Source organism: Streptosporangium oxazolinicum (assembly GCF_039537505.1).
Taxonomy (GTDB): Bacteria; Actinomycetota; Actinomycetes; order Streptosporangiales; family Streptosporangiaceae; genus Streptosporangium; species Streptosporangium oxazolinicum.
Genome location: NZ_BAABAQ010000002.1, coordinates 955,641 through 1,038,227, shown reverse-complemented (window position 1 = coordinate 1,038,227; position 82,587 = coordinate 955,641). Strand labels below are relative to the sequence as shown.

Below are 82,587 nucleotides of genomic sequence, written 5' to 3'. Positions count from 1 at the left end.
AGACCATGGGCCACGCGGGTGCGATCGTGTCCGGCTCGGCCGGCACCGCCCAGGCCAAGAAGGACGCCCTGGAGAAGGTCGGCGTCCGCGTCGGCAAGACCCCGAGCGAGACCGCCCGCCTGATGCGGTCGGCGCTGGCCGCGCTGGGCACGCTGGACGGGCCGCCCGCGAAGGTCACCCTGGGAGTGGGGGAGACGCCGTGAAGTTCGACGTCAACCTCTCCATCCTCTTCACCGAGCTGCCGCTGCTGGAGCGGCCCGCCGCGGCGGCCAAGGCGGGCTTCGACGCGGTCGAGCTCTGGTGGCCCTTCGCCGCCCCCTGCCCGGCCGACCGCGAGATCGACGCCCTGCGGCGGGCGATCGAGGAGGCCGGGGTGCGCCTGGTCGGCCTCAACTTCGACGCCGGGAACATGGCGGCGGGGGAGCGGGGCCTGCTGTCGCGGCCCGACGGCTCGGCCAGGTTCCAGGCCAACATCGACGTCGCGGTGGGCCTGGCCGGAGCGCTCGGCTGCCGGGTGCTCAACGCCCTCTACGGCAACCGGGTGGCCGGGCTGTCCTCGCGGGCCCAGCGCGACCTGGCGCTGTCCAACCTCTCCCTGGCGGCGAAGGCGGCGGCGGGGGCCGGCGCCACGGTCGTGGTCGAGGCGCTCAACTCCTACGAGAGCCCCGACTACCCGATCACCTCCTCGGCCGCGGCCTTCGAGGTGATCGACCAGGTGGGCGCGGGCAACGTGGCCTTCCTCGCCGACCTCTACCACCTGCACCGCATGGGCGAGGACGTGCTCACCCTCATCGACAGGAGCGTCCACCGCTTCGGTCACGTCCAGATCGCCGACGACCCCGGCCGGGGGCAGCCGGGCTCCGGGGCCATGCCGTACGACCAGATCTTCGAGTCCCTGGAGACCTCGGGATACCGAGGCCACGTCGGGCTCGAATACCGCCCCACCGGCCCCAGCGCCGAGAGCTTCGGCTGGAGGAACGCTTGACCTCCCCACCGGCTCCCCAGGGCACACCACCGGACCGCGCGCGGCGACCGGCCGCGCTTCCCGCCCCCGGGCCGCGGCCCAGGGTCTCCACCTTGGAGGTATTCGATGAACGCTGAGCGAGGGAGGAGCGGTGAGCCGCTCATGAACATCGGATTCATCGGCCTGGGGATCATGGGCAGCCCGATGGCGGCCAACCTGGTCAGGGCCGGGCACACCGTCGTCGGCTACGACATGAGCGCCGAGCGGATGGACGCCCTCGCGGTGGCCGGCGGCAAGTCCGCGGGCAGCGTGGCGGAGGCCATCGCGCAGGCGGATGTCGTGATCACCATGTTGCCCGACTCCCCCCAGGTGGAGGAGGTGGCCTTCGGCGACGACGGGCTGCTCCAGCAGGGGAGGGAGGGGCTCGTCCACATCGACATGAGCACCGTGCGGCCCGAGACCTCCCGCAGGGTCGCGCAGGCCGCGGCCGTCAAGGGCATCAGGGCGCTGGACGCGCCGGTGAGCGGCGGGGAGCGCGGCGCGATCGACGGCACCCTGTCGATCATGGTCGGCGGGGACGCCGTCGACTTCGCGGCCGTACGCCCCCTCCTCGCGGTCGTCGGCACGACGATCGTGCACGTGGGGCCCGCGGGGGCGGGGCAGACCGTGAAGGCCGCCAACCAGCTCGTCGTCGGGGGCATCTACGGCCTGGTCGCCGAGGCGATCGTGCTGCTCGAAGCCTCGGGGGTCGATCCCGGCAGCGGGCTCGACGTCCTGGCCGGAGGGCTGGCGGGTTCCCGCATCCTCGACCTGAAGCGGCACTCCATGATCAGGCGCGAGTTCGCGCCGGGGTTCCGGATCGACCTGCACCACAAGGACATGGGCATCGCCATCGCCGCGGCGCGGGAGGCGGGCGTCTCACTCCCGCTCACCGGGCTGGTCGCCCAGCTCGTCGCCGCGGCCCGTGCCCAGGGGCACGGCTCCCTTGACCACTCCGCCCTGCTCAAGGTGATCGAAAGGATCAACCAGTGAAGCGGATCCCCTGCATGGAGGCCGTGGTGGCCGTCCTGGAGTCCGAAGGCGTCGACACCGTCTTCGGCATCCCGGGCGCGGCGATCCTCCCCCTCTACGCGGCGCTCCAGCACAGCGACATTCGCAACATCACCGTCCGCCACGAGGAGGGAGGCACGCACGCCGCCGACGGCTGGGCCCGGGTCACGGGCAACGTCGGCGTCTGCATCGGCACCTCGGGCCCGGCGGGCACCAACATGATCACCGGCCTCTACACCGCCCTCGCCGACTCCATTCCCATGATCTGCATCACCGGGCAGGCGGCGCGCGACAAGCTCCACCAGGAGGCGTTCCAGGCGGTCGACATCGTGGAGATCGCCAAGCCCGTCACCAAGTGGGCGGTCCAGCTCAAGGAGCCGGCCCAGGCCCCGTGGGTGTTCAGGGAGGCCTTCAGGATCGCCAGGTCCGGGCGCCCCGGCCCCGTCCTGATCGACCTGCCGATCGACGTGCAACGCGGCACCTGCCTGTACGACAGGGAGATCGACACCCCGCTCCCGGTGGAGGTCCCGCAGCCCAGGCCCCTCGCGATCCGGGCGGCGATCGACATGCTCATGGGCGCCCAGCGGCCCCTCATCCTGGCCGGTGGAGGGGTCGTCATCGCCGACGCCGACGCCGAGCTGCGCGCGCTCGCCGAGCACCTGCAGATTCCCGTCCAGGTGACGCTGATGGGCAAGGGCGCCTTCCCCGAGGACCACCCCCTGTTCGCCGGTATGGCGGGCATCCAGACCCAGACGCGCTGGGGCAACGCGGCGCTGCTGGAGAGCGACCTGGTGCTGGCGGTGGGCGCCAGGTTCGGCGACCGGCACACCGGCGACCTCGACACCTACCGCCGGGGCCGCAAGTTCATCCACGTCGACATCGAGCCCACCCAGATCGGCAAGGTCTTCGAGCCCGACCTGGGCGTGGTCGGCCACGCCCGGCCCACGCTGGCGGCGATGGCGGGGGAGGCGAGCAGCCGCACCAAGGCCCGCCGTCCCGGACGGTGGCCCGCGCGGGTCGCCGAGCTGCGCGGCACGCTGCTGCGGCGCGACGACTTCGACGACGTGCCGATCAAACCGCCGAGGGTCTTCCGGGAGCTGAACGACTTCTACGGGCCCGACACGACGTTCGTCACCGCGATCGGCCTCTACCAGATCTGGTCGGGGCAGTTCCAGAAGACCTACCTCCCGCGCCGCTACCTCGTCTGCGGGCAGGCCGGGCCGCTGGGCTGGGAGGTGCCCGCCGCGATGGGCGTCAAGTGCGCCTATCCGGAGCGGCAGGTGGTGGCCGTGGCGGGCGACTACTCCTTCCAGTTCCTGATGGAGGAGATCGCCGTCGCCGCCCAGTACCGCATCCCGTTCGTCATCGTGATGATCAACAACGAGTATCTCGGGCTCATCCGCCAGGCCGAGATCCCCTACGACATGAACTACGCCGTCGATCTCCACTACGGGGAGGGCGGGGTCGACCACGTGAAGCTCATGGAGGCGTTCGGCTGCCCGGCCCGGCGCGTCGAGCTGCCCGGCGAGATCGGCGACGCGTTGGCCTGGGCGAGCGCCGAGGCGGAGCGCCAGCAGCTCCCGGTGCTGGTCGAGGTCATGGTCGAGAGGGAGGCCAACGCGGCCATGGGCCCCTCACTCGACGCGATCAAGGAGTTCGAGCCGCTGCCCGAGCAGGCGCTCGCCCTGGCCATCGACTGGTCCGACTGAGGAGACACCCCATGTCACCCATACTCAAGCCGGGGTCGGCCTGGTCCGACGCCTACGAACGGTGCGTGTCGGCGGCGCCCCAGGCCTTCCACGACGACCGGGTGCTCAACCACTGGGGCGGCTTCTGGCAGCGCGACGGCCGCCCGGAGCCCGCCGCCTCACCGGTGGACGGCACCGCCATCGCCGGCCCGCCCCGCCTCGACAGGGCCACCGCCCTGCGCGCGGTACGGGCCGGTCTCGACGAGCACCGGCTCTGGCGCCACGTGCCGCTCGCCGAACGCAAAGCGCGCGTCACGGCGGCGCTGGAGGCGATGACCGCCCACCGCGACCTGCTCACCCTGCTGCTGGTCTGGGAGATCGGCAAGCCGTGGAAGCTGGCCGCGGCCGACGTCGACCGGTGCATCGAGGGGGTGCACTGGTACGTCGAAGAGATCGACCGGATGGTCGGCGGGCGCGTCCCCCTCGGCGGCCCGGTCAGCAACATCGCCAGCTGGAACTACCCGATGAGCGTGCTGATGCACGCCATGCTCGTGCAGGCCCTCGCGGGCAACGCGGTCATCGCCAAGGCGCCCACCGACGGCGGCCTGGCCTGCCTCACCCTCGCGACCGCGCTCGCCGCCCAGGAGGGGCTGCCGTTCACCCTCGTCAGCGGGGGAGGCGCCGAGCTCTCCCCGGCGCTGGTGCGCGGCAAGGAGCTGGGCTGCGTCTCCTTCGTCGGCGGGCGCGACGCGGGCGGGCAGGTGGCCACCTCACTCGCCGACCTCGGCCACCGGCACGTCCTGGAGCAGGAGGGGCTCAACTGCTGGGGGGTGTGGGAGTACGGCAACTGGGAGCTGCTGACCGGGCAGATCCGCAAGAGCTTCGACTACGCCAAGCAGCGGTGCACGGCCTACCCGCGGTTCGTGGTGCAGCGCTCGCTGTTCCACGAGTTCCTGGCCGCCTACCTGCCGGCGGTCCGGTCGGTGCGCTTCGGCCACCCGCTCGCCGTGGAGGGGCCCGACGACCCGCCGCCCGACCTCGACTTCGGCCCGCTGATCACCAACGCCAAGGTCAAGGAGCTCGCCGACCAGGTGGACGAGGCGGTGGCCAAGGGCGGGGTCCCCCTGTATCGCGGCTCCCTCGACGACGGGCTGTTCCTTCCCGGCCAGGACACCTCGGGCTACCTGGCGCCCGTCGCCATCCTCACCCCGCCGCGCTCGTCCCCGCTCTTCCACGCCGAGCCCTTCGGGCCGGTCGACACGATCGTGCTGGTCGACACCGAGGCCGAGCTGCTGGCCGCGATGAACGCCAGCAACGGCGCGCTGGTCGCCACGATCTCCTGCGACGACGAGGAGACCGTCAGGCGGCTCGCCCCGGAGGTGCGGGCGTTCAAGGTGGGGGTGAACGCGCCCCGCTCCCGCGGTGACCGGGAGGAGCTGTTCGGTGGTCTCGGCGCCTCCTGGCGGGGCGCCTTCGTCGGCGGCGAGCTGCTCGTCCGGGCCGTCACCCAGGGGCCCGACACCGAGCGGCTGCCGGGCAACTTCCCCGGCTACACCCTCCTGCCCACGTCCCGCTGAAGGCGCTGAAGGCGCTGAAGGCCGCGAAAGGTGTCAGAAGACGCCGAAGCGGTCGGCGGCGAGCAGGATCAGGAAGGTGAGCAGCACGACGCGCAGAAGACGCCCCCCGGCACCCAGGGACGGCCACGACATGTAGGCGAGCCAGCCGACGAACCCGATCACCGGAAGCACGGCGACACCGCCCCAGAAGGACGACACCGCGAACCCGGCCAGGAGGAGGACCACCAGCACCACCGGGGCGATCCACCGGGGGAGCTGGAACAGGAAGACGAGCGGGGCCGCGCTGCGCCGCTCGACCTTCCGCCGCAGCCCGGTCGCCCCCGGCGTGAAGAACTGCTCACCCGGGGGCAGCGGGCGCCTGCCCTGCCTGGGGCGGGGCTGTGCCAGCGGGTGTGCGGGGCGTTCCTCGCGCTTGTCGGCCACGACTCGAGCCTAACGCCACCGCGCCCGCCGCGACATGCCCGGAGCCCGGGGCCGTCCACGGTGCCGGGGCGCCTCGGGCGGCCGGTGGGGGGACATGAACGGGTGCGTGCGGCCCCGGACACGTCTCAAACCCGGCCGTCCGCGGTGCCGGGGCGCCCTCGGGCGGCCGTTAGGGGGTCGGGGGCCATCGGGAGGCCTTGAGGGGAGGCGAACGCGCGCCGTCCTACGGGAGGTCGCGGTAGCGCTTCGCCGCCGCGAGGTCGGCGCGCAGTTCCTCGGCGGTCCTGCGCGGCCCGTAACCGGGGGTGTCGCGCTGGATGCGCCACCCCTCGCTCAACGGCCCCACGTCGACGGTGTCGAAGCCGAACTGGTCGTAGAGCGTGGTCGCGAACGCCTTCGCCTTGGCGTCGTCACCCGCTATGACGAGCGCCCGGCGGTTCGGGGCTCCGGAGGGGAGGGCGTCCTCGGTGATCTGCGCCGCCAGGATGTGGTTGAAGGTCTTGACCACCTTGGACGTCGGCAGGTGCGCCTGCAGCAGCTCCGCCGTCGTGGTGGACTCGTCCTCCAGCTCGGGGATCACCCCGTCCCGCTCCGGGTAGTAGTTGTTCGTGTCAAGGACGATCTTTCCGGCGAGCGGTTCGACCGGGACCCGCCGGTAGTTGCGCAGCGGGATCGTCACGACGGCCACGTCCGCCGCCTGTGCCGCCTCGGCGGCCGTCGCCGCCCTGGCACGCGGGCCGAGCTCCGCGATGAGCTCGGCCAGCGTCTCCGGCCCCCGCGAATTGCTGATCACCACGTCGTAGCCGTTCGCCACCGCCTGCCGGGCGAGCTGGCTTCCTATGAGACCCGCGCCGATGATGCCAAGAGTTGTCATGTTCACCCGGAACCCGGAAGATCCAGCGAGTATTCCTGGCGAGGGCGAGGGCGAGGGCGAGGGCGAGGGCGAGGGCGAGGGCGAGGGCGAGGGCGGGCGCGCGGTTGTCCGCCCGTCGTCCGGGAGCGGGGCCGGGCTCTGGCATGCTGGGCGGATGCTCGCCCTCATCCGCTACTCGGTGCCCCCGGGCCAGACCGAGGAGTTCACGCTCCGGGCCCACGAGATCGTCGACACCCTGGCCGGGCAGCCGGGATACGTGCGCGGCCGGGTGTCGAGGTCGGTGGACGAGCCGGAGCTGTGGGCGCTGATCAGCGAGTGGGAGGGCGCCGGGTTCTACCGCAGGGCGCTGGGCGCGGCGCGGATGGCGATGTATCCACTGATGACGCTCATGATCAACGAGCCGAGCGCGTTCGAGGACGTCGAGCGCCCCTAAGGTCTCGCCCGTCGTCCGATGTCCCGGGGAAGCTTTGCCGGGGTGAGGCGGGCGGCGTGGTTTAACCGCACGTCCCGAGGGTCCGTCTCCCCTAAGCTGGAGGCTCAATCAATTCCTCGCCGACCTCCAGCCGGATGGAGATTCTCCCTTATGGCACGCCGTACGGACATCATGGACACCATCGTCAGCCTCGCCAAGCGGCGCGGTCTTGTGTATCCCTCCAGCGAGATCTACGGCGGCCTGCGCGCGTCGTGGGACTACGGTCCGCTGGGCGTGGAGCTCAAGAACAACGTGAAGCGGCAGTGGTGGAAGACCGTGGTGCAGGGGCGTGACGACGTGGTCGGCCTCGACTCCTCGGTGATCCTCGCCCGCGAGGTGTGGCAGGCCAGCGGCCACGTGGAGACCTTCACGGACCCGCTGACCGAGTGCCAGTCGTGTCACAAGCGCTACCGGGCCGACCACCTCGAAGAGGCCTACCAGGAGAAACACGGCAAGCCCGCGGCGGGCGGCCTGGCCGACATCACCTGCCCCAACTGCGGCACCAAGGGCGCCTTCACCGCGCCGAAGCAGTTCAGCGGCCTGCTGAAGACCTACCTCGGCGCGGTCGAGGACGAGTCGGGTCTCGCCTACCTGCGCCCGGAGACCGCCCAGGGCATCTTCATCAACTACCTCAACGTGCAGCAGTCGGCACGCAGGAAGATCCCGTTCGGCATCGGCCAGATCGGCAAGTCGTTCCGCAACGAGATCACCCCGGGCAACTTCATCTTCCGCACCCGCGAGTTCGAGCAGATGGAGATGGAGTTCTTCGTCAAGCCGGGCAGCGACGAGGAATGGCACCAGTACTGGATCGACGAGCGCTTCCGCTGGTACACCGACCTCGGCATCAACCAGGACAACCTGCGCATCTATGAGCACGCGCCGGAGAAGCTGTCCCACTACTCCAAGCGGACCGTCGACATCGAGTACCGCTTCAACTTCACCGGCACCGAGTGGGGTGAGCTCGAGGGCATCGCCAACCGCACCGACTTCGACCTGACCGCGCACGGCAAGGCCTCCGGCACCGACCTGAGCTTCTTCGAGCAGGACACCGGCGAGCGCTACGTCCCGTACGTGATCGAGCCGGCCGCCGGTGTCGACCGCGCCACGCTCACCTTCCTGATCGACGCCTACACCGAGGACGAGGCGCCCAACGCCAAGGGCGTCATGGAGAAGCGCACGGTCATGCGCCTCGACCACCGGCTCGCGCCGGTCAAGGTCGCGGTGCTCCCGCTGTCGCGCAACGCCGACCTGTCGCCCAAGGCCAAGGACCTGGCGGCCCAGCTCCGCCGCCGGTGGAACGTCGAGTTCGACGACGCGGGCGCGATCGGCCGCCGCTACCGCCGCCAGGACGAGATCGGCACGCCGTTCTGCATCACCGTCGACTTCGACACCCTCGACGACCAGGCGGTGACCATCCGCGAGCGCGACTCGATGGCCCAGAAGCGCGTGGCCCTCGACCAGGTCGACTCCTACCTCCGTCAGCACCTCAACGACTGAGGCCCGCCCCGCCCGATCGGCCACGGCCGGTGACCCCCGCACCCGGGGGTCACCGGCCGTCGTCGTTCCCCTTCGGAACAGTTCCCCTTCGGAACAGTTCCCCTTCGGAACAGTTCCCCTTCGGAACAGTTCCCCTTGGAATGGTTCTCCCCGGCGCGGCTTCCCCGGCAGGAGTTTCCCGGCCCGGTCCTCCCGCCGGGCCGCTCGCGCCCGTCTCCTCCACACCGGCCCTCCTCCACACCGGCTCTCCTCCGCGCCTCGCTCGGCCGGGGGCCGCCCGGCTCGGCCGGGGGCCGCCAGGAGCCGCCGGGCGAAAGACGAGATAAAAAGCGGGCTTACAGCGGTTTTCGGAGGCCTTTGATGACATCAGGGTGATCGTTCGTTCAACGAAGGGGAGAACGATGGCGCGCGTATCACCTTGGAAGACCGTACCGGGGGTCGTGGCCCTCGGCGGGGCCGTCTTCCTGCTCACGGGAAGTGCCGCTCACGCCGACCCGCGACCCGCCCACGACGCGATCGAGCTGCGGCTGCTCGTCGACGACTGCCCCGCCTCGACCTCCGCGATCGCCCCGTGACCGGGTACGGCGAGCACGTGAGGGAGATCCCGCCAGGCACGGACGGCGGGGCGGAGAGGGCGCTGGAGCGGACGGAGCGGGGGGAGAGGGCGCCGGAGAGCGCCGTGCTCGGGCGGGCGCTGTTCGAGGTCAAGCGGGTGATCGTCGGTCAGGACCGGATGGTCGAGCGCCTGCTCGTCGCGGTCCTCGCCCGGGGGCACTGCCTCCTGGAGGGCGTTCCCGGCATCGCCAAGACGCTGGCGGCCGAGACGCTCGCGGGCGTCGTGGGCGGCTCGTTCGCCCGGATCCAGTTCACTCCCGACCTGGTGCCCGCCGACATCGTCGGCACCCGTATCTACCGGCCGTCCACGGAGAGCTTCGACATCGAACTGGGGCCCGTGATGGCCAACTTCGTGCTCGCCGACGAGATCAACAGGGCTCCGGCCAAGGTCCAGTCGGCGCTGCTGGAGGTGATGGCCGAGCGCCAGGTGAGCATCGGCGGACGCACCCACCCGGTGCCCGCCCCGTTCCTGGTCCTGGCGACCCAGAACCCGATCGAGTCCGAGGGCGTCTACCACCTGCCGGAGGCCCAGCGGGACCGCTTCCTGATGAAGATCGACGTGGGATACCCGAGCGAGTCGGAGGAGCTCGCGATCCTCTACCGGATGAGCACCGGCCGTCCGGTCTCCCGGCGGGTGCTCGACTCCCCACGGCTGCTGGCGCTCCAGGCAGCCGTGGACGACGTCTTCGTCCACCACGCCGTCGCCGAGTACGCGGTCCGGCTGGTGTACGCGACCCGGGAGCCGGCGCGGTTCGGGCTGGCGGACGTCGCACCGCTGCTGGCCTTCGGCGCGAGTCCCCGGGCGACGCTCGGCCTGGTCGCCGCGGCCCGCGCGCTGGCGCTGCTGCGCGGGCGCGACTACGTCCTGCCCGAGGACGTCGCGGACCTGGCCGGAGACGTGATCGCGCACCGGCTGGTGCCGTCGTTCGACGCGCTGGCCGACGACGTCTCCTCGCGGCACATCGTGGACCGGGTGGTCGCGGCGACCCCGATGCCCAGGATCGCCCCCGGGCAGGGAGAGGCGGCCTGATGCGGCACCTGCTGTCCGAGCGGGTGCTCCGGCGGCTGGAGCTGACGGTCGTCAGGCGTCTGGACGGGCTGCTCCAGGGGGACCACCGGGGGCTCACCCCCGGCCCCGGTGGCGAGCTCGCCGAGGCGCGGCCGTACGCGCCGGGTGACGACGTGCGCCGGATGGACTGGAACGTCACCGCCCGCACGGCGGAGCCGCACGTACGCGACCTGATCGCCGACCGGGAGCTGGAGACCTGGGTGCTGCTCGACGCCAGCGCCAGCATGGACTTCGGCACCGCGCTGATGGAGAAGCGGGAACTCGCGCTCGCCGCCGTCGCGGCGATCGGTTTCCTCACCGAGCGGACGGGCAACCGCGTCGGGGCGCACCTCCTGCACGGCGGTGAGGTCCGGCGGTTCCCCGCCAGGAGCGGGCGGCCGCATCTCATGGCGCTGCTCGGCGCCGTGTTCGCGCTGCCGCGTACCGTGCCGGGCACCCCGGCGCCGCGCGTCGGCCCGGCCGCCGACGACCTCCGCCGCGTCGTGCGCCGCCGCGGGCTCGTGGTCGTCGTCTCGGACTTCCTCGATCCCCCGGAGACCTGGGAGCGGCCGTTACGCCATCTCGCGCTCCGCCACCAGCTCCTCGCGGTGGAGGTCGTCGACCCCAGGGAGCTCACCCTGCCCGACGTGGGCGTGCTCACCCTCGTCGACCCGGAGACCGGCCGCCGCAGGGAGGTCTCCACGGCCGGAGGCCGTCTCCGCGAGCGCTACGCCGAGGCCGCCGCGGGGCAGCGGGCGGCCATCGCGACCGCCCTGCGCCGGTCGGGGGCCGCGCACCTGCGTCTCGGCACCGACCGGGACTGGGTCCGCGACCTGGTCCGTCACGTCGTGCTCCAGCGCCGCCTGGCGCGGGCCCGCGGGGTGAGTGGCGCGAGAGGTGGTGTGGCATGACGTTCCTGTCCCCCGTCTGGTTGTGGCTGCTGGTGCCCGCCCTGATGATCGCGGTTCTCTACGTGGTCATGTACCTGCGGCGCAGCCGGTACGCCCTGCGGTTCACCAACCTGGACCTGCTGGACAAGCTGGCGCCCAGGAGGCCGGGGTGGCGCAGGCACGTGCCCGTCACGGCGTTCATGGGGATGCTGGTGCTCCTCGTCGTCGGGTTCGCGCGGCCGACGGCCGAGGTGCGGGTCCCGAGGGAACAGGCGACGATCATCGTAGCGTTCGACGTGTCGGCGTCGATGCAGGCCACGGATGTGGCGCCCAACCGGTTCGCGGCGGCGCGGGAGGCCGCGCGGCGGTTCGTCGCGGACCTGCCTCCCCGGTTCAACCTCGGCCTGGTCACCTTCTCGTCCTCGGCCTCGGTGAGCGTGCCGCCCACCGCCGACCGGGCGGCGGTGCTGTCCGCGATCGACCGGCTCACCACGGACTCCGGCACGGCCATCGGCGAGGCGGTGTTCTCGTCCCTGGACGCGATCGACACCCTGGAGGACGGCGAGGGCGGGGAACGGCCGCCCGCCCACATCGTGCTGATGTCCGACGGGTCGAGCACCATGGGGCGTTCACCGGAGCTGGCGGCGCGGGAGGCGGCCTCCCGGCGCGTACCGGTCTCGACCATCGCGTACGGCACCTCCGAGGGCACGATCCAGATGGGCGGCCGGGACACCGCGGTGCCGGTGGACGGCCCGGCGCTGCGCGAGCTGGCCGAGAGTACCGGCGGGGGTTTCTACGAGGCGGCCTCCGGCGGCGAGTTGCGGGCCGTCTACGACGACATCGGCAGCTCGGTGGGCTACCGGACCGAGCGGCAGGAGATCTGGCCGTGGTTCGTCGGGGTGGCCCTGCTCGGCGCGGTCGTGGCGGCCGGAACCTCCCTGTTCTGGTTCTCGAGGATCCTGTGAGGAGTCGGCCATGGTGACATCACACGATCGGCTCCCGGGCCTCGGGCGGCCGCGGGGTCCCGGTTTCGCCCCGGGGGACCCACCCCCGGCGGCGCCACCGAAGGAGACCGGCCCGCCACCGGGCCCGGCGGCCACCGCGCGGAGGGCGGGGGCGGGACACGTCCTGGTCGCCGCGGCGCTCGTCGCCGTGGTCACCGGTGGCGTGGCGGGCGTCGCGGGGGCCCGGCTGGCAGGGGCGGGGGAGGCTGCCCCCGTGGCGCTGCCCCGGTCCACTGCGGGCCCGTCCGGTCCGTCCGGCCCGGCGGGGGTCGCGGGCGGCCTCAGCGGTACGGCGGCGAAGGTGCTGCCGAGCGTCGTGTCGGTCGAGTCCGGCCGGGGCTCGGGCTCCGGCTTCGTGATCGACGGCGCCGGGCACCTGCTCACCAACGCGCACGTCCTGGCCGGTGGCACGAGCGTCACCGTCGTGCTCAGCGACGGGCGGCGCCTGCCCGCCACTGTCGTGGGCACCGACGAGGCGTACGACCTCGCGGTGCTCAGGGTGGACGACGCCCAAGGGCTGGTCCCCGCGGAGCTGGGGAGATCCGCGGACGTCGCGGTGGGTGACCAGGTGCTGGCCATCGGTTCCCCGCTGGGGCTGGCGGGTACGGTCACCGGCGGCATCGTCAGCGCCCTCGACCGTCAGGTGAGGCTGGGCGGGAGCGGGCAGACCGCGTTGCAGACCGACGCCTCCATCAATCCCGGCAACTCCGGAGGCCCGCTGGTCAACGCCCGGGGCGAGGTGATCGGGGTCAACACCGCGATCGCGACGCTCTCGCGGCGGGGGGCCGGGTCGATCGGCATCGGCTTCGCCATCCCGATCGACCGGGCGGCACCCGTCGCCGAACGGATCATCCGGGAGTGACCGGAAGTGGACAGACGTGAACGAAAGCGCGAGACGGCGGTGGCATCCGCGTTTCCGGCCGCACACGACCTAGGTTCGTACCATGCGACTGCTCGTTGTCGAAGATGAGGAAGATCTGGTCGACGCCCTGCGGGTGGGGCTCGTCCGGGCCGGGTACGCGGTCGACGTCGCCTACGACGTGGCCCAGGCGCGAGAGAAGCTCCAGGTCAACGCGTACGACTTGGTCCTTCTCGACCTCAACCTGCCCGGAGGCGACGGCTTCGAGGTGTGCCGGGCACTACGCGGCACCGACCAGGGCCAGGCCGTGCGGATCATCATGGTGACCGCGCGGGACCGGCTGGACGACCGGGTCAGGGGGCTGGACGAGGGCGCCGACGACTACCTGGTCAAACCGTTCGCCTTCCCCGAGCTCCTGGCCCGCGTCCGCGCGCTGCTGCGCAGGGAGCCGGGCGGTGGCACGGCGATCCTTCAGGTGGGGGCGCTGCGGCTGGACACCTCCCGGGTGGAGGCCCATTCGAGCGGGCGCGAGCTGGGACTCACCCCGAAGGAGTTCGGGGTGCTGCACTACCTGATGACCCGCCCCGGACACGTCGTCTCCGCCGAGGAGCTGCTGGAGCACGTCTGGGACGAGCACACCGACCCGTTCACCAACACCGTGCGGGTGACGGTGGGGAACCTGCGGCGCAAGCTCGGCGCCGACGCCGTGATCGAGACCGTGGTGAGCAAGGGCTACCGGCTGCGGGAGGACACGTGAGACTCTCCAGACTCTCCTTCGTCCAGACGATCCGCTTCCGGTTGACCGTCCTGTACTCCAGCCTGCTGTTCCTGCTCTCCGCGCTGGTCATCGGCCTGCTGTACGTCGCCGTGGCCAGGAGCGCCGAGGAGCGGCCCTACACCGTCCAGCAGGCCAAGCTCTACAGCGTCGACACCGAGCGCTACGTGGGCAAGGCCCCCGTCGTCGAGCTCGCCGAGGTCGAGAACGCGGTCAACCTGCTCACCCTGCGGACCCTGCGCGACTACTCGCTCCTCACCCTGGGCGGGCTCTTCCTGGCGAGCTTCGGCATCGGCTGGGTGCTCTCCGGCCGGGTGCTGCGCCCGGTGCGCTCGATCACCAGGGCCGCCGCCGAGATCCAGGGCACCGACCTGTCGCGGCGGATCCTGCTCACCGGGCCGAAGGACGAGCTGCGCGACCTCGCCGACACCGTCGACACCATGCTCGGCCGCCTGGAGGGCGCCTTCCTGGCGCAGCGGCAGCTGATCGACGACGCCTCCCACGAGTTGCGCAGCCCGCTGGCCATCATCCGGGCCAACGTGGACGCCGTCCTCGCCTCGCCCGACAGCACCGAGGAGGAGCGGATGCGCGCGGTGGCCATCGTGGACCGGGCCACCACCCGGATGACCCGCCTGGTCGAGGACCTGCTGGCGACCGCGCGCCGGTCCGCGCCCGCGCTGGCCGACGCCGAGGTGGACGTGGGGACGCTGGCCGCCGAGGCGGCCGAGGAGTTCACCACGCTCGCCGCCGGGCGCGGGCTCTCGATCCGCAGGGTGCTACCCGCCGGGCTGCGCGGGGTGGGCGACCACGACGCCCTGCGCCGGGCCGTGGGCAACCTGCTCTCCAACGCGGTACGGCTCGCGCCCGCCGGGAGCGAGGTCGTCGTGGCGGCGGGAAGCACCGGCGGCTGGATCTGGGTGGCGGTGCGCGACGCCGGGCCCGGGGTGCCCGAGGACGACCACGCGCGGGTGTTCGACCGTTTCTGGCGCGGCCAGACCAGCCGCCGCGACCGGCACAGCGGGCTGGGCCTGGCGATCGTCCGCCAGATCGTGGAGTCGCACGGCGGGCACGTGCGGCTGTTCTCCCGGCTGGGCGCGGGGAGCGTGTTCGTGCTGTGGCTGCCGTCCGGCGAGGGCCCCGCGGAGGGGGAGGTTCCCGACCTGAACCCCCTCGCCGAAGCGGGCCTCGCGGGTCGCTGAACCGGCCGTGAACGGGGTTGAATGCCAGGGAAATTGGTTTATACCAATTGGTGTAAACCAATTCTTTGGGTGATCGATATCACCTCGTATTTGGTCTTGATTTGAATTGGATTAGACCGGTTTACATGCTCTGAGCTGCGATAATGCTGTGTCACCTGGTGGGTGCCGTTTCGTTGTCCTGTTCGTCGGTAGAGTCCGGAGAGAGGCGGAACCAGACGTCGTTTTGAAGTCGCAGAAGGAGCAACCGTGCCGAAGTACGTTTACGACTTCACCGAGGGCAACAAAGATCTCAGGGATCTGCTCGGCGGTAAGGGAGCGAACCTCGCCGAGATGACCAACCTCGGGCTGCCGGTGCCCCCCGGCTTCACCATCACCACCGAGGCGTGCCGCGGCTTCCTCGCGAACGGGACCCCTCCCGAGGGGATGCAGGAGGAGGTCTCCGAGCACCTGGCCGCCCTGGAGAGCGCGATGGGCCGCAAACTGGGCCAGGCCGACGACCCGCTCCTGGTGAGCGTACGCTCCGGGGCCGCGTTCTCCATGCCCGGCATGATGGAGACCGTTCTCAACATCGGGCTCAACGACGACTCGGTCCACGGGCTGGCCAAGCAGGCGGGCGGCAACGAGCGCTTCGCCTGGGACTCCTACCGGCGCCTCATCCAGATGTTCGGCAAGACCGTCCAGGACATCGACGGCGAGCTCTTCGACAACGCCCTGGAGGAGCTCAAGGGCGGCCGCGACGACCTGGAGCTGGAGGCGGCCGACTTCAGGCGCCTGGTCGCGACGTACAAGGAGATCGTCCACGCCAAGACCGGCGAGGACTTCCCCGCCGACCCCCACCTGCAGATGCGCATGGCGGTGGAGGCCGTGTTCGCGTCGTGGAACGCCCCGCGCGCGGTCCTGTACCGCCGCCAGGAGCGCATCCCGGCCGACCTGGGCACCGCGGTCAGCGTCTGCTCGATGGTCTTCGGCAACCGCGGCATGGACTCCGGCACCGGGGTGGCCTTCACCCGTGACCCCGGCACCGGCCAGCAGGGCGTGTACGGCGACTACCTGCAGAACGCCCAGGGCGAGGACGTGGTCGCGGGCATCCGCAACACCATGCGGCTGCAGGAGCTAGAGGGCATCGACAAGCCCGTCTACGACGAGCTCATGCGGACCATGAAGACGCTGGAGGACCATTACCGCGACCTGTGCGACATCGAGTTCACGGTCGAGCGCGGCAAGTTGTGGATGCTCCAGACCCGGGTGGGCAAGCGGACCCCGGGCGCCGCGTTCCGCATCGCCGTGCAGCTCGTCGACCAGGGGGTGATCGACCTGGACGAGGCCGTGACCCGGGTGACCGGCGACCAGCTCGCCCAGCTCATGTTCCCCCGCTTCGCCGACGACTCCGGCAGCAAGGCGATCGCCATGGGGATGAACGCCTCGCCGGGCGCGGCCGTCGGCAAGGCCGTCTTCTCCACGGCCAGGGCCGTCGAGCTCGCCGGACAGGGAGAGGCCGTCATCCTGGTCCGCCGCGAGACCAACCCCGACGACCTGGCCGGGATGATCGTCGCCCAGGGCGTGCTGACGAGCCGTGGCGGCAAGACCTCGCACGCCGCCGTGGTCGCCAGGGGCATGGGCAGGACCTGCGTCTGCGGCGCCGAGGAGCTGGAGGTCTCCGCCAGGGACCGTACGTTCACCACGGCCTCCGGCCTCGTGGTCTCCGAAGGAGAGGTCATCTCCATCGACGGCACCAGCGGGGCCGTCTACCTCGGCGAGGTGCCGGTGGTCCCCTCCCCGGTCGTGGAGTACTTCGAGGGCTCGGGCGACACGGACGACGAGCTCGTCCGCGCCGTACACCGGATCATGTCCCACGCCGACGAGGTGCGCCGGATGGCCGTGCGCGCCAACGCCGACACCGGCGAGGACTCCGCCAGGGCGCGCAGGTTCGGCGCCCAGGGCGTCGGGCTCTGCCGCACCGAGCACATGTTCCTCGGCGAGCGCCGCAGCCTGGTCGAGGACCTGGTGCTGGCCACCTCCGCCGAGGAGCGCGAGCGGGCCCTGGCCGCGCTGGAGCCGCTGCAGAGGGAGGACTTCACGAAGATCTTCCAGGCGATGGAGGGCATGCCCGTCACGATCCGCCTGATCGACCCGCCGCTGCACGAGTTCCTGCCCGATTACACCGAGCTGTCGGTGAAGGTCGCCGTCGCGGGGGACGCGGCGGAGGAGAAGGACCGCGCGCTCCTGGCCGCGCTCAAGCGGCTCCACGAGGAGAACCCGATGCTGGGCCTGCGCGGCGTACGGCTCGGCCTGGTCATCCCCGGCGTGTTCGCCATGCAGGTCCGGGCGATCGCGGCGGCGGCCAAGGCCGTGCCCGGCAGCCGCCCGGAGATCATGATCCCGCTGGTGGCCGCCGTCCAGGAGCTGGAGCACGTCAAGGACGAGACGCGGCGGATCCTCGAGGAGACCGGCGTCGACGCGCTGATCGGCACGATGATCGAGGTGCCCCGCGCTGCGCTGACCGCCGGGCAGATCGCCGAGGCCGCCCAGTTCTTCTCCTTCGGCACCAACGACCTGACCCAGATGACCTGGGGCTTCTCCCGGGACGACGTCGAGGCCGCGTTCTTCTCCAAGTACCTGGAGCTGGGCGTCTTCGGCGTCTCCCCGTTCGAGACCCTGGACCGCGACGGCGTCGGCGGGCTCGTCGAGATCGCCGTCGAGCGGGGCCGCGCGACCCGTCCCGACCTGAAGCTGGGCATCTGCGGCGAGCACGGCGGTGACCCCGACTCGATCCACTTCTGCCACCAGGCCGGTCTCGACTACGTGTCCTGCTCGCCGTTCCGCGTCCCGGTCGCCCGCCTGGAGGCCGCCCGCGCCACCCTGGTGTGCGGCGGCTCCGACACCCGCTGACCCCCGTCCACTTCGCGGGGTGCCTTCTCGGGCACCTCGCGGAGCCGGTCCCCGCGGCCCGCCCCACCCTCACCGGGGCGGCCGCGGGCCCGGTAGACACCACGCCCGTGCGGGCGGTCGTGCTCCCGGCGCGCCGCGTGGACGGGCGAGGAACGGCGGCACATGCCCGATAACCAGGTGTTTTCCCGCTGTTCGGCATGGCCGGGGCCTTTCGCGGATAAAATCAGGGCACTTATGCATGGCTACGATGATCACGATCAGGTCAGGTGGGTGCCGGAACCACCCGGCAACCCCGGCAGAAGCCCGTTCGAGCGCGATCGGGCGCGGGTGCTGCACAGCGCCGGGCTGCGGCGGCTCGCCGCCAAGACCCAGGTCGTCGGTCCTGGAGAGACCCTCGGCAGCGGCCAGCACATCCCCCGCACCCGGCTGACCCACTCCCTGGAGTGCGCGCAGATCGGCCGTGAGATGGGGGAGACCCTCGGCCGCAACCCCGACCTGGTGGAGACCGCCTGCCTGGCCCACGATCTTGGCCACCCGCCGTTCGGCCACAACGGGGAGACGGCGCTCAACGAGCTCGCCGCCGGGTGCGGCGGCTTCGAGGGCAACGCGCAGAGCCTGCGCCTGCTGACCCGGCTGGAGGCGAAGGTCGTCACCGAGGACGGCCGCAGCGCCGGGCTCAACCTCACCCGCGCCTCCCTGGACGCCGCGGTCAAATACCCGTGGACCCGCGAGAGGAGCGCCAAGTACTGCGTCTACGACGACGACATGGCGGTCTTCGAGTGGATCAGGGAGGGCGCACCGGAGGGGCGGGTCAGCTTCGAGGCCCAGATCATGGACTGGGCCGACGACGTCGCCTACTCCGTCCACGACCTGGAGGACGCCCTGCACTCCGGCAGCGTGGTGCTGGAGGCGATGCGCGATCCGGCGGAGCGCCGCGAGGTCTGCGCGACCACCCGCGAGTGGTACGCCCCCGACGCCGAGCCCGGCGAGCTGGAGGACCTCTTCTGCCGCCTGATCACCCAGCCGCTCTGGCCCCGCCACTTCGACCGCTCACTCGCCGACCTCGCCGCGATCAAGGGGCTGACCAGCTCGCTCATCGGCCACTTCTGCAAGTCCGCCGAGATCGCCACCCGCGAGGCGTACGGACCGGCGGCCGGGCGCTACAGTGCCGACCTGATCGTGCCCAGGGCCACCCGGCTGGAGTGCGCGCTGCTCAAGGGGGTCACGGCCCACTACGTGATGACCAGCGACGCGCACAACGCCAACCAGGTCAGGCAGCGCGAGCTGATCCACGACCTGGCCCACCACATCATGCTGGGCGCCCCCGGGACCCTGGAGCCCGCGTTCAGGCCCGCCTTCACCAGGGCCGCCGGTGACGCCGGACGGCTCCGCGTGGTCGTCGACCAGATCTCCTCGCTCACCGACACCTCCGCGGTCGCCTGGCACCGCGCCCTGGCGGGCCGCTGACGGGGTCGTGTCGCGCTCGCCGACACCTCCGGGACCGCTGGTCCGCCTGGGCCGCTGACCGTGTCGCGTTCGCCGACACCTCCGGGGTCCGCCTGGGCCGTCGGCCGGGCCGTGTCACGTTCCCAGCGCCTTCGTGGTCGCCCGGCACCGCGCCCCGGCGGGCCGTCGGCCGGATCGTGTCGCGTCCCCGGCACCCGGCCCGGCCGGTGACGTGGACGGGACCGTGTTGTCGCGTTCCCGGTTCAGGTAGCGCCGTTCAGCGGGATCTGCACCGGCTCCTGCGGACGCTCCGGCTTCTTGGTGGGCTTCTTCGTCGGCGTCGGCTGCGGTTTCGACGCGCACAGGGTGAAGCAGCGGGGAGCCGCCCCGGTCTGGTTCATCACGGCCCGCATCTCCTCACTGGGGGAGAGCGTGGGATTGCCCTTCAGCCAGGCGTCCAGGTAGTTCCAGGGCTTGACCATGCCCCGGCGCACCCACCACATCGAGGGGGAGGTCTTCCAGGAGATCGCGAAGTAGAGGTTGCTCGCGGTCGAGCGGGCGTTGCCCGAGTTGCCGATCTGGCCCAGGACCTGACCGGCGCTGACGCGCAGTCCCGGCCTGATCCCCAGGGCGATCTTGTCCAGGTGGCCGCCGAGGTAGCGGACGCCGTCGTCGCCGATGACCGTGACGAACCGGCCCTCACGGTCGGCGCCGCGATCGGTGGAGGGCGCCCACCGGTTCTTGACGTTGACCTCGTCGACCACGCCGTTCACCGGAGAGACGAACGAGCAGCCCTTGCCCGCCCAGATCGTGGTCTTGGGCAGCACCAGGAGCCTGCTCTCGTAGGTGACCGAGCAGCCCTTCACCGGGAAGACGTAGGTGTGCTTGGAAACCTTCGGCGGCGGGACCTGCACCGGAGGGTCGGCCTTGGGGCGGTCGACCGCCGTCCGGGGGACGGGGGTCGGGGTCGCCTCGGGCATGGTCGCGGTGACCGACGAGGCCGGTGACCCGGACGCGGACTCCGCTCCGGGGGTTGGGACCGCGGTGCTGATGCCCGCCACCCCGCCCGGCGACGCACAGGCCCCGGTAACGAGCACCGCGCCGGTCACGGCGGCCAATCGTGCTATGTGCCCCGATCGCATGATCTCCACCCGCGTACATTATCGAGAATCCGCCTTTACCTTTGTAACCGACGTCCCGGTTGGTCACGACCACTTCGGGAAAGTCCTCGTTCCTCCTGTCCCTCCCGTCCCGGTGGTGGCACTCCGGCCCGCCGGAGGATCGGAGCGGGGCCGGGCCGGCTCCTCGCGCCGATCTGTCGGAAGGCCGGACTAGACTCGCGGCGTGGCAGGCCGGATCAGTGATGAGGACATCGCGCTCGTACGGGAGCGCTCGCCGATCGCCGACATCGTGGGGGAGCACATCCAGCTCCGCAACGCCGGCGGCGGCAACCTGAAAGGGCTCTGTCCCTTCCACGAGGAGAAGAGCCCGTCCTTCAACGTGACCCCCACCCGGGGTTACTGGTACTGCTTCGGCTGTGCCGAGGGCGGCGACGTCATCACCTTCGTCCGGCGCCTGGAGCACCTGTCGTTCGGCGAGGCGGTCGAGCGGCTGGCCAACCGGGCGGGCGTCCAGCTCCGCTACGAGCAGGGCGGTTACGTACCCGGGCGCGAGCAGGGCGAGCGCATCCGCCTGATCGAGGCGCACCGGGCGGCGGCGGAGTTCTACGTCTCGAAGCTGTCCGCCCCCGACGCCGCGATCGGGCGCAGGTTCCTGTCGGAGCGCGGGTTCGAGCGGGTCGACGCCGAGCGCTTCGGCGTCGGGTACGCCCCCGCCGAGTGGGAGGCCCTCTCGCGGCACCTGATGGCCCGGGGCTTCACCACCGCGGAGCTGATCAAGGGCGGGCTGGCCAAGGAGGGGCGGCGCGGCCCGATCGACCGCTTCAGGGGACGGCTGGTCTGGCCCATCCGCGACATCACCGGCGACGTCATCGGTTTCGGCGCACGGAAATTGAACGACGCCGAAGACGGACCGAAATACCTGAACACCCCGGAAAGCCCGCTCTACAAGAAGAGCGAGGTCCTCTACGGCGTCGACCTGGCCAAGCGCGAGATCTCCAAGCGCTCCCAGGCCGTGATCGTCGAGGGCTACACCGACGTGATGGCCTGTCACCTGTCGGGTGTGCCGACGGCGGTCGCCACCTGCGGCACCGCGTTCGGCGAGGAGCACATCAAGGTGCTCCGGCGGCTGCTGCTCGACCAGTCGGGGTCGCACGGCGAGGTGGTCTTCACCTTCGACGGCGACGCGGCGGGCCAGAAGGCGGCCCTGCGCGCCTTCGCCGACGAGCAGAAGTTCGTCACCCAGACCTTCGTCGCGGTGCAGGCCGACGGCCTCGACCCGTGCGACCTGCGCGTCAGGCACGGTGAGGCGGCCGTGCGCGACCTGATCGCCGGGCGGGAGCCGCTGTTCGCGTTCGCCATCCGCAGCGTGATCTCCCGCTACGACGCGAGCACCAACGAGGGGCGGCTCTCCGCCCTCGACGCCGCCGCCCCGATCGTGGCCGGCATCAAGGACAGGTCCCTGCGCCAGCTGTACGCCGTCGACCTCGACCGGTGGCTGGGTTTCAACAACGAGCGCTTCGTCCTCGACCGGATCACCGAGGTCTCCGCGGCGGCCCAGCCGGGCGCCCAGCGCCCCGCGGGGCCGCGTAAGGTCGCCGACCTCACCGACCCCGGCGTCCGGACCGAGGCGGAGGTGCTGCGGCTGGCCGTGCAGCGTCCCGCGCTGCTCGGCCCGGGTTTCGAGGCGCTGGGGGCGGAGGCGTTCACGCTCGCCGAGCACGTGGCCCTCTACCGGCTGATCGTCGACTCCGGCGGCACCGCCACGGCGGGGCAGGGCGGACGCGAGTGGGTCGACCTGCTGCTTCGCGGGGCCGAGGAGTCCCTGCGCGGGGTCGTCACCCGGTTCGCCGTCGAGGAGCTGCGGGCCGATCTGGCGAGCGAGGAGCGCTACGCCTCGGCCATGCTGGCCGCCCTGGAACTCGTCTCGGTCTCGCGGGCCATCGAGCGGCTCAAGTCGAGAATGCAGCGGACGAACCCGGTCGACGAGCAGCAGGAGTACAACCGGCTCTTCGGAGAGCTGGTCGCGCTGGAACAGCAGCGGCGCGTGCTCAAGGATCGCACGGCCGGGAGCTGACGGCGTAATTGGCATTAATATCCCCGGGCTGATTACACCAAACCCGAATAAGGTCTCGATCCGATAATGATCGTGGCCTTACCTCCGGTGACAAAAATAGGTCTGCCATTTGGGGGACCCAATACAGCAGACTGTCTCCCGTGGGTGCATCGGTGCTGCCAAGTGGGCCGCCATCGGTAGACCAGGTGGCCGACCTCGTCACGAAGGGAAGAGAGCGCGGAAGCGTCACGGTCGATGACGTGGCCGCCGCTCTCGACAAGTCCGAGCTGCCGTCCGACGCGCTCGAACGCGTCGTCCGCATGCTCGCCGAGCAGGGAGTGGAGGTCCTTGAGCCCCAGGGCGACGAGGAGCCCGCCCGGGTCGATGAGGAGGATGTCGGGAAAAGGGCCCCGACCAGCGATCTTGTCCGCATATACCTGCGGGAGATCGGTCGCGTGCCGCTGCTCACGGCCGAGGAGGAGGTGGAGCTCGCCAAGTCCATCGAGGCGGGCCTGTTCGCCGAGGACAAGCTGACCAGCGTCGTCTCGCGTCTGGTCTTCCCGGAGTTCAAGGAGCTCGCCTGGCAGGGCACGCGGGCCAAGCAGCGGCTGATCGAGGCCAATCTGCGACTGGTCGTGTCAATCGCCAAAAGATATGTGGGACGCGGGATGCTGTTCCTGGATCTCATCCAGGAGGGCAACCTCGGGCTCATCCGGGCGGTCGAGAAATTCGACTACACCAAGGGCTACAAGTTCTCCACATATGCCACCTGGTGGATTCGCCAGGCGATCACCAGGGCCATCGCGGACCAGGCGCGCACCATTCGGATTCCGGTGCACATGGTCGAGACGATCAACAAGCTGGTACGGGTGCAGCGTCAGCTCCACCAGGACCTCGGCCGCGAGCCCGCGCCCGAGGAGATCGCCCTGGAGATGGACCTGCCGATCGACCGGGTGATCGAGATCCAGCGGATCGCCCAGGAGCCGGTCTCGCTCCAGTCGCCGATCGGCGAGGAGGACTCCGACCTCGGAGACTTCATCGAGGACGCCGACGCGGTCGTGCCGATGGAGGCGGCGGCCTTCATCATGCTGCAGGACCAGCTCGACGACATCCTCGCGACCCTCTCCGATCGTGAGCAGCGCATCATCCAGCTGCGCTTCGGGCTCGCGGACGGGCACCCGCGGACCCTGGAGGAGGTCGGCAGGGAGTTCGGCGTGACGCGCGAGCGCATCCGGCAGATCGAGTCCAAGACCCTCGCCAAGCTCCGGCACCCGACGCGGGCGCAGATGCTTCGCGACTACCTCGACTGAGGAGCCACACGGCGCGGGCCCCGGGAACCTCCGTTCCCGGGGCCCGCGCCGTTCTGCGGCCTCGCCGTCGTGATCGTCGGGGAACCCCTTTTCGAGCCCGTTCCGCGGCCCGCTCCTGGCCCGTGCCGATCGCCCGGGAGCCCCCCGCGTACGTCCGGTTTCGGGCCGCGCCGTTCTCACCGACCACCCGGGGCCCGCGTCGTTCCGGCGGTTCCGTCACCGGGGACTACCGTTGCCGCGATCATCCGGAGGCCCGCGTCCTCCGGGTTCGCGCCCGTTCCGGGAGCCACACGTTACCCCTGTTTGGTGCATTCGAGGCGGACCGGACTGTTTTCCTGGCCGATACAAGCGCAGACTGGGCGGATGGAGTCGCGAGCGGCGGTCGACGACGCCGCGCTCGGGCGCGAGGCATGGGCCGTGCTCGACGCGAACTGGACGGGGTCCGCGACCGTTCCCGCGCCCGGCCTCTACCCCCACCAGTGGAACTGGGACTCCACCTTCGTCGCGATCGGCCTGGCCCGCTGGGACACCCGCAGGGCCGGAACCGAGCTGATCAGCCTGCTGGCGGGGCAGTGGGGCACCGGGATGGTGCCGCACATCGTCTTCCACCCCGTCCACGCGGAGGGCTACTTCCCCGGCCCCTCGGTCTGGCGCTCCCGGGACCACCCGGCCTCTCCCCACGCCGTGTGCACCTCCGGGCTGACGCAGCCGCCGCTGCACGCGCTGGCCCTGTGGTGGATATGGCGGCACGCGGCCGACCGTGACACGGCCGTGGCCCTGGTGCGGCGGCTCTACCCGATGCTGGTCGCCCAGCACGACTACCTCGCCACCTCCAGGGATCTCGGCGGGGGAGGGCTCGCCGCGATCGTGCACCCGTGGGAGTCCGGGATGGACGACAGCCCCGCCTGGGACGCGTCGCTGGAGGCGCTGCCTCCGGTCCGCCACGCCTACCGGCGGAGCGAGGAGCCCGCCGACCGGCGTCCCGACAGCCGCCACGACCGCTACATGGCGCTCGCCCTGGGCTACCGGGACTCCGGCTACGATCCGGCCTACCTGCGCGACGAGCACCCGTTCGCGGTCGAGGACCCGATGTTCAACGGGATCTGGCTCGCCTCCTGCCAGGCCCTCACCGAGCTGGCCCCGGTGGCGGGCGCGGACGCGGGCCCGTACCGGGAGGCGGTGGAGCGGATCCGTTCGGCGCTGCTGGAACGCCTCTGGGACGACGGCGTCTTCCGCGCCCGCGACCTGCGTGAGGGGCGGCTCAGCCCCGTGTGCACGATCGGCTGCTTCGGGCCGATGCTCGACCAGGGGATGCCCGGCGAGCGGGTCGCGGAGCTGGTGAGGGTGCTGGAGTCGGCCCGTTTCATGGGGGCCGCCGGATATCCGGTGCCGAGTTGCGAGATCCGCGCCCAGCAGTTCGACCGGTCCTGTTACTGGCGCGGGCCGTCCTGGGTGAACGCCAACTGGCTGCTGCGGCGGGCGGCGGCCGTGCACGACCTGCCGGCGCTGGCGCGGGTGCTCGGCGCGGGCACCCTGCGCCTCGTACGACAGGCGGGTTTCCGCGAGTGCTTCGACCCCTTCGACGGCAGCGGGCGGGGCAGCCGGGACTTCTCCTGGTCGGCGGCGCTCACCCTCGACCTGCTGGCGGATACCGTGGAACGGTGAAGCTCTTCAATCGCATGCCCTCCGAGGTCCGCGCGGCCGTCGCCCCGGGCGACCGGGTGCTCGCCTACGCCGAGGGTCCAGACGGCTACGTGATCGCCGCGGACAAGGCTCTCTACCTGGGCGGTGAGCGCCTGCCCTGGTTCCGGGTGGATCGCGGGGTGTGGGACGAGGAGGGGCTCACGGTCGGCACCACCGACGGGCGGTCGCACCGGGCGCTGCTGCCCGAGCCCGGCCGGATCCCCGAGGCCGTGCGGGAGCGGGTGACCGCCTCGATCGTGGTCAACCAGTACGTCCCGCTGGACGCGCGAGGGGGAGTGCGACTGGTGGCGAGGAAGGCCGACGCCGACCGGCTGATCTGGGAGTTCGTCTTCGACTCCGGCCTCGACCCGGACGACCCCGGCCTGCGCGCCCTCGCGGAGCAGGCGCTTGAGGAGACACGCCGGAGCTTCGGCGTCTGAGATCCCGTACGAGCCGAGGCCGTGCGAGTCCGTCCGTTCCTGGCTGAACCGGGCTTCCGGGGGGATCTACCGCGGACACGCGAAAGGCCCCCTGAGGGGCCTTTCGCACCGACGGGCCGTTCCCGGCCCGTGGGTGCCGACGGGGTGGCGGCAGGAAGATCAGTAGGGCGCGTTCGTCCTCTGGTTGTCCGGCCAGCCGGTGCCCGTGTCGTCGTGCTCCTCACTGTGCCAGCCGTTGGCCGAGCGCAGGAACGGCAGCCGGTTCCTGGCCACGTCGCTCACCTTGTTCCTCGCCACGCCCGTCGCCTTGGAGACCTTGGCGCCCATCAGGCCGGCCGTCTCCTGTACGGCGGGGTTGTCGGAGACCCGCTGGGCCATCCGCTTGATCTGCTCGTACCGTTCCCGGCCGGCGCGGCTTCCCAGGATGTAGCCGACCGCGAATCCCACCCCGAGCATCAGTCGATAACGCATGTCCACCTCCACAAGCATGTTCCGCGGACCCTGTCCTTGATCACTCGCGGATCGCCTCGTCTCGCACCTACCCCGGAGTATCGATGCGACACACACCCATGGAGTGCGCTAATCTATTCCTGCGCCGCAAGGAACGGGGGACACCCGGTCCGACCAGCGCAAAGCGCAATCCCGTGTAGCTCAATCGGCAGAGCAGCCGGCTGTTAACCGGCAGGTTATAGGTTCGAGTCCTATCGCGGGAGCCAGTTGAAAGGCCCCGGAAGCCCAGCTTCCGGGGCCTTTCGCCGTCTTCTGGCCTGTTTTAGGCAGCCCCTCGCGTTCCGATTCGCCGGACAAAACCTGGTGAATCACAGAAAATGAGGAGCGCCGCGCCCGGTGCCGCTGTGATCTTGGCTGATCTTGGCGAGCGAACCGGTGCGCGGTTGCCGCGGACAACAGCGATCGCAGCGGGGAAGGGCCGCCGCGTTCAGGGCACCGCGCCGCCCGGAACGGTCGTCGTGCCCGTGAGCCACAATTGGTGGTTTTTTCTGTGCTGACCTGGCGAAGGTCCCGGCGGCGTGCGCCGGATCCGCTTTACGACGTTCCCGGGGTCCCAGGGGTCACGAGCGTCCCCGGCGGTGTCTCCGAGGCGCCCCCGGTCGACGTGGCGGCCGAGGACTACCTCAGGCTGTTCTACACGGAGAATCCCGGGGCGGGGGTCCTGCGGGAACGCCTGCGCGAGGTCCGGCAGGAGATCGCCAGGACCGGGACGTACACGCACACCCCCGGCGAGCTGATCTTCGGCGCCAGGGTGGCCTGGCGCAACAGCGGCAGGTGCATCGGACGCCTGTACTGGCGCTCGCTGCGGGTGCGCGACCGGCGGCACGTCACCACGGCCGAGGGGGTCGCCGTCGAGTGCGTGAACCACCTGCGGGACGCGGCGCCGGGCCGCCGGATCCGCCCGACGATCACCGTGTTCCCCCAGGACCGGCCGGGGGTCCCGGGGCCGAGGATCTGGAACGAGCAGCTCATCCGCTACGCCGGGTACGCGATGGAGGACGGCTCGGTCGTCGGCGACCCCCGCTACACCGGTTTCACCGCGATGCTGCGTGAACTCGGCTGGCCCGGCGGTCCCGGAAGCCCCTTCGACGTCCTGCCGCTGGCGGTCTCGATGGGGGACGGGCCGCCGCTGCTGTCCACGATCCCCGGTGACGCCGTGCTGGAGGTCGCGCTCTCGCACCCCGACTACCCGTGGTTCGAGCAGCTGGGACTGCGCTGGCACGCGGTGCCGGTCATCTCGAACATGTGCCTGGAGATCGGCGGGATCTGTTACCGGGCGGCCCCGTTCAACGGCTGGTACATGGGCACCGAGATCGGCGCCCGCAACCTGGCCGACGTCGACCGCTACGACCTGACGCCGGTGATCGCCCGGCGCATGGGGCTGGACACCGGAAGCGACCGCTCGCTCTGGCGGGACTACGCGCTGGTGGAGCTGAACGTGGCGGTCCTGCACTCCTTCGAGCGGGCGGGGGTGACGATGACGGACCACCACACCGAGTCCAGGCGTTTCCTGACGCATCTGGAACGCGAGGAGAAGGAGGGACGCGTCTGCCCGGCCGACTGGACCTGGATCGTGCCCCCCATGTCGGCCTCGGCCACACCGGTCTTCCACCGCTACTACGAGGACCGGCTGCTGTCGCCGAACTTCGTCCACCACCCCGACTCCCTGGCGCGCGCACTCGGTCACCGGACCGCAACGGGGGGTTAATCCAGGGGAAACGTACCGGCGATGCACTTGCAGTGACCCACCTCATGGTGGGGCGCACCTAGGGTTCCGCCGCCGCCGACGCCGGGCGCCACGACCGTGAGGCCGTACGGCGTCGGCGCGGGACTGGTCCGAGAGGTGCAGGCGGCCGCGCGGCCGTTCCACGGCGGGACAAAAGCCCGGGAGGCCGGCCGATCCCGGCTGCCCTCCGGCCGGGTTCCGAGCTGATCGGAGCTCCATGCACTGGCACCCGTCCGCTTCCGACCCCGCCCGTCAGGGCCCCTCCGGCGCGGCCCCCTCGGGTCCCGGCCGGTACGGCCCCGAGGCCCGCTTCGCCGTCGACCGCGAGGCCGAACTGCCCACCACCAACTGGGAACGCGAGGTCGCCTGGGCCCTGGAGGTGGGCCTGCAGGGCGCCGACTCCATCGTCGACCGGCGCATCCCGACCTTCTCCCGGGGGGAACTGCCGCACTTCGCGGGGATCAACACCTTCCTCAAGGCCCCGTACGTCGAGGACGTGCGGCGCTGCGGCGCGTACGACGTGGCGATCCTGGGCGCGCCGTTCGACGGCGGCACGACCTACCGCTCGGGCACCCGCTTCGGCCCGCAGGGCATCAGGAAGATCTCCGCCCTGTACGGCCCCTACAGCTTCGAGCTGGGGGTGGACCTGCGCGAGTCGATCACGATGGCCGATCTCGGGGACGTGTTCACCATCCCCGGCAACATCGAGAAGACCTTCGACCAGATCTCCAAGGCCGTCTCGCACGTCTACTCCAGCGGGGCGTTCCCGGTCGTCCTGGGCGGTGACCACTCCATCGGGTACCCGACCGTGCGCGGTGTGGCCGAGCACCTGTCGGGCAACCTCGGGATCATCCACTTCGACCGGCACGTGGACACCCAGGAGACCGACCTCGACGAGCGCATGCACACCACGCCGTGGTTCCACGCCACCGACATCCCCAACGTGCCGCCGCAGAACCTGGTGCAGATCGGCATCGGCGGCTGGCAGGCGCCCCGGCCGGGGGTGAAGGTCGGCCGCGAGCGCGGCACCACGATCATGACGGTCACCGACTGCGTGGAGATGGGCATCGAGGCGGCGGCCGAGCGCGCGCTGGAGGTCGCCTGGAAGGACGCCGAGGCCGTGTGGCTCTCCTTCGACGTCGACTGCCTGGACGCCGCGTTCGTCCCCGGCACCGGCTGGCCGGAACCCGGCGGCTTCCTGCCGCGCGAGGTCCTGAAGTTCATCCAGATCATCGCCGACGCGGCGCCGCTGGCCGGGATCGAGGTCGTGGAGTGCTCGCCGCCCTACGACAACGCGGAGATCACCTCGCTGATCGCCACCCGTGTCATCTGCGACACCCTCGGCTGCCTGGTCCGTTCCGGGCACCTGCCCGCGAGGAAGGGAGCCTCCTGATGCTCCGCCGCCTGCTCGTCACCCTCCGCCCACCGGTCCTGTCCCGCCCGCTCGGCCTGCTCCGTTCGCTCCGGTCGCCGGTCTCGTTCCGTCTGCTCGTGCCGCTCGGCCTGCTCGCCGCCTGCGCGGCGTGCGCGTCCACGCCCGGCGGGGCCGCCGAGCCCGCGTCCGGCGCGTCCGGCGCGTCCGGCGGGAAGAAGACCCTCACGCTGGGCTTCTCCGCCTGGCCCGGCTGGTTCCCCTGGCAGGTCGCCGAGGAGAGAGGGCTCTTCGCCAAGAACGGCCTCGACGTCGAGCTGAAGTACTTCGACAGCTACACCGACAGCCTGACCGCGCTGGCCACCGGCAACGTCGACGCCAACAGCCAGACGCTCAACGACACCATCGCCTCGGTGTCCGGCGGGGCGAAGCAGACGATCGTGCTGGTCAACGACAACTCCACCGGCAACGACCAGATCATCGCCAGGTCCGGCATCTCCACGGTGGCCGACCTGAGGGGCAGGATCGTCGCGGCCGAGCAGGGGACGGTCGACCACTACCTGCTGCTGCTCGCGCTGCGGAAGGCGGGGCTGACCGAGAAGGACGTCACCTTCAAGGCGCTGCCGACCGACGCCGCCGCCGCGGCCTTCAAGGCGGGCCAGGTGGACGCGGTCGGCGTGTTCGCGCCCTTCACCACCACCGCCCTGGAACTGCCCGGTTCTGCGGCCATCGCCACCTCCAAGGACTTCCCCGGCGCCGTCCCCGACCATCTGGTGGTGGCCGCCTCACTGGTCGCCGAGCGGCCACAGGAGGTACAGGCCCTGGTGAAGACCTGGTTCGAGACCCTGGAGTGGATCGCCGCCAACAAGACCGCCGCCACCGCGATCATGGCCAAGCGGGCGGGGGTGAGCGAGGCCGACTACGCGAGCTACGATGCGGGGACCACGATCTTCTCCCTGGAGGACAACCTCGCCGCCTTCGAACCCGGTGACACCGGCGACCACCTCGGCCACCAGGCTGCGCTGATCGCGAGGTTCCTCGTCGACTCGGGCCTGGCCGACACCGAGCCGTCGCTGGAGGGCCTGTTCGAGCCGAAGTTTGTCAGGAGCCTCAAGCCATGAGCGTCATGAACGTCCTGGGAGCGGGAGCGCCGACATGGAGACGGAGACAACGCCGGGCGACGACCGGTTGTGGCCAGGGCGGGTCCGGCTCGCCCTGCTCGCCACCCGGAAGGTCGAGGCCCTGATGAGCGCGCGTACCGCGGAGCCCGTCGCGCCTCCCGGCGCGGGACGCCGGGACTGGGAGCCGCTGCCCCGGCGCGCGGCCCGGCCGGGACGCCTGTGGAGACGGGGACCGGGCTCCGGCACCGGCCTGCCGGGAGTGCGGGGCACGTCCGCCCGGACCCGCTGGGGCCTGCGGGCGGCCTCGGTACTGGTCCCGCTCGCCCTCTGGGCCGCCGTCAGTACGGCGGGACTGGTCGACCCCACCTTCCTGCCCTCCCCGCTGGCCGTCCTGGAGGCGTTCGCGGAGATGCTGGGCACCGGGCAGCTGCTCGACGACACCCTCGCCAGCCTCGGCAGGGTCGGGGCCGGGTTCGGGCTGGCGGTGCTGGTCTCGGTACCGCTGGGCGTCGCGATGGGCACCTCGGCCGTGGCGCTGGCCCTGCTGGAACCGGCCGTCGGCCTGCTCCGCTACATGCCGGCCGCCGCCTTCATCCCCCTGCTGATCATCTGGCTCGGCCTCGGCGAGCCTTCCAAGATCGCGATCCTCGTGCTGGGCGTGGTGTTCTTCAACACGCTGATGGTCGCCGACGCCGTACGGCGGGTGCCCGGTGAGCTGGGCCAGGCCGCGGCCACCCTCGGCGCCCGGCGCGGCGAGATCCTCAGGAAGGTGACCTGGCCGTACGCGCTCCCGGCGGTCGTGGACGCGGCGCGGATCAACGCCGCCGCCGCGTGGAACTTCGTGGTGGTGGCCGAGCTCGTCGCCGCGGAGTCGGGGCTCGGCTACCGGATCGTCCGGGCCCAGCGGTTCCTGCAGACCGACAAGATCTTCGCGGTGCTCATCGTGATCGGGATCGTCGGGCTGCTGATCGACGTCGCGCTGCGCGTCCTGCGCGATCGTCTCGGGAGGTGGGTGGTGTGAGGTCCGTGCCACGGGTCGCGGGTGGCCGCTGTGGGAGGTGGACGGCATGACCCTCGTGCTGCGCGGCGTGGCCAAGGACTACGGGGTCACGCGCGTCCTGGACGGCATCGACCTGTCGATGGAGCCGGGGGAGTTCGTGTGCGTGGTCGGGGCGAGCGGCTCCGGCAAGTCGACGCTGTTGTCATTGGTCGCCGGGCTCACCCCGGCGAGCGCGGGATCCATCTCGCTGGGCGGAGCACCCGTCACCGGCCCGGGTCCCGAGCGCGGGCTGGTCTTCCAGTCGGGCGCGCTGTTCCCCTTCCTCACCGTCGCCGAGAACGTGGCCTTCGGGCTGCGGCTGCTGCCGATCTCCAGGGCGGACAGGGAGCGGCGGGTCCGCTGGTATCTCGGCGAGGTCGGGCTGTCGTCCCTGGCGGGCGCGCTGCCCCGGCAGCTGTCCGGCGGGCAGCGCCAGCGGGTGGCGATCGCCAGGGCGCTGGCGTGCGAGCCGGCCGTACTGCTGCTGGACGAGCCCTTCGGGGCACTGGACGTGCAGACCAAGGAGGACATGCAGCTCTTCCTGCGCGAGGTGTGGCGCGACACGGGCACCACCGTGCTGATGGTCACCCACGACGTGGAGGAGGCCGTCCTGCTCGCCCAGCGGGTGCTCGTCTTCGCCTGCGGCCCCGGCAGGGTCGCCGCCGAGGTGCCGATCGACCTGCCCGCCTACCGGGCCCTCGCCGTCAAGCGCACCTCCTCCTTCCTCGGCCTGCGCGCCACGGTCGAGGATCTGGTCCGCTCGCACATGCTGACGCCGGAGAGGGAAAAGGTATAGAACGATATTCTGTGGTTCTCCGGGTTCGCGAGGGGGATGCGGGATGGTCGATCTGGTGCTGTCGTCGATCGAGCGGAGCGTGCTGACGCTGACGTTCAACCGTCCGGACCGGCTCAACGCCTGGACCGACGAGATGGGCCGCCGCTACTTCGACCGGCTGGCCGAGGCCGAGAAGAACCCCGAGGTCCGGGTGATCGTGGTCACCGGCGCGGGCAGGGGGTTCTGCGCCGGGGCGGACTTCCGGACGCTCACCGCCCTCCGGGACGGCTCCTACGCGGGGCAGCCGGACCCGCGCCCCACCACCTTCCCGACCACGATCCGCAAACCGATCATCGCCGCCGTCAACGGCGCCTGCGCCGGGCTCGGCATGGTCCACGCCCTGCTCTGCGACCTGGTCTTCACGGCCGCCGACGCCAAGTGGACCACCGCCTTCGCCCGGCGCGGCCTGATCGCCGAGTACGGCATGTCGTGGATCCTGCCCCGCCTGGCCGGTCAGGCCAGGGCGATGGACCTGCTGCTGTCGGGCCGCGTCTTCACCGGCGCCGAGGCGTACGAGCTGGGCCTGGCGGGCCGGTCGGTGCCGGGGGAGAGGCTGATGGAGGAGACGCTGGCCTACGCCCACGAGCTGGCGACGCACAGTTCCCCGGCCTCGATGGCGGTGATCAAGCGTCAGATCTGGGGCGACGGGCAGCGGAGCCTGGAGGCGTCGGAGGCGGCCGCGACGCACCTGATGGCCGAATCCTTCACCCGGCCGGACTTCGCCGAGGGCGTCGCCAGCTTCGTCGAGCGCCGCGCCCCCGGTTTTCCTCCCCTGTAGGCGCCTGTAGGTCTCCGCTCCCTGTTCCGGCGGGCGCGGACGGGTTTCCGGCGTGGGCTGGCGTGAGGCAGCCTGGGATGATCAGGCGGGAGGCTTTCCGGTCACGAGCACCGCGAGGCCGTCGAGGATGCGCTCCATGCCGAAGGCGAACTCGTCGTCGGGGCCGCTGCCGGGCATGTCGAAGGCCCGAGCCTCAAGGAGCTCGTGGATCTCCGGGAAGCGCTGGGCGTCGATGAGCCTCGCGAGCGACCGGCCGTAGCCGGACAGCATCTCCTCCTCGGTGACTTTGGAGGCGTCGAAGGCGTCCCGCAGGTCGGCCAGGAGCGCCACCTCTGTCCTGACGAAGCCGTTGACCAGCAGCAGCGCCGCCATCTTCGTGTCCGGGGCGAGTCCGGTGCCACGCAGGCAGCGCAGCCCGGCCTCCATCCAGGCGACGTGGTTGGGCATGAGCCCCGGGCCCGTGATGGGGATGCGCAACGACCAGGGGTGGCTCTGTAGCGCGGCGCGCATGGCGTCGGCCCATCGATAGACGCCGTCACGCCAGTCGTCGCCCGGCTCGGGGAGCGGGGGCGGCGGGCCGAGCACCGCGTCCGTGATGAGCATGAGCAGGTCACCCTTGGAGGCGACATATCGGTAGAGCGCCATCGTGGAGACGTCGAGCTCGGCGGCGATCTTGCTCATCGAGACCGCGGGGAGTCCCTCCGCGGAGCCCACCCGCAGGGCCGCCTCCACGATGTGCTCCAGGGTCAGGGTGCGTTTGGGCCCCTTGCCCGGCCGCTCGCGCAGGCCCCAGGCGATCTCCACGCTTTCCGGCACTTCCATCGCGCTCCCGAGCTTGACCGTCCCTTCCTGTGAGTGTATACCTTACGCAATACCGCGTATGCCATAAACAGTAGAGCGTACGCCATACACAGGAGGGGTAGTGGAACCAGCGATAGAGGCGGTCGGCCTCACCAAGTCCTACGGTCGGCTCGCCGTCCTGGAAGGCGTCGACCTGCGCGTCGCCAAGGGCAGCGTGTACGCGCTGCTCGGCTCGAACGGCGCGGGCAAGACCACGACCGTACGCACCCTGGCGACGCTGGTGAGCCCGGACGCGGGACGGGCCACGGTCGCCGGGTTCGACGTCGTGCGCGACCGCCGCCGCGTCCGCCGCGCCATCAGCCTGACCGGCCAGCACGCGGCGGTCGACGAGCTGCTGACCGGCGAGGAGAACCTCCGGATGATGGGCCGCCTGTCCGGTCTGTCACGCGCGGGGGCCCGTGGCAGGGCGGCCGAGCTGCTGGAGCGGTTCGACCTGGTCGAGGCGGGCAAACGGCGGGTCGGCACGTACTCGGGCGGCATGTGGCGACGCCTGGACCTGGCCGCGGGGCTGGTCGGCGCACCGTCGGTGATCTTCCTCGACGAGCCGACCACGGGTCTCGACGTGCGGAGCAGGCAGGCGATGTGGGAGGTGATCACCCAGCTCACCGGCTCGGGCACCACGGTCTTCCTGACCACCCAGTATCTGGAGGAGGCCGACAGCCTGGCCGACCGGATCGCGCTGCTCGACGGCGGGCGGGTGGTGGCGGAGGGCACCGCCGACGAGCTCAAGGCGAGGGTCGCCGCCTGGCGGCTGGACCTCATCCTGTCCGACGCCCGGTCGTTCGCCGAGGTGACGCGCCTCCTCGGGGCGCGTGCCGTTCACACCGATCTCGCCAGGCTGACCGTCGGGGCGGCCGTCGGCGGAAGCGCCTCGGAGGTCCGCGCCCTGCTGGACGAGGTGGACCCGGAACGTTCGGCGATCGAGAGGTTCACCGTGCGAGGCGCCACGCTCGACGACGCGTTCCTCGCCCTGACGGACAGGGAGCGGGCCGGTGTCTGAACTCGCCGCCTGGCCGGTCATGACCGGCCGCGCCGTCCGCCTGTCGCTGCGCAATCTCGACGCGCTGCTCACCTCGTTCCTGATGCCCGTCCTGGTCATGCTGCTGTTCGTCTACCTGTTCGGCGGCGCGATCCAGACCGGCGTCGACTACGTCACCTACGCCGTCCCCGGCATCCTCGTCATGTGCGCCTCCTACGGCGCCTCCCTGACGGCGGTCGCCGTCAGCCAGGACATGAGCCGGGGGATCGTCGACAGGTTCAGGTCGATGGACGTCGGGGGCGGGGCGTTCCTGGGCGGGCACGTGGCCGCCAGCACCGTGCGCAACCTCGCCTCGCTCGTCATCGTGTTCGTCGTCGCGTTCCTGCTCGGCTTCCGGACGGAGGCGGGCCTGGCCGGCTGGGCCGCGGCGACGGGTGTCCTGGTGACGTTCGTCCTGGCCATATCCTCGGTCTCGGCCGTGGTCGGCCTGCTGTCCAGGACGCCGGAGGCGGCGGGCGGTTTCACCTTCTTCGTGATGTTCCTGCCCTACCCGAGCAGTGCCTTCGTCCCGGTGCACACCATGCCCACGTGGCTGCACGGGTTCGCGGAGAACCAGCCGGCCACGCCGATCATCGAGTCCGTGCGCGGCCTGCTGCTGGACCAGCCCGTGGGGAGCGATCCGTGGAAGGCGCTGGCCTGGTGCGGCGGTTTCCTGCTGGTCTCGGCGATGCTCTCCGGCAGGCTGTTCCGCCGCCGCGCCCACTGAGGTGAGGCCGAGGGGGGTGTCCAGAGGGGCGTCACCCGCCACGGCCGGTATGGGAGGCGTCGCACCGCGGACCGCCGGGCCCGGGAGACCGGGTCCGGCGGTCGCTGTTCCGGGAAAACCGGTCGCGGTTCCAGGGAAGCCGGTCGCTGTTTCGGGAAGGGGCTCGGACGACCGCCGGGCTCGGGTTCGGGGAATTCGGAAAGGGGCTCGGGCGACCGCCGGGCTCAGCTGACCAGGGTGAGCCAGTGCGGCGCGTCACCGAAGGGGGCGGTGCGCGCGGTGACGGCCTCCATCAGCCAGGCGGCCGAGGCGCGGGCGCTCTCCACCACGTCGGGCGGGTAGGCGTACTTGACCCGGTGCTCCTCGAACTCGTCCTCGTCGTCCAGGAAGACCCGGCTCGGGCGGCCCTTGAGCAGGTTCCTGCGGGTCCGGATCACGTCGAGGTCCAGGTCGATCATGGTGACCTCGCCGTCGCTCCACTCCGGCACCGTGGAGATGTCGCAGTAGATCTCGTGCTTGTGCGGGGCGGTGTTGAAGGCGGCCGTCCACCAGGCGTCGCGGGGGAAGAGCATCACGAACGGGTGCGGCCAGGCGACCGCGGGGCCCTCCCCCTTGTGGCCGCTGGAGTTGGCGACGCAGCCCGTCCACACCCCGTGCTCGTCCTCGCCGAGCAACAGGCCGCGGTGGTGCCAGTGCAGCGACCCGTCGTACTTGCGGTAGACCACGTTCACGCTCTCATAGGACATTCCCCGACATTAAGGCTTGACAGAGATCTATGTATTTCCTACCTTCTAAATAGGTTAAGAGCGTCAGTGAGAAGCCCCGGCTGGCTGACCGGCAACCCTCGCACCGCGGCGGGGTGCCCCCGGGGGAGACCAGGCGGCACGGCAGGCGTGCCGCAAGCGCGGATCCCTTCATCGGGGTCACCGAGACATGCCCGGGAGTGCCAGATGCCGAAGACCAGCACACTGAACCACGCGAGCCCCGTCGACCTCGACACCCACGGCCACTACCGGCCCGGTGGCAGGCCCGGCCCGCGCTACCCCTTCCAGGGGCGGATCGGCACACCCGCCTTCCCCGCAGAGCCGGGCCGCTACCACCTCTACGTCGCGGCCGTCTGTCCGTACGCGCAGCGCGCGGCCATCGTGCGCTCCCTCAAGGGGCTCCAGGACGTGGTCTCGCTCTCCTACGTCGACGACGAGCGCGACGGGCGCGGATGGGCGTTCCGCGAGCGGCGCGGGGCCGACCCGGTCAACGGGTTCACCATCCTGCGGCAGGCGTACGAGGCGACCGAACCCGGCTTCGACGGGCACGTCTCGGTGCCGGTCCTGTGGGACAGGACGAGCGGCCGCGTCGTCAGCAACAACTTCCCCGACATCACGATCGACCTGGCCACCCGGTTCGGCGGCGACCCCGAGGCCGACCTCTACCCCGAGGAGCTCCGGCCGGAGATCGACGAGCTCAACACGAGGATCTACGAGATCGTCAACACGGCGGCGGGCCGGGTGGCGTCGGCCACCACCGAGGCCGCGTACACCGAGGCGCGCGGGACCGTGGTCGCCTTCCTGGACGAGCTGGACGCCCGGCTGGCCGACCGCAGGTTCCTGTTCGGCTCGGGGATCACCGAGGCGGACGTGCGGCTCTGGCCGACCCTGCTCCGCTTCGACCTGAGCGACAACCCGGCGGCCAGGATCAGCGAGCGCCCGCTGACCGCCTTCCCCAACCTGTGGGCCTACGCCAGGGACCTGTACACCCACCCCGCCTTCCGCGAGAACACCGACTTCACCGTCATCTCCTATCGGAAGGTCGAGACCGACGCCTGGCGGATCCCGGTCGAGCCGCTGCATGCCGACTGGGACCAGCCGCACCGCAGAGCCGCCGTATGAGCGCCTCGATCGCCGTCGTCGGCGCGGGACCGACGGGCACCTGCCTGGTGGAGCGGATCTGCGCCAACGCCGCCGACCTGCTCGGCTGGCCGTCGCTGGACGTCCACGTGATCGACCCCCACCCGCCGGGCGGCGGGCGCGTCTGGCGCCGCGACCAGCCGGACCTGCTCTGGATGAACTCCACCGCGGCCGACGTGACGCTCTTCACCGACGAGTCGGTGCGCTGCGAGGGGCCGATCCGCCCCGGACCCACGCTGGCCGAGTGGCTCGGCGGCGACCCCGGCAGGTTCGCCTCCCGCCCGGCGCAGAACGGCTACCTCTCCCACGTCTTCCGGCACGCGGTGGCGAACGCCCCGCGCGGTGTCCGGGTGCACGTGCACCCCGCCCGCGCCGTCGACCTCGCCGACGTCCCCGGTGGCCAGACGGTGATCCTGGAGGACGGCCGGACCATCGAGGCCGACGCGGTGATCCTCGCCCAGGGGCACGGCGACGTGACCCCGACGAGGGAGGAGAGCGCGCTGGCCGGTCTGGCCGCGCGCGGGGGGCTGCGCTACCTGCCCACCGGCTACGCGGCGGACCTCGACCTGGACGGCATTCCCGCCGGGGAACCGGTGATCATGCGGGGGATGGGGCTGGCCTTCGTCGACCTGATGGTGCTGCTCACCTCGGGCCGGGGCGGCCGGTTCGTCCGCGAGTACGACGGGGAGCTGGTCTACCTGCCCAACGGGCGCGAGCCCCTCCTGCACGTGGGATCGCGGCGCGGGGTGCCGTACCACTCCAAGACCGGTTACCCCTTCACCGGCGCCCGCCCGCCGGTGCCGCGCTTCCTCACCCGCGAGGCGCTGGGCGAGGTGCTGAGCGGGGGGCCGTGGAACTTCCGCCGGGACGTGTGGCCGCTGGTCGCCAAGGAGCTGGCCTTCGCGTACTACCACGAGCTCATCACCGCCCACCCCAAGCGCGCCAAGCTGGGCTGGGAGGAGTTCGAGGAGGGCTTCGCCGCCGAGGAGTGGCGCAGCCTCGGGATGCGCAAGCTGATCCGCGAGGCCGTGCCCCGGCACCTGGACCGGCTCGACTTCGACCGGCTCGACCGGCCGCTGGACGGCATCCGGTTCGGCGACCAGGCCGGTCTGCGAAAGTGGATGCACGGCTATCTCGCCGTCGACCTGCAGCGACGCTCGGACCCGGCGCACAGCGCCGACCATGCCATGATCCTCGGGCTGCTCTCCGTCTACGGCGTCCTCGCCGAGCTGGGCATCTCCGACCCGTGGTTCGGCGGGTTCTTCAGCTACGTCGCGAGCGGCCCGCCGGGACCCCGGCTGGAGGAGCTGCGCGCCCTGGCCAGGGCCGGGGTGGTCACCTTCCTCGGCGCGGACCTCAAGGTCGACCAGTACGAGGGACGCTGGCGGGCGCAGAGCCCCACCGTGCCCGGCGGCGTGACGGCCACGACCCTCGTCGAGGCCCGGCTGCCCGCGCCCAGCGTGAGCCGGGCCGTCGACCCGCTCATCAGCGCGCTCCGCGACCGGGGCGAACTCGACGAGGAGTCGGGTCTGGTGAACGTACGGCCCGCCGACCGCCGTCTGCTCGACAGGTCCGGCACCCCGCACCCCCGCAGGTTCGCCTTCGGCCCCTGGGTCGTCGGCGGCCGGGCCACCGGCGGCTTCGCCAGGCCCCGCCTCAACGCCCCGCTCTTCCGCCACGCCGACACCCTCGCCCGGATCGTGCTGTCCGAGGCCGCCGGGATCCAGACAAGACAGCACGTCGCATGAACCGTCCCGATCGCCCTGATCGCCCCGGACGCCTTGACCGGCGCGTCACCGGCCCGGCCGCGCACGCCATACGGAAGCACGTCGCGCGGGACCCCGTGACACAGAAGCACGTCCTGGAAAAGCACGTCGTACCACAGCGCAAGGAGAAGAACGTGAAGTTGCGATGGGGCGCCCTGACGCTCGCCGGGGTGCTGGCGCTCGCGGCGTGCGGAGCCGAGAGCGGAGCCCCGAGCGCGGCGGCCGGCGGTGAGGGGACCGGCGGCGACGGCGGGTCACTCGTGTGGGCGGTGGAGACACAGCCGATCACCTTCAACCCGCACCAGTGGGGCCAGAACAAGGCCCGCCTCCTGGTCCACAACCAGTTCGACGCGCTGATCGCCCGCGGGAGGAACGGCGAGTTCCTGCCCTGGCTGGCCACGTCCTGGAAGGTCTCCGAGGACGGGCTGACCTACACCTTCGAACTCCGCGACGACGTCACCTTCCACGACGGTGAGAAGTTCGACGCCGCCTCGGTGAAGGCCAACCTCGACCAGCTCGTCTCGCCTGGCTACAACGCCGCGGTCAGCGCCATCCAGCTGCGCAACTTCGACAGGGCGGAGGCGACCGCGCCGCACACCCTGAAGGTCACGCTGAAAGCCCCCGACGGGCTGTTCCTCGACTTCCTCTCCTCCCCGTACGCGGGCCAGGTCTCCCCGAAGTCGCTGAAGAACGCCAAGGACCTCAAGGCGGGCGGCGTCGACGTGGTCGGCACCGGGCCGTTCATCCTCGACCGGTTCACCCCCAGCCAGGAGGTCCACTACAGGCGCAACCCGAACTACAACTGGCCGCCCACCGGCGCCGCCCACCAGGGACCGGCGCACCTGGCCGAGATCACGTACCGCTTCCTGTCCGAGGCGGCGGTCCGGGTCGGCGCGCTCACCTCCGGGCAGGTGCAGGTGATCGAGGGCGTCCCCGCCACCGAGATCGGCCTCATCAAGAGCGACCCGGAGCTGAAGCTGGAGACCAGCCTCAACTCGGGAAGCGCGTTCTCCTACTACTTCAACGTCTCCCGCCCCCCGTTCGACGACAAGCGGGTCCGCGAGGCCTTCCGCGACGCCGTCGACGTGGACGCCGTGCTCAACTCCGTCTACCAGGGCACCGCCAAGCGGGCCTGGAGCGTCATCGGCCAGGGCAGCCCACAGTTCTACGACCCCTCGCTGGAGAAGACCTTCGGCAACAACCCGACGCGGGCCAACCAGCTGCTCGACGAGGCGGGCTGGGACAAGCGCGACGCCGAGGGCTACCGGGTCAAGGACGGCAAGAGGCTGACCGTGCGCACCGTCAACGCCGCGCCGTTCGTCCGCGACCGCCGCGACATCCTCGCCCAGGCCTTCCAGGCGGCCATCAAGCAGAGCGCGGGAATCGACTTCCAGGTCAAGATCGTGGACCAGGGCACCGCGCAGAAGGCCATCGACGACAACGAGTACGAGATCTTCGAGAACTCGCGCGGCGACACCGACGCCGGGGCGGCGCTCAACCTGATCCTGGCCAAGGACGCCGCGATCAACCGCACGAGGTTCGGGAGCGCCGAACTGGACAAGCTGCTCGCCGACGCGTCGGCCACCTCCGACGCCGCCGAGCGCAAGGAGCTCTACGCGAAGGTGCAGAAGACCGTCGTCACCGACGAGGCGATCCTGCTCCCGGTCTACGTACCCGCCGACCAGATCGCCTACAGCGCCAAGGTCACCGGGGTCACCTTCGAGCCGGTCTCCGGCACCCCCAACAGTGCTTACGACATCCGGATAGGGACGTGAGCACTCTCACACTCACCCGGCGGCGGGGGCTGGCCGCCGCCGGGTGGCTCGGCCCGGTGGTCCGGCGGCTCGGAGCGGGCGTCGCCGTGCTCTGGGCCGCCGCCACCGGGGCCTACCTCGCGCTGTTGCTCGCCCCCGGCGACACGGTCGACGTGCTGATCGGCAGCGACGGCGGCCTCGACACCCCGGAGCGGCGGGCGCAGATCATCGCCGAGTGGGGACTGGACCGCTCCCCGCTCCAGCAGTACGGCGACTACCTGCTCCGCCTGCTCCAGGGAGACCTGGGCCGCTCCTACGTCCTGCAACGCGACGTCGCCGACGTCCTGGCCTCCCAGATCTGGCCGACGATCCAGCTCGCGCTCACCGCCGCGACCTTCGGGATCGTCCTCGCCCTGGTGCTCGCCCTGAGCACCGCCGGGCGCCGCTCCTGGCTCGGCGGCCTGGCCGGGCTGTCGGAGCTGGTCACCGTCTCGGTCCCGCCGTTCCTCATCGGGATCCTGCTCCTCGCCGTCTTCTCCTTCACCCTCGGCTGGTTCCCCGTCTCCGGGGACAAAGGGCTCATCTCCCTCGTACTGCCCGGGTTGGCGCTCGGGTTGCAGGTCGCGGGCGTGCTCGGCCAGGTGCTCCGCGACGGCCTGGAACGGGCGCTGGAGGAGCCGTTCGCGGTGACCGCCCGCTCGCGCGGCATCACCGAGTGGCGGCTCGTCGCCCGGCACGCCCTGCGCCACGCGCTGCTCCCCGCCGTCACCCTCACCGGCTGGTTCACCGGCTTCCTGCTCGGCGGGGCGATCATCGTGGAGGCCGTGTTCGGCCGCCCGGGGCTCGGCCAGATCACCGTCGGCGCGGTGAACTCCAAGGACATGCCCCTGGTGATGGCGGTCGTGCTGATATCCGCCCTCGCCTACGTGACGGTCAGCACGATCGTCGACCTCGCCTACCTCGCGATCGACCCCCGCCTGAGGAGGAGCCGATGACGGTCCCGTTGGAAGAGGAGCCGATGGCGGTTCCGCCGGGGGAGGGGCCGGTGGCGTCACGGTCGCCGCATCGTTTACACCGTGTGCACCGTCCGCGCCGCCTGAGGTCGTCGCGCCGCCTGAGGTCGTCGCGCCGTCCAGCGTCGTCGTACCGTCCAGGGTCGTCGCGTCGCCCGGGGTTGTCGCACCGTCTGGCGTCGTCGCATCGTCCGGGATCGTCGTTTCTCCTGAGGAGGAGCCGATGACGACGATCACGGAGGCCCCCGGTGTCGTGGCCGCCGCCCCCGCTCCGGCCGGGCGCCGGTACGGCTTCGGCGCGCCGCTGGTCGCGCCGCTGCTGTTCCTGGCGGTCGCCGCGCTCGCGGCCGTGGCGCCCGGCCTGCTGACCGGCGTCGACCCGCTCGCCGCCGACCCGCTGCACGCGCTCGCGGGACCGAGCGCCGAGCACTGGTTCGGCACCGACCACCTCGGCCGCGACGTGCTGTCACGCGTCGTCCACGGCGCCGGGCACTCGCTGAGCATCGGCGCCGCCGCCATCCTGTTCGCCGCCGGGGTCGGGACGCTGCTGGGCATCCTGGCCGGGCTGTCCCCCCGCTACCTCGACGAACTGCTCAGCCGCCTGTTCGACGTCGTGGCCACCTTCCCCGAACTGCTGCTCGCCCTGCTGGTCATCGCCATCACCGGTCCCGGCACCGGCAACGTGATCCTCGCGATCGGCATCGCGCAGATCCCCAACTACGCCCGCGTGATCCGCGCCCAGACGTTCGTGGTGCGCCGCTCCGGCTACGTCGAACAGGCGGTCACCTTCGGCCTGGCCGGGCCGGTGCTGGTCGTCCGCCACGTACTGCCCAACGTGCTGGGCCCCCTGCCGGTGCTCGCCACGATCGGCATGGGCACCGCCATCATCGCCACCTCCGGGCTCAGCTTCCTCGGCATGGGCCCGCAGCCGCCCAGCCCCGAGTGGGGCTCGATGCTGTCGGAGGCCCGTAACTACCTGCGCGTCGCCTGGTGGACCGCGCTCTTCCCCGGCCTCTCCGTCACCCTGACCGTCATCAGCCTGACACTCGTCGGGCGCCGCCTGCAGCGCCGTTTCGAAGGGAGACAACGATGAGCCTCATCGACGTCGAGGACCTGCGGGTCGGCTTCCCCCGGGCCGGGGTGCGGGCCGTACGGGGAGTGAGCCTGTCGATCGAGGCGGGCGAATGTGTGGCGATCGTCGGGGAGTCCGGTTCCGGCAAGAGCGTCACGGCCAGGACCCTGGTCGGGCTGGCCGGTCCCGGCGCCGAGGTCACGGCCTCCCGGTTCACCGTGAACGGCGGGGACGCGCTCCGCTTCGGCACCCGCGACTGGCGGCGGCTGCGCGGCCGGTTCGCGGGACTCGTGCTCCAGGACGCGCTGACCTCGCTCGACCCGCTCCGTACCGTCGGCGACGAGATCGCCGAGGTGCTCGCCACCCACGACGTCATACCCCGCGCCGCCCGGAAGGAGAAGGTGATCGAGCTGCTGGAGGCGGTCGGGGTGCCGGAACCGGAGGTACGGGCCCGGCAGTACGCCCACCAGCTGTCCGGGGGGCTGCGCCAGCGCGCCCTGATCGCCTCCGCCATCGCCGCGGGACCGCCGCTGATCATCGCCGACGAGCCGACGACCGCGCTCGACGTCACCGTACAGGCCCAGATCCTGCGGCTGCTCGCCGCCCGCAAGGCCGAGGGCACCGCGCTGCTCATGATCAGCCACGACCTCGCCGTGGTCTCCGCCGTCGCCGACCGCGTCCTGGTGATGAAGGACGGGGTGATCGTCGAGGAGGGGCCGACGGGACGCGTGCTGTCCGAGCCCCGGCACGACTACACCAGGCTGCTGCTCGCCGCCGTCCCCTCCGCCGCCTCGCGCGGCACCCGCCTGTCCGCCGTCGCCACCGGGGGAATCGCGCTGCGCACCCCGCTGCCGGAGCGGACCGTCGACCACGCCGCGCCGATCCTGGAGGTCTCCGGGCTGTCGGCCGCGTACGGCTCGCGTACCGTGGTCGACGACGTGTCCTTCGAGGTCTACCCCGGTGAGACACTCGGCATCGTGGGGGAGTCGGGGTCAGGAAAGACCACGGTCGCCCGGCTCGTCCTCGGGCTGCTCGAACCCGTCTCGGGGGAGGTCCGGCTGGGCGGCGAGCCCTGGTCGGGGATCCGCGAGCGCGGGCGGCGGTCCCGCAGGTCCCGCATCCAGGTCATCTCCCAGAACCCGCTCGACTCCTTCGACCCCCGCTACACGGTGGGCCGCCTGGTCGCGGAACCCCTCCGTGGCGTGTCCTTCGACTCCTTCGACAGGGGGTCCCACCGTGGAGCCGCTTTCGAGAGCGGGCCGCGTCGCGGGGCCGTTTCCCCGGGGGGTTCCCGGGGTTCTCGGGATTCCCGGGGTTCTCGGGATTCCTGGGGTGAGGAGAGTTCGCCGAGGGGTGAGCTCTTCCTCGGACGTCCGAGCTCGTGGAGAAAGGACCGGGTGGCCGAGCTGCTGGACCGGGTCGGCCTCCCCGCGGACGTCGCCGACTCACACCCCCGGCGCCTGTCCGGCGGCCAGCGCCAGCGCGTGGCCATCGCCAGGGCCCTCGCCACCCGCCCCGACGTGCTCGTCTGCGACGAGCCGGTCTCCGCGCTGGACGTGTCGATCCAGGCCCAGGTGCTCGACCTGCTCGCGGAGATCCAGGCCGCCGACGGGACCGCGCTGATCTTCATCTCCCACGACCTGGGGGTGGTCCACCACGTCGCCGACCGGGTGCTGGTCATGCGCGGCGGACGGGTCGTGGAGGAGGGGCACGTGGACGAGGTGTTCTTCCTGCCCCGGCACGACTACACCCGCGAGCTGCTCGGCGCGGTACCCAAACTGGTGTCGGCCGAGCCCTGACGGGGCCTGCGGATGCCGGGCAGGACCGGCGCTCCGGGCAGGGTGAGGGCCGTACCGAGGGGGCGAGCCGAGAAAGAGCGGCCAGTCGTACGTGAACACCCGTGAGATCGCCTCGGCCGGGATGCGCTCCCGCCCGGCGGTCTCCCAGGGGTGCCATGAACGTCTGAGCGGGTCCGGAAGCCGGGATCGGGCCGGTTGGTCCGTGGTCTTACACGCCGAGACGGGGTGCGCGGCCGGGTGGTCTTACGCGCCAAGATGGGCCGGTTGGCCGGGTAGTCCTACGCGTCGAGACGGGCCGGTCGGCCAGGTGGTCCTACGCGCCGAGACGGGTTGAGCGGCCAGATGTTCCCGTGTGCCGGGGCGAGCCGGTCGATCGGGTGGTCCTGTGTGCCGGGATCGGGCCGGTCAGAGCAGGCGGCGGGCTCCCTTGGCCGGGGTCGCCGGGTAGATCTCCGGTGTGGCCCAGCCGCGTTCGGCGTAGGCCCCGGTCACCGACTCCCGTACGGACTCCACCCGGTCGTCGGTGACCAGCGCGATCGCCGACCCGCCGAACCCGCCCCCGGTCATCCGCGCCCCTCGTGCCCCGCCCCTGACCGCCGACTCCACGGCCACGTCCAGCTCGGCGCAGGACACCTCGAACTGGTCGCGCAACGACAGGTGGGAGGCGTTCAGCAGCGCCCCGATCTCCCGTACCGCCCCAGCTCGCAGCAACCCGATCACCGCCTCGACCCGGTGGTTCTCCGTCACCACGTGCTGGGTGCGCCTGCGCTCGTCGCCGCTCAGCCTCGCGAGGGCGCCCGCCAGGTCCGTGACGTCGCGCAGCGCGTCGACCCCCAGGCGCTTGGCGGCGTTCTCGCAGTCCTCGCGACGGCGGGCGTACCGCCCGTCGGCGAGCTCGTGGTGCACCCCGGTGTTGATGATCAGCAGCTGCAGGCCGTGACCCACCAGATCGAACGGGATGTTCCTGCTCCCGAGGCTCCGGCAGTCCAGGAACAGCGCCTTCCCCTCCTCACCGAGCGCGGAGGCCGCCTGGTCCATGATCCCGCACGGTATGCCCACGAAGTCGTTCTCGGCCCTTTGCGCGGCGAGGGCGATCTCCATCCCGGTCAGGCCGAGCCCGTACAGCTCGTTCAGCGCCGTGGCGACGACCACCTCCAGCGCCGCACTCGACGACAGTCCCGCCCCCTGGGGCACGTCCCCGTCGATCACCACGTCAGCCCCGCCGACCGGGCGCCCCTTCCCCTGTCCCTGCTTCCGCCCCGCTTCGCGGAGGGCCCAGAACACCCCTGCCACGTAGCGGGCCCAGCCCTCGGCCTCGTCGGGCGTCGCCAGCGTCGCCGGCCCACCCGCCTGCAGCGACCGCAGCCTGATCACCCCGTCCTCGCGCGGCGACACCGCCGCGCTCACCCCCCACGGCAGCGCGAACGGCAGGACGAACCCGTCGTTGTAGTCGGTATGCTCCCCGATCAGGTTGACCCGCCCCGGAGCGTGCCACACCCCGGCCGGTTCCATGCCGTACGAGTCCCTGAAAGCTCCAATAACGCGCATGATCCAACACTCCTCAACAAGGTCCACCAGTAGGGTAGCGACTCCACCTGAGCCCGGTTCCGTGCTCGGTACCGCCGAAGGTCACATCTTGAACCCGTCCCGCCCGGCAGGTGTGCGAACAGCGCGTACGTTTGGTTGAATGCCGCGTACGGCGCGCGCGAGGGGCGGTAGCTCAGCCGGTTAGAGCAGGGGACTCATAATCCCTGGGTCGCGGGTTCGAGTCCCGCCCGCCCTACCCTCCGCAGCCATCCGAAAAGCGCTCCTGGTCTGCGTATTCGCAGCTACGGGTGCTTTTGCCGCCTCCGGCTGTCGCTGATCGGCCGCGAATGGCTGTGCCGAAGCTCTGGGGAGATCGTCGGCCTTCGCCAAGCGCCTTAGAGATCCGGCGCTTGGCGTAGATCTTCAACAGCGCGTCCACACTGTGTCCTGCTCATGCTATGACCTGGGCAGGAGATTACCCCGGCGTTGAGCCAGGTGGACAGGCAAGCGTGCCGAAGATCGTAGATGCGCTTGCCGAACGGTGAGGCGTACTCGGTTCCGTCTGCTCCGTTTCCTGATTCCACTCCAGGTCGGGGAGCGCCAGGTTGACCCTCTGCGGTCCTCCGGCCTCCTCGGCACGAAGGTCGGCGAAGCGGAGGATCCGGGCTGGTCGGCGATCTGCTGGCAGGTGAGGTTCCGTGCACGGAGCCGGTACGCCTGGGCGTCACGCTCGGCGACGTCGGGGGCGCGGGCGTAGCGGCCGTTACCGCCTCGCACCTCAGACGCGTCGGCCTTCTTCGTCCATCAAGGTCGTCAACGGGCTTTGCCGAGGTTTGCACATGCGGCTCCCTTGAAGCTTACAGGGTCACAAGATCACGCATAAATGGTAATTATTAATGAATTCCGCATGCCGGAATCATCCAAAAATAGAAAGGGTGATTCGGGCTTCACGTTGTTTCGTTAACCTTCGCTCCTCGGGAGAAACCTGCAATGAACGGGTTTATGAAGAAGTTGCGTGCCCCCCTCCTGGTAGCGGCCTGCGTCGCCGCCCTAACGGTTACAGCAGCCGCCCCCGCGCACGCGGCGGGAGGCGACTGGCTTCACGTGTCCGGCGGCCAGGGCAAAGCAAGCTGGACTTGGTCGTCCAGCAATCCCGCCAACCTCGACGGCATCACCCTCGTGGCCTGGGATCAGAAGTGCGACAACATAGGCGTCTACACCTACATGCGGATCGTCAACGAACTGGGTTACGGGAAAGACACTCGTAAGCACACCGACCCGTGCAGCGGCGGGGAGTCTGGAGTAGGAGGACTCATCTGGCGAGACAACGCCCGCGTCCGGGGTGTAACCGTTTATGTCTGCGCAGACGTAACGGGGACCGATATCTGCGGGTGGAGCTACTACGACAACCCTTATTCGAGCTGACGCGTCAATACTTTCGAGGGCATACCCGGTGTAGGCATATAACGCGGCGCACAGGTTCTGATCTGTGGAGCGCCAAAGGGGGAGCTGGTCGAGTTGCTCGAAGCCGGGCAGCTCGACCAGCTCGCAGGTCTGCGGGATGGTCTCGGCGGGCTCGGGCTCGGGTGGCCGTACGGCATGGGCGGGGAGGGGCTCGGGGTGTCCGCGGTCGTAGCGGCGCCGCCAGGCGCATCGGCGGTTGGCGAGCCAGATGTGTTCGCGGTTGAGGGCGCTTTTGTCGTATCCGGCTGTCACAGATCGTTCCCAGGTTTGATGAAGATCGCCAGCTGTCGCCGTAAGTGAGGGCGCATGGCGGTTTGGATCTACCGGCGTAGCCGGTCGATCACCACGCGAGTGCTCTCACCAGACCGTCAGGTCACCGCTGAGGAGGCCGGAGGACAGGAAGTCGGGGGGTGGAGGGTCTGGGTCAGTGATGCAGCAGCCGGACGATGGCGACGATTCCGACCGCGACGATGAGGAAGCGCAGCACGGTGGGGCTGAGGCGGCGGCCTACTCTGGCCCCGATCAGGCCGCCGAGGGCGGAACCGATCGCGAGGAGTACGACGGCCGTCCAGTCGAAATCCGCTGAGAAGAGGAAGAAGAGCGCGGCGACGGTGTTGACGACGGCGACGAGGACGTTCCTGACGGCATTGAGGCGTTGCAGGGTCTCGTCGAGGAGCATGCCCATCAGGGACATGTAGATGATTCCCTGGGCGGCCGAGAAGTAGCCGCCGTAGACGCTGGCGAGGGTCAGCCCGACGAGAAGCAGCGGGCCGCCGTCGGGGTGGGGTGAACTGCTGGTGCGCTCGCGGCGCCGCCGCACGCTTTTGCTGATCCAGGGCTGGAGGAGGACCAGGACGAGGGCGAGACCTACCAGGGCGGGCACGATCCTCTCGAACCACGTGGCGGGCAGGGTCAGCAGGAGCATGGCGCCCGCGAGGCCGCCGAACAGGGCGCCGACGCTCATCTTCAGGATGCGCCGGCCCTGGCCGCTGAGCTCGGTGCGATAACCGATGGCCCCGCTGATGGAGCCGGGAATCAGGCCCAGCGTGTTGGAGACGGCGGCGGTGACAGGCGGCATGCCGGTGGTGAGCAGAACGGGAAAGGTGATCAGCGACCCGGAGCCGACGACGGTGTTGACGATGCCCGCGCCGATGCCCGCAGCGAAGACGGCGAGTATCTCCCACAGCGTCACTCGGTCGCTTCCCTCGCGGAATCGGCGTCCATGCCCGGCCAGCCGGCGCGCGAGGGCCATGCTTCGCGGCGTACCGGCCCAAGCGCCCTTGGAACCGGCGAGCCGGTGAGGAATCGTCCCGGTGGCTGGGGCCGATCGGTTACCGAGGACCACGACACGGGGGTGACGCCTGCCTCGGCCAGGGTGGGCGATTCCCTCTGGTGGGCGGTGTCCGGCGAGATTCTCACGGGGTCGAGGCTAGACCGGAAACACTTTGGTGCTCGGCGAAGTATTTCGAGGGGCGCTGGCCAGCTGAACCGTCCAGTGATCGTTTCGCCCTGGCCGTGCCGAATGCGCGCCGAGGTCGCAGAGTGCGGCGATTTTGATCAAGGAAAGTTGCTGTTCGAGAGCATGGTCGTGCCGAAGAGCATGGGGGCTGATAATTCCCGGGGTGCGGGGTTCTGGTCTCCCCCTTTGAATCCGTGCGCCGGACGTGTCACTGTCCGGCGGTGACGGGACGGCCGCGAACGGCTCCAACCCACTCGACGACGCATCCGGGTAGACCTTCCACGGCGTCCGCGGTCTGGAACCGTTCCGGCCGTGCTCGTTCCCGAGATGCGCCGGCGGGGGGTCAGGCGACCTTTGAGGAGGGGGCCTTCCAGGTGTTGCACGCGCCCGGTCCTCTTGATGTGTACCCCTGTTCGAACCAGTGGAGACGGTTGGCGGGCTTGCCGTACCAGTCGAATCTGCCGTACTCCTTCGGCGTCTCCGCCGTGAGGAGGGGCTTCCAGTTCTTGGCCGAGCGTCCCAGGATCTTCATGGACACCCCGCCCAGGCAGTCGGCCTGTAGGTAGAAGCGGTGCGTCTGCTCGTCGCCACCGTCCTTCTCGTCACCGGCCGGTAACGCCCACCAGGCCTCGCTGATGCCTGCCTGCCCCTGGACGACTCCGGCGTACGCGCGCGTGACCTCGACGAGGATGGCCTGGTCGGACTTGGCCTTGATCCAGTCGGAACCGAGCTGCACCTGGATGGAGCCGTGGCAGGTGGCGGCAAAGGAGCCGGCCACCTCCAGGCCGGTGAGGCAGAGGCCGCCCTCGGCCTTGGTCTTGACACTCACCCCGGCCGGGACGAAGTCCTTGACGGTCTTGCGCCAGGCGGAGTTCAGGCAGCCGACGATCTTGTTGAGGTATCTCGTCGTGGAGGCCTTGGTGGTGCCCTTGGTCACCTTGCAGGAGATGGCGGGGAGGCGGCCCTGTTTGTAGAGCGGGTTGTGGGTCAGCTCGGGAGCCCCAACGATGGGACCGGCGGAAGCGGAAGCGGTAACCGTGCTGGCCGTACCGGTAAATAATAGGACGAACACCCCAAAAGCGGTCGCCGATGTGCGAATCATCATGAAGAATGATCATAGGTGCGGGCATGACGCGGGGGACGTCTCATTATCCGACCGTTATCGTCCGGTGCGCTGCGACGACCTTTCGCTTTCATCAAATTCGGCCGAGGAGTCATCGGAGATTCGGACGACTACACCGTGAGTCGGTCATCGTCAGTTGTCGAAGTCGCCGGTCTTGATGCCGTGTACGAAGGTGCCCCACTCGATGGGGGTGAAAAGCAGGTTGGGGCCTTCAGGGTCCTTGCTGTCGCGGACCGCGACCACTCCAGGCAGGTTGGCGGCCACCTCAACGCACTGGCCACCATTTCCGCCGGAGCGCGACGACTTACGCCATACCGCAGCGCTCAGGTCCATTCCAGTCTCACATCCTCGATCATTTTGAGGGACATGTGCTCAGGATAGGCCCAGAGTCGGATCGTCTCATAGCGCTTCCAGATGGCGGTCACGGAATCATGATCAGTCGTGACGTGCCCCTCGTCCGATGAGTCCACGTGGATGGCGTCCGGTTGCCCATGCGGAAGTTCGGCAATCATGAATGCGCCCATCAGGCCGGTCAGGCATTCAGGACTGACGACCTGAATGGAGATGGTCGACCTCTGGGTGATCTCCAGTAGATGGCCGAGTTGCTCGTGCATCACCTTGGCTCCACCGACCTTACGGCGTAGCACGCCTGCGTCGATGAGCATGAGGAGCGAGAAAGGGGTGTCCCGATCGAGGGTTTGCTGCCGCTGTATGCGGGTTTGGACTCGTCCTTCAACCTCCTCTGGGGTCGTCTGAGGTTCCTGGCTGAAGATGTGCCGAGCATAGGACTCCGTCTGGAGGAGGCCGGGGATGAGGAGGGGGTCCCAAGAACGTAGGACGAGGGCGGTCGGCTCGATCTCCTCGACCCAGCTCTGAAACCAGATCGGGCCGCCGGGCTGGGCGAGGATGCGCTGGCGGAGCCGGACGAAGGCGTTGCCGTCGGCCGTCGCGAAGAGCCGGTCCAGCTTCTCGGCGTCGGACTTCGACGGGGTGCGACTGGCGCCCTCCAGGCGGCTTACCTGGGTCTGCGTGCACCCCAGCCGGGAGGCCACGGAGGACTGTGAGAGCTGCGCGGCCTCCCGTAACCGGCGCATCTCGGCACCGAACTGCACGCGAGGGGATCCAGGGTCGAGGGGCGGCACACCTTCCATCGCATTTCCTCCCGATTTAGAAAAAGCGGACTTAGCGGTCGGCCGGTAATATCGAATCCAATCCGGGTAGACCAACGACTGTCATCATCCGCTCTAACCTCGATTGCCGATCCGGTAGTCAGTCGACTACTGATGAGGCATTCTAGGTATAGAAATCCTCCTCGCGAAAGCGTTGGAAAGAAAGCGGTCAACCGATTTTCAGTCGGAGGCGAATCGGGCCGGGTGTGAGTGAGGCGGCGCTCTTTCGGTCTTCGACCGTAAACATCGGAAGGCATTTGAGAGGTGGGACTATGACGGCAAGTGAGCCGCCGGTAGCACGGATCGTGACTCCGGCCCGCAAGCACATGCCCTTGCCCTGGCTGATGACGGCGGTAGGAGTGACCTGGCAACTGCCCTTGGCTGACGAACGAGTATGGGAAGGGTGTGGCGAAGGCGGGCCGGGTGGGTAAAGATTGGTACGTCCCGGCGTCTACTACCCCCCGGAGGTCCCAAATGCGTTTCATCCGGCTGCTGATCGTAGGTTTGGCGCTGGCGATGATGTCATCGGGATGTGCCTCCGAACCCACCCTGGATAAGGCGGTAGCGGAGCTGCAGAAGGACACGCAACGCCTGGAGGTCGACAGCATCTTCAAGAACCCGCTCAATAAACTACGCATCCTGCAGCGTCCTGATAAGGACATTCCTTGTGCCAAGGGAAAATTCAAGCGAGTATTGCGAGCTACAGCTGACTACGAGCGTAGAGCTTCCAATATGGATAGTCATCTTGACTTGGCTCAAGGGTTGATGGAGAGCACGCTTTCCCGGATTCTTGGATACAAGCTGGAGTATGACCTCAGTCAGATAGATGTTGAGGAGGGGCGGTTCATTTACGGCACGAAGGAGGATCCGGAGATCAAAGTGAGCGTATTTGTGACTCCCGATGCTCCCACTTGGCGGCTGCGTGCGGTGACCGCCTGCCTGCCGCATTAACGAATTCGACTCATTCCCAGAGGTCTATCTCTTCCTTGGGGCGTTCGTTGGCTTGATGAGTTGAGGCACTTTCAGCCTTGTAATCGAGATTTCTGTTACTGTCCATCCAGCGTTCGTAGGGTGTCAGTTTCTCCTGTAGTACCTGCTCCCAGTTTTTACCGCCTCTGGCTTCCTGTTTCGCCTCGGCCACGAATTCGTCATATGTCTTAAGATTTCCGGTTCTCCTGTTGACGATTTCGGCAGGGGGATCGCTAGCTGGATAGTCGGCATCGTGGAGGAGACGAGCCATGTCGTATTTCAGGCGCAGAACAAAGTCGGCCCGAGCCTCGGTGGCTTTCTCTACTTGTGTCTCGACGGTATCGGCTACCTTGTCAAGGCCGGTGCTGACGCCAAACGTCTTGATTAACTCCCATGTGGCTATGGCGCCCCTACTCGTCGGGGAAATTCCGTCGATTCCGAAGGAGACGGTATTCTTGGCGATATCGAGAACCATTTCGTTGATGGCGTCCTGCTCTCCGCGCACATCCAGAGTCGCCTTGAACTCTAGGCCAGCCAGGTCACCAAACATTTTTGAGGTTTGTTCGAAGTGACTCTGCTCTGCTTGCGCATCCAGACGAGCCGCCGCCGTCAACGTGTCGTAACGGAACTGGGCTGCCGTCGCGTCGAAGTCGTCGGTGAGCCGTTTGTCTCCAACAAAGGTCTTCAGGAAGCGAAAGGTGTCGCCCGGGCTGAGGTAGAATGTCGGGGGTCCGGGAGGAAGGAGAACCCAGTTCTCCGGGACCCCCGTTCCGGAGGTGCGATAGACGGCCTTATCGAAGCGGGCGCCCGAGGCCAGTTCGTGGATGTACGACTTCGCGATCACGCTCATGGAGTCCCAGCCGATCATCGGCAGGTCGTCGCCGAAGGAGCCTGCGACCTTTATCGCATCCAAAGCGAAAGCCGCTGCCTCCGGGCTGTGTTGACCGGCCTTCTCGGTGGTGACTTCGCTGCCCGCCTCCATCGCCCGGCCGAAGGCTTCAACAACCTCGTCCCCATTGCCCGTCCCCTTGGCGTAGTCGAGGAACAGCTTCATCTTGTCGGGGCGACTCAGTTTGACGTCGGCCCCGCCCATCTTGGCGAACGCGTCCCGCACTGCCGCGCCGTCCCCGGTGAGGACTTCCAGCCCCATGGCGACCAGGTCTTCGGGCAGGTCGTACGCCTTCGTCTCGGCGGGTCCGCCGGCGCGCCAGTCCTGCCGGGGCTTCTTCGCGAATTCGTCCAGGGTCAGTGCGCGGGCCGCCGCGCTGCGGACGGACGAGGGGGCGTTCGCGCCCTTGAGCAGCGCGAGCCGGTTCCAGGCGGCGACCTTGCTGTCGGCCGGTTTCACCAGGTCGTCCCTGACTTTGGCGAACGCTGGAACGAGGGTGGGGGCGTTCAGAGCCGCGCCGAGGGCTTTGCTGAAGGCGGCCAGGTCCTGCTTTGCGGTCTTGCTGCCGGTGACCGCGATGAGGTTGGGCAGGCTGTCGCGGACCTTCGGGGACAGCAGGGCGAAGAAGGCGGCGGCGGCCTGGGGGTTCTCGGCGAGTTTGGCGATCTTGTCAGCGTGCTCGTGGATGAGCTTGGCCTGCGGCTCACCGCCGAAGTTCACGAAGATGTCCTCGCCGTACATCCTGGCCAGGCCCTGGGCGACCTCGAAGTCCTTCAGCTCGTCGGGGAGGCGGACGAGCCCCCGCTGGCCCGCCGCCAGCGAGATCGCGCCACCCGCCCTGCCCAGCTCCGGGGCGCCGTTGCCCAGGGTGTTGATCAGGTCGATCCGGTCGTGGAGCATGGAAACCTGGGTCCGGCCCCAGTCGGCGATGTCGGCGATCTCTCGCAGCGCGGGGACGCTGATCCCGTTCTGGCCGAGTTTCCTGTCGAACTCCTCGCGGAACGCGGTCAGCCGGTCGGCGGCGCCGCCCAGGGACGCGGCGAGCGTCCCCATCTCCTCGGGGTCGATGCCGCAGAACTCGGCGGTTGGTGCCATGGAACGGTCCCCCTCCTGGTCATGGCGGTCATGTGCGTCCGGCCATATCCCGGCGCATGGCGTTCGCCTCGGCCTCGGTCACCAGCGGAGGGTGGCGGCGCAGCTCCTCCTCGACCGCGTCCACCACGCGCTGAGCGAGCCGCCCCAGCCGCTGGTGCCGCTCTCCCAGCTCGGTGACCCAGGTGGTGGCCGTCGGCCCCGTCCAGACCTTTCCCGACTGCATCGCCCCCAGGGCGCGCTGGTATGCCTGCCGTACCTCGTGTGCCCGCTCCTCGGCCTCCACGAGCAGTTGCCTCAACCGCTCATGCCGGGGACTGGGCACCATCCGCTCGGCCACGCCGCCCCCGTCCTCTCCTGGCCCCTGATGGAAGAGAAAGTCGAATACCACAGTAGGTATTGATCATCTATGCCGACAAGGCCCGGAGGGCGCCGACATCGCGTTTCGGTCGCTGTATCCGTATCCATGGGCACGAGAGCCGACAGGCCGACATATCGGCCATTCCATCTCATGCCAAACCGACTACTTCACCCAACAGCAACGGGGTAACGAGTGACACCGTTCGAAGCGCACATCGACGCGATAGAGAACGTCGCGAAAGCCATGATATGGGCGTGTTTTATGGCCACTTTCGTGTTGCTCCTCACCGGTCAGGTGAACGGGGCCATGGCCGGTGTGATCGCCGCTTGGATATCCCGAGCCACGTTTTATCACATCAAGGAGACCCGGGCACGCTAGGACGACAAGGCCGCCGAAGAACGAGAGCTACGGCGTGAGCGGAGCAGCAGCGTGCGAACCGTGAACGGGAGCTGCGTCTCCAGATCCGGCGGCTGCAGCGGACGGAGGGCCGTGGCGACGGGCCACGAGGCATGCTGCTACAGAGAAAGCTTCAGAGGAAGTGGGTCACGTGGCCTCCAGGGCGTCGCGAGCGGCCATGAGGGCGAAGCCGAGCAGGTTCAGGCCCCGCCACGTGGCGGGGGAGGCGGCGCGTTCGTCGTCGGCGGCGAGCCCGATGCCCCAGATCCGGTCGACGGGGCTGGCTTCGACCAGGACGCGGGAGCGAGTGCCGAGCAGGAAGTCCTTCAGCCCGGGGTGCTCGCCGAACTTGGCGATGTTGCCGCGCACCACGATCTCGTAGCGGTGCTCGTCCCACGCGGCCCCGTCGAAGCCGCGGACCTCGCGGCCGAGCTTCTTGGCCTCGCCTGGGTGCTCGGCGGCGAGGATCCGCGCGGCGGTCTCGCCGTCGCCGAACAGCCACGCCTTGTGCGCCATCATGTAGTGCTCGGCCGACCGGAAGTCGTGCCCCTCCGAGGTGAAGGCGGCCTCCCACCACTGGCTGAGACACCCGGCGCCGACCCCGCCGTCACGCGGCGGCCGGTGGCCCCAGAAGAACAGGTAACGCAACCGCTCGCCGTCCCGCTCGGCGGCGACGGCCTCGGCGACCGAGCGGGGCGCTCTGATGAGATCGGACACCGGTACACCGTGTCACGGATGGCCGTCGGACGGCCACCGGGTTAGCGGCTCGACGGAACGGCGGCGGCCGGAGGCCGAGGTGTGAGCACGGTCGCGCCTTCTCTCGGGTTCTCAGGTTCCGGGCTCCCCGTGAGAGATCGAAGTCCATTGAGGAGATTGTTTCTCGCGATCCCGGTTGCCTCCCGGCGACGGGGACGCGGCGCCCGTCACGGGTGGTCGAGCGAGGGCGTGAAGGAGACGGGACCGCCGGAGGTGTGGACGGTCACCTTTCCCTCGGAGAGAGTGACCTCCGGGTCTCCGGTGCCCGGGACGACCAGGGTGAGCAGGGAGGTGGCCGGAGGGGAGAGCACCGTCGCCGTGTCCGCCTTCCTGAGGTAGCCGGTCGAGATCTCGCAGGCCCGCACCTCCTGGCCGCCGACCGGCCGGAGGGAGGGCATCGCGAGTTGCAGCAGCGTCGCCCGCCAGTTCCCGTCGGCCAGCACCACCCTGCCGTCGCGGTTGGAGACCACCCTGAGCGACGGGCCGAGGTGCCACAGGTTGCGCAGAGCCGACCCGGCCGGGACCGTGTCCAGTACGGCCATCAGGTCGGCGCCGTGACAGACCAGGACCGAGCGCGTGCGGCCGACACCGTACGCGTCGTCGGTGAGTGTGTAGGACTGGCGGGTGCGGCCCACGAACGAGCTCACGAGACGTGTCGCCGTACCCTCACGGAAGGCGGTGCCCACGACGACGGGAACGTTGTGCGCCTCGGGGGAGGCCGTCCACTTCCGGTAGGCCGTTCTCTCGTAGGAGTGGAAGCCCGCCTCCACCAGGATGTCCCGGCCGTGGGCGTGATATGTGACGCCCAGATGGTCCTCATGGCCGTGCAGGCGGCGGCCGGGGCCGAACCTGATCGAGTAGTAGGCGGATTCCGGGTCGTCCCACGCGGTCCTGCCGAAGACGTAGCCGCCGTCGAACACCTTCACCGTGCCCTCCCCGTGCGGGAAACCCCCGGGGCGTGTGTCGGCCGGGCTGTCACCGATCGGCACCAGGCGGCCGTCGGGCTGGGTGGCATGGCTGACGTACGTCTCCAGCGATGTCCGCCGCGCGGCGAGACCGGCGGGGATCTCGGCCCCGCACCTCTCGATCGCCTCCATGGCAGTCCCCAGCCGCCGGTGAACGTAGACGCCGTACCTCGGAGCCTGCTCGTGCAGCGCCCCCTGCGCGTCGATGGAGAGTTCCGCCGACTCGGCCATCCGCCGGATGGCCAGGTCCTTCCACCGTTCCCGCCGGAGACGGCAGCCGATCGCCAGCAGCGCGATGTCCTGGTCCAAGCCGTGGTTGTGGCCCCGGCGGTAGAGCGCGGGGTCGGACAGGATCCCGGCGTGCTCGACCAGGCTGTCGGACAGCCAGGTGGCACGCACGTGCGCGCTGAGGCAGACCAGGACCGGCGCGCGCAGCGCGACCGGGTGCTCGGCCCAGGCCCAGGGGCTGACATCGGCCCCGCCGCGCGGGTTCTTCCTGACCCAGTCACCGGCGATCTCCACGGCCCGGGTGAGGTACTCCCGCCTCCCCGACCGCTCGTACTCACCGACCAGCCGTCCCACCCATCTCATCGCGTGAAGGTTCAGCGCCCAGGAACGGTTGCGGTACGGGTCGAGGCGCCAGTCGATGTCCCGGCCCAGGTCGACGGGGGGCAGGCCGACGAACGTGACCCGGCCCCGCATGACCTCGGCCACCTTGATCGCTGGGAACCGCCCGGCGGGGTAGACGACCGGGCCGTCCTCGGTCGCGAGGGAGAACGGGGCAGGACGGTTCGCGATCAGGCTCAGGGCCCTGCGAGCGTGTTGAAACAAGTGATTGCTCCAAAGGCGGTACGGGCGTCTTCGCGCGCCCGTGGACCGTGCGTCGGGAGGGGTGTGGCCGGACGAGGGCGGCCGGGGCCCGAGGTCCGCCGGTCTCGGCTGATGCGGACTTCGCGAACCGGCCGGGATGGTCCGCGGGCTGGCCGGGATGGTTCGCGGGCTCCGCGGACGGTCCCGGGAGGGCCTGCGGACTCTGCGGGCTCCGCGGACTGACGGGGAAGGCTGGTGGACATGGCCGGGCCACAGGTGCCCGGGGACGATGACCGGCCAGGCCGCCATGACTTGGAGACGAGGGGCGGCCCGGCCTGGAGAGGGCGGACGGATTACGGGAGTGCGGAGACGACGGCCGGTTCGGTGAGGGCGGACGGGCTACGGGAGTGCGATGGCTAGCCCGGAGATGGCAAGCGGGTTACGGGAGTGCGGGTGGGGTGGGCCTGTCGTTCGTCCAGCCCGCCTCCAGGACCACCTCGACCTCGTCCTCCACGGCCCCCGGCCCGCCCGTGTCGGTCGAGGACAGCACCCGGGAGCTGGCGACGTCGATGATCAGCGTCCGCTGGACGGGGACGGCCGGGGAGGTCCGTACGGTGAAGGAGAACGCGGCCCCCTTCCTGCCCCGCTCGTCCGTCGCCGTACCCAGGTAGCGGACGTTCGGCAGCTCCGCCAGTGCCCGGTAGGCGGCCGCCCGCACCTCGGGCGATGACGGCTTACTCCACAGCAGGCCGCTGAGCGCGTCCGCCAGGACACCGCCGTCAGGGCCGTCCGGCGCGCCTCGCACCATCCCGGAGATCCGGTCCTTCAGGACGGTGGGGTCGGCCGGGAGCTCCCGGATCTGCTCGAAGGTCATGCCGCGACCGGCCACGCTGAAAGCCGCCCTGCCGGTGACGGCCCTGAGCAGGCCCTCGCCCGGCGACGAGGACAGCACTCCTTCCTCGCGCTGCGACGGGCCTCGTGAGGGCCCCTGCGAGGGGTGCTGCGAAGGACCTTGCGCAGGCTCCTGCGACGGGCCTCGCGACGGGTTCCGCGATGAGTCCTGCGACAGATCCCGCGACAAGCCTCGTGACGGATCTCGTGACGGATCTCGTGACGGATCTCGTGACGGATCCCGTGACGGATTCCGCGACGGGCTCCATGACGGGGTCACGCCCGTCCATTCGGTGGGAGACCCGTCACGGCGCCACGCCTCCGTGTCGGCCTCGTTCCCCGGGCGCGCCCCCAGCGCCCGGGAACCGGCCCAGATCCTGCCGTCCCTGGCGGACCACTGCTCGGTGATCCACGACTCCACCACCCGGTAGCGGTTCTCGCCCCTCCCCAGCGGCTCCGGGTGCGTCCTGCGGTGCAGCTTCCTGACGCGCCAGTACGTGCCCGTCGTCGCGGGATCCGCCTCCGCCCTGGTCGCCGCCGCGAGGAGGACCGACCGTCCGGAGATCTCCGGGGTCCGGCTCCCGGTCATCACCGGAACGACCACCGCCACGGCCACGACCACCACGGCAGTGGCGAGCCCGGTCACCGCGACCGTCCACGGCGACCGGCGACGGCGACGGCGACGGGATTCGGCCTCCAGCCGCTCGAACACCCTGGCCTTGAGGAACGGGTCGGCCTGCGGCTCGCCGTACAGCTCACGGACCCTCTCCAGCTCATCCACGATCGGTCTCCCCGGGTTCGAGCATGGGATTGGTACCACCCAGCGCGGTGCGCAGCTTTCTCCTGGCCCGGTTCAGGCGTGACCCGACGGTTCCGTACGGGATGCCCAGGGCGCTGGAGATCTCCTCGTGGCTGAGCCCGGCCAGGGCCACGAGGAGCAGGACGTCGCGGTCTCGCCGGTGGAGCCCCGCCAGGGCCGTCGCCAGGCTCGGCCGCAGGCTTTCCGCGCTGACCCGCGCCGCGACCCGTTCCTCGTGCCCGGGGAAGTCGGGATCCGGGCCGTGGCGCCCGAGCGCGCGCAGCGTGCGCACCTCGACGCGACGCTGCTTGCCGATGAGGTTGGTCGCGATGCCGTACAACCACGCCCGCACACCGGCACGCGACGGGTCGTAGAGCGCCCGTTTGCGGAACGCGGTGAGAAACGTCTCCGCCACGACGTCCTCCGCGCTGTCGGCGCCGAGCCGCTGGGCGACATAGCGGTGGATCTCGTGGAAGTGAAGGTCGAAGATCGCGCTGAACCGCTCCGACTCGACGAGGGAGAGCCGGACGACCTCGGCGTCGTCCGCCGGACGAGCGGTCCAGGACATCGTGGTCACGATGGTCTTCCCGTCATGTGCAACCCTTCGGACGCGATCGGCGGTCACCCTTCATCACCCGATCCGCCAATGTGCTTTCACGCACGACGTTCCCGCACAACGATCACGGACGACGGTCACGGACCACGGGCCCACCGACGCGCCTCCCTCCTCAGCCGTCGATGTCCGCGATCGGCGACGCCAGCTGGTCGTCGAGGGCCCTGGCGTGCCGGAAGACGTGGCTGCGGCCCTTGCGCGCGGCGAGCTCGGCCAGTGCGGGGATCCGTCCCCGCGCCTGTGCCCAGCGGGCGATGCGGGCCGTCCGGGCGACCAGGTCGGCGTGGGCAGGCGTGGGGCGGCTGCCGGGGGCGGGGAGCAGGGAGGGCAGCGCCGCGGCGAGGATTCGCCACATCTCACGGTAGGTCCCGTCCGCGGCTTCGGCCTCCAGGACGCTCACCAGGAGCTTCGGTGTGATCTCGCCCCTGACCACCCGCTGCGCGAGCTCCGCGCCGATCTCCTCGGCGGGGAGGTCTCCGGCGGCGGCCATCTGCCGGAGGGCGGTGGACGCGGAGGGGCCGTTGTCGTGGGCGAACGGCCTGGGGAAGATCCGGTGGGCGAACAGGACGGCGACGGCCCGCCCGGCGGGTCCCTCCGCGGCGGCGAGGTCGACCAGGCGCGACGAGTCCATCGCCGCGCTCCAGCCGGGCACCGGCTGGTGCGGGACGAGGTGGGCGGCGACCACCTCCCGATGGGAGGGCAGGACGGCGGCCCACCATTCCATCAACCCGCCGAGGTGCCCGCCCCCCATGAAATTGACGTGCCGGGGCTGGTCGGCGAGCAGCTCGTCGACCAGCGGCAGGCCGGTGGGCTCGGCCTGGACGGTGCAGGCCATCCAGACGCGCGAACCGAGCCCGTCGTCCTCTCCTGACCGGGTCACCCGCACGACGGGGTCGGGCAGCCCACCCTCGGCCATCCAGCGGGCCGCCCGGCGACCCGCCTCCGACCTCAGCGCCTTCGCCCGTACGGTCACCGCCGGGTCGACGCGGCGGGGCAGCCTGAGCAGCGCTTGCTGGAGGTCGGCGGGCAGCGGTGTCGCACCGGCCGCCTCCAGGGTCTCCAGCCTGGACACCAGCTCGGCCGGGTCGAGCAGGCCGTTGGACAGGCTCGGCGTGGCGAGCAGCAGCGGCGGCAGGGTCCGGGCCCGCAGCGCGTTGAGGATCTCCGCGTGCCGGAGCAGGACGAAGCGGTGCAGCGGCGAGGCCTGCCTGCGCTCCGGCAGGTGGCCGGCCTCCTCGTACGCGACAGGCGCAAGCCCACGCTCGCGGCGGGCCCGGTTGACGAACGCGATACGGCCGGTCTCGTACGTCCGCCCGGGGTCGGCCAGCTCGGCCGCGAAGGCGATCATCCAGTCGCCGTGCTCCCGCCACTCGTTCGAGCGCAGCGACTCCTCATCGCGTGTGACGAGTGGCGTCAGGGCGGCGCGCAGCGACTCCCTGTCCCGCGCGACCAGCCGGACGAAGGCGGACAGGCGGCGTTCGGCCGCCTGCCAGCCGTCGCGCGAATACATGTCGGCCAGCTGACCCGGCGTGTCCGGCGGCGCGATGACCGGGACGGGACGGCGAGGGGCGGGCGGTCGCCGTGGCACGAAGACCTCCTCGGGCTCGGGTTCGGGCACCGGCGTGGGGTCGGGCTCCTCGACGCGCTCGCCGCCGACGGCCGAGGCCAGCCGGTTGTGCAGGTCGGGGGTGAGCGTGCCCATGGCGCCGCGGAGGGTCTCGGCGCCGAGTGGGGTGAGGTGCGCGGCGTGCCGGACCACGAGGCGCACGGCCCTTTCCCGCACGGCCCGCGCCTCGTGGCCGAACGCCGTGGCCAGGGCGGGAGCCAGCGCGTCGGTCAGGTCCGGTGACCGCCGCACGGACTCCTCCAGCCAGGCCAGACCGGTGCGCACCAGCCCGCCCTCCGGGCGGAACAGCAGCCCTTCCAGGGCCTCCACCACGTCCGCCGGATCGAGGCCGTCCAACCGGCGTACGTGCTTCAGCGACAGCTCGGCCACCTGGCCGGGCGCGGTGGGCAGGAGCCGCAGGTAGTCGACGGCGTGCGGTTCGATCTCGGCCGGAGTGGGGTCGAGCAGCTCGTGCAGGCGCGCGAAGAACCGCAGGTCGGGGCCTTCGCCGCCGCGCAGTAAGCGGCTCCGGCAGCCGTCGAGCAGCAGTTCGCGCGGCACCCGGCCCTCGGCCGCGAGGGCGCGGAGGGTGCGGAGCCAGGGGGTGGTGCCGCTCGGACCGGATCGCTCGTCGCGCAGTGCCCGGCCGACGCCCTCGGCCTCGAAGAGCCGCGGCAGCAGGTGGTCGAGCAGCGGATCGGCCCGCAGCTCGTCGCGCCTGGCGTCCCGGGACACCCACCCCACCACGAGCGGGTCGTGCGCGGGCGGGGTGGCGCCGGTACGGCGGAGCAGGGCGAGCGCGAGCGGCAGGTTCCGGTCACGAGGGGCGCGGCGGCGCCGGGGACGGAGCCGGAGCGCGACCCGTACGGCGAGGTCGGCCTGCCACGCGGCGGGCCGCGAGGCGATCACTTCGAGCAGCGGCTCGATCTCGTCGGCCATCCGGCCGCCGGCGAGGTCCCAGCGCTCGAACTCCCTGCGGTTGATCCACGTCACCACGGCCACGGCGCCACCGATCGTGCCCGCGCCCGCGACCCGCATCGGCTCGATCCAGCCGTCGCCCCCGGAGGCACCCTCCCACGCGTCGTGGTCGTTCCAGGTCATGGGCCATGCCCGCTGGTACTGGTCCTCGGAGATCTCCCCGGTGTCACGCCACCGCAGGAGCTCCTCCTGCCGGTCCCGCCGCGCCCGGTCGAGCCTGGCCTCGTGCTCCGCCAGCGACCGCTGCTCCCTCTCCTGGAGCACCATGACATATCCGGGCAGCTCGCGCGCCACCTCACGCCGCCCGGCGTCGTCGAGCGCCGTCACGGTCCTCACGATCCCGGCCACGTCGCCGGTGTCGATGAGCGCGCGCACCCCGTCCCAGACGGTCGGCCGGACGTCCTTCGCTTCCATGGCGTGAATCTCCAACATCAGGTCTTCGGTCAGGTGGCGAGATCCTGGCAGGGGCCGCCGACAATTCCGCTGGAGCAGGCGCCTCTCGTGCGCCGGACGGTGGACGACCGGCATGATCACCATCGCGTCGGCCGACGCCGATAATGGGGCGTGCCCTTCACCCTGAGCCACACCGCCGCGATCCTGCCGCTGCGGCACCGGCTGCCCCCCTCGGCACTGGCGGTCGGCGCGATGGTGCCCGACCTGCTGTACTACCTGCCGCTGCCCTTCTCCTCGAAGACCACCCACGGCTGGCTGGGCGCCGTGCTGGTGGACCTGCCCGTGGGAGTCGCGGTGCTCGTCGTCTTCCACCTGCTGCTGCGCGCGCCGCTGACGGCGCTGGCCCCGGACGGGTTGCGCGCGCGGCTGCCCGTCCGGGCGCCGTCCGGGCGCGGGGTCGCGGTGGTGGCCGCGCTGCTGACCGGCGTCGCCACGCACCTGGTGTGGGACGGGTTCACCCAGGTGGGGGGCTTCGCCGTGGTGCACTGGCCGGTGATGCGCGTATCGGTCGTCGGGGCGCACCGGGTGTTCAACGTGGTGATGTACGTCAGCTCGCTGGGCGGGCTCGTGGTCCTGGCAGGCTGGTTCGTCCTGTGGTACCTGCGCGCCGCCGTACGACCGGAACCCCGGCCCGGTGTGACGGGACGGTCACGTGGATGGGTCCTGGCCGCCGGGACGGTCGCCGCGATCGCCGGCGCGGTCATCCTGGGGAGCGGTGACCGTGCCGCGGTGAGCCTGTACGACCTGGTGCGCTGCGTGATCCTGGGCGGGACGGTCGGGTTCGGCGCCGTCCTGCTCTGCTACGCGGTCACGTGGCACGTGTGGCCGGCATCGCGTTCCCGGACGGGCGCACTCCCGCCGGGCACGCCCTCGTCAGACCGCGCCAGGACGAGCGAGAGCGACGTTTCCCGGGGATGATCCGAGTTCGTGAACCCGGGGGTCTCGACGGGCTCGGCCTGCATGAGCAGCAGCACCCCCGAGGCGCGGGTGAGCCTGGCGGTGGCGAACGCGGTGTCGGTCCAGTCGAGCGCGGTGGCCTCGCGCGCCTCGAACTCGGCTTTCCGCGGCTCGGGACGGTCCCCGCCGGGCAACTGGGCCCACAGGGCCAGGTCGTTGTCGCTGCCGACGACGTGCACTGCGGCGAAGACGACGCGCTCACGCGTGAAGAGCGCGTTCTCGCGGTAGTCACGGTGGCGCCGATCGACGGCCTGGGTCAGGACCGGCATCGAGTGGCGGCCGGGAGTGCGGCCGGGAACCGGGAAGAACACCCGGCGGAGCGCGTCGAGGCGCTCGGTGGGCAGATAACCCCCTGCTGCGGTGCGGTGGCAGTCGGTCCAGTCGTTGTCGCCGGGGGTCAGCACGAACGGGTCGTCGAAGGTGCCGAACAGTCCGGCCAGATCGGCGAGGCGCGCGTCGTCACAGGTGGAGGAACCGTCCTTGATGTCACCCGCGTGCGGTACGAAGCGCACGTCCCGGTCGGCGTTGACGGCCTTGACGAGGACGGGGAACCCGGCGCGCTGCGCGTCGCCGTACGGTGTGTCGCCGGGCAGGGCGAAGGTCACGGCGGGACCGCGGCCCGTCTGGGTCTCGGCGGTGGACGGAAGGACACCGGCGGCCAGCGAGGCCGCCATAACGGCTGCCACGAACAGGGGTTTACGCATGAGCGATTCTCAGCGGCCCTCTGCCGTCGGCCGATGAAGTCGATCCGGCCAGTCAGGGAAACCCGGCCGACGAGTCCGGCCGGACTGCGGCTCCGGTCGCGCCGAGGAGGCGCTCCTCAATGTCCTCCCGCTCCGGCTCCCGATCTTCGGCGAGGGTGTCGGGCGGCGGTGGCGGGGTACCCCGTTCAGGGGAAAACTCCAGCTCACGGTGCTCGATCGGCTCGGAAAGGACACGGACCACGCCTCCGGGGCGTCCCGGTCACACCGGGTGCGGAAAGCGTGTCGTCGCCCGCGACGGCTTCGGTCACGACCTGGCTGATCCGTTGACGGAGGACCCGCGTGGGATCGGCTGACGGAGGACCCGCGTGGGGCCGGCCGGGGGCGGACCGCACCGTACCGCCGATGACGCCGGAGGTTTCGCGTACGGCACCGGGAGCGAGAGCCCCGGGTGCCACGCTCATGGCTGACGGCGGTGCCCGGAGGCGTCCGCGGCGGTCGGGGGAGAACCGGTGCGGTCGGAGTATGAGGGAGAAGGGGATGTTGGGATGTGCCGTCTGTTTGGCTTGAGCAGCGCGCCTCGGCGTACGTGTGCCACCTTCTGGCTCCTGGACGCGCCGGACAGCGTCAGTGAGCAGAGCCGCCATTATCCCGACGGGATCGGTCTGGGGTATTTCGACATCGACGGCACCCCGAAAGTGCACAAAGCCCCCGTCGCCGCCTACCAGGACCGGTGTTTCGCCGAGGAGGCGAAGGAGACGGTGTCCGCCACCTTCGTGGCCCACGTGCGTTTCGCCTCCACCGGCGGCCTGGAGGAACGCAACACGCATCCCTTCCTGCAAGACGGGCGGCTTTTCGCCCACAATGGCGTGATCGAGGGGTTGGACGACCTCGACGCGGAGCTGGGCGAGTATCGGGAACTGGTCGAGGGGGAGACCGACTCCGAGCGTTTCTTCGCGCTGATCACCCGTGAGACCAGGGCACGCGGCGGTGACGTCGCCGCCGGTATCGAGGCCGCCGCCCGCTGGGTCGCCGAGAACCTGCCCGTCTACGCCCTCAACCTGGTCCTCACCACCCCGCAGGACCTGTGGGCGCTGCGCTACCCCGACACCCACGGGCTGTATGTGCTCCGGCGCGCCGCCGGTGGGTGCCACGGTGGCCGGCACCTCGACCAGAGCGGCACCGACGGCCGCATCCGCGTCCGCTCCCGCGACCTGGCCGATGTCCCCGCCCTCGTGGTCGCCAGCGAACGCATGGACGACCATCCCGACTGGTGCCTGATGGAGCCCGGCGAGCTGCTCCACCTCGGACCGGGCCTCAGCCCCACCCGCCGGATCATCCTGCCCGACGAGCCCGCGCACCGGTTGCGCCTCGCCGACCTGCGCCCCGAGGCCGCCGTCTCGCAGCAGGCCGTCTGACATCACACCCCGCGATATTCGGATCGGACCGCCTGACCGAACCGCCGGACCGGGTCATCGGACCGGACTGTCGGATCGAGCCGAGGTGATCGGGCCGAGGTCGCGCGGCGTCAGGCCCGAGGCCGCCGGAGCGGACGCTCAGAGGAGCGGGCGGGAAGGAGAGCGCGCCAGGTTGGCGGGATCACCGCACGGACGGGCCGCTCTCCCGGTGACGGTGATCACGGGTGTGGCTGTGGTGGTAACGGGCAGCGAGCGGGGGTGCCGGGGTCCCGGCCGTCGGCCCATGTTCCCTCAGGCATTCCCGCACGCTTTCCCGTACGCCTTCCCGTGCGTTTTCGTCGCGGAGGCTGTCCGGAATTCCAGGTCCTGCGGGAGAACGCGCATCACGCGGCCTGGGAGGACGTCTGGTGAGCCGTCGTCCCGGCGGGGTCGATCACGATGCCGGTGACGTCCAGATCTTCGATCAGGTGCCGGAGCGCGGGCTCGGTGAGCCGGATCCAGCGCTGGCCGGTGCCGAGCGCCTTGGTCAGGCGCATCGGCGAGGAGAAGGCGGCTGCCGTCCTCCTGCCCGAATCGGTCCTGAACAGGCGCAGCGACGTGCTGAAGGCGCCTTCACGGACCGGTACGTATAACGGGACTTCCGACATTACTTCCTCCTGATGAGAACTCGTACGAAAGCGACGTTATCTCCTTTTGGCTGCTTTTCGGTGCGATCTCTACGGGAATCAGACGGTGATGGCGGAGGCGCTGACGCCATGTTGACGCTCCGCGCACCGCTGTCCGGGACCTGGGGGAGACGGTCGCCTCCGGTCGGGGACGGCGCGGGGGCGGGCTCACCGGCCTGCCGGTCGTCCTGTCCGGATCCGGCCATCCGGCCATGTGGCCCGGCCGGATGGGGGCGTACGGACCATGACGGGTGAAGCGGGGGTTCTCCACGGCCCCTCCGGTGAAGAACCTGGTTCGCCGGTTGTGCTCGGGGCTGGGCTCGGCCGTCGCGCTGGGCTCTGCCATCGTTGACGCCAATCGATCCGACCGATTTACCAGTAAAAATGCTTGTTTTATGAGCTGTGGCGCCAATAGTGGTTGATTTCCCATTCGCAGGACGGCCGGTCTTCGTGGCGGGAATGCTCGCGGACTGGAAAAGTCGAAGTCGGGAAGGGGGTATTGATTTTTGACACCCTTTGCTCGGGGGTGACTTTATGGTGAAAGAGTGGGCGTCAACACTGATATCCGTGGAAATGTTGACCTTGTCTGGCGAGAAACCAATATTCAGGGTCATCGACTGTGTCGGTGCCCGCTGCTAGTGTTTTGCTCGGCTGGCGGATTGGTTCGACCGACGATTTACGCTTATCGGCGTAATTCGCGTTTCTCTGGTTGAGGAGGTCTCTCATTTCTGTTCTGGATGATGACGACTCCGGACTCCGGACGGACGCGGGAAACGTCAGGACCGGCCCTTTCCCCTCCTCGGGGATCGAGTCGACCTACAACGAGCTCGTGGCGCTGATGGGTGAGACCGTGCGGCCCGACCGGCACCACGACCGCCGGACGAGGCCCCACGACGACGCGTCGATCCTGGAGGCCACGGAGCGGATGACCGACTTCGTGGTGGCCAGGCTGGGGGTGGGCCGGGGCTCCCGGGTGCTGGACGTCGGCTGCGGCAACGGCCGCCCGGCGGTGCGCCTGGCCCGGACCCTGGGTGCGCGGGTCGTGGCGATCGACATCGACGGAGAGGCGCTGCGCGACGGAGCCGAGCACGCCGCGGCGCAGGGCATGGCCGAGATGGTGCGGTTCCGGCGCGCCGACGCGCTGGACCTGCCGTTCGCCGACGCCTCGTTCGACGCGGTGCTGGCCTTCGACGTCACCCCGCACCTCGACGTCGCCGCCCTCTACCGGAGCGTCGCCAGGGTCCTACGACCGGGGGGCCGCCTGGTGGTCGAGACGCCCTACCCACGGGTTCCGATGACGGAGGAGATCCGCGAGCGCATCGGCCCCTGCCCGGCCGCGCCGAGCGCCGTATCGAGCGCTGTGTCAGGCGCCCTGTCGCTCGACGCGCCGGAAGACCACCTGTCGGCGGCGCGGCGGGCCGGAATGACCGCCACGGAGCTCGTCGACATCACCGAGAGCGTGCGTGACTCCTTCTCCCGGCTCACGCGCGGGCCGGGGGAGCGCGGGGCACGGCCGGAGGCCGGGTGCGGGGCGTCCGGCACCGCGCGACCGCCCGCCACCTTCGCCGCGTGGGCGGACGCCGCCGAGGTCGGCGGGGTCGTCATGACCTTCACCAGGATGGACAGGATGGAGCAGTGACATGACGGATGTGACGGTCATCGGGACCGGCCTGATCGGTTCCGCGATCGTACGGGCCTGCGCCGACTCCGGCCTGGAGGTCTCGGTCTGGAACCGTACGCCCGAACGCCCGGCGAGGCTCGCGGGAAGGGACGTCCACCTCCGCGCGACGGCGGCCGAGGCGATCGAGGCCTCCCCGATCGTGCTGCTGTGCCTCCTCGACTACGAGATCACCCACGCGGTCCTCGACGAGGCCGCGGCCGACCTCTCCGGCAGGCTCGTCGTCCAGAGCGCCAGCGGCGTTCCCGACGACGTCGACCCCCTGCGGAAGCGGGTGGAGGCCGCCGGAGGCAGATACCTGGAGGCCGCGATCCTCAACTACCCGGACGCCATCGGCACCGAAGACTGCTTCACCGTCTACGGCGGGGCGGCCGAGGACTTCAAGGAGCTGGCGGGAGTGACCGAGGCGCTGTCCGGCAAGCAGGTGCGCCTGGGCCCCGACCCCGCCTACGCCAAGGCGTACCACGTCGTCTCCAGCGCCTTCTACTACGCGTTCGTCAACGGTTTCCTCGAGTGCTCGGCCATCGCGGAGAGCATGGGCGTCCCCCTCAACGACTTCGCGGAGTCCGTGCCGCTCTACGACCCCGGTTTCCAGAACACGATCGGCGTCGGCCTCGGCCTCATCGCGCGCCGCGACTACACCTTCGAGCAGGCTCCGCTGACCTCACACCTGAACGTCCTCAACAACCTGGCGGTCATCGCGGAGCGGGCGGGGATCGACCACTCCTACCTCGGTGTGATGCGCGAGCGCGTGCTCAGGGCGATGGACCAGGGCTACCGGCGCGAGCACGTGGCGGTGCTCACCGAGCAGTTCCGCAGCCGCCGAGCGGTCCTTCACAACCGCTGAGGAGAAGCACACACGGGTTCGAACCGGTTGGCGGCGCGGCCGTGCCGCTGGAAAGGACGACAGAGTTGAGCGCGACGCACGTGGCCGGTACCGCCGGTGCCGACGGCATTGACGGTGTCGACGGTACGGACGGCACTCACGGCGTTGACCGGGGCGGCACCCGAAACCACGGCACCTCGGTCGCAGGCATGGCGAGACGCCGTTTCCCGGGACCGGGCACTCCCGGTCCCGGCCTTCCCAACCCGGCCGTCCCCGGCCCGGGAATCCCCGGTCCCGGCACTCCCGGCCCCGGCGCTCCGGGTCCGGGCATTCCGGGACCGGGTACTCCCGCTCCCGGAAGCCCCGCTCCCGGCCCTCGGGGGCCCGGCACTCCCGGTCCGGGCGTTCCCGGTCCGGGTACTCCCGATCTCGATGTCCCCGGTTCCGGGGCTCCGGGGGCCAACGGCTGGGGGATCGACGTCTCGGGAGCCAGCGTCGCGGTCGCGGACCGGATCACGATCGACCTCCGGCGCGGGGAGGACCACGAGCGGTTCCCGAAGACGGTGGAGGGTGAGATGGCCGGCCCGTACGCGCCCCCCGAAAGGAACGACCTCCCATGACCGAGACGGTCCCGGCGGATTCCCGCATGTGGTTGCGCAGGCAGCGCACGCTCGCCGAGCCGCGCCTGCGCCTCGTCTGCTTCCCCCACGCCGGGGGTGCCCCGACGTTCTACCGGGGGTGGCAGGACCGGCTGCCCGCCGACGTCGAGCTCTCCGCCGTGTGTTACCCCGGCAGGCAGAACCGCGTCAACGAGCGGCCGATCGACCGCATGGAACTCCTCGTCGACCACGTCTGCCAGGCACTGGCCACCCTGGCGGACCGGCCGCTCGCCCTGTTCGGACACGGGATGGGTGCCGTCGTCGCGTACGAGGTCGCGGTCAGGCTCGCCGGACATTACCGGATCTCCCCGGCGGCGCTGCTGGTGTCGGCGCACGCGGCGCCGCACCTGTGCGCGGACGACGCGAGGAGGATCCCCATTGGTGATCGTCAGCTCGCCGAGCAGGCCGCCGCGGCGGATCCGATGCTCCTGCGCTTCCCGGAGCTGATGGACCTGGCGATGATCGCGCTGCGGGCCGACCACGACCTCCTGCACGCTTACCGGCCCGCGTCCACCCCGCCGGTCACCGCTCCGATCACCGGCTACCTGGGGACGGATGATCCGCGCGTGAGCCACGGTGAGATGCGTGCCTGGAGCCGCGTCGCGGCCTCCGGTTTCGAGCTGCGGACCTTCCCCGGGGGCCATCTCTATCCGGTGGACGCGCAGGAGGCACTCATCACCGACATCGTGGAGCGCCTGGTCGGTGCCTCCGGCGCCGGAGGCACCGACCAGGCGCTCCACGATGGGTCGGCCGTCTCCTCCCAGCACGCGTGAGGTTCCGGCGCACGGGGAACGGCACACGGGGAAGAGCTGTCACCGATCGTGATCGGCGACGGCCCGGCCGTTCGAGCACCTGTTCCCTCGACCCGCCGAGGAGTTCGCCCGGTCCCGGGCCGGGGAGCCGGAGGTTCGTGTTTCCCTCGGTCGGCTGACCTGGTCGACCCGGCCGGGTCTGCCGGTCGGTGAGACCGTGCCGGATTGGGGTCCGCGTGGTTCAGGGATGGCGGTGCCGGGTTGAGGTTCGTGGCCGGGTGGCCGTGCCGGGGTGAGATCCACGTGGTCCGGGAGCGCGGGCGGGCATGTTCGATACGGCCGGTACGAATCCGCGTTCGCCGGTCGTCCCGAAACGCGGCGCCCTGGAAATTGTCGGTGCCCGTTGTCAGAGTCGACAGGGTCAGCGGCAACGTTCCAACCTCGTCCCCCGGAGGTGCGCGATGGCACGGCGACGGACACCCGCCAAGGCGGTGCGACGGCGGGCGTCCGGCGGGCGAAAACCGCGCCGGCGCGAGGGAGACGGCGACTGGCTCCTGTGGGTGGTCGCGGCCGTGGCCCTCGTCCTGGTCGCCATGTGGCTCGTCGACGTCGTCGTCGCCAACTGGCAGCTGGTGATCGGCGGCACGATCGTGCTGACCGTGGCTCTGATCGGGGCGCTGCTGCTCCGTCATCGGGTGATCGAGGCCCGGGAGCGGGAGTGGCTGAAGGACAACGCCCGTCTCGAACGCGTCGACCGCATGACCGGTGACCGGTTCGAGGCCCTCGTCGAGGCCCTGCTGCGACGAGAGGGCTTCCGCGAGGTGCGCAGGATCGGCGGCAGCGGTGACGGCGGCGTCGACGTCGTCGCGACCGCGCCCGGCGGCGACCGCTTCGTCATCCAGTGCAAGCGCTGGGGCACCTCGGTGGGCTCACCCCAGATCCGCGACCTCCTCGGCGCGCTCCACGCCTATCCCGGCCACCGCGGCGTGCTCGTCACCGCGACGACCTTCACGGCTCCGGCCAGGGAGTACGCGGCGGGCACCGACCTAACGCTGATCGACCGGACGCTGCTCGCCGCCTGGTTCACCGGGTCCTTCACCCTCGCGCCGCGGGCGCGTCGCGGGACCGGCCGATGGTTCCTGCCGGGCCGCCGCCCCGTAGCGCCCTACCCGGATGGAGATCTGGGCTTGGAGGGAGCGCTCGGTGACGAGCCCGCGTGACGAGCCCGCGTGACGATCCCGCTGTCCGCCGTGCCGCCCGCCCGTGCGGTGGACCGGAGGGCACCGGGAGACGGTGGCGGTGTCCGGAGGTCTCCCGGGGCGAGCCGGGATCGTGAGCCGGACCCGTTCGGCCGGGACCGGCTCACGATCCCGTGGTGTCGAGGGCGTTTTCGAAGGCGGCGTAGGCGTCCGGGGTGAACAGGACGAACCGCACGTCCGTCACCTGTGTCGGGGTGGCCCATACGGTGTCGACGGCGGTGCGGGCGGCGTCGCCCATCGGCCAGCCGTAGACCCCGGCCGACACGGCGGGAAAGGCGATGCTGGTGGCGCCGAGCTCGTCGGCGACGCGGAGGGATTCGCGGTAGCAGGAGGCCAGGAGGTGCGTGCGGTCCTCGGCGGAGGAGTGGACGGGGCCGACGGTGTGGATGACCCAGCGGGCCGGGAGGTCTCCCGCGGTGGTGGCCACGGCCTGGCCGGTGGGGAGCCCCCTGTCGTAGTGGGAGGCGCGCAGGTGACGGCATTCGGCGAGGATGGCCGGGCCGCCGCGCCGGTGGATGGCACCGTCGACTCCGCCACCGCCCAGGAGCGAGGAGTTGGCGGCGTTGACGACGGCGTCGACGTCCTGCGTGGTGATGTCCCCCTGGACCAGCGTGATCCTCATGAGCCCATGGCCTTCCTCGGTGGTGCGCCTTCTCATATCGGGTCCTTCCCCGTTTTCCGGCGCTCTGACGTGTACTCCCTCTTCCCGGCTTCCCTGTCCCGGGAGGTCTCCCCGTCTCCGAGGATCCGGACGCGCGGGTGACCACCCCGGGCCAGGTCGTGGACGGCCGGGACGAGGCCCTCCGCGCGCCGGTGGACGACACCCTCGAAGGGCGGCTTGACCTGGAACAACGCGGAGGGCGGACCTTCGGGTCGCGCGGAGCGTCCTTGCGAGGGCCGTGGCGATCGGCGCGGCGACGAGACCGGAGCCCCGGTCACCCGCTCGCCGATCGCCTACGACCACCGATCACCTCGGGCTTACTCGTCTGGGAGACGATTCTCGCCGGGAGTCCGGCGTGGCCGGTGCTCGTGTTCCCGCCGGTGCGGGTCTTCCGCCCGGCGCGCGGTGAGCAGCAATCGTCCGGCGCCGATCTCGAAGGGCGAGCCGTCAGGCCCGCCGAACCGTTCGACGCCGGTGAACCCGCCGTCGGTGAGGATCTGGCCCAGGTGGGCGCTGGTGTAGACATGGTGGATCGCGGTGACCTCAAGCTCCTCGGTGCCCCGGGTGAAGTGGTATCCACTGATCAGGCGGCTGCGGGCGGCGTCGTACCCCGTCGTCGCCGTGACGGTGATGTCGCCCGTCCGCATCCGACGCGGCTCACCCCGGTAGCCGGGCAGGACGGACTCGGCCGTCGCGTTGAAGTCGACCACCAGCCCCCCGCCCGGCCGGACCGCGTCCGCCAGCGCGGCGACGAACGCGCGGGTTCCCTCAGGATCGAGGTAGCCGAAGCTGTTGCCCATGCAGACGGCGACGTCGAACGAGCCGTCACGCGGGATGTCCCGCATGTCGGCGATGCCGAGAGCGACGTCGAGCCCGGCGTCGGCCGCGGCCCGCCGGGCGTACCCGATCGCCTCGGCCGAGATGTCAACGCCGGTCAGGCGATGGCCACGCGCGGCGAGTGCCAGCGTGTGCCTGCCGCTGCCGCAGGGCACGTCGAGGATACGGGCGCCGGGGCGCAGGCCGAGGTGACGTTCGATGAAGTCGACGTCCGCCTCGGTGGATTCCGGCGTCGCGGCGCGCCGCCAGAACTCGTTGGGAAGTTCGGTGAAGAAGTTCGCGTACCAGGTGGATGAGATGTCGTGTGACATGGGAAAACTCCAACGGTGTTGTGCGTCAACATGAGCGCGACGTCACCGGGCACCGCAGGGGCGGGCCGACCGCCGTTCAGGCGTCGACCTCGATCGTCACCGCGCCGGAACGGCCGGTGCGATGCGGTGGCCCGGTGTCAGATCCCGGGCGGCCATGGCTTCCTCCACGTTTGTCGCCGGACCTCGTCCGGCGGGACTCCATCGACGGTAACAGAGGGGGTCGATCCGGCACCGCTGGTTTTCCGCCGCCCCGCCGCCCCGCCGCCCTGCCGCCCCGCCGCCCTGCTGCCCCGCCGTCCCGCCGCCCGCCGCCCTGCTGCCCCGCCGTCCCGTCGCCTCGCCGGTACGCCGATCATGATGCGTCATCGGCCGACGCCGGATCGGTGAATCGCACTAGATTGCCGTCATGAGCGACGGCGGTGCGTGGGCGGTGGAGGCGATCGCGAAGCTGGACGGCGAACGGGAGCGGATCCTTCCCACGCCGCTGCGCCGGTTCCCGCTGCCCGCCGGGTGGGAGGTGCGGCTGTGGCTGAAGGACGAGTCCGCGCAGCCGACGGGCAACCTCAAGCACCGGCTGGCGCGGGCACTGTTCGCCCAGGCGATCACCGCAGGCCTGATCGTGGAGGGCACCACCGTGGTGGAGGCGAGCGGGGGCGCGATGGCCGTCGCGCAGGCGTACTTCGCCCGGCTGCTCGGCCTGCCGTACATCGCCGTCATGCCGAAGAAGTCGTCCGGGGAGGGTGTCGAGCGGCTGGGCGGGAGGTGCCTGCACGTCGACCCGCCCCTGGCGATCTACGCGGAGGCCGCGGAGCTGGCCGAGCGGGTGGGCGGCCACTACCTGGACCACTACACCTCGGCGGCGACCGTCGACTGGCGCGGGGGAAGCCTGGCCGAGGAGCTGTTCGGGCAGCTGGAGGAGTGCCCGCGCTGGGTCGTGGTCGGCGCGGGCACCGGTGCCACGTCCGCGGCCGTCGGCCGTCACCTGCGCGCCCACGACCTACCCGGACGGCTGGCCGTGGTCGATCCGGAGAACTCCGCGTACTTCCCCGGCTGGGCGAGCGGCGCCGCCGACTACGGCACGGGCATGCCCTCCAGGATCGAGGGGATCGGCCGGCCGCGCCTGGAGCCGGGGTTCGTCCCCGACCTCGTCGACCTGGTCGTCCCCGTACCCGACGCCGCGAGTGTGGCCGCCGCCCGCCGCGTCCGCCGGGACATCGGACCGCCGGTCGGCGCCGCCACCGGCACGAACCTGTGGGGCGCGCTGGAGATGATCACGCGCATGCGCGCCCGGGGTGTCCGAGGTGATGTGGCGACCGTGCTCGGCGACGCCGATCCGCGCCACCTGCGAACCTGCCACGACGACACCTGGGCGCAGAGCAGGGGACTGGACTGGCGGTCGTACGCGGAGAAGCTGGAACACCTGCTCGACCACGGCGGGTCCTGGCAGCCGGATCCGGCGCCGGAGTGACCGGAGCGGGCGGGCCGGGGGCGGTGCGGGGGCAGGCCGGATCGGACGCGGGTGCGGAGCCGCTCGGGAAGCCGAAAGGACTTCTCGGCGGGGCGGTGTATGGGCAGGCCGGTCCGGAGCCGCTCGGGAGACTCAGGGGACCTCTCGGCGAGGGGGATGCACGGGCCGGCCGGTCCGGGACCGCTTGGGAAACTCAGGGGACCTCTCGGCGAAGGGGATGCACGGGCAGGTCGAACCAGACGCCGGTCCCGATCTGCCCGGTGCCGCACAACCGCGTCCAGCGGGCCCCGCAGCGCCCGGCGGTGAACTCGTTGACGATCCGCAGGCCCCGCCCGCCGAGTTCCAGTTCGTCCACGTGGCCCGGGGCGGTGAACGGGCGGTGCAGCAGGCGTTCGACCAGCGGGACCCCGCCGCCGGCGTCGGCCACCTCGACCCTGATCGGCAGGTCGCGGTCGTGCAGGACCCGCAGCTCGTACGGGCCCGGGGCGTAGCTGCCGGCGTTGGTGGCCAGTTCGGTGACCACGACCTCCAGTTCGGCGACCTCGTGGGCGGCGAAGGGCGGCCGGGACAGCAGGTCGTGGAGCAGCCTGCGGGCGCGGCGGGCGGTGTCGCTCTGGGGCAGGCGCCAGGCGGTCACCCGGAAGCGGCCGTGGGGCTTGCCGTGCACGCCGAAGTCCAGAGTCAGAGCGTGCTCGGTGAGCATCGTCGCTCCTATCGCGTAGGGCACGGGCGGCACGGGGGCGTCGAGGCGTCCGGCCGCTCGCCGGTCTGAATTACCCATGGTGCGGGACAAGACCGATATACGGAGAGTCGCGGGACCAATACTGTCCGCAGATCGGTCCGGTGACAGGCGGGGCCGATCACCTTGCATGATCGGTCGCACCGATACGGCTTCGGAGGTGCCGGGTCGCCGGTTACCTTGGCGTCAAGGCGGCCCGTCAAGGGAACCCGTCAAGGAGATTCGGCCGGGAAAGGTCGGCATGAACGTCAGCAGTGGGAACGCGCAGGAAATCGACCCGGCGCTCTGGGAGCGTCCGCGGATGCGTCAGGCTCTGGCCACCCGCGACATGGCCACCGTGTACCGGTTACTCCAGCGGATCGGAGTCTCACAGCGTCACATCGCCGCCCTCACGGCGCAGTCCCAGTCGGAGATCTCCGAAATCCTCAGGGGCCGTCAGGTGATGGCGTACGAGGTGCTCGGCCGGATCGCCGACGGTCTGGGAATCCCGCGCGGCTACATGGGGCTGGCCTACGACGCCTCCTCCACGGCGCTGGCCGGGATGGCGGCGGACCAGCGCGACGACCCCTGCGAGGACGAGCAGGTACGCCGCCTCCTCGCGCACGCCGCGCAGGTGACCATCGGCGCGGCGGTCGGGGACGCCGAGGAGTGGGCCGAGCCGCTGCCCTCCACGGAGACCCCCGTCCCGTACCGCATCGGCATGGCCGACGTCGAGCAGATCGAGACGGTGACCCGGACGCTGCGCGCCCTGGACTACCGGCACGGGGGCGGTGTTTGCCGCGACGCGGTGGTGGCGCAGCTGACCTGGTCGCAGCGGCTGCTGCGGGCCACGTGCCCGGAGTCGGTCACCCTGCGACTGCACCAGGCGCTGGCCGACCAGCACAACCTCGCGGGCTGGACCTCCTTCGACGTCGGCCTGTACGGAGCGGCCAGAGGCCACCTGGCCCGCGCGCTGGAGCAGGCCAAACACGCGAGGAACTCCTCACTCGCGGCCAACGTCCTGTATCGGATGGGACGCGTCCACCTGCACTGCGACCGCATCCTGGACGCGCTGCGGTTCTTCCAGCTCGGGCAGATCTGCGCGCAGGACGCCAGCTGCGAGCGGACCGTGGCGATGCTCTTCGCCAACGAGGCGTGGGCCTACGCGCTGCTGGGCGACAGCGATCTCGCCCTCAAATCGATCAACAGGGCGAGCGACGAGCTGGCCCGTGCCCGTGACCGCGAGTCACCCGCCTGGGTGAGCTTCTTCGGCGCCGCCGACCTCGACGCCACGAGCGGCATGGTCCACGCCGACCTCGCCGTGACCCACCGCGACAGCCATCTCGGCATCGCCGAGCGATTCCTCACCGAGGCGCTCGGGCAGCGCGATCCGAGCATGGCCAGGAGCAGGGCCTTCGAGCTGACGGCCCTCGCGACGGTGCAGCTCAGAGCGGGTGACATGACCTCGGGGATCGCCAACGGCGACGAGGCCGTCACCCTGGCGACCGAGATCCGCTCGGCGCGGATCATCGACCGTCTCGCGCCGCTGCAGGCCGTCGCCATGATGCGGGCGCACAGCGGTGACGCGCAGGACCTCGCCCGGCGCATCTCGGCGGTGCGCGCCGCATGACGACGACCACCGAGCACGCCGGCGGCCTCACCCGCGACCGGCTCCACTCGCTGCTGGCGTCGGTCTGCGCCCAGGTGGGGCTCGCCCCCGGTGACGCCGAGCTGATCAAGTTCACCAACAACGCCGTCTTCCGCCTCCGGAGGGCGTCCGTCGTGGTGCGCGTCGCCGGATCCTCGGCCGCCCGCTCCCGCGTGCCGACGGTGGTGCGGGTCGCCCGCTGGCTCGCCGGCCACGACTTCCCCGCGGTGCGGCTGCTGCCCGGCTGCGAGCAGCCGCTCCAGGTGGAGGGCCACCTGGTCACCCTGTGGGAGAACACCCCCGAGGTGGGGCCGCGCCCCGGCGGCGGCGACCTGGCCGCCCTGCTCAGGCGACTCCACACGCTTCCGGACCCGCCAGTGGACCTGCCGGAGTGGACCCCGATGGCCGAGGTCCGCCAGCGGCTCGACGAGCCGGAGGACCTGTCCCCGGACGACCACGCCTTCCTGCTGGACGAGTGTGACGAGGTCGAGGAGCGGCTCGCCGCCCTCGACTACGTGCTCCCCGCCGGGCTCATCCACGGTGACGTGTTCATGGGCAACGTCATCGCCGGCCCTGACGGGCCGGTGCTGTGCGACTTCGACGGTACGGCGATCGGCCCGCGCGAGTGGGATCTGGCCCCCGTCGCGGTCGGACGCCTGCGGATGGACTATCCCTGGGACGAGCACACGCCGCTCGCCGAGGGCTACGGCTTCGACGTCACCCGCTGGCCGGGCTTCCCGGTCCTGCGCCGCCTCCGCGAGCTGAAACTGGTCACCAGCGTCGTGCCCGTCCTGCGCAGCAACCCGGGCATCCGGCCGCAGTGGGAACACCGAATGCGCAGTTTCAGGGCCCGCGACCAGACGGTCAGGTGGCAGCCGTACCGGTGACCGGTCGCGGAGGGAGACCGGGAGCCGCCTGCCACCATGGGGGGACGGGAGCGGGGCCGATTGTCGGGAAGCGACACCCGGTCAACGTTCGGGACGGTTCCCACGGGGGAGGTAGGGGCTGAACTCCCGGCTCTCGTTCGGAGGACATCGCATGCTCAGGATCGGAAAGCTCACCTCTGCGGACCGTCCCCACTGGGAAACCCTGTTCCGCGGCTACAACGACTTCTACGAACGCACGCTCACGCCCCAGCTGTACGACCGGGCCTGGGACGAGTTCCGGGAGGACGTCCGGATGCACGCCTTCGGCGCGAAGCTCGACGGCGAACTCGTCGGCATCGCGCACTTCCTCATCCACTCCAGCACCACGGCGACGGACGTGTGCTACCTGCAGGACCTGTTCACCGCGCCGCAGGCCCGGGGCAAGGGTGCGGGGCGGGCGCTGATCGAAGCGGTGACCGAGTGGGCGCGCGCTCGCGACTGCAGCCGGGTCTACTGGTCCACCCAGGAGAGCAACACCGCCGCCCGGCTGCTCTACGACAAGGTCGCCGCGAACCGGGGTTTCATCCTCTACCAGATCGACCTCTAGCCGCAGACGGGAGGGCCGGGAGCGGCACCCGGGCCCCGTCCGCTCCGGGCCCGTCCCGTCCCGCCGTCGCGGGGCAGGGCGGCCGTGAGCCGTCGCGGTGACGACGCCGAGGTGAGACCGGCGCGGTCTCGGCCGGACGGTGCGACGACGCGGCCGGGCTCCCGGTTCAGTCGCCGAAGAAGTCGCCCAGGGCCGTGGCGAGAGCGTCCGGAGCCTCCTCGGCCACATGGTGGCCGGAGTCGATCCCGTGGCCGCGTATGTCGTCGGCCCAGTGCCGCCAGATGCTCAGCGGGTCGCCGTACAGGTCTTCGAGGTCGTCGCGTAGCGACCACAGGGCGAGGGCGGGGCACCGCAGCCGCGTGCCGGCGGCCCGGTCGGCGTTCTCGTGGCGCAGGTCGACGGTGAGACCGGCCCGGTAGTCCTCCAGCATGGCCCGCACCACGTCCGGGTTCCCGGTGGCCTCGCGGAACTCGTCGTAGTTCTCCCGGCCCATGCTCTCCGGGTCGCCGCGGTACCAGCTGACCGGGTCGGCGTTGATGACGCGTTCCGGGATGTCCGGCTGCGCGAAGAAGAACCAGTGCCACCACTGCGTCGCGAACGTCGCGGTGATGCGGGACAGGTGCTCGCTGATGGGCAGGCAGTCCAGGAACGCCACGCGAGAGACCGCGTCGTGGTGATCCAGGGTGAGGCGGAACGCGACGGCGCCCCCTCGGTCGTGTCCGGCGAGAGCGAACCGGGCGTGTCCCAGGGAACGCATCACCGCCACCATGTCGTTCGCGACGGCGCGCTTGGAGTGCCCGGAGTGGTCGGCGGTAGGTGCCGGACCGCGCGAGCGGCCGTATCCTCGCAGGTCAGGGCAGACGACCGTGAAGCCGCGCTCGACCAGCCGAGGTGCGACGCGATGCCAGGTCGCGGAGGTGCGGGGATGGCCGTGCAGCAGCAGCACCGGCGGGCCCTCTCCGCCGTGGCGCACGAAAATGGACGCTTCCTCGACCCGGACCAGTTCTTCCTCGAAGCCTTCGAACATCGCCCCAGTATCTCGTGGGGGTGCGGTCGCGCTCGTTCCGGGCGGCTCGTCGGCCGTCGACCCTGTCCAGGGGGTGGCCTGCGAGGGGTCTCCGGGGAGGTCGAGCGCGGAGGTCAGCGGGTGTTTCCCTTCCGGGTCTTCGTCGGGACGGGCCTGCCCGGGGTGACGCCGAGACGTGGTGCCTCGATGGTCTCGACCGTCGTGGCGCGACTGCCCGCTCCGGAGGGGATCGGCCGCTCGGCGGCCAGCTGGGCGAGGGCGAACAGCAGGAGTTCGCCGCTGGACCAGTCGACGCGGCCGTCGCGCGCCAGCTCCACGACGCGCCGCATGACCTCGTCGGGGGCGAAGCCCAGCGCGGCGGCGATGCGTTTGGCAGCGTGCAGGAGTTCGTGGTCTCGGGCCGCCATGATGATGTTCTACCCTTCGGTGCGGCTGTGATGGGTGACGCCCGCGGTGGAGTTCTGACCGTCCGGGCGTCGGGGCACCTTCAGCTGACGGGGCGCGTCACGCGGGGCCCGCCGCTTTCCCGCTCGCGGGTCAGGACACCCGGGCCGGAGTGGCGGCCCACGTGTTGCACGCGGCGGGGGAGGCCGTCTGGTAGCCGCGCTTGAACCAGTGGAGCCGGTTGGCGCCGGTGCCGTGGGTGCGGTGGCCGTCCTCGTCGCCGCTGGCGCGGAGCGCGCCGGACAGTGCCTCCCAGTCCTGCCCGGTACGGGGCAGCGAGCGTCGTACGCTGACCAGGAACACCTCCGACAGGCAGTCGGCCTGGAGCTCGTAGCGGCGGCCGAGTTCGGGCTGGTGGGAGTGGTCGGAGCGGACGCGGGCCTCGTAGTCGTCCCGGACGCCGGTGAGGCTCTGCAGATGGTGGCCGTATTCGTGGGCCACCACCTTGAGGGGGTACAGGTCGGTCCGGCCCTCGATCCAGTGGCCGGTGAGCGGGAAGACCAGCGTGGCCCGTTCGGTGCAGTAGAAGGCCGCGGCGTTGGCGGGCCAGCGCACCCCGCACACGCGCCGCTCCGGTTCCTCGTAGAAACGGACCACGGGCTTGCGGAACCTCAGCCCGGCGCGGGCGAAGTGGGCCGACCACGAGGTGTGCGGGCATTTCATGGCGGCCGTCAGATACTCCCGGATCCAGCGGCACGCCCCTGTCGATGATCGGCGGTTCCTGGCACGAGGTGGCCGCCAGCTTCCCGGTCCTCGGGAGCGGGTTCTCGGGCGAGGCGGCCTGCGCGACCCCGTACGGCAGGACGGTGAGGCAGACGGTCGCCAGGAGGGCGCATCGGGTGGAGACGGCGAGGCGCCGGGGGGTGACGCGGGACGGGAGGAAGCGCATGGTCGGACAGCTTAGGACTCCCGGACGGCTTAGGAACTCCCGCGCGTCGAGCCGAGGCGGCGTCGGCGGATCGGCGGCCGGGCGGGGGCCGGGAGATGCGGGGAGAGGCCGGGGGAAGCTGGGAGAGGCGTGGTGGGCGGCGTTCGGCCTGCCGGGTTCTCCGGGGTGGCCGGTAGGGTGTCGGGATGTCCTCGCCGCGCCTGGAGAAGATCACACCGGACAACGTCGAGGCGGCGTGCCGGCTGCGGATACGCCCCGACCAGGAGGGGCTCGTGGCTCCGGTCGCCTGGTCGCTCGCCGAGGCGTACGCGCGACCCGAGGCCGCCTGGCCCCGGCTGGTCTATGACGGTACGGAGCTCGTGGGCTTCGTCATGGGCTTCTTCATGATCCGTTTTGACCCGGATAACCCGGACGACAGGTTTCGTTCCGGAATCTGGCGGCTGAACATCGCCGCGGACCATCAGGGCCGGGGCTACGGCCGCTTCGCCGTGGAGTCCGTGTGCGAGGAGGTCAGAAGGCGCGGGCAGTCACGCGCGACGGTGACCTGGACTCCGGGAGAGCACGGGCCCGAGCGGTTCTACCTGCGGCTCGGTTTTCGCCCGACCGGGGAGAAGAGCGGCGACGAGGTCGTCGGCGAGCTGGACCTGCGCGGGGTCTGAGAGCACCGAAGCGCGCACCGGGCGAACTTCGCCCGATACAGTCGC

At 70.8% G+C, this 82,587-nt stretch carries 74 protein-coding genes, 2 tRNA genes, 1 pseudogene and 1 riboswitch; of the genes and pseudogenes, 50 read left to right on the top strand and 27 right to left on the bottom strand.

Annotated features, from left to right (window positions below; genetic code table 11):
* The 5 genes and pseudogenes from ABD817_RS09585 to ABD817_RS09565 form a co-directional block, all read left to right on the top strand.
* A pseudogene (locus tag ABD817_RS09585) lies at nt 1–203 on the top strand (hypothetical protein); the annotation flags it as partial.
* Nucleotides 200–985: a hydroxypyruvate isomerase family protein gene (locus tag ABD817_RS09580; protein WP_344917172.1), complete on the top strand. Its 786-nt coding sequence runs from the start codon at nt 200–202 to the stop codon at nt 983–985. The pseudogene ABD817_RS09585 and the gene ABD817_RS09580, both read left to right, overlap by 4 nt.
* Before the next feature lie 105 nt (nt 986–1,090).
* Nucleotides 1,091–1,996, top strand: coding sequence for a 2-hydroxy-3-oxopropionate reductase (locus tag ABD817_RS09575; protein WP_344917170.1), 906 nt, complete (start codon nt 1,091–1,093; stop codon nt 1,994–1,996).
* A complete protein-coding gene (gene gcl / locus ABD817_RS09570; RefSeq protein WP_344917168.1) occupies nt 1,993–3,723 on the top strand; it encodes a glyoxylate carboligase in 1,731 nt (576 codons plus the stop codon). The genes ABD817_RS09575 and gcl overlap by 4 nt, the downstream gene beginning before the upstream one ends.
* A gap of 11 nt (nt 3,724–3,734) precedes the next feature.
* Complete coding sequence (locus ABD817_RS09565) at nt 3,735–5,279, top strand: aldehyde dehydrogenase family protein (RefSeq protein WP_344917166.1); 1,545 nt, start codon at nt 3,735–3,737, stop codon at nt 5,277–5,279.
* 33 nt (nt 5,280–5,312) lie between these two features.
* Here the strand turns inward: ABD817_RS09565 and ABD817_RS09560 are convergent, their stop codons facing one another.
* Nucleotides 5,313–5,702 carry a DUF6703 family protein gene (locus ABD817_RS09560; protein WP_344917164.1) on the bottom strand — a complete coding sequence of 130 codons (390 nt, stop codon included), beginning with the start codon at nt 5,700–5,702 and terminating at the stop codon, nt 5,313–5,315.
* 223 nt (nt 5,703–5,925) lie between these two features.
* Entirely contained in the window at nt 5,926–6,576 is a 651-nt protein-coding gene (locus ABD817_RS09555; RefSeq protein ID WP_344917162.1) for an NADPH-dependent F420 reductase, read from the bottom strand.
* Here ABD817_RS09555 and ABD817_RS09550 point away from each other — a divergent pair.
* The 11 genes from ABD817_RS09550 to ABD817_RS09500 all read left to right on the top strand — a co-directional run bounded on the left by ABD817_RS09550 (nt 6,575) and on the right by ABD817_RS09500 (nt 19,291).
* On the top strand, nt 6,575–7,009 hold the full coding sequence (locus ABD817_RS09550) for an antibiotic biosynthesis monooxygenase family protein (RefSeq protein ID WP_344917160.1): 435 nt from the start codon (nt 6,575–6,577) through the stop codon (nt 7,007–7,009). The two genes, ABD817_RS09555 and ABD817_RS09550, sit on opposite strands and share 2 nt — an antisense overlap.
* A 150-nt stretch (nt 7,010–7,159) precedes the next feature.
* On the top strand, nt 7,160–8,545 hold the full coding sequence (locus ABD817_RS09545) for a glycine--tRNA ligase (RefSeq protein ID WP_344917158.1): 1,386 nt from the start codon (nt 7,160–7,162) through the stop codon (nt 8,543–8,545).
* A gap of 401 nt (nt 8,546–8,946) precedes the next feature.
* Nucleotides 8,947–9,120, top strand: coding sequence for a hypothetical protein (locus tag ABD817_RS09540; RefSeq protein ID WP_344917156.1), 174 nt, complete (start codon nt 8,947–8,949; stop codon nt 9,118–9,120).
* A gap of 62 nt (nt 9,121–9,182) precedes the next feature.
* Entirely contained in the window at nt 9,183–10,190 is a 1,008-nt protein-coding gene (locus ABD817_RS09535) for an AAA family ATPase (protein WP_344917280.1), read from the top strand.
* Nucleotides 10,190–11,119: a DUF58 domain-containing protein gene (locus ABD817_RS09530; RefSeq protein ID WP_344917154.1), complete on the top strand. Its 930-nt coding sequence runs from the start codon at nt 10,190–10,192 to the stop codon at nt 11,117–11,119. Before ABD817_RS09535 ends, ABD817_RS09530 begins: the two co-directional genes overlap by 1 nt.
* A complete protein-coding gene (locus ABD817_RS09525; RefSeq protein WP_344917152.1) occupies nt 11,116–12,063 on the top strand; it encodes a VWA domain-containing protein in 948 nt (315 codons plus the stop codon). The genes ABD817_RS09530 and ABD817_RS09525 overlap by 4 nt, the downstream gene beginning before the upstream one ends.
* Before the next feature lie 10 nt (nt 12,064–12,073).
* Nucleotides 12,074–12,964, top strand: a complete 891-nt coding sequence (locus ABD817_RS09520) for a S1C family serine protease (RefSeq protein WP_344917149.1) — start codon at nt 12,074–12,076, stop codon at nt 12,962–12,964.
* A gap of 82 nt (nt 12,965–13,046) precedes the next feature.
* Nucleotides 13,047–13,718 carry a response regulator transcription factor gene (locus ABD817_RS09515; protein ID WP_344917147.1) on the top strand — a complete coding sequence of 224 codons (672 nt, stop codon included), beginning with the start codon at nt 13,047–13,049 and terminating at the stop codon, nt 13,716–13,718.
* Nucleotides 13,715–14,935: a sensor histidine kinase gene (locus tag ABD817_RS09510; protein ID WP_344917145.1), complete on the top strand. Its 1,221-nt coding sequence runs from the start codon at nt 13,715–13,717 to the stop codon at nt 14,933–14,935. The genes ABD817_RS09515 and ABD817_RS09510 overlap by 4 nt, the downstream gene beginning before the upstream one ends.
* Before the next feature lie 246 nt (nt 14,936–15,181).
* Nucleotides 15,182–17,824, top strand: coding sequence for a pyruvate, phosphate dikinase (gene ppdK / locus ABD817_RS09505; RefSeq protein ID WP_344917143.1), 2,643 nt, complete (start codon nt 15,182–15,184; stop codon nt 17,822–17,824).
* Nucleotides 17,825–18,058: 234 nt separating this feature from the next.
* Nucleotides 18,059–19,291, top strand: a complete 1,233-nt coding sequence (locus tag ABD817_RS09500; RefSeq protein WP_344917141.1) for a deoxyguanosinetriphosphate triphosphohydrolase — start codon at nt 18,059–18,061, stop codon at nt 19,289–19,291.
* 242 nt (nt 19,292–19,533) lie between these two features.
* Here ABD817_RS09500 and ABD817_RS09495 read toward each other — a convergent pair whose 3' ends face one another.
* A complete protein-coding gene (locus ABD817_RS09495) occupies nt 19,534–20,412 on the bottom strand; it encodes a M23 family metallopeptidase (protein ID WP_344917277.1) in 879 nt (292 codons plus the stop codon).
* Nucleotides 20,413–20,614: 202 nt separating this feature from the next.
* Here ABD817_RS09495 and dnaG point away from each other — a divergent pair, with 202 nt between their 5' ends.
* The 4 genes from dnaG (at nt 20,615) to ABD817_RS09475 (ending at nt 25,877) form a co-directional block, all read left to right on the top strand.
* A complete protein-coding gene (gene dnaG / locus ABD817_RS09490) occupies nt 20,615–22,465 on the top strand; it encodes a DNA primase (RefSeq protein WP_344917139.1) in 1,851 nt (616 codons plus the stop codon).
* A gap of 152 nt (nt 22,466–22,617) precedes the next feature.
* Nucleotides 22,618–23,754 carry an RNA polymerase sigma factor RpoD gene (gene rpoD, locus ABD817_RS09485; RefSeq protein ID WP_344917273.1) on the top strand — a complete coding sequence of 379 codons (1,137 nt, stop codon included), beginning with the start codon at nt 22,618–22,620 and terminating at the stop codon, nt 23,752–23,754.
* Nucleotides 23,755–24,117: 363 nt separating this feature from the next.
* Entirely contained in the window at nt 24,118–25,419 is a 1,302-nt protein-coding gene (locus ABD817_RS09480; protein WP_344917137.1) for an MGH1-like glycoside hydrolase domain-containing protein, read from the top strand.
* Entirely contained in the window at nt 25,416–25,877 is a 462-nt protein-coding gene (locus ABD817_RS09475) for a hypothetical protein (RefSeq protein ID WP_329092175.1), read from the top strand. Before ABD817_RS09480 ends, ABD817_RS09475 begins: the two co-directional genes overlap by 4 nt.
* 159 nt (nt 25,878–26,036) lie before the next feature.
* On the opposite strand, the gene ABD817_RS09470 is transcribed toward ABD817_RS09475, so the two are convergent.
* On the bottom strand, nt 26,037–26,348 hold the full coding sequence (locus tag ABD817_RS09470) for a YtxH domain-containing protein (RefSeq protein WP_344917134.1): 312 nt from the start codon (nt 26,346–26,348) through the stop codon (nt 26,037–26,039).
* Between the two features lie 169 nt (nt 26,349–26,517).
* On the opposite strand from ABD817_RS09470, the gene ABD817_RS09465 reads away from it, so the two are divergent.
* The 7 genes from ABD817_RS09465 (at nt 26,518) to ABD817_RS09435 (ending at nt 33,258) form a co-directional block, all read left to right on the top strand.
* Nucleotides 26,518–26,593: transfer RNA gene (locus ABD817_RS09465), tRNA-Asn, on the top strand.
* Between the two features lie 284 nt (nt 26,594–26,877).
* Entirely contained in the window at nt 26,878–28,095 is a 1,218-nt protein-coding gene (locus tag ABD817_RS09460; RefSeq protein WP_344917132.1) for a nitric oxide synthase oxygenase, read from the top strand.
* Nucleotides 28,096–28,330: 235 nt separating this feature from the next.
* Nucleotides 28,331–29,506 (top strand): agmatinase family protein, encoded by a 1,176-nt coding sequence (locus tag ABD817_RS09455; protein ID WP_344917130.1) that lies wholly within the window; start codon nt 28,331–28,333, stop codon nt 29,504–29,506.
* A complete protein-coding gene (locus ABD817_RS09450; RefSeq protein WP_344917128.1) occupies nt 29,506–30,606 on the top strand; it encodes an ABC transporter substrate-binding protein in 1,101 nt (366 codons plus the stop codon). Before ABD817_RS09455 ends, ABD817_RS09450 begins: the two co-directional genes overlap by 1 nt.
* 34 nt (nt 30,607–30,640) lie before the next feature.
* A complete protein-coding gene (locus tag ABD817_RS09445) occupies nt 30,641–31,627 on the top strand; it encodes an ABC transporter permease (RefSeq protein WP_344917126.1) in 987 nt (328 codons plus the stop codon).
* Nucleotides 31,628–31,673: 46 nt separating this feature from the next.
* Nucleotides 31,674–32,441 carry an ABC transporter ATP-binding protein gene (locus tag ABD817_RS09440; RefSeq protein ID WP_344917124.1) on the top strand — a complete coding sequence of 256 codons (768 nt, stop codon included), beginning with the start codon at nt 31,674–31,676 and terminating at the stop codon, nt 32,439–32,441.
* Between the two features lie 43 nt (nt 32,442–32,484).
* Entirely contained in the window at nt 32,485–33,258 is a 774-nt protein-coding gene (locus ABD817_RS09435; RefSeq protein WP_344917122.1) for an enoyl-CoA hydratase-related protein, read from the top strand.
* 81 nt (nt 33,259–33,339) lie between these two features.
* Here ABD817_RS09435 and ABD817_RS09430 read toward each other — a convergent pair whose 3' ends face one another.
* On the bottom strand, nt 33,340–34,080 hold the full coding sequence (locus ABD817_RS09430) for a TetR/AcrR family transcriptional regulator (RefSeq protein WP_344917120.1): 741 nt from the start codon (nt 34,078–34,080) through the stop codon (nt 33,340–33,342).
* A 100-nt stretch (nt 34,081–34,180) separates the two neighbouring features.
* On the opposite strand from ABD817_RS09430, the gene ABD817_RS09425 reads away from it, so the two are divergent.
* On the top strand, nt 34,181–35,119 hold the full coding sequence (locus ABD817_RS09425) for an ATP-binding cassette domain-containing protein (protein WP_344917118.1): 939 nt from the start codon (nt 34,181–34,183) through the stop codon (nt 35,117–35,119).
* A complete protein-coding gene (locus ABD817_RS09420) occupies nt 35,112–35,864 on the top strand; it encodes an ABC transporter permease (protein ID WP_344917116.1) in 753 nt (250 codons plus the stop codon). Before ABD817_RS09425 ends, ABD817_RS09420 begins: the two co-directional genes overlap by 8 nt.
* Nucleotides 35,865–36,088: 224 nt before the next feature.
* On the opposite strand, the gene ABD817_RS09415 is transcribed toward ABD817_RS09420, so the two are convergent.
* On the bottom strand, nt 36,089–36,610 hold the full coding sequence (locus tag ABD817_RS09415) for a DUF402 domain-containing protein (protein ID WP_344917114.1): 522 nt from the start codon (nt 36,608–36,610) through the stop codon (nt 36,089–36,091).
* A 52-nt stretch (nt 36,611–36,662) separates the two neighbouring features.
* Nucleotides 36,663–36,775: riboswitch (SAM riboswitch) on the top strand.
* Between the two features lie 39 nt (nt 36,776–36,814).
* On the opposite strand from ABD817_RS09415, the gene ABD817_RS09410 reads away from it, so the two are divergent.
* From ABD817_RS09410 to ABD817_RS09385, 6 genes are all read left to right on the top strand, one after another.
* On the top strand, nt 36,815–37,750 hold the full coding sequence (locus tag ABD817_RS09410; protein WP_344917112.1) for a glutathione S-transferase C-terminal domain-containing protein: 936 nt from the start codon (nt 36,815–36,817) through the stop codon (nt 37,748–37,750).
* On the top strand, nt 37,747–39,516 hold the full coding sequence (locus ABD817_RS09405; protein ID WP_344917111.1) for an FAD/NAD(P)-binding protein: 1,770 nt from the start codon (nt 37,747–37,749) through the stop codon (nt 39,514–39,516). Before ABD817_RS09410 ends, ABD817_RS09405 begins: the two co-directional genes overlap by 4 nt.
* Nucleotides 39,517–39,668: 152 nt before the next feature.
* Nucleotides 39,669–41,309: an ABC transporter substrate-binding protein gene (locus ABD817_RS09400; RefSeq protein WP_344917109.1), complete on the top strand. Its 1,641-nt coding sequence runs from the start codon at nt 39,669–39,671 to the stop codon at nt 41,307–41,309.
* Entirely contained in the window at nt 41,306–42,283 is a 978-nt protein-coding gene (locus ABD817_RS09395; RefSeq protein WP_344917107.1) for an ABC transporter permease, read from the top strand. Before ABD817_RS09400 ends, ABD817_RS09395 begins: the two co-directional genes overlap by 4 nt.
* Nucleotides 42,284–42,524: 241 nt before the next feature.
* Nucleotides 42,525–43,394 (top strand): ABC transporter permease, encoded by an 870-nt coding sequence (locus ABD817_RS09390; RefSeq protein ID WP_344917105.1) that lies wholly within the window; start codon nt 42,525–42,527, stop codon nt 43,392–43,394.
* Nucleotides 43,391–45,172: a dipeptide ABC transporter ATP-binding protein gene (locus tag ABD817_RS09385; protein ID WP_344917103.1), complete on the top strand. Its 1,782-nt coding sequence runs from the start codon at nt 43,391–43,393 to the stop codon at nt 45,170–45,172. The genes ABD817_RS09390 and ABD817_RS09385 overlap by 4 nt, the downstream gene beginning before the upstream one ends.
* Nucleotides 45,173–45,577: 405 nt before the next feature.
* On the opposite strand, the gene galK is transcribed toward ABD817_RS09385, so the two are convergent.
* Nucleotides 45,578–46,720 (bottom strand): galactokinase, encoded by a 1,143-nt coding sequence (galK, locus tag ABD817_RS09380; RefSeq protein WP_344917101.1) that lies wholly within the window; start codon nt 46,718–46,720, stop codon nt 45,578–45,580.
* Between the two features lie 161 nt (nt 46,721–46,881).
* Here galK and ABD817_RS09375 point away from each other — a divergent pair.
* Nucleotides 46,882–46,955 (top strand) — tRNA-Ile (locus ABD817_RS09375).
* A gap of 746 nt (nt 46,956–47,701) precedes the next feature.
* A complete protein-coding gene (locus ABD817_RS09370; protein ID WP_344917099.1) occupies nt 47,702–48,124 on the top strand; it encodes a hypothetical protein in 423 nt (140 codons plus the stop codon).
* A gap of 463 nt (nt 48,125–48,587) precedes the next feature.
* Here the strand turns inward: ABD817_RS09370 and ABD817_RS09365 are convergent, their stop codons facing one another.
* The 4 genes from ABD817_RS09365 to ABD817_RS09350 form a co-directional block, all read right to left on the bottom strand.
* Nucleotides 48,588–49,415: a sulfite exporter TauE/SafE family protein gene (locus tag ABD817_RS09365; protein ID WP_425583299.1), complete on the bottom strand. Its 828-nt coding sequence runs from the start codon at nt 49,413–49,415 to the stop codon at nt 48,588–48,590.
* Between the two features lie 550 nt (nt 49,416–49,965).
* Nucleotides 49,966–50,727, bottom strand: a complete 762-nt coding sequence (locus ABD817_RS09360; RefSeq protein WP_344917097.1) for a neutral zinc metallopeptidase — start codon at nt 50,725–50,727, stop codon at nt 49,966–49,968.
* 150 nt (nt 50,728–50,877) lie between these two features.
* Nucleotides 50,878–51,078, bottom strand: coding sequence for a DUF397 domain-containing protein (locus ABD817_RS09355; RefSeq protein WP_344917094.1), 201 nt, complete (start codon nt 51,076–51,078; stop codon nt 50,878–50,880).
* On the bottom strand, nt 51,069–51,896 hold the full coding sequence (locus tag ABD817_RS09350; protein WP_344917091.1) for a helix-turn-helix domain-containing protein: 828 nt from the start codon (nt 51,894–51,896) through the stop codon (nt 51,069–51,071). The genes ABD817_RS09355 and ABD817_RS09350 overlap by 10 nt, the downstream gene beginning before the upstream one ends.
* 492 nt (nt 51,897–52,388) lie before the next feature.
* Here ABD817_RS09350 and ABD817_RS09345 point away from each other — a divergent pair, with 492 nt between their 5' ends.
* Entirely contained in the window at nt 52,389–52,865 is a 477-nt protein-coding gene (locus ABD817_RS09345) for a hypothetical protein (protein WP_344917088.1), read from the top strand.
* 10 nt (nt 52,866–52,875) lie between these two features.
* Here ABD817_RS09345 and ABD817_RS09340 read toward each other — a convergent pair whose 3' ends face one another.
* The 7 genes from ABD817_RS09340 to ABD817_RS09310 form a co-directional block, all read right to left on the bottom strand.
* Nucleotides 52,876–54,867, bottom strand: coding sequence for a hypothetical protein (locus tag ABD817_RS09340; RefSeq protein ID WP_344917086.1), 1,992 nt, complete (start codon nt 54,865–54,867; stop codon nt 52,876–52,878).
* Between the two features lie 28 nt (nt 54,868–54,895).
* Nucleotides 54,896–55,204: a hypothetical protein gene (locus ABD817_RS09335; RefSeq protein WP_344917083.1), complete on the bottom strand. Its 309-nt coding sequence runs from the start codon at nt 55,202–55,204 to the stop codon at nt 54,896–54,898.
* A gap of 564 nt (nt 55,205–55,768) precedes the next feature.
* Nucleotides 55,769–56,338 (bottom strand): riboflavin biosynthesis intermediates N-glycosidase, encoded by a 570-nt coding sequence (ybiA, locus tag ABD817_RS09330; protein WP_344917081.1) that lies wholly within the window; start codon nt 56,336–56,338, stop codon nt 55,769–55,771.
* A gap of 206 nt (nt 56,339–56,544) precedes the next feature.
* Nucleotides 56,545–58,173 (bottom strand): heparinase II/III family protein, encoded by a 1,629-nt coding sequence (locus tag ABD817_RS09325; protein ID WP_344917079.1) that lies wholly within the window; start codon nt 58,171–58,173, stop codon nt 56,545–56,547.
* A gap of 418 nt (nt 58,174–58,591) precedes the next feature.
* Nucleotides 58,592–59,824: a hypothetical protein gene (locus ABD817_RS09320; RefSeq protein WP_344917077.1), complete on the bottom strand. Its 1,233-nt coding sequence runs from the start codon at nt 59,822–59,824 to the stop codon at nt 58,592–58,594.
* The gene (locus tag ABD817_RS09315; protein ID WP_344917076.1) at nt 59,817–60,410 is read right to left on the bottom strand and encodes an RNA polymerase sigma factor; all 594 of its coding nucleotides are present in this window, start codon (nt 60,408–60,410) and stop codon (nt 59,817–59,819) included. The genes ABD817_RS09320 and ABD817_RS09315 overlap by 8 nt, the downstream gene beginning before the upstream one ends.
* Before the next feature lie 160 nt (nt 60,411–60,570).
* A complete protein-coding gene (locus ABD817_RS09310) occupies nt 60,571–63,453 on the bottom strand; it encodes a DUF7824 domain-containing protein (protein WP_344917074.1) in 2,883 nt (960 codons plus the stop codon).
* 150 nt (nt 63,454–63,603) lie between these two features.
* Between ABD817_RS09310 and ABD817_RS09305 the strand changes: the two genes are divergently transcribed.
* Complete coding sequence (locus ABD817_RS09305) at nt 63,604–64,410, top strand: DUF4184 family protein (protein WP_344917072.1); 807 nt, start codon at nt 63,604–63,606, stop codon at nt 64,408–64,410.
* Here ABD817_RS09305 and ABD817_RS09300 read toward each other — a convergent pair.
* A complete protein-coding gene (locus ABD817_RS09300) occupies nt 64,293–65,153 on the bottom strand; it encodes a hypothetical protein (protein ID WP_344917070.1) in 861 nt (286 codons plus the stop codon). The two genes, ABD817_RS09305 and ABD817_RS09300, sit on opposite strands and share 118 nt — an antisense overlap.
* 545 nt (nt 65,154–65,698) lie before the next feature.
* Here ABD817_RS09300 and ABD817_RS09295 point away from each other — a divergent pair.
* On the top strand, nt 65,699–66,568 hold the full coding sequence (locus tag ABD817_RS09295) for a class II glutamine amidotransferase (RefSeq protein WP_344917068.1): 870 nt from the start codon (nt 65,699–65,701) through the stop codon (nt 66,566–66,568).
* A 383-nt stretch (nt 66,569–66,951) separates the two neighbouring features.
* On the opposite strand, the gene ABD817_RS09290 is transcribed toward ABD817_RS09295, so the two are convergent.
* The gene (locus tag ABD817_RS09290; RefSeq protein ID WP_344917066.1) at nt 66,952–67,215 is read right to left on the bottom strand and encodes an SAV_915 family protein; all 264 of its coding nucleotides are present in this window, start codon (nt 67,213–67,215) and stop codon (nt 66,952–66,954) included.
* A gap of 856 nt (nt 67,216–68,071) precedes the next feature.
* Here ABD817_RS09290 and ABD817_RS09285 point away from each other — a divergent pair.
* The 5 genes from ABD817_RS09285 to ABD817_RS09265 all read left to right on the top strand — a co-directional run bounded on the left by ABD817_RS09285 (nt 68,072) and on the right by ABD817_RS09265 (nt 72,368).
* A complete protein-coding gene (locus ABD817_RS09285) occupies nt 68,072–68,872 on the top strand; it encodes an SAM-dependent methyltransferase (RefSeq protein ID WP_344917269.1) in 801 nt (266 codons plus the stop codon).
* Between the two features lies 1 nt (nt 68,873).
* Nucleotides 68,874–69,758, top strand: a complete 885-nt coding sequence (locus ABD817_RS09280; RefSeq protein ID WP_344917064.1) for an NAD(P)-dependent oxidoreductase — start codon at nt 68,874–68,876, stop codon at nt 69,756–69,758.
* Nucleotides 69,759–69,823: 65 nt separating this feature from the next.
* The gene (locus ABD817_RS09275) at nt 69,824–70,357 is read left to right on the top strand and encodes a hypothetical protein (protein WP_344917062.1); all 534 of its coding nucleotides are present in this window, start codon (nt 69,824–69,826) and stop codon (nt 70,355–70,357) included.
* Entirely contained in the window at nt 70,354–71,169 is an 816-nt protein-coding gene (locus ABD817_RS09270; RefSeq protein WP_344917060.1) for a thioesterase II family protein, read from the top strand. Before ABD817_RS09275 ends, ABD817_RS09270 begins: the two co-directional genes overlap by 4 nt.
* A 440-nt stretch (nt 71,170–71,609) precedes the next feature.
* Entirely contained in the window at nt 71,610–72,368 is a 759-nt protein-coding gene (locus tag ABD817_RS09265) for a restriction endonuclease (RefSeq protein WP_344917058.1), read from the top strand.
* Nucleotides 72,369–72,510: 142 nt separating this feature from the next.
* On the opposite strand, the gene ABD817_RS09260 is transcribed toward ABD817_RS09265, so the two are convergent.
* From ABD817_RS09260 to ABD817_RS09250, 3 genes are all read right to left on the bottom strand, one after another.
* Complete coding sequence (locus ABD817_RS09260) at nt 72,511–73,029, bottom strand: O-acetyl-ADP-ribose deacetylase (protein ID WP_344917056.1); 519 nt, start codon at nt 73,027–73,029, stop codon at nt 72,511–72,513.
* A 32-nt stretch (nt 73,030–73,061) separates the two neighbouring features.
* On the bottom strand, nt 73,062–73,259 hold the full coding sequence (locus tag ABD817_RS09255) for a hypothetical protein (RefSeq protein ID WP_344917054.1): 198 nt from the start codon (nt 73,257–73,259) through the stop codon (nt 73,062–73,064).
* A gap of 126 nt (nt 73,260–73,385) precedes the next feature.
* Complete coding sequence (locus ABD817_RS09250) at nt 73,386–74,216, bottom strand: SAM-dependent methyltransferase (protein ID WP_344917052.1); 831 nt, start codon at nt 74,214–74,216, stop codon at nt 73,386–73,388.
* Nucleotides 74,217–74,622: 406 nt separating this feature from the next.
* Between ABD817_RS09250 and ABD817_RS09245 the strand changes: the two genes are divergently transcribed.
* Nucleotides 74,623–75,684, top strand: coding sequence for a PLP-dependent cysteine synthase family protein (locus tag ABD817_RS09245; protein ID WP_344917050.1), 1,062 nt, complete (start codon nt 74,623–74,625; stop codon nt 75,682–75,684).
* Nucleotides 75,685–75,877: 193 nt separating this feature from the next.
* Here ABD817_RS09245 and ABD817_RS09240 read toward each other — a convergent pair whose 3' ends face one another.
* Nucleotides 75,878–76,465, bottom strand: coding sequence for an ATP-binding protein (locus ABD817_RS09240; RefSeq protein WP_344917048.1), 588 nt, complete (start codon nt 76,463–76,465; stop codon nt 75,878–75,880).
* Nucleotides 76,466–76,664: 199 nt separating this feature from the next.
* Here ABD817_RS09240 and ABD817_RS09235 point away from each other — a divergent pair, with 199 nt between their 5' ends.
* The 3 genes from ABD817_RS09235 to ABD817_RS09225 all read left to right on the top strand — a co-directional run bounded on the left by ABD817_RS09235 (nt 76,665) and on the right by ABD817_RS09225 (nt 79,523).
* Nucleotides 76,665–78,032: a helix-turn-helix domain-containing protein gene (locus ABD817_RS09235; protein ID WP_344917046.1), complete on the top strand. Its 1,368-nt coding sequence runs from the start codon at nt 76,665–76,667 to the stop codon at nt 78,030–78,032.
* On the top strand, nt 78,029–78,937 hold the full coding sequence (locus ABD817_RS09230) for a phosphotransferase enzyme family protein (RefSeq protein ID WP_344917044.1): 909 nt from the start codon (nt 78,029–78,031) through the stop codon (nt 78,935–78,937). Before ABD817_RS09235 ends, ABD817_RS09230 begins: the two co-directional genes overlap by 4 nt.
* A 151-nt stretch (nt 78,938–79,088) precedes the next feature.
* Nucleotides 79,089–79,523: a GNAT family N-acetyltransferase gene (locus ABD817_RS09225; RefSeq protein ID WP_344917042.1), complete on the top strand. Its 435-nt coding sequence runs from the start codon at nt 79,089–79,091 to the stop codon at nt 79,521–79,523.
* A gap of 166 nt (nt 79,524–79,689) precedes the next feature.
* On the opposite strand, the gene ABD817_RS09220 is transcribed toward ABD817_RS09225, so the two are convergent.
* From ABD817_RS09220 to ABD817_RS09210, 3 genes are all read right to left on the bottom strand, one after another.
* Nucleotides 79,690–80,550 carry an alpha/beta fold hydrolase gene (locus ABD817_RS09220; protein WP_344917040.1) on the bottom strand — a complete coding sequence of 287 codons (861 nt, stop codon included), beginning with the start codon at nt 80,548–80,550 and terminating at the stop codon, nt 79,690–79,692.
* Nucleotides 80,551–80,663: 113 nt separating this feature from the next.
* Nucleotides 80,664–80,957, bottom strand: a complete 294-nt coding sequence (locus tag ABD817_RS09215) for a hypothetical protein (RefSeq protein WP_344917038.1) — start codon at nt 80,955–80,957, stop codon at nt 80,664–80,666.
* A 130-nt stretch (nt 80,958–81,087) separates the two neighbouring features.
* Entirely contained in the window at nt 81,088–81,657 is a 570-nt protein-coding gene (locus tag ABD817_RS09210) for a neutral zinc metallopeptidase (RefSeq protein WP_344917036.1), read from the bottom strand.
* Nucleotides 81,658–82,068: 411 nt separating this feature from the next.
* On the opposite strand from ABD817_RS09210, the gene ABD817_RS09205 reads away from it, so the two are divergent.
* Nucleotides 82,069–82,542 carry a GNAT family N-acetyltransferase gene (locus tag ABD817_RS09205; RefSeq protein ID WP_344917034.1) on the top strand — a complete coding sequence of 158 codons (474 nt, stop codon included), beginning with the start codon at nt 82,069–82,071 and terminating at the stop codon, nt 82,540–82,542.
* Nucleotides 82,543–82,587 lie beyond the last annotated feature (45 nt).

Bases quoted from the DNA above. Each gene is read 5' to 3' on its own strand.
- ABD817_RS09575 (WP_344917170.1), top strand. From the start codon at position 1,091: ATGAACGCTGAGCGAGGGAGGAGCGGTGAGCCGCTCATGAACATCGGA.
- ABD817_RS09565 (WP_344917166.1), top strand. From the start codon at position 3,735: ATGTCACCCATACTCAAGCCGGGGTCGGCCTGGTCCGACGCCTACGAA.
- ABD817_RS09550 (WP_344917160.1), top strand. From the start codon at position 6,575: ATGTTCACCCGGAACCCGGAAGATCCAGCGAGTATTCCTGGCGAGGGC.
- ABD817_RS09555 (WP_344917162.1), bottom strand. From the start codon at position 6,576: ATGACAACTCTTGGCATCATCGGCGCGGGTCTCATAGGAAGCCAGCTC.
- ABD817_RS09545 (WP_344917158.1), top strand. From the start codon at position 7,160: ATGGCACGCCGTACGGACATCATGGACACCATCGTCAGCCTCGCCAAG.
- ABD817_RS09540 (WP_344917156.1), top strand. From the start codon at position 8,947: ATGGCGCGCGTATCACCTTGGAAGACCGTACCGGGGGTCGTGGCCCTC.
- ABD817_RS09530 (WP_344917154.1), top strand. From the start codon at position 10,190: ATGCGGCACCTGCTGTCCGAGCGGGTGCTCCGGCGGCTGGAGCTGACG.
- ABD817_RS09525 (WP_344917152.1), top strand. From the start codon at position 11,116: ATGACGTTCCTGTCCCCCGTCTGGTTGTGGCTGCTGGTGCCCGCCCTG.
- ABD817_RS09520 (WP_344917149.1), top strand. From the start codon at position 12,074: ATGGTGACATCACACGATCGGCTCCCGGGCCTCGGGCGGCCGCGGGGT.
- ABD817_RS09515 (WP_344917147.1), top strand. From the start codon at position 13,047: ATGCGACTGCTCGTTGTCGAAGATGAGGAAGATCTGGTCGACGCCCTG.
- ABD817_RS09500 (WP_344917141.1), top strand. From the start codon at position 18,059: ATGCATGGCTACGATGATCACGATCAGGTCAGGTGGGTGCCGGAACCA.
- ABD817_RS09495 (WP_344917277.1), bottom strand. From the start codon at position 20,412: ATGCGATCGGGGCACATAGCACGATTGGCCGCCGTGACCGGCGCGGTG.
- ABD817_RS09480 (WP_344917137.1), top strand. From the start codon at position 24,118: ATGGAGTCGCGAGCGGCGGTCGACGACGCCGCGCTCGGGCGCGAGGCA.
- ABD817_RS09470 (WP_344917134.1), bottom strand. From the start codon at position 26,348: ATGCGTTATCGACTGATGCTCGGGGTGGGATTCGCGGTCGGCTACATC.
- ABD817_RS09455 (WP_344917130.1), top strand. From the start codon at position 28,331: ATGCACTGGCACCCGTCCGCTTCCGACCCCGCCCGTCAGGGCCCCTCC.
- ABD817_RS09450 (WP_344917128.1), top strand. From the start codon at position 29,506: ATGCTCCGCCGCCTGCTCGTCACCCTCCGCCCACCGGTCCTGTCCCGC.
- ABD817_RS09445 (WP_344917126.1), top strand. From the start codon at position 30,641: ATGGAGACGGAGACAACGCCGGGCGACGACCGGTTGTGGCCAGGGCGG.
- ABD817_RS09440 (WP_344917124.1), top strand. From the start codon at position 31,674: ATGACCCTCGTGCTGCGCGGCGTGGCCAAGGACTACGGGGTCACGCGC.
- ABD817_RS09435 (WP_344917122.1), top strand. From the start codon at position 32,485: ATGGTCGATCTGGTGCTGTCGTCGATCGAGCGGAGCGTGCTGACGCTG.
- ABD817_RS09430 (WP_344917120.1), bottom strand. From the start codon at position 34,080: ATGGAAGTGCCGGAAAGCGTGGAGATCGCCTGGGGCCTGCGCGAGCGG.
- ABD817_RS09415 (WP_344917114.1), bottom strand. From the start codon at position 36,610: ATGTCCTATGAGAGCGTGAACGTGGTCTACCGCAAGTACGACGGGTCG.
- ABD817_RS09410 (WP_344917112.1), top strand. From the start codon at position 36,815: ATGCCGAAGACCAGCACACTGAACCACGCGAGCCCCGTCGACCTCGAC.
- ABD817_RS09405 (WP_344917111.1), top strand. From the start codon at position 37,747: ATGAGCGCCTCGATCGCCGTCGTCGGCGCGGGACCGACGGGCACCTGC.
- ABD817_RS09390 (WP_344917105.1), top strand. From the start codon at position 42,525: ATGACGACGATCACGGAGGCCCCCGGTGTCGTGGCCGCCGCCCCCGCT.
- ABD817_RS09385 (WP_344917103.1), top strand. From the start codon at position 43,391: ATGAGCCTCATCGACGTCGAGGACCTGCGGGTCGGCTTCCCCCGGGCC.
- galK (WP_344917101.1), bottom strand. From the start codon at position 46,720: ATGCGCGTTATTGGAGCTTTCAGGGACTCGTACGGCATGGAACCGGCC.
- ABD817_RS09370 (WP_344917099.1), top strand. From the start codon at position 47,702: ATGAAGAAGTTGCGTGCCCCCCTCCTGGTAGCGGCCTGCGTCGCCGCC.
- ABD817_RS09365 (WP_425583299.1), bottom strand. From the start codon at position 49,415: ATGGCCCTCGCGCGCCGGCTGGCCGGGCATGGACGCCGATTCCGCGAG.
- ABD817_RS09360 (WP_344917097.1), bottom strand. From the start codon at position 50,727: ATGATGATTCGCACATCGGCGACCGCTTTTGGGGTGTTCGTCCTATTA.
- ABD817_RS09355 (WP_344917094.1), bottom strand. From the start codon at position 51,078: ATGGACCTGAGCGCTGCGGTATGGCGTAAGTCGTCGCGCTCCGGCGGA.
- ABD817_RS09350 (WP_344917091.1), bottom strand. From the start codon at position 51,896: ATGGAAGGTGTGCCGCCCCTCGACCCTGGATCCCCTCGCGTGCAGTTC.
- ABD817_RS09345 (WP_344917088.1), top strand. From the start codon at position 52,389: ATGCGTTTCATCCGGCTGCTGATCGTAGGTTTGGCGCTGGCGATGATG.
- ABD817_RS09340 (WP_344917086.1), bottom strand. From the start codon at position 54,867: ATGGCACCAACCGCCGAGTTCTGCGGCATCGACCCCGAGGAGATGGGG.
- ABD817_RS09315 (WP_344917076.1), bottom strand. From the start codon at position 60,410: ATGTCCTGGACCGCTCGTCCGGCGGACGACGCCGAGGTCGTCCGGCTC.
- ABD817_RS09310 (WP_344917074.1), bottom strand. From the start codon at position 63,453: ATGGAAGCGAAGGACGTCCGGCCGACCGTCTGGGACGGGGTGCGCGCG.
- ABD817_RS09300 (WP_344917070.1), bottom strand. From the start codon at position 65,153: ATGCGTAAACCCCTGTTCGTGGCAGCCGTTATGGCGGCCTCGCTGGCC.
- ABD817_RS09295 (WP_344917068.1), top strand. From the start codon at position 65,699: ATGTGCCGTCTGTTTGGCTTGAGCAGCGCGCCTCGGCGTACGTGTGCC.
- ABD817_RS09290 (WP_344917066.1), bottom strand. From the start codon at position 67,215: ATGTCGGAAGTCCCGTTATACGTACCGGTCCGTGAAGGCGCCTTCAGC.
- ABD817_RS09285 (WP_344917269.1), top strand. From the start codon at position 68,072: ATGGGTGAGACCGTGCGGCCCGACCGGCACCACGACCGCCGGACGAGG.
- ABD817_RS09280 (WP_344917064.1), top strand. From the start codon at position 68,874: ATGACGGATGTGACGGTCATCGGGACCGGCCTGATCGGTTCCGCGATC.
- ABD817_RS09270 (WP_344917060.1), top strand. From the start codon at position 70,354: ATGACCGAGACGGTCCCGGCGGATTCCCGCATGTGGTTGCGCAGGCAG.
- ABD817_RS09265 (WP_344917058.1), top strand. From the start codon at position 71,610: ATGGCACGGCGACGGACACCCGCCAAGGCGGTGCGACGGCGGGCGTCC.
- ABD817_RS09260 (WP_344917056.1), bottom strand. From the start codon at position 73,029: ATGAGGATCACGCTGGTCCAGGGGGACATCACCACGCAGGACGTCGAC.
- ABD817_RS09250 (WP_344917052.1), bottom strand. From the start codon at position 74,216: ATGTCACACGACATCTCATCCACCTGGTACGCGAACTTCTTCACCGAA.
- ABD817_RS09245 (WP_344917050.1), top strand. From the start codon at position 74,623: ATGAGCGACGGCGGTGCGTGGGCGGTGGAGGCGATCGCGAAGCTGGAC.
- ABD817_RS09240 (WP_344917048.1), bottom strand. From the start codon at position 76,465: ATGGGTAATTCAGACCGGCGAGCGGCCGGACGCCTCGACGCCCCCGTG.
- ABD817_RS09235 (WP_344917046.1), top strand. From the start codon at position 76,665: ATGAACGTCAGCAGTGGGAACGCGCAGGAAATCGACCCGGCGCTCTGG.
- ABD817_RS09230 (WP_344917044.1), top strand. From the start codon at position 78,029: ATGACGACGACCACCGAGCACGCCGGCGGCCTCACCCGCGACCGGCTC.
- ABD817_RS09225 (WP_344917042.1), top strand. From the start codon at position 79,089: ATGCTCAGGATCGGAAAGCTCACCTCTGCGGACCGTCCCCACTGGGAA.
- ABD817_RS09220 (WP_344917040.1), bottom strand. From the start codon at position 80,550: ATGTTCGAAGGCTTCGAGGAAGAACTGGTCCGGGTCGAGGAAGCGTCC.
- ABD817_RS09215 (WP_344917038.1), bottom strand. From the start codon at position 80,957: ATGGCGGCCCGAGACCACGAACTCCTGCACGCTGCCAAACGCATCGCC.
- ABD817_RS09210 (WP_344917036.1), bottom strand. From the start codon at position 81,657: ATGAAATGCCCGCACACCTCGTGGTCGGCCCACTTCGCCCGCGCCGGG.
- ABD817_RS09205 (WP_344917034.1), top strand. From the start codon at position 82,069: ATGTCCTCGCCGCGCCTGGAGAAGATCACACCGGACAACGTCGAGGCG.